Here is an 85,023-nt window from a genome sequence, read left to right on the forward strand (position 1 = left end):
CTTTACCCCGTTCCGTATCCGTGTGCCGGAAAATATCGTTGTTCAGAATACTTCTCTATATGCTCATTTGGCGGTGATGTTCAACCGCCTGAATTTTAACGAAATCAAATAATGAAGATTATTGCTGTCGGAATGAACTATGCACTGCACAATAAAGAGCTGGGGCATACGTTAGTTAATAAAGAGCCGGTTATCTTCATGAAGCCCGACTCGGCTATATTGAAAGACGGAAAGCCTTTCTTTATTCCCGATTTTTCGGATGAGGTTCATTACGAAACTGAGGTGGTGGTACGTATCTGCCGTTTGGGAAAAAACATTGCGCCGCGCTTTGCCAACCGTTATTATGACGCAGTGACTGTAGGCATCGACTTTACGGCACGCGATTTACAACGTAAGTTCCGTGAAGCGGGTAATCCTTGGGAACTTTGCAAAGGGTTCGACAATTCGGCAGCTATCGGAACTTTTGTTCCTTTGGAGCAAGCAGGAGGCGATTTACAGCAGCTTGATTTCCGTCTGGAAATAGACGGAAAGGAAGTGCAGCACGGCAATACCTCGGATATGCTTTTCAAAGTGGATGAGATTATTGCATACGTCAGCCGCTTTATGACGCTGAAAATAGGCGACCTGTTGTTTACGGGAACTCCCGCAGGCGTAGGTCCGGTACAGATAGGACAGCATTTACAAGGATACCTCGGAGAAGATAAGTTGCTCGACTTTTATATTCGTTGAGTCAATTTATTACGATATGTTTATCAAACGTTGCTGGTTGCTTTGTTGCTTTATTGCTCTACTTCTTCCGGTTTCAGCGCAGGAATTCATCACGCTGAACTGGCAGGAATTGTCTTCTGCACAGACGCTTCCCGTAGTGACGCGCGAACTTCCGTTAGGGAACGACTTCCGTTCCTTTACTTATCAGGTAGAAATTGAATTTCCGGAATACCAGAAACTAAGCCGGAGTGAGGTGACAGTATTAGAGATGCGACTCGACAGTTTGCGTCAGTTATCCAATGAAAATGTTGCTTTCCGGAAGGGCTTACCGGCATCTCCACAGATAAACTCCTTCACTAAAATCTCCGCACATCATGGCTTTCTCTCCATAAGTTTTGTCCCTGTCGTTTTTCGTGAAGGAAGCTACCAACGGCTGAACTCGTTCAAACTATCCGTGAAATCCTATCCGAAGAAAGATGGAATAGGGGAGGGAACAGCTACTCGAGGCTCGGGAACAACTTTAACCGGAGTTTCTTTAAAAGATTGCACAACTTCGCTTCTCGCTTCAGGGCGTTGGACAAAGATAGGTGTGAGAAATACCGGAATCTTTAAAATCACGAATGCCGAATTAAAGAAGATGGGATTCTCAAGACCCGAGAAAGTCCGCGTATTTGGTTATGGTGGTTATTTATTATCCCAGCGTTTCAATGAACATCCGGCAGCAGATTTGCCCGAAGTCCCCTTGCTGCGTTTGTCAGACGGTGTATTGTTTTATGGTCGTGGCACTGTATCCTGGAAACTGAGTTCCGATAACACTTACTTTGTTCGCGAACGTAACTTCTATTCCGATGAGGGCTATTATTTCTTGACTGACCGGGAGGATATTCCGGAAATGGAAGTAGAAGTCCTTTCTTCTTTGAAAGAATCTTCTGCCAACAGGTTGACAACCTCTAATTCCTATGCTCTGCATGAGAAAGAGGTCTATAGTTGGGCAAGTACCGGCAGACAACTTTATGAAGATTATGATTATGTAGCGGGTAACACCAAGAATTATATGTTGAACTTGCCGGGTATCGTTCCGGAAAGTGCTGTAGAGTTGACCACTGTTTTTGCCGCCCGTTCCATTGGAGCATCTACCTATTATTCGGTTGCAGTGAATGGTAAGGCGAGAGGAAATGCTACACTGGCATCCATATCTTCCGACAATCAATATTACACAAGAGCTACTTCCGCCTCCATAAGTACTTCCTGGCTGGGCACAGAGTCGGAGAATACTGTAGTGACCGTTACCCATACCCGCCCTTCCGGGACATCTGGGCGTCTGGATTATATTGCTTTGAACTATATCCGTTCGCTTACGCTGAATGCTCCTTACCTTACTTTCCGTTCTTTGGCCTCCATCAATAAAGAGACGACATTTGTACTTTCCGGTGCCACAGCTTCTACTGTCGTGTGGGATGTCACCGATCCCGCAAATATTTGCAGGATGGAAGGCAGCTTTGCAGGCGGCACATATACGTTTACCATTCCTGCAGGAAAATTGCGTGAGTTCGTAGCCATCACTCCGGAAGCTTCCGGCTTTGATACGGTAGAAACGGTAGGGAATATTGCAAATCAAAATCTGCACTCTCTGGGAGCTACGGATATGATTATCATTTCTCCCGATCGGAAAGACCTGATGACACAGGCCGAACGACTGGCACAAGCACATCGTGAAAAAGATGGCCTGTCTGTTCTTGTTCTTGCTGCTCCACAAATCTACAATGAATTCTCTTCCGGTACACCGGATGGAACAGCTTACCGTCGTTTGATGAAGATGTTGTATGATCGTTTTCCCAATAAGGCTGAAAGCCCTAAATATTTGTTATTCTTCGGAGATTGCAGTTATGATAATCGTATGCTGACTTCTTCCTGGAAGAATTACCGGCCTGAAAACTTTTTGCTATCTTATCAATCGGAAACCTCTCTCGAGGAAACCTCTTCCTATGTAACGGACGATTATTTCGGTTTTCTCGATGATGGAGAAGGCGAAAATCTGTCGGATGCCATGCTGGATATAGGTATCGGACGTTTCCCGGTTCGCACGGCTGCTGAGGCAAAAGCTACTGTTGATAAGACCATCGCTTATATGGAAAATGAGCATGCAGGACCGTGGAAACACACCGTCTGTTATGTGGGCGATGACGGAGATGGCAGACTGCACATGTCCCAATCTGAAATCTTGGCAAGTTATACAGAACGGAATTATCCTTCCTTCCTTGTTGAAAGAATCTATGCCGATGCTTTCCGCCGCGAATCTTCTGCTACCGGAGAAACTTATCCCGATGCAACAAAACGCCTATTGCAATTATTCGACAAAGGTATGTTAGTAGTCAACTATACAGGGCACGGAAGTACTTCCGCTTGGGCAGAGGAGAATCTGCTGAACATGGGAGATATTACCCAAATGACATCCCCACGTCTTCCTCTATGGATAACAGCTACTTGTGACTTTACCCGTTTTGACGATATCCAGACTTCCGCCGGAGAGCAAGCATTCCTGAATGCCAAAGGCGGGGCTATTGCTTTGCTCACTACTTCCCGGGTGGTATATGCTGCGCAGAATTCTACTTTAAACCAGGCTTTCCTTCGTCATATCTTTTCCCGTCCTGAAGGTAAACGCCTGCGATTGGGAGATGTCATGCGGCTTTCAAAGTGCGATGCATCATTGGCTGCTGACAAGAATAAGTTGAATTTCTCTCTGATCGGTGATCCTGCCTTGACCTTGGCATATCCTGATTATCAAATACAGGTAGATGAATTTGCCGGAGTGAATGTAGCAGAAGAAACAAATACCTATCCGCAGGTGAAAGCAGGTAGCAAGATTACCGTAAAAGGACGTATCTTGACTCCCGAAGGTACTTTAGCAGAAGACTTTACCGGTACAGTACATCCTACTGTACTGGATAGTAAGGAAGAAGTTACCACTCTTGATAATCGTGGCGAGGGTGCTTATACTTATACGGAGCGCAGTAAAACTCTCTTTTCGGGCAGTGATTCGGTTCGTCAGGGACGGTTTGAGTTTACTTTCCCTGTACCGTTGGATATCAATTACTCCGATGAAGAAGGTTTATTGAGCCTTTACGCTCTGGATGCTGTTCACTCTAATGAAGCGGGCGGAGCTTTCGACCGTTTCCTGGTAGGCGGTACGGATGATGGTGTTTCTTTGTCAGATACGTTAGGCCCTAAGATAACCATTTATCTGAATACGCCGGATTTCAGTTCCGGTGGACAGACCAATACTACTCCCTTGTTTGTAGCTGAGTTGGAAGATGCTGATGGTATCAATACGGTTGGCAATGGTATCGGGCATGACCTTTCGCTTAGTATAGACGGCAGTGCGGTGTCGACTTACAATCTGAATGATTATTATACTCCGGTAGCGGGAGATTATACCCGGGGTACAGTGCATTTTTCAGTGCCCGAACTTACGGAGGGCAGACATACACTGGCATTCCGTGCCTGGGATTTACTGAATAATTCTTCTACAAAGACTTTAGAGTTTGAGGTGGTTCGAGGGCTGCGTCCCGGTCTCTTTTCGGTAACTTGTACACAGAGTCCTGCCCGTGAAAGTACTACATTTATTCTTTCTCACAATCGTCCCGGTTCCACACTTTCAGTCCGTATGTCCGTGTATGATTTTGCCGGGCGGGAAATGTGGACACATATAGAGAAAGGAATATCTGAAGGACAAACTTATTATGTGGAATGGGATTTGTGTAGTAACGGTGGGCAACGTCTGGCACCAGGTGTTTATCTGTATCGTGCGTCTATTGTCTCTGATGGCAGTCGTGAAAGTACGAAATCACAGAAAATCATTATCTTGTCACAATAAACAGGGGGATTCTCTGTTTTATTAGTATTGTTATTAGAAATCATAAGCATCTCAATTGAAAGGAGTAACTAAATTCTCCTCCTCCCAAGAGGAGGGGAATTAAGTTAGATTTTGTTTTTTATATTTGAGATCGTATTATAAATAATATCGTATGAAGAAATACATCTTACTATTAATCATAGCTTTCTTGTCCGTACACCTTCTTGCCCAAGACAAGAATCAGTTTAACCCTGTTAATACCGGTGTTAACTCTCTGGGTATTGCCCCTGACTCCCGTGGTGGTGGTATGGGAGATGTGGGTGCGGCTACAGATCCGGACGTGAACTCCCAATTCTGGAACCCGGCAAAGTATCCGTTTACGATCAGCCGTGCCGGAGTAGCGGTTTCATATACTCCCTGGTTGCGTAAGCTGGTGAATGATATTGACTTGGCATATCTGGCAGGGTACTATCGCATCGGAGATTATCAGGCAGTCAGCGGTTCTTTGCGCTATTTCTCTTTGGGGGAAGTACCCGTGGGATATACCGGTGATGAGAATTCTCCGGGATATACGATTAAACCTTATGAGATGGCGGTGGATATAGCTTACTCACGTATGCTTTCCGAACGTTTCTCTGCAGCGGTTGCATTACGGTATATTTACTCCGACCTGGCATATAGAGAAGACGAAGAAGTTTCTGCCGGTTCCGCTTTTGCTGCCGACATTGCCTTCTATTATACAAATTACATCATACTTGCCCAGCGTGAGTGCATGCTTTCTTTTGGATTGAATGCTTCTAATATCGGTACGAAGATTTCTTATGATAGTGGTAATACCAGTCAGTTCCTGCCTACTAACTTGCGTTTGGGTGCTTCTTTATTGTTCCCGATAGATGATTACAATACAATTGGAGTTAGTTTCGACGCCAATAAATATATGGTTCCCACCCGTCCTATCCGTGGAGAAGACGAGTCACAGGAAGAATATGAAGAACGCCTGGACCGTGATTATAATGACATTTCACCCATTAAGGGTATTTTCAAATCTTTCAGTGATGCTCCCGGTGGTTTCAAGGAAGAATTGCAGGAGATACAATGGTCGTTGGGATTGGAATATACCTATCACGAACAGTTCTCCATTCGCGGTGGTTATCATTGGGAACATGAGAACAAAGGGAACCGTAAGTATTTCTCTTTCGGAGCAGGTTTCAAAATGAGCGTGTTCTCACTGGATGCTGCTTACCTGGTATCTACAGCACAGAGCAATCCGCTCGACCAGACACTTCGCTTCACGTTAGGTTTCGACCTTGACGGAATAAAGGACTTGTTCGGGCGTCGCAGAAGATGAAGTAGTTACGAGCTACGAGTTACGGGCTACAAGTACCTTTCGGCAGAAGAGGGGAGTCGTGTGTAGGGCATTCAGCGATGCTCGTTCCAGTATTCAGATATATATCTGCTATCCCCAATAGTATATCTGTTATATTCAATTGGTCTTCCGGTAGTTTTAAACGTAGCTTTTTGCTATCGTAGATCATTGCGTTTTTTCCTTGCATCTTCGGGGTGGTTTTCACGAACATATCCTTCAGATTAATTGTAATCGTGCTGAAGCTCCGGAACATGTCCATTCCTACTATTCCATCTCCGGCAAAATGAAGAGCATTTTGTTCAGGTGTTGCCACTACGTTGAGACTGTCTGTACAGCCCGTATACTCACCTATCTGGAAGCATGCTCCCGGCAGTTTGTAAATGCATACCCGTGCTGTGCCACCGAAACCGCCAAGTCCCATCGAGTCCCTTTCTGCTATTCGTTCGATACGATCTTTATGCTGCTCAAAGTAATCATAATTGAGATGGCTGAAGCAGGAGCCGCTGTCGAAGTTCATTTGCAATAGTTCATGGTCGTATACGATTTCCAGGTTCAGGAGGTTCTTTCCTGTAAAACAAATGTTCGGGGCAAAGCCGGGCGTGGGAGTCAGTTCTTTGGGAATAATCATTCGGTTGTTGCGTAAATCCAGTTGTATTTCCTGAAGTTGATTGAGGAAAGGCAGTCCGATGATGACTTCCAGATATTTCATGTAGCGGTCGGCCTTTTCTTCTCCGGTTTTCATATCCAACACGTAGAAAGGTACGTTTCGCATCACGAGCGGACCTGTTTTTATCTCTTCGGCAATGGCGAATTGTCCACTTCCCGTACCTATCCCATTTGCAGTGATTTCTACGTCCAGTATTTTCATGCCACAGGCTTTTGCTACTTCGGGGGTGACTACATTGACACTTGCACCTGTATCCAATATGAAGTTCCGTTCTTTTCCATTCACACTGCCTTCCATAGCTATGGCGGTGGCTCCCGAACCTTTTGGACCTACACTGTCTATGCGAATGGGCAGCGCTAAATCCGTATCTGGCTTCTCCCATTGGTATAGGGCATATTGGGACAAAGCGCGATATTCTTTTTCTTTTCTCCGGTATCCGGCAAGGAAAGTACTGTCCACCTGGCCTTCCACCTGGTCACAGAAATTTTTCAGTGTTTCGGCAGCTTGGTCGTTAGCACCCAGCTTGCTCAGGTTTTCGGATAATAGGTAAATCATGGAAGCAGTATTCTCAAAGCCCATATTACTTTGTTGCTCGTTCAGCAATTTGCCTATAGATTCGTAGGCAGCTTGGGGACGGTTGAAGAAATTATCCAGTAGTGCCTGACCGAATTCTTGCAGGAAAGGGTGTAAAGAATCTTTGTTGACGGCGAATTCGCGTTGCAGACTGAACCAGTTTTCCTGATTCATATAAGTTCCGGCTCGTTCATCAGCTGTTTGTGCAGATGTGCTGAGGCTCATACAGAGAAGTAAAAAGAGCAGTATTGTCTTCATGTCTACAGATTGTTTAGAGTTAGCCAATCTTCTTGATGATTCATTCTTCAAATATACGAAATATATTGTTCTTCTGTCTAAAAAACAATAAATTAGCTCGTGTTTTTTCGGTTATGAACTAAATGATAAATAATCTTTTAGACGCAGATGACACGGATGACGCGGATCTTTTTTTTTATCCACTTTTATAGCGCAGCCTTTTAAATCCGCGTTATCCGTGTCATCCGCGTCTAAAAAATAATATACCGAATGGGCTAATCACTTATCACCAAACACTAATCACTTTTATTCCTTTCTTTTCCGATATGAATTATCTTACTTCACCTTTATATGTACACAGTTGTTTCCTTGCATGGAAGTTCAGTTTACTCCAAATGGTAACTTTAGTAACCCCACACGGTAACTCCATTTACATGCTGAGGTAAAGACCGTTACATGCCGAGGTAAAGGTCGTTACAATAAGGAGTAAAGGCCGTTACATACGGCAGTAAATGCTTTTACATCTAACAGTAAACCGTCGGTAAATGCTATTGGTTGATTATCAATAAACTAACAAGAATCCCGTTAGCAATCTTTCATTCATAATTGATGGGCTTTGATATTTTGTGATGTAAAAAGCTGGATATGTATCCCGTTGATATTTAGTTTTGTTTGTCCGTCCTCTTTTGTCAAAGGCAAGTAGTAACATATTCATGTTACGTTTTCGGCTTCTCAGTCGTCCGGTATCCACATCTACCCGATTTGACTTGCCTTTGAGGTTAAAAGAGTTTTTTACTGCTCCCGTCCAATGTTGTCTGATAAGCATAAAAAAAGCGGTAAGCATTTGCCTATCCGCCAGAGAGGGAGTCGAAGCCCTTACGCACAAACAGGAAACGCCTACCGCATAAACGGTAAGGCGTATAGTCTGTTCTATGTGCGTATAGATAATTTCGACTTTTCTCTGGCACAAGAATCAGCTAAACGCTTTTTCTTTAATATGTAAAATCATAGTCGTGTTTACGACTGCACAAATATATAAAATAATCGAATTACAGAGCACTGAATCTGCTGTCTTTTTCAGTGAATACTATTTTTCTTTCATTATGCATGAATCCGGCAGCAAACGTTTCCGATGAATTACTACCGAAAGATATCTGAAACTTTTCTTTTCAGATATTTATTCTGTACTTTTGTCCGTGAAAATCTATTGTTAAACCGAAAAAATCCGTATGAGGCAACTAAAAGTACTTCTGGTAGTCTTTTTAGCATTCCTATCCCTGCATATCTGTGCCAATGAAACAGACTCTTTGCTTCGTGAACTTGATATGTCTATCAGAAACCGTCCTCAGTACACCTTGAAACGTCAGGAGCAAATAGATGCCTTGCAACGGAAACTCCGTCTGTCTCATTCCGACCAGGAGCGCTATGATCTTTACCGCGAATTATTCGGCAAATATCGCTCTTACCGTATGGACTCGGCTCTATGGGTGGCCAATCAGCGCGTAGAACTTGCCAAGCGCATGAAGAATCCCCTTTACGTTCGTTCGGCTGAACTGAATATTGCCGAAGTAATGATAGGAGTGGCCATGTATAAGGAAGGGCTGGAAATACTGGATGGAATCAAGTCCGCTGATCTGGACGCTTCCGGCGTTTCCTATTATTATTATCAGTATCACCAGGTTTATACGCTGATGGCGGATTATGCTTTCTCTGATCAGATGAAAGAACATTATCGGGGGTTGGCATACCAATATAAAGATTCTATTATCAGTATGCGCCGTCCGGGTTCACAGGGTTATCTGCTGATGATGAGTGAAAAATTGTTGTATGAAGAAAAGTATGATGAGGCCATAGAGATACTGAATAGTTGCTACAAGACGCACAAAGAGAAAGGATACAGTGTTGCCATTCCTTCTATCGGCCTCGCCAATGCTTATGCCTTTATGGGCAATACCGAATTGCAGAAGAAATATCTGGCTATTTCGGCAATTGCCGATATTCAGGCGGCAACGAAGGAATACATCTCCTTGTGGAAGTTAGCGAACCTTTTGTTTCAGGAAGGAGATATAAAACGTGCTTATACCTATATAGAATGTTCTATGCAAGATGCCACCTTCTGCAATGCACGCTATCGTATGCAGGAAATTTCGGAAATGCTTCCCGTTATCAGCAGGACGTACGAAAACAAGTTGAAGGAGGAGAAAACACAGATGGTTGCTCTGGTCATCCTGACATCTGTCCTGCTGATTATATTGTTGGTTGCTCTGATATTCATTTTCTATCAGATGAAGCGGCTGAATGTAGCCCGGAAAGCGGTGAACACTATGAATGAGGAACTTAAACATATCAATTCCGATCTGTATACACTGAATGATAAGTTGCAGGAATCCAATCAGGTGAAGGAAGAATATATCGGCTATGTGTTCAATATGTGTTCCCTCTATATCAACAAACAGGAAGAGCAACGGAAAATGCTTGCCCGTAAAATCAAGACCGGACAATTGGACGATTTGTATAAGACTGTCAATTCCTCTTCTTTTGTTGCCAATGAGTTGAAAGAATTTTTCTACACGTTCGATAGTGTGTTCCTGAAACTTTATCCTCAGTTCATAGAGCAGTTCAATACTTTGCTTCAGGAAGATGAGCGCATCTGTCCGAAGGAGGGTGAACTGCTGACACCCGAGTTGCGCGTCTTTGCTCTGATCAGATTGGGTATTACAGATAGTGGGAAGATTGCGAACTTCCTTCATTATTCTGCCCAGACGGTGTATAACTATCGTCTGAAAGTACGGAACAAATCTTTGCTTTCCAAGGATGAATTTATGGAAGCCGTGCAGCAAATAGGCTAATAAAACCTCTTTCTTTTTTCCTCAAATGTCTACTTAAATCTACTTTCCTGGCTCATTTGGGAAAGTGATTTTATGTTGTACTTCAATTACTTATCATTTAAAAGCTTCTACTTATATCTACTTTACGTATCTACTCAACTCTCTTACCCGGAAAGTTATGCTCTACCTTTGCCGTAGAAATTAAAGTTAACAATAGATTTTCTTTGGGTATTGGTTTTTATTGGGTAAACAGGTTACACGAGGATTAGAGAAAAAAAAGTCTGTGCCGTGTGCGGGCGAATAGAGATTCGCCCCTACAGGTACAGAGGTAAGAGAGAATTATTTTTTTATTAACTATAATAATAACCTTATGGAAAACATTTTTAGACTTGTCAAGGGACTTCTCCCTTTGTTGGGATTACTACTATCCCTGTCGCTTTCAGCACAAGATATCGTGGTGAAAGGGCATGTGAAGGACGCTACCGGTGAATCGGTTATCGGAGCTAACATTCTTATTAAAGGTACTTCTATAGGTACTATCTCCGATGTGGACGGTAATTTTACACTGAAGGCGGTCGCCGGAAATGTACTTACCGTCACCTGTATCGGCTATAAAGGACAGGAAATCACCGTGACAAACAAACCTCTCATTGTAGTTACCATGCAGGAAGACAGCGAATTGCTGGACGAAGTAGTAGTCATCGGCTACGGACAGGTGAAGAAAGGCGACGTGACCGGATCTTTGCTGACCGTGAAACCGGATGAACTGAACAAAGGCAAGCAATTGACTGCTGAAGATGCTCTGGTGGGCAAAGTTGCCGGTGTGAATATCGTGCCGGGTAATGGTGCGCCGGGTAGCGGTGGTACCATCCGTATCCGTATGGGAGCCTCTTTGTCGGCAGATAATGATCCGCTGATTGTTATCGACGGAGTACCTGTGAGCAATACTTCTATCAGTGCCATCAATCCGAACGACATTGCTTCCTTTACAGTATTGAAGGATGCTTCTGCCACAGCTATCTACGGTTCGCGTGCCTCCAATGGTGTCATTATCATCACTACCAAGAAGGGAAGTGCCGACGGTACCTCTCGTCCCTCCTTCAACTACAATGGAAACATGACAGTGAGCAATGTATATCAGTATATGGACGTACTTTCTACCGAAGAATTCCGTCAGGCTTTTGCCGAGCATGCCAATGCTCCCGAGACTTTCAAGCTGGGCAATGCAGATGTAGACTGGCAGAAAGAAATCTACCGCGTGGCACTGGGTACGGATCATAACTTGTCCATGACCGGAGCTTTGAAGAATATGCCTTACCGTGTATCCGTAGGATATACTAACCAGAATGGTACATTGAAGAATAATAACTACGAGCGTATCAACGCCAGTGTAGGGCTGTCTCCGAAGTTCTTCGACAAACATCTTTCTGTAGATATCAACGTCAAGGGAAGTATTGAGAATAATCAACCGGTTTCAACAGGCGTGATTGGCAGTGCCATCTCTTTTGATCCTACCCGTCCCGTTTACGAAGACTATGAAGGTAATGTAGGTCTGGGATATTATACATGGATGAATGGCGGTAAACCCATCACGCTGGCCGCTGCGAATCCGGTTGCCGATCTGGAACTGGCTGACAAACTCGAAAAGACAAAACGTTCTATCGGTAACATCGCCCTCGACTACAAGGTGCACGGATTAGAAGATTTGCGCTTCAATCTGAATATGGGCTATGACATCCAGAAGAATGACAATCGTGAAAATGTGCCCGATCTTGCTCCCTCCATGTACACTGGAAATCAGAATGACGGTACGGGCAAGCGCTATAAATACCATCAGACCAAGCGCAACACCTTGCTCGATTTCTATGCCAATTACGACAAGGAACTGAAAGATCATCACATCAATGTCATGGGTGGTTACGGCTGGCAACGTTTCTGGTATAAGAATAATAGTGTAACTACCGACACCGAAGGCAAAGAACTGGCTACCCCCCAGCATGCCGAAGCCGAACTTTACCTGCTTTCTTTCTATGGACGTGTAAACTACTCCTGGAAACAACGCTATATGCTGACGGCTACTCTGCGTGCAGATGCTTCTTCACGTTTCTCTCCCGATAACCGTTGGGGGTATTTCCCTTCAGTTGCGGCAGCCTGGCGTGTGAACGAAGAGGCTTTCCTCTCGAACTTCAAAGCCCTGTCCGATTTGAAACTCCGTTTGAGCTACGGCCAGACCGGTCAGCAATCCATCGGTTCTTACTACCAGCACTTGCCGACTTATACGGCATCTTATGACGAATCCCGCTATTATTTCGGTGATCAATGGTACACTACTTACCGTCCCAATGGCTACGATGCCAACATCAAGTGGGAGACTACCGAAACTTATAATATCGGTATCGACTATGGTTTCCTGAACAACCGCATCTCCGGTACGATTGACTACTACTGGCGTACTACCAAAGACCTGCTGAATAAGATATTCGTTCCTGCCGGAAGCAACTTTACCAATATGATTGAAACCAATATCGGTAATATGAAGAGTAAAGGTCTGGAAATCGGTATCAACGTGATTCCCGTGAAGAATAAGGATTGGGAATGGACTGTCAGCGGTAACTTTACCTGGAATACTTCCGAAATTACGAAGCTGAACACCATCGACCGTGAAGATAACTATGTGAAGACTGGTAATGCCGGTGGTACAGGTAAATATCTGCAAGTCCACATGGTAGGCGAAACTCCGAATACTTTCTACCTGTTGCAACAGGCTTATGACGATAATGGTAAGCCGCTGGATGGCAAATATATCGCAAAAGATGGTTCCGTCACCAGCAGCGAAGAAGATGCTAATAAGTACGTGACCGGTAAAAGCTCCAAAGCTCCTTACTACTGCGGTCTTTCTACCCGTCTGACATACAAGAACTGGGATTTGGGTATCAACGGACATGGAAGCTTCGGTGCTTATGTTTATAACTATGTGAAAGCCTCCGATTCTTTGGACGGACTTTATGGTGGAACCGGCGTTTCCAGCAACATTCTGCGTTCTACCCTTGAAACCGGATTTACGCAGGATCGCATCTATACCGATTACTTCCTGGAAAAAGGTGACTTCTTCCGTATCGACAACATCACGTTAGGACATACCTTCGATAAGTTGTGGAACGAAAAGACCTCTCTTCGTCTCTCTTTCACCGTGCAGAATGTATGTACACTGACAGGCTATAGCGGTCTTGACCCGGAAATTTATAGCGGTATTGATAAGAACATCTATCAGCGTCCGCGTATGTTCATGCTGGGAGTAAATCTTAATTTTTAATTCATGAAAAATCAGAAAACAATGAAAACGAAATATTTCAAGTTAGCAAGTATATGTCTGGTATCTCTCTTCCTTCTTTCTTCTTGTCTGGGAGATTTGGATACATTGCCTTTGGACGACAATGAATTGGTGGGCGAGAAGGTTTATTCTACGCCTGAGGGATACATCGGAGTATTGGCAAAGTGTTATGCCAGCCTTATCCAGACCGGACAAAAGGGTGGTGATGGCGGAAACGGTGACGTGCCGGGTATTGATGAAGGTTATAGTGGCTATACACGTGCTCTGTTCTATCTGCAAGAGGCTTGTACGGATGAGATCGTTTTCCATTCCGGTGGCAGTCATGGAAGTTTGTCACTGTTGTATATGAACTGGGACCCTTCGACAAAGATTATTTGCTATTCATATTATCGTCTGTATATGGCTATTAACTACTGTAATGAGTTTTTGCGCGAAAGTACGGAAGGGAAATTGAAAGACCGTGGCGTATACGATGCTTTGCAGGCTGAAATGCCTTATTACCGTGCCGAAGCACGCTTCATCCGTGCTTATTGCTACAGCATGATTTGCGACTTGTACGGTTCGGGTCCTTTCATTGATGAAACGATGGATGTAGGTACGATTCCCCATCAGAAGACCCGCCAGGAAATCTACGACTATGTGGTTTCCGAAACGGAAGAACTGACAACCTTGCTGAAAGAACCGAAGCGGAATGAGTATGGGCGTGTGGATCGTGTATCGGCTTGGTTTCTCCTGGCACGTGTCTATCTGAATGCCGAAACATGGGTAGGCAAGAATGAATATGCCAATGCTTATAAATATGCCAAGAAAGTGATTACGGAAGGTAATTATCCGTTGGCTTCTGATTACCGTCACATCTTCCTGGCAGATAACAATACTTGTTCCGAAATCATCTGGCCTTTGGTGCAGGATGCTGACTATGCACAGAGCAGTGCCGGAACCAACTTCCTGATTAAAGCATTGATGAATGGTCCGATGGATAGCTATGTAAAAACCGGAGTAGGTAGCCGTGGTTGGGGTAATGCCCGTGTGAAGGTGGCGCTTGTAGATAAGTTTGATGAGGCTGACCAAACCTTTTATGAAAATGATCCCTGGGGAGATAATAAGAAGGATAAGCGTGCACAGTTCTTTACCATCGGCCATACAAAGGAAACTTGGGTAGAAGGTAAGGCTTTCCAGAAGACTTTTGAGAATGGCTATGCATGCATCAAATGGAGAAATGTAACTAAGGACCGTAAGGAATTGGTAGATGGCGGTACTAAGTATTCGTCTGTAGACCTCCCGATGTTCCGTACGGCAGATGCTTACCTGATGGCTGCTGAGGCTATTCTTCGCGGGGCTGCGGAAGGCACGCGTGCTGAGGCGCTGGGTTATGTGAATGAAATCAGAGACCGTGCTTATATGTCCGGCAACTATGGTGACGGGGTATCCGGTCGTATTACCGACGGCCAGTTGAATCTGGACTTCATTCTGGATGAAAGAGCTCGTGAGATGAATATGGAGTTGGTGCGTCGCACAGATCTGATCCGCTTTGGCAAATTCACAAAAGGATATAACTGGGATTGGAAAGGTAGCAGCGACGGTGAAGTTGGTACGTATGTGGGTAAAGATGTGAACGATAAGTATAAATTGTATCCCATTCCGCAGGATGAGTTTACCACGAACCCGTATCTGACACAGAATCCGGATTATCAGAAATAAGGATGAAGGTTGATTCATTACTTTTCGGTTATGAGTTAAATGATAAATAATCTTTTAGACACGGATGACACGGATGACGCGGATCTTTTTTTTATCCACTTTTATAGCGCAGCCTTTTAAATCCGCGTTATCCGTGTCATCCGCGTCTAAAAAATAATATACCGAATGGCGCTAATCACTTATCACCAAACACTAATCACTTTTGTTCTTTTCCATTCCTTTTTACTCATACAATAATAAATACATTAAAAATAACAACTTGTTTATGAGAATGAAACGAACTCTTTTTTCAATCGTCCTGTTAGCCGTTTTTGCTGTGCAAGGCTTATATGCACAAGCTACGCGCGAAGAAATCTTCAATGATATTGCAACGACAGGTGGTGTATATTACGCTTACCCCGGTCCTTCGGGCGTCCAGACCAAGGCTCCGAAAGGTTATGAACCGTTCTATATCAGTCACTATGGCCGTCATGGTTCCCGCTGGCTGATTGCAGATGAAGACTACGTCCGCGTAATGGAAGTCTTTGAGAAAGCCCATGCAGCCGGAGCATTAACCGATTTGGGCGAAGATGTCCGTAAACGTCTGGACATTGTCTGGGCAGATGCTAAAGGACACGGCGGCGACCTCAGTCCGGTAGGAGTGAAGCAACAACGAGGCATTGCCGAACGTATGTATCAGGCATTCCCCGAAGTATTTAAAGGCGAACCGCAAATGTCTGCCCGTTCTACCGTAGTTATCCGTTGCGTGCTCAGCATGGATGCATTCTGCGAACGCCTGAAGGAATTCAACCCGAAGATGCGGATTGAGCGCGAATCCAGCAATAAATATATGGATTACCTGAATTTCCATACACAGGAAGCTATGAAGTTTACTTCACGCAAAGGGCCCTGGTATGAGGAATTCCGTAAGTTCGAGGAAGAACATGTCCGTCCGGAACGTCTGATGAATACACTGTTCAATAGCAAAGAGTATATTCGTAAGAATGTGAATCCTGAAGAACTGATGCGCGGTCTGTATTGGGTTGCTTCTGATATGCAGAACGTGGAACCGGAGGTTTGTTTTTATGATATCTTTGAGAAGCAGGAATTATTTGATATCTGGCAGATACATAACTATAAGAACTATGTATGCGACGGCCCTTCGCCCATGACGAACGGGCTGATGCTGGCAAACGCCAAATCTCTGGTTGAGAATATAATGGACTCGGCAGACGCGGCGATTGCCTCCGGTACAAACTCGGCCACTTTCCGCTTCGGACACGACGGTAACGTGATTCCTCTGGTGGGCTTGCTGAGACTGGAGAACTGCTATAATGAAGAGTCCGATCCGGCCAAATTCTATCAGGCATGGTGTAACTTCAAAATGGTGCCTATGGCTGCCAATGTGCAGATTGTTTTCTTCCGTAAGAAAGGCAGTGCAGACGATATCATCGTGAAGTTCATGCTGAACGAGAAAGAAGTGAGTATTCCGGTGAAGACCGACATCGCTCCTTTCTATCACTGGAAGGACGTCAGGGCATTCTACAAAGACCTGCTGTCCCAACTGCCGGATAGACCGTAAATCATTAAGGAATACGGAATAGAACGCAAATTACACAGGTTACGCAATTTCTTTTAGGCCCCCTATCGGTTGCCTTATATAAGACGAAAAATTGCGTAATTTGTGTAATTTGCGTTCTGTCTTTATTCCCCACTTGCTTTTTTTCCGTACTTTCGTGCATTCATCCAATAAAATTAAAGAAGAACGATATGAAAATACGTGTAGGCTTTGGCTTCGATGTACACCAGTTGGTGGCAGGGCGTGAACTTTGGTTAGGCGGTATCCGCTTGGAACATGAGAAAGGATTACTCGGACATTCGGATGCCGACGTGTTGATCCATACCATTTGTGATGCCTTGCTGGGAGCCGCCAATATGCGTGATATCGGTTATCATTTTCCCGATACCGCAGGAGAGTTCAAGGACATAGACAGTAAAATATTACTAAAGAAAACCGTAGAACTGATTGCAACCAAAGGCTATTCCGTGGGCAACATCGATGCAACCATCTGTGCGGAACGCCCCAAACTGAAATCCCATATTCCCGCCATGCAGCAGACGCTTGCCAAAGTAATGGGAATAGATGAAGACGACATCTCCATCAAAGCTACTACTACGGAAAAGCTTGGTTTTACCGGTCGCGAAGAAGGTATCTCTGCTTATGCAACAGTTCTGATTACCAAAGAATAATTGATTCTGACCTAATAACTACCTAAAACTAATCACTAACATGAAGAGAATCTCTTTAACCCTTTGTCTGGCTTTTCTGACAGTTCTGTTCTGCCAGGCACAGGTTGTCCCCTTAAAGTTTAACAAGAACGGAGAGTTTAAAATCGTCCAGTTTACTGACATCCACTTCAAGTATGGAAACCCTGCTTCGGATATTGCTTTGAAGCGCATCAATGAAGTGCTTGATGCCGAACGTCCCGACTTGGTTGTTTTTACAGGAGATGTGGTTTATGCCGCACCTGCGGATACGGCTATGCGAACCGTGCTTGCCTGTGCTTCTTCCCGCAAGTTGCCTTTTGTTGTTACTTTCGGTAACCATGATAATGAACAAGGTAAAACCCGTGCCGAGCTCTATGATGTCATCCGGTCCATGCCTTACAACATTCAGCCCGATCGCGGAACAGTCGAATCTCCCGATTACGTTCTTACAGTGAAGTCTTCGGATGGTAAGAAAGATGCTTCTGTGCTCTATTGCCTCGACTCTCATTCGTATTCCAAGTTGCCCGATGTGAAAGGGTACGACTGGCTCACGTTCGATCAGGTAAACTGGTATCGTCAGCAAAGTGCTGCCTTTACCGCTAAGAATGATGGGAAACCTTTGCCTGCTCTGGCATTCTTCCACATCCCCTTGCCCGAATATAATGAAGCAGCTTCCGATGAGAATGCTATTCTCTATGGTACGCGTATGGAAAAAGCTTGTGCTCCTGCTATTAATACCGGTATGTTTGCTGCTATGAAAGAGGCGGGCGACGTGATGGGTACTTTTGTCGGTCACGATCATGACAATGATTATTCGGTCATGTGGAAAGGCATCGTACTGGGCTATGGACGCTTCACTGGCGGTAATACGGAGTATAATCACCTTTCAAACGGTGCCCGTGTGATTGTATTGAAGGAGGGCGAACGCACCTTTACTTCCTGGATACACCTGAAAGGCGGCGAGTTGATAGATAAGACCGTTTATCCTGATAGCTACGTGAAAGACGACTGGCGTAAACGTCCGTTGGTTACGGAATAACCCTTCTGATAAGAACTTCCTTACATGTCATGCAAAAGATGCCACCTTTGTTGCAAAAAAAAGAAAATCATATGGATAAGATAAAAACAGGATTGGCTGCCTTTGGAATGTCGGGGCAGGTGTTTCATGCTCCTTTTATTTTCACCAATCCCCATTTTGAGTTAGCTGCGATTACTGAACGCAGCAAGGAATTGTCACGGGCGAAGTATCCGCAATCCCGTATCGTGCGTAGTTTTGAAGAATTGATAGGGATGGAGGAGTTGGAACTGGTTGTCGTAAATACTCCGGACAGTTTTCATTACGAATATGCCCGTCGTGCTCTCGAAGCCGGAAAGCATGTTGTCGTAGAAAAACCTTTCACCACTACCGTAGAGGAAGGCGAAGAACTCGTGACTCTTGCTGCGGAAAAAGAACTGACCCTGAGCGTTTACCAGAATCGCCGTTGGGATTGCGACTTCCTGACTGTGAAAGAAATATTGGACAAAGGTCTGTTAGGCCGTCTGGTAGAATTTGAATCCACCTTTCCCCGTTACCGGAATTTCATCAAACCCAATACCTGGAAAGAAACCGGGGAGAGTGGCGGAGGCCTGACTTATAATCTGGGTGCCCACGTCATAGATCAGGCTGTGCAGTTGTTCGGTATGCCCGAAGCTGTATTTGCCGATATTGCAACTTTGCGTACCGGTGGTAAAGTGGATGATTACTTCATTATCCATTTACTGAAACCTGCCCATGCACCGGAAGTGAAGATTACACTGAAAGCCAGTTATCTGATGTGTGAGAATGAACCTCGCTTTGTACTTCATGGCACGGAAGGTTCGTATGTGAAGTACGGTCTTGATCCTCAGGAAGCAGATCTAACTAAAGGCATACTGCCGGATACTCCGCGTTGGGGAGAGGAAGATAAATCCCAGTGGGGAATACTTCATACGGAAAAGAATGGGGATGTGGTGCGTGAATCTTATCCAACCCTTCCCGGTAACTATGCTGCTTTCTATGAGAACATTTATCAGCACGTCCGTAAGGGAGAGGTCTTGCAAAGTGATGCCCGCGGAGTTCTTGGTGTCATCCGGCTGATTGAAGCGGCTTGGGAGAGCAGTCGGACAGGAAGTGTTATCAGATTATAACCTGGCTTATGGATAAAAAAGCGATTGTTCTTTCCGTTGCCGGTTCCGACAGTTCCGGTGGTGCAGGCATACAGGCGGATATAAAGACTATCTCCGCATTGGGCGGATATGCTGCTACGGCAATCACTGCAATCACTGTGCAGAATACATTAGGTGTGCAAGCTGTCCATCCTGTGCCGGCAGAACTGGTAGGCAAGCAGATGCAGGCCGTGATGGAAGATTTACGACCGGATGCCATTAAGATAGGTATGACCGGAAATGTGGAGATTATTAGTGAAATAGCGCGGTTGTTACATCAATATTCACCCCGGCAGGTGGTTCTCGATCCGGTAATGGTTTCTACCAGTGGGCACAATCTGATGACGGATGAGGCAGTGGAAGCTATTTGCACGCTATTGCTTCCGGAAGTGTCTCTTGTTACTCCTAATTTACACGAAACAGAGGTTCTGCTACAGCAACCTGTTCATACGGTTGATGAAATGGAGGATGCTGCATGCCGCTTGTTTGAAAAGTATCACTGTGCCTTTCTTATTAAGGGAGGTCATTTGAAGGGTAATGAGATGTGTGATGTGCTTTATGATGGAAATCAACTGAATATCTTTGGCAGCAATCGCATCCGTTCCGGCAATCTGCATGGTACAGGGTGTACACTTTCATCCGCAATTGCTACATTCCTGGCACAAGGAGCATCTTTGTATGAAGCTGTGGAGCAAGCCAAGGAATACATTTCTTGTGCTATCGAAGCCGGAAAAGATTTGCATATAGGGCAGGGGAATGGTCCTTTATGGCATTTCCCGTCTTTGATAAGTCCTGTAAATAACAAATAAAGACATGAAACTCATTATCATTACATCTCCGGACTTTCTTCCGGATGAGGCGCGTATCCTCACTGAACTTTTTAAGGCAGGACTGGATTTATTGCATTTACGTAAGCCGGAGGCTGAAATCTATGAAGTGGAAAGTCTTCTGCAGGAAATCCCGATGGAATATAGAAGCCGGATTGTTATTCATGACTTCTTCCTTTTGAAAGAGAAGTATTCTTTAGGAGGGATTCACCTGAATTCCCGTCATCCGGAAGCACATGAAAATTATCATGGGCTATTAAGTCGTGCTTGTCATAGCTTGGAAGAGGTGGAAACCACAACACCTCGGTTTGATTATGTACTCATGAGCCCCGTTTACGACAGTATTTCCAAACAAGGATATCGTTCGGGCTATTCAACAGAGGCACTGAGACAAGCGCAAGAAAAAGGTATTATCAATGAAAAAGTGATTGCTCTGGGTGGAGTCAATGAAGCAAACCTTGCAGAAATCAAGTCTTTAGGTTTCGGTGGTGCTGCTTTATTGGGCGATATTTGGAATCGTTATCATGCATGGGAAGACATCGAACAACTGCTTACCCATTTCAGAAAACTGAAGTATTGTGCAGAATAATCTTAAAGCAGTAGCCGGTTTCTTATTTGAGGTATAATCTAAATATACGGGCGAAAGATTTCCGTCTCTATCAATTGTATGTGACATCGTAGAAACGGATAATCGCTCGCCCGGTATATATGGGAAAATAGTCTATGAAAGATTTATTTCTTCAACTTTGCAATAATCTCTTCAGCAACCTTTTTACCTGACATCAACATGCCGCCGAAGATAGGACCCATGCGTGGAGTTCCCGAAACGGCAGAAGCTGCCATACCGCAAACGTACAGTCCCGGATAAATTTCTTTTGTACCGTTTACTACTTCTTCTTCTCCTGCAATTACGTCCAGTGAACGTTCACCAATCACACCACCTGTTTCGGTGGCCAGGCGACTGCCATTTTTGCGTGCCACGGTAGCGGCGATTTCGCTGTCGTGTCCTGTTCCGTCCACTACTATTTTGGCAAGGATGTTCAGTGGGTCTACGTGCATACCTTCGCGTAATACGGGAGTCCAGTTTACAACTACTCCATTTACTGTGTTATTTTTGAAAATAACATCTTCTACAGAATAACAGTTGAATACGGTGGCTCCTGCATGTACGGCATGGTAAAGCAATGCGGAAGTACTTTCCACAGAGTCCATTACATAGAGCCCGTCTTCATACTTCTCGTGGTTGATATTGAATTCTTTTATAATATCAATGGCTTCTTCCTGAATTACAATCTGGTTGAACATCATAGCGCCACCCCACATGCCACCGCCGGGGGCAAGTTTACGGTCAAACTGTGCTACTTTCAATCCGGCCTTTGCCAGATAGTAAGCAGCTACGATACCCGATGGACCACCACCTACAATGGCGACATCCAGATCAAGGTTTCTTTCTAATTTCTCAAAATAGGTACTAATGATACCTTTGGATACTTTTGTTTCAATCATGTTCTTATAAGTTTAAAAAGTTATTTTGTTCTTTATGAATAATGCAAAGAGAGATATTCTAAAAGTCTATTTGTTATTTTCTATCTCTTCTGCTTCTGCATCATAATCGCAATCCCTCAGCCCTTGGCTGATCCGCATGGCGCAGAAGTTAGGTCCGCACATCGTGCAGTACTTTCCGTTCAGATGGTTTGCTTCCTTGTAATATTGCAAGGCACGTTCCGGGTCCAAACTCAGATTAAACTGGTCTTTCCAGCGGAACTCGTAGCGGGCTTTACTCAAGGCATCGTCCCGGATCTCCGCACCCGGATGCCCTTTGGCAAGATCCGCGGCATGTGCAGCTATTTTATAAGTGACCACTCCTATACGGACATCCTCTTTTTGAGGCAAGGCGAGGTGCTCTTTCGGGGTTACATAGCAAAGCATTGCTGTTCCGTACCAACCGATTTGTGCTGCGCCGATGGCACTTGTGATATGGTCGTATCCCGGTGCAATATCCGTTACCAGCGGACCGAGGGTATAAAATGGTGCTCCGTGGCATTTTTCTATCTGCCGGTCCATATTCTCTCTGATCTTATGCATCGGCACATGACCGGGACCTTCGATGAATGCCTGTACATTCTTTGCCCAGGCACGCTCTACGAGTTCACCCATTGTGTCCAACTCCGCAAACTGAGCCCGGTCATTGGCATCACGAATCGCTCCGGGACGTAAACCGTCTCCTAAAGAGAGTGCCACATCATATTGTGCACATATATCACATATATCATCAAAATGCTCATACAGGAAACTTTCCTTCTGATGTACCTTGCACCATTGTGAAATGATACTGCCACCACGACTCACCATTCCGCAAAGGCGTTCGTTAGCATAATGGATATTCTTCAGGCGTATGCCGCAATGAATTGTAAAATAATCCACTCCTTGTTCACACTGCTCGATCAGCGTATCCCGGAATAACTCCCAGGTAAGGTTTTCCGCTTTTCCGCGTACTTTTTCCATAGCCTGATACATAGGGACTGTACCTACCGGAACGGGGCAATTACGGATGATCCATTCGCGGGTTTCGTGGATGTTTTCTCCTGTAGATAAATCCATCAATGTGTCTCCACCCCATTTGCAACTCCAAACGGCTTTTTCCACTTCTTCTTCAATAGTAGAGGAAGTAGCCGAATTTCCAATATTGGTATTGATCTTTACAAGAAACTTTGAACCGATGATCATAGGTTCTGCCTCAGGATGGTTGATATTGGCAGGCAATGCGGCACGTCCTGCTGCAATCTCTTCCCTTACAAACTCTGGTGTGATGTAAGTATCTATACCCAGTTCTTTGCAGTTCATGTTTTCACGGATGGCTACATATTCCATTTCCGGGGTAACGATACCCTGTTTGGCATAATACATTTGGGTAATCTCTTTTCCTTCCTTTGCACGATAGGGCAAGGTGATATGGTCAAAACGTAAGGGATCGAGACTTTTGTCCGCCAGACGCATCTTTCCATATTCGGAACTGATTTCCGGTAGTCGTTCAACTTCCCGTTCCTGTATCCACGGTTCGCGGAGGCGTGGCAGGCCTTTCTTTAAATCTACTTTCAGGTTTGGATCACTGTATGCACCACTTGTGTCATAGATGTAGACAGGTGCATTCTCCGTCATGACTTTTTTCCCGTTTTCCACTACTACGGTAGGGGTGAGGTTTACTTTTCGCATCCCCACCTTCAGGTAAGGATGGAGTTGCCCTTGCATATAGACTTTCTCGGATTCGGGATAAGTAATTCTTGTTTTATCTTCCATGGTTCACTAATTGATTGCTATTGGGTCAGTCGTATAATTGTCTCCATTTCATGTACAGGATTCTCTGCTTTCAGAATACCGCCGCTTAGCGCTATCCCGCTCAGTCCTAATGCTTTCAGGGATGGAATGTCTTCGCGTGTGATTCCACCGATGGCAATAATCGGAATGGATATGCCTTCCTTCTGCATTTGTGCAAGTATGGAACGGTAGCCGTCCAGTCCCAGGATAGGTGATAACTTTTGCTTGGTAGTTGTGAAACGGAAAGGGCCGCAACCTATGTAGTCGGCACCATCGGTAACATGTTGCCTGATGTCCGCAAATGTGTTGGCGGTTCCACCGATAATAAACCCTTTGCCCAGCATTTTCCTTGCTTCTTCTATCGGCATATCCAGTTTTCCTAAGTGGACACCGTCCGCACCAATTTCTTTCACCAGATCTACATGATCATCAATGATGAAAGTAGCTCCGTATTGGCGGCAGAGTTCCTGTACGTGCATGGCTGTGGTCTTCAGTTCTTCTTCGGAAGCATTTTTCATCCGAAGTTGAACCCAGTGGCAGCCTCCTTCGAGGGCTATACGTGCGGAGTCCGGATAAGAAATGGATGCCGTAAAATGCGTAATGAATTGTACGTCAAACATTCAAATTCTGAATTTAGAAATTATACTTGCAGAAAGGGGCAGTAGTATAAACGAATAGTAAGAAGATAAGAAGAAAAATTCCCTTCGACGGTACTAACCGTATCAGGTTCATTGGGTATAATCTCAGCTATATTTATAGCACCCCCTTTTCTGCCGACAAAGTAAGGACGAATGTTTTTAACCGGAAAGAGACCGGCTTATCTTTTATGATTATTTAAACTTAACATAATTCAGTCGTGTATATTGCTTGTTTCCCGAAGTAAAGGTGCATGAGATACGTGCTGAAGCGATAAATACCGTTTCACCAGGTTGGAAAGCGTGCTCTGTACCGGGCACTTGGCACGATTCCCGGCTTGCAGTGCGGGAACTTACCCGGAAAGTAATCAGATTGCCGATAGGGTCTTCCAGTGTAAGTATCTGCCGGACATGGAAATAGGGAGTTGTTCCTTTGACCATTGTTTTGTAAGGATCGTCTTCCAACCGTACACGTAGTACTTTCAGCGTTAGGTTCTCTACTTTATCTCCCTCCTTACCCAGAAAGCGGCTGGTAGAATATTTCTGCCTTGCCTGTCGTTTTTGAATATCCAGATGAACGGAATGGTATATCTGTGCTATTTGTACGAAACGTTCCTGTTTAGGAATACGGGGAGTGAATTTATAGGCAATCCAACTAACATAACTCGGGTCGATGCGGAAGATTTCGTGCAGGAAATGTCCGTGATATTTCCCGAAAGCAATAATATCGTCTCCCTTACTTTGCATACGTTTAGCATTATACTCCACCAATAGCATGCAGCGGGGAGAGTAATAACATAGACTGCTTGCTGCCCGCAGGCTTTCATGAATATCTGTAGAAAGGTCTTGAATGTAAAAAATAGACTGGCGTTCGGGTAGTGGAGAATAAATCCATAATGAATAACGGGGGTAATCGGGACGGGGCAGTGCTACCAGATAAGCACCTACATCTTTGTAAGATGTTCTTCCCCGGTTGTATTCGTTTAATTTCTGATACAACAGTTCTTGTTCTGCTTCGGGTATTCCCGGAATAATCGGATTTGCCATAAGCATTGAGTTATTTACTCAAATATAAGATTTTTCAGGCAAATAATCAAACTTTGTATGGAAAGTTTTAGAAAGAGATAATCTATATTTTATAAAATAACTGAAATTATATTATTCGATAACTTTGAATGATACTACTTATAATCTCTTATTCTTACAATCCACTTTTCCTGTGTGGTGCATTCACTTTATATCTGCTCCATATCCGAACCGTATCAAGACCGTACTTGCTCCGTACATTCTCCACTCAGAGGTACCTTTATACGGAGAAAACACGGAGATGGTACGGAGCAAGTATGGCTAAGGTATGCTCTGGATGGGTTTTTGAAGACTGCCGAGTCAATATTTACAGCTTTGTACTGCTCTGCAACGTGTAGGGTATATATCTGAAGAAGAGTAATCAAAATAAACATTGCTTAGGCGAGTGTAAATTAGAGGAGTATATCTTCCCAATAAAGGTGTCAGAATCTGACCATTAGTTCCAGCACTATTTTGTCTTGTTCGGACTCTTTGGCAATACTGTTTTTAGCATAGAAATATTTCTCAAAGTTCAGTCGAAGGTCCGTGCGGAATGCTTTACTGAGGCTAAATGTGATACCACCAGTCACGCGATGACGTTTGTAGTCAGTGGTGACTAAAGCTCCGGTTTCTTCATCGATGGCTTTGCCATCACTTTGGCTGGTCATCATGTCATAACGTGCCAGGAAAGACATTTTATTGAATACTTTTCGCAAAGGTAGGTCGTAGTTGATGAAACTATTTACAGCATGTACATTGTCGTAGGCATTGTCTGCATAGGTTTTATACAAGTATTCCCCTTCAATGTGGAAGCGTCCGAATTCATAGAAAGCACCGATGTCATACGAATTTATCCGTACGTCCTGTGGCTGTATGCTCTGTATGCTTAAAGCGAGGTTTAGCTTCTTGGCAAAGAGGAACTGTGCTTTGGCAGAATAATTCACCTCTTTGTGCCACTCTTTTTGATTGGTCAGCCCCGAACCATTGTAGAGTCCACCTTCTAACGTGACAGGTACTTCGGTTCCTAATTTATAGCCCAATGTAACACCAACGTCACGTACATTACCAACTTGTTTCGCAATAAATGAACGGTTGGCAAAATATTGCTGGTGCGGAGAACGGTGGGCATCGATAGTGAACGGTACGCGCATTTGTCCGGCAGTGACGGTCAGGTCCTTTATTGGGAAAAGGCGTGCATAGGCATCCAGCATTTTTATTTGCCCTTCATCAGATAGGTCGATTTCAGCTTTATAAGCTACGATAGGCAGCACGTTGCCGGTGATGCTGATGCGTGCATTACGCACTTCAAAACGGCTGGCAGCCATTTCTGTTTGGTACTCAAACTTGGTACGGATGGTCCCGTGTATTTCCGGTAGATAATCCTTTGTTTCCAATTCTTCCTTGTCTACCTTCTTTCCGTCTTCGTTACGGTAAGGGTTTTGAGATATTGCGGCCAGTGGCAGCAGAGCGATGAGCAGCATGGATGCGCTTTTTTTCATAATAAGTTGTAGTCGATTAATTTATGGCGGCAAAGGTCGGACATACGTATGATGTTTTTGTGTCATAAATATTGCATTTTTGTTACACGTCTATCTATGAGAGGGAGACTCGTTTATGATTCAAAATCTATGTGGACAATATTAATTGTTTTTTCGGACGATTTAAATCAATCTGTTAGGATGAAAAACTGTAAATTTGGGACGTTGAAACTATTTGAGAACTTTGTTTATAACTATAAATAGCTTGTTATTATGAAAACATTCATCACATTATTTGTATATCTGGCTTTCCTCTGTGGCAATGTATTGGCCCAAGATACTCCTCTTATTCTCAAATTCGGGTTGTTTGCTGATGCGCAGTATGCAGATTGTCCTTCGGAAAATACGCGGTTCTATAGGGAGACACTACGAAAAATGGACACTTGTGTCAGTTACTTCAATCGGCAGAATGTGGAGTTTACAATTAATTTGGGGGATATTGTTGATAGAAAAAACAGCGACTTAAAAACAATCATGTCTTGTCTCTCTCGTCTGGATCGTGAGATTTATCATCTTACGGGTAATCATGATTATAAAGAGGTGGCAGATGTCTCTGTTCTATACCGGCAGTTGAATATGCCTGCTGGGTATTACTCGTTTCAGAAACAAAATTGGATTTTTATTATGTTGAATACCAATGAAGTTTCGGCATATGCTCATGTCGTAGGAACTGAAAAAGAGCAGGAACTGGCTGAGATGCTGGAGCATATAAAACAGACTGGCGGCAAACAAGGATATAGATGGAATGGGGGAGTCAGTAAGAAACAGATGAAATGGCTGGATAATTTGTTAGCTGAATGTGAGAGAAATAATAATAATGTGTTAATCTTTACACATCATCCGCTCTATCCGGAAAGTGAGTTTACAGCTTTGAATAATGTGGAAATTCTGAATACTATTTCAAAGTATCCATGTGTGAAAGCTGTCTTTTCGGGACATCATCATGCTGGAGCATTCGGCTATTATAAAGGAATACCAATGATAACACATGAGGGAATGATAGAGACAGAAAAACAAAATGCATATTCTATTGTGGAACTTACTCGTGACTCTATTTTGGTGAGAGGATGTGGAAGAGTGCCTTCCCGGTCGTTTAAGTATTTTCTGTGAAGGCATGCTAAAAAGGTATGCCTTTTCTATTTCTTCTGCCCGAAATCATGTATTTTTGTAAGCTAATAAAATGAATCTCCCAAAATGAATAGATCTGAAAAGCGAGTATTGGTAGGCATGAGCGGTGGTATAGATAGTACCGCTACCTGCTTAATGTTGAAGGAACAAGGTTATGAGATAGTGGGCCTTACCATGTGGGTATGGGGAGATGAACCTGTAGAGGCCCGTCAGCTTGCTGATAGTATGGAGATTGAACACTATGTAGCTGATGAACGTGAGGCTTTTCGTAAAGTGATTGTACAGAACTTTATAGATGAATATTGTCAGGGACGGACACCCAATCCGTGTGTGATGTGTAATCCTATGTTCAAGTTTCGCATACTGACGGAATGGGCGGATAAATTGGATTGCGCATGGATTGCTACCGGACATTATACTCGTTTGGAAGAAAAGAATGAAAAAGTATATATCGTTGCCGGAGATGATGAAAAGAAGGACCAATCTTATTTTCTCTGGAGATTAGGACAGGATGTGCTGAAACGTTGCATTTTTCCATTGGGAACTTATACGAAGCTACGGGTGCGTGAGTATTTGCGTGAGAAAGGTTATCAGTTAAAGGCTGAAGAAGGTGAAAGTATGGAGGTCTGTTTCATTAAAGGTGATTATCGTGACTTCTTGCGTGAACATAGCCCTGAAATTGACAGGGAAATAGGTCCCGGATGGTTTGTCAATTCTGAAGGTGTGAAGCTGGGGGAACATAAAGGTTTTCCTTATTATACGATTGGGCAGCGGAAAGGCTTGGAAATAGCTTTAGGTAAACCAGCCTATGTATTGAAGATCAATCCACTGAAAAATACAGTGATGTTAGGTGATGCCGAACAATTGCAGACTGAATATATGTTGGCGGAGCAGGACCATATTATTGATGAGCAGGAGTTCTTTTCGGCCCCGGATTTATCAGTACGTATCCGGTATCGTAGTAAACCGATTCCATGTACAGTGAAAAGATTGGAAGACGGACGTTTGTTTGTGCATTTTGCGTCGGAGGCTTCAGCTATTGCACCGGGACAGTCTGCTGTCTTTTATATTGGAAGGCGGGTTGTGGGTGGCTCGTTTATCGCTTCCCAGCGTGGCATTGGTCTGGTTATTGCAGAAAATAAATAAGTAATAGATAATAATAGAATGAGAAAATTATTTCTTCTTTTGGCTTTCACCCTGTTTATGACAGGTGTGTCCGCACAGCAAGATTCATTGAAGTATCGCATCAGCTTAAAAGACAAGGCTGCTACAGAGTATTCATTAAAACGTCCTGAGAAGTTCTTGTCGGAAAAGGCTATTGAGCGCCGCAAAAAGCAGAACCTTCCGATTGATTCTACCGATTTGCCGGTGTGCCGCAAATATATAGATGAAATCCGCAAACAGGGAGTGAATATCGTAGTGGTTGGAAAATGGGATAATTTTGTAACAGTATCTTGTAATGATACTACTTTAATAGACCGCATTGCAGCATTACCTTTTGTACGTTCTGCGGAAAAAGTATGGTTGTCTCCCGGTGCTGATAAACCGACAATGTCAACGGAACGGGATTCTGTAATCAATCAACCGACCATACATCCCGATAGTATCTATGGGCGTGCCATCACTCAGGTTCAATTGAGCAATGGAGATAAATTGCATGAAGCCGGTTTCAAAGGTCAGGGAATGACGATTGCAGTTATTGATGCCGGTTTCCACAATGTAGATAAGATTACTACTATGCAAAATATTCATATTTTGGGTACAAAAGATTTTGTGAATCCCCAAGCGGATATTTTTGCAGAGAGCAGTCACGGCTTGAGCGTTCTGTCTTGTATTGGAATGAATCAACCTGAGATTATGACGGGGACAGCACCCGAAGCTTCTTTCTGGTTGCTTCGCAGTGAAGACGAATATTCGGAGCATTTGGTAGAGCAGGATTATTGGTCGGCTGCTGTAGAATTTGCCGATAGTGTGGGAGTGGATGTGATTAATACCTCTTTGGGGTATTATACGTTTGATGACAAATCAAAGGATTATAAATATCGTGATTTGGATGGACGGCATGCTTTGATGTCTCGTCAGGCTTCCCGCATTGCTGATAAGGGAATGGTGCTGGTATGTAGTGCTGGTAATTCCGGTATGGGGTCTTGGAAGAAAATTACTCCTCCGGGAGATGCGGAAAATGTATTGACGGTAGGAGCTGTCGATAAGAAAGCCACATTGGCCCCTTTCTCATCTATTGGTAATACTGCAGACCATCGTGTGAAGCCTGATGTTGTTGCAGTAGGGTTAGGATCAGACGTCATCCGTCCGGATGGCAATCAGGGACGGGCCAATGGTACTTCTTTCTCTTCGCCTATTATGTGTGGTATGGTGACTTGTTTGTGGCAGGCTTGTCCGAAGTTGACAGCAAAGGAAGTGATTGAATTGGTGCGTCGGTCTGGTGATCGTGCGGATTTTCCCGATAATATCTATGGATATGGGGTACCTGATATGTGGAAGGCGTACAATGAGTATAAGTTGAAGAATAAATAATGAATTACATGTTGCTATTGCTGATGTGTAACCTGTAATACGTAAATGAACAGAATGGAAGCATTGTCTTTGTATGATTTAAACGCTTTGGTGCGTCGGAGCCTTGAACAATGCCTGCCCGATGAATATTGGGTACAGGCAGAGCTGAGCGATGTGCGTACGAACAGTACCGGACATTGTTACCTGGAGTTTATTCAGAAAGATCTCCGTAGCAATAGTTTGATAGCAAAGGCGCGTGGAACCATTTGGGCAAATGTATATCGTTTGTTGAAACCTTATTTTGAAGAGTCCACAGGACAGGCATTTGTTTCTGGTATCAAGGTTTTGGTTCAGGTAACTGTCAGTTTTCATGAACTTTATGGTTACAGTCTTACCGTGCAGGATATTGATCCTACTTATACCTTGGGTGATATGGCACGCCGGCGCCGGGAGATATTAAAACAGCTTGAGGAGGAAGGGGTGTTGACCTTGAATAAGGAACTGGAAATGCCGGTCTTGCCCCAGCGTATTGCAGTAGTTTCATCACTTACAGCCGCAGGTTACGGGGACTTTTGCCATCAGCTAAAGAATAATTCCCGTGGCTTTTTCTTTCATACGGAATTATTTCCGGCATTGATGCAAGGCGACCGGGTGGAAGAATCTGTATTATCCGCTCTGGATGCTATTCTGAATCGTCAGGAAGATTTTGATGCTGTGGTTATTATCCGTGGCGGTGGGGCTACTTCTGATTTGTCCGGTTTCGATACCTATCTGCTTGCTGCTGCCTGCGCTCAGTTTCCGTTACCCATTATCACTGGTATAGGACATGAGAGAGATGATACGGTACTTGATTCTGTGGCTCATACCCGTGTGAAGACTCCGACTGCTGCTGCGGAGTACCTTATAAATTGCATGAATCTTGCTGCTGATGAACTGGAAGTACTTATCAGTCAACTGCATGAAAGTGTGCGCTCCCGTCTGACAGAAGAACATCGTAAATTGATTTCATACAGAAACCGTATTCCTTCTGCTGTTGTCCGGCGTGTGTCCGATGCCAAACTTGCATTACTGACTACCCGGAAAGATGTTTCGCTGGCTGTTCAGACTTCACTTTCGCGTCAACGGCATCGTCTGGAGTTGTTACAACAACGTCTTGCTGATGCTTCTCCCGAGAAGACGCTGGCACGTGGCTACAGTATCACGTTGAAAGATGGGAAAGTAGTGAAAAATGCTGCTATGTTAAATGAAGAAGACGAAATAGTCACTCGTTTCTACCGGGGTGAAGTAACCTCGGTCATAAGTCGTAAATCATAAACTTAAATCATAAATTTCTTTATGCCTACTCCGAAGAAAAAAGAAACTTATTCCCAGGCAATAGAACGTCTGGAGAAGATTGTCCGTCAGATAGACAATAATGAGTTGGAAATCGATGCGCTTGCTGAAAAAATAAAGGAAGCGAATGAGATTATTGCGTTTTGCAGTGACAAATTGACCAAAGCCGACAAGGAAATAGAAAAATTACTGTCGGAGAAGCGAGAAAGTGAAGAATAAAGATTAAATTTGTTGCAAAATGTACGTAATGAGATTACTAATACTTTGAGATATGAAAGAAATAGATTGGTCTAATCTGTCATTCGGATACATGAAGACAGATTATAATGTGAGAATTAATTTCCGGGAAGGTGAGTGGGGAAAACTCGAAATCAGCAGTAGTGAATTGATCAATATGCATATGGCAGCTACCTGTCTGCATTATGGTCAGGAGGCATTCGAAGGATTGAAAGCATTCCGTGGTAAAGATGGTAAAGTTCGTATTTTCCGTTTGGAAGAGAATGCCGCTCGCTTGCAGTCTACCTGTCGTGGTATTATGATGGCAGAATTGCCCACAGAACGTTTCAAAGAAGCTGTACTCGCAGTAGTGAAGATGAATGAGCGTTTTATTCCGCCTTACGAAAGCGGTGCTTCTCTTTATATTCGTCCGTTACTGATCGGAACAGGTGCACAAGTGGGGGTTCGTCCGTCCAGTGAATATATGTTCCTGATCTTTGTTACTCCGGTAGGTCCATACTTTAAAGGTGGTTTTGCTGCTACTCCTTACGTGATTACTCGTAAGTACGATCGTGCGGCTCCTCTCGGAACAGGTATCTATAAGGTAGGTGGTAACTATGCAGCCAGTTTGCGTGCCAGTCAGGAGGCTCATGCAGCGGGTTATTCTGCCGAATTCTATCTGGATGCCAAAGAAAAGAAATACATCGATGAATGTGGTGCTGCCAACTTCTTCGGCATCAAGGATAATACTTATATAACCCCTTTATCTACTTCCATCCTGCCTTCTATCACAAATAAGAGTTTAATGCAGTTGGCTGAAGATATGGGCATGAAGGTTGAACGCCGTCCGATTGCAGAAGAAGAACTTTCTACTTTCGAGGAAGCTGGTGCTTGTGGTACTGCTGCGGTAATAAGCCCGATTGAACGTATTGACGATCCGGAGAATAATCATTCTTATATCATTGCCAAAGACGGCAAACCGGGACCTGTATGCATGAAGTTATACAATAAGTTGCGTGGTATCCAATATGGTGACGAACCTGACACGCATGGCTGGGTAACCATTGTAGAATAACGCATGAGTAAAGGTAAGTTAGCGAAGTTTGCCGATATGGCAAGTTATCCGCATGTGTTCGAATACCCCTATTCGGCAGTAGATAACGTGCCTTTTGAGAAGAGAGGAAAATGGAATGAGTCGTTCTTTAAGAATGACCATCCCATTGTTTTGGAATTGGGTTGCGGACGCGGTGAATATACAGTAGGACTGGGGCGGCTATTTCCAGATAAGAACTTTATCGGAGTAGACATTAAAGGTGCCCGTATGTGGTCCGGTGCTACGGAGTCGTTGCAGGCAGACATGAAGAATGTTGCTTTTTTGCGTACGAATATCGAAATCATCGATCGTTTCTTTTCTGAAAATGAAGTGAGTGAAATTTGGTTGACCTTCTCTGATCCACAGATGAAGAAGGCCACAAAGCGTTTAACTTCCACTTATTTCATGGAGCGCTATCGTAGATTCCTGAAACCGGATGGTATCATTCATCTCAAGACAGATAGTAACTTTATGTTCACTTATACCCGTTATATGATTGAGGAGAATAGCCTCCCAGTGGATGTGATGACAGAAGATCTGTATCACTCCGGTATGGCTGATGAAATCCTTAGCATTAAAACTTATTACGAACAACAATGGTTGGATCGTGGGTTGAACATCAAATATATCAAGTTCCATCTGCCGAAAGAAGGTGAACTGCATGAACCCGATGTAGAAATAGAGTTAGATGAATATCGCAGTTATAACCGCAGTAAGCGGAGCGGACTGCAAACTTCAAAATAATACATAGTGATGAAGTGTTAGGGTGATAAAGTGCTGAACTGATAGTCACTTTATCACCTTACCGCTTTATCACTCTATCACAACTTTAGATTATGACACTTTATCCTAAACTGATTTTAGATGCACTGGCAACAGTGCGGTATCCCGGCACCGGAAAGAACCTTGTAGAAGCGGAAATGGTTGCCGATAATCTGCGTATTGAAGGCATGAAAGTCAGTTTCTCATTGATATTTGAGAAGCCGACAGATCCTTTCATGAAGTCGGTAATAAAAGCTGCTGAAACAGCTATTCATACCTATGTATCCAATGAGGTAGAAGTCATTATTGCTACGGAGAGTAAGCAGGCGGCACGTCCCGAACCGGGTAAGTTATTGCCTCAGGTAAAGAATATTATCGGAATTTCTTCTGGTAAAGGTGGGGTAGGTAAATCAACGGTATCTGCCAATCTTGCAGTAGCTTTGGCAAAGTTGGGCTATAAAGTAGGTTTGCTGGATGCTGATATTTTCGGTCCGTCTATGCCGAAGATGTTTCAGGTAGAAGATGCACGTCCTTATGCAGAGAATGTAGAGGGGCGTGATTTGATTGTACCGGTTGAGAAATATGGCATTAAACTGCTTTCCATAGGTTTCTTTGTAGACCCTGATCAAGCAACCCTGTGGCGTGGTGGTATGGCGAGCAATGCTTTGAAGCAACTGATAGGTGATGCGAACTGGGGAGATCTTGATTACTTCCTGATAGACCTCCCTCCAGGAACGAGTGATATCCACTTGACTGTGGTTCAGACGCTTGCTCTGACTGGCGCTATTGTTGTCAGCACACCGCAAGCTGTTGCATTGGCGGATGCCCGTAAAGGCATTAACATGTTTGTCAATGATAAAGTAAATGTTCCTATTCTGGGCTTAGTGGAGAATATGGCTTGGTTTACACCAGCCGAATTGCCGGAAAATAAATACTATATTTTCGGTAAGGAAGGGGCAAAGAAACTGGCAGAAGAAATGAATGTACCTTTATTGGGACAGATTCCTATTGTGCAAAGTATTTGTGAAAGTGGTGACAAAGGCACACCGGTAGCACTTGATGAGAATACTGTGACAGGACGTGCCTTTCTGCAATTAGCAGCGAGTGTAGTTCGCCAGGTAGATAAGCGGAATGTAGAGATGGCACCGACGGAAGTGGTGCAAATGCATAAATAGAGAACATCCTATTAATAATAAGAAAGAGATACTGCACTCAATAAACCGAGAGCGGTATCTCTTTCTTATTTTTCTGTTTGTACTACAAAAGTTCTTTTATATAATTCTCTATTTCCTTATCAGTAGAGTCTTTGTTATATCCGGTGACTATCTTTCTTATCACTCGATTTTCATCCAGTATGAAAAAGATCGGAGCGGAAATGGCTTGATAGGCTTTTACTATTTCGTCTGTACCAGTGGTCAGTTTATAATTTATGTGGTGTCTGTTAATATAGTTTTGAAGTGCGTGCGATTTTCGTCTCCACGTTTCTATTGCCACAATGTCAAGGTCATCAGTCTTAAATTTACTTTTTAATTTGTTTAAGAAAGGTATGGATAACTGGCATGGACCGCAGCCTATTCCAGTGAATTGCACAAGTAGTACCTTACTCTTGAAATCACTAAGTGATATATCCTGCTCTTTTTCATTTTTCAGAGTCCACGCAGTAGCCTTTTGTCCAACGAGAGATGAGGTAGGAACTGCTCTATTTTCTCCGACTTTTCTAATTTCATAATCTTTTGGGAAATAATCTGATAGTTTGAAATCATTAATTGATGATTTATTGATTTCTACATCCGAACAGGAATTCATAGAAATGTTGTGGTACATTTCTCTACGTACTTGATATGGTAAATCGTTTGATTTACTGATCCATATTTCATAGCCGGAAGTTGGATCCAGGCAATATGGGTTGTCTATTTTATAATCCTTGCCAAAGAACTCGACTTGCTTATCTTCATTGATTACCAATTTAAAGTAATAGTAGTCTTTTTCTTCTTTTAATTCAGTAGTAATATTATCGTTCGTATTTAGAGCATAACGGATTATACTCTTTGTATAGTTGAAGAAAGGAGGCCCTACTAATCTGAAAGGCAGAGATCTGGTTGTGAAGTCATCAATCATTATCCCTTTTTTATCATGAAACATGTGTGATACTACATGACCATCGTAACCAAACTCTAATTTTTTAGTATCATCAGGATCAAGCGCTATGTAGCTTGCTCCAATGGTTGAATCTGCCGGATTATTATATTCATTAATTAATTGGCGGAATTCAGATAGAGGTATAGTATCTCCCGGTTCCCAGGTTTTTGATACGTTGTAATAGCTTGCAGATTCAATTTTCTCAATCTTATTGAGAACTTTCTGCAAATACTCTTTTTTGCCTTCCTGTGCATTAATTGTATTGATAATGAACAAGAAGCAGGGAAACAGAATTAGTTTATTCATCGTGTAGGGAGTTAGCGGTTATCTGCATCCTGCCCCTGGTGTTGAATTTGACTGCCAGGGGAGGATTTGCGGATAACCTATTATGTTAGAGAGAATTTTTGGGGAAATAATTACTTTATTGCAGTCTGAATATGATAGGGAATGTATATCTTACATTAACTGCCTGCCCTCTCTGTGTACCAGGTTGCCATTTAGGCATATTGGCAGTAACCCGGATGGCTTCTGCATCCAATAGCGGGTCTACACCTTGACTAACTTTAGGATTGGTAACATTGCCATTTGCATCAATAATTACCTCTACAACCACTCGGCCTTGTGTCCCTGCTTTTTGTGCCCCTACTGGATATTTGATATTTTTGGATATATATCTCATAAGTCCTTCCGGCCCACCAGGGAACGAAGGCATTTGCTCTACCACTTCAAATACCTGACCTTCTTCTACAGGTGACTCTTGCCGGGTACCATAACCTACAACTACTGTTTCTTCTATTTTTTGTACGGGTTTGTATTCCTCTTTCTTATCCTCATCCGGTAGGCGGAACATAACAGGGACAGTGTATTTCACCCGAACCGGCTTTCCTTTCTGTGTACCCGGTTTCCAGTTGGGCATTGTACTGATAACGCGTACTGCTTCACCATCCAATTCCGGATCTACTCCACGGATAATGCCTATATTGGAAATACTACCATCTGTGTTTACTATAAACTGTACAGTGACACGTCCTTGTGTTCCGTTCTTCTGTGCATTGACCGGATATTTTATATTTTTCGATAAAAATTGCATCAATGCTGTCATGCCCCCACCCGGGAATTCTGGCATTGATTCTACTACTTCGAATACGGGATTGTCCGGATCATCGACAGGAGGATTCAGCCATTCTCTATTCATGACAATCTTCATGTCTGAGATGTTTTGAGTTTCGGCAGGAACCTGCACAGCCATTTGTTTTCCATCCTTTTTCCAAACCACTATCATGGGAGTACTTTTAAATGCTTTGAAAGAAAAATTCCCATTTTTGTCTGTAACAAATGACTGGTCTTGGGGTAGCTTGTACATGCCATCAATGAAGAATTCAGCTCTTTCTACAGGCTTTCCATCTTTATCCACTACTTTCCCTTTGTAAGCCACAAGCTTATCTTTATCCTGCTGTGGCATTGGCGTTTCTGCCGGTACTGGTTCAGTAGCAACTTTCATATCCGGTGCCGTTTCGTTCGGTGCCAGATTTTCTTCCACAGCCTCTATGACATCTTTTGCCATCTCTTTCGTGGTACGGGCCACGGCTTCGATGTTACTGATAATCATTAGTAAGGCTGCCAGGGGGAGAAACATAAGATACTTAGTTCTCCCTATTTCTCGGGTTCTCTTTTTGTTCATCATTTTGATGCGTTTTTTTAAAGGTAATACATTAAAACTGTTATAGATAGTTGCTGCAGCCTTATAGTGAGATAGTCCTAACAGATGATACTGGTAGGATTTGGAATCATGCCCGGTTTCCAGTACACGATTGTCCGCCAAGTATTCCAAATTGGTGCGGATTTCCCGTTTCATGAGCCAGGCAAAGGGATTGAACCAACAAAGTACGCATGCGGTCTCGCTGATGAGTACATCAATGGAATGCCATTGATTGGCATGTGCCTGTTCGTGGGTTAATATTTCGCTTAATTCCTCTCCGGTATGCGAAGCCGGATGAATGAATATCCAGTGAAAGAAAGAAAAAGGTCCGTCTGCTTGCTTAAGCAAGTGTACGTTGGTGTTTCCAATCTTTGTTTTCCGGCTACGGAAAGCTAGCCGGATAATGCCTGCCAGTTGTACAAGGAAGCGGCCAGCCAGTAGAGCTACTCCTCCCCAATAAACAAAACCAGCCGTTTGGAGCAGGATTGCTTTCCAGTCGAAGGTTGTCTTTTCCGGCGTCAGAGTAAACTCCGGCAAAACGATGTCGGCGTATAAATCTGCCATGGCTACCATAGGTTCCTGCTCCGTAATCCAAGTTTGTATATTTAGTAATGGATAGACGGCAGATACGGCAAAGAAGCAGAGCAGGGCAGCCCTGCGCCACGTGAAGAACGTGTCTTTATAGAAGAATAGCCGGTAAAACGCATAAAATAGCGCGATGGCTACATTGATTTTTAGAAAATAGGCCAACATCTTTTTCTGAATTAAAAATTAAGAATCAGGTAGGTTATCTTTTTCACTCTTTTCCTTTCTCAATCATATTGATGATCTCTTTCAAGTCGTTGGTCGAAATCTTTTGCTCTTTGGCAAAGAAAGAAACCATTTCCTTATACGAATTTTCAAAGTAATTACGCACAAAGCCACTCATGAACGTACGTTTGTATTCGCTTTCACGGATGGCGGGTGTATATTGGTACGTATTTCCTACGCGTGCGGCTGTAACATACTGCTTGCGTTCCAGGTTCTTGACGATGGAAGCTACCGTAGTGTAGGGAGGTGCCGGTTGGGAATATTTGGCAACAATGTCTTTTACGAAGCAACTGCCCAGTTCCCAGATGTAGATCATTGCTTCTTCTTCTTGTATTGTTAATTTTTCCATGGAATAAAAGTTTTTGGATGAATTCAATACAAATCTACGAAAATTTCGTAATGAAGCAATGAATAGTGAGTTAATTAATCTAAATGCTTACTCTTATGGTTGGAAGAAAGTGCTTCTTAAAGGACTAAAATAAGTATGCATATCCCTCTCCCAGAGACTTTTTGATTATTTTAAGTGCCTTGGTGATCTGTGCTTCTACTGTTTTAACCGAGATATTCATATCATCGGCAATTTCCTGGTTTGCCATTTGTTCCTGCCTGCTTTTCAGGAATACTTCGCGGCAGCGGTTAGGCAAAGTACATATAGCTTCTTGTATCAGTTTGTTTAGTTCCTCTATTTCTAAGGTAGGATACTCTTTGTACTGCAGGGTTTCATGCAGGTTTTCATCCAGTGTTGTTGTTTGTTTCCGATCTCGTAAGGCGTTGAAGCACTTGTTGCGGGCAGCCTGAAAGAGATAAGCTTTGAAAGATAACCTGATATCTACCTGTTCCCTGTTTTCCCATAGATAAGTAAAAATATCCAGTGCAAGTTCTTCTGCCTCTGCAAAGTTATCCAGATAGATATTGATATAACGACATAATGGTGTAAAGTAATTGTCAAAGAGATGCTTAAAGGCATGTTCATCTCCTTCTTTAATTAACTTCAATAAAAGAATATCGTCGTTAGTAGTCATGGTTATCAAGTTATTTTGCAAAGTTAAAAAGTAATTATGATTTTCCAAATCTTCTTTTATTACTATCTGAAAAAAAAGATGTGTTTTCATAATAAGAAATATATTCTGCTCCTGTTCTGTTTCTCTTTTACGCCTTACCTTCTCCTTGTTTGCTCCACGTCTATAGAGTAGCAGAATGAGTGGAGTTGGTGTGGACTTGGTATGGAGCAGATACGGAGCAGGTCTGGAACAGAGAATATTGTTCTGTTTGTCGTTTTTTAGCGAATACTGTCTGCTATGTCTTAAACCACTTATGGTAAACTTTCAATAAAAAAATCAGGTTTTCGAAAAAAAAGAGCTTTTTAACGTAAGGGTTGTAGGTTGTTTTTGTGTCATTATAATACAAATGGACAAAAAGAACAATATGATAAGAAAAATACCATGGAATTTGATTATTTCGAAGTTGAAAAAGGAAAGTTCTTCGGAAGAAAATAATCAACTCGAAGCTTGGTTATCCGATAGTGGTAACCGTGAGCTGTTCGAGGAACTCCAAGGCCTTTGGGATAAAATACAAAGCAATGCTTCCAGCTATACGCCGGATTCGGCATATTATTGGAAAGAACTTAGTCGCCGGATGAAGACTGGTAGTTCGACACCAGTTGCGAAGCCTGACCGGAAGTCAACCTTCCATATATGGAGATATGTTGCGGCGGCATGTATTGTTATAATGGTATGCTTTTCGTTTTATCTGGGACAGTGGGCAGGTACTCCCGAAGAGACTTTGCTGGAATATAAAAGCATGGGAGGAAAGTCCATGGCATCTTTACCGGATCAATCTTCCGTATGGCTGCATAGTAATACGAAGTTAACATGTGATATACAACATAAGAAAGAAGAGCGTGTGGTAACTTTGCGTGGGGAAGCCTACTTTGATGTGGCTCATGATAAACGGAAACCGTTTATTGTACAAACAGATGGGGTACGTATTGTTGTCCATGGTACTAAGTTTAATGTAGAAGCCTTTCCGGACATGGAGAATATCTATGTCAGCCTGTTAGAGGGGTCGGTTTCACTGGATACGGAAAACGATCACCGTTATCTTGCACCCGGTGAGATTGCGACTTATAATAAGAGTAGTCGAAGATTGTCTGTCACCAAGGATGATGTACTTTTTGCCGCTTCATGGACTAAGGACCAGATTGTCTTTGAACAACGTTCTCTGCAGGATATCTGCCGTTTCCTGAGGAAGTGGTATCGTGTGAAGATAGATTTGGATCCGGCTATTGCCGACAGTTTCCACTATACCTTTACGTTGCGTAACGAACCTTTGGAGGAAATACTCAGGTTGATGGCACGCATCAATCCGATTGGGTATACGTTTAATGAAAATAATGAGCTCAGTATTTATAAAAAGTAAAATGTTAAATTCTAACCCTAAAAAGAATCGCCTATGCACAATACTGTGAAGTAAACTAATGTTACGGGATGATAACGTTCATCCTTATTTTCTATCACAATTATTCTAATTATTTTAAATCTAAAAGAAAAGCATGATTCTAAAAAAACGTGTAGCATTTTTATTGCTGCTAATCCTTTGTGTGCCTTTATCGGCACAAGTAAAAGAGAAGCTAATCACTATAGACTTCTCAGATCTTCCTCTTTCAGAGGCTATTAACCGCATAGAAAAAGTCAGTCGATACACTTTTTTCTATGATGCCAATCAGGTGGATGTAAAGCAGAAAGTAAGCTTGAAAGTGAAGAAAGCTACTGCTCAACAGGCAATGAATACCATGTTGAAAAACACGGACCTGAAATATGAGGTTACCAATACGCAGATAGCTTTGTTTACTAAAGATAAACCTGAGACTTCGGGGCATGAAATCACTATCAAGGGACAAGTGGTAGATGAAAATGGAGAACCGGTTATAGGGGGTAATGTCATTGCCGAAGGTACTACCAATGGTACTATCACCAATATTGATGGTTATTACACCTTGACTGTGGCTCCTGATGCCCGGATTCAGGTATCGTATATCGGTTATACTACGCAAACGCTGAAAGCCGGTTCCATTCCTTCCGTCATAAAACTACAGGAAGATTCCAAGCTCTTGCAGGAAGTTGTGGTGGTAGGTTACGGTACGATGAAAAAGCAGGACCTGACCGGTGCGGTAGCTTCTATCAAAGGCAGTGATATGGAGAAAGAACAACGCCAGACCATTCAGGATATGCTACGTACAGGTGTTGCCGGACTTTCGGTAGGTATGGAAACTGATGCGAAAGGCAATACAAGCATGATGATTCGTGGTAAAAGTACGATTGCTGCCAGCACTGACCCGCTGATTGTTTTGGATGGTGTTATCTATAGTGGACAGATGACGGATATTAATCCGAATGACATAGAGCGTGTAGATGTCCTGAAAGATGCCAGTTCTGCAGCCGTTTATGGTGCCAAGGCAGCTAATGGTGTAGTGTTGGTTACTACCAAAAAAGGAGGAGGCAAGAAGCCGACGATCAGTTTTAATGGCAGTTGGGGCATTTCGATGGTTAACTCTCTGCCGGAAGTCTATCAGGGACAAGACTTTGTGAATTTCCGTCAGGATGTAATGAAAAGTACCGAATATAAGACTGCTGCCACCGGATACTTTGACAATCCTGCGAATATGAGTGGCACAGAACTGTCTGAATGGCTGGGTACGGATACCGGAAATCCGACTGAGGTTTGGCTCGCCCGTTTGAGGATGACTAATACGGAAATAGCCAATTACATGGCGGGCAGAACGGTCGACTGGGAAGATCTGACTCTTCGCACTGCGCTTCGACAGGATTATACAGTCAGCGTATCGGGCAAGAAAGACGAAATGTCTTATTATTCTTCTATTAACTATGTGAAGAATGAAAGTAATAACAGAGGTGGTAAGTATAGTGCTATCCGTGCTCGTGTGAATCTGGAAAATAAAGTGCAGAAATTCCTGACTTATGGTGTTAATGCACAGTTTACGTCGCGTGACGAAAGCAATATGTATGAAAGCGGCAGATCGGTTTATTCAAGTTTTAGTACCTCTTTGTCGCCTTATGGAAATGTTTATAATGAGGATGGTTCTTTGAAACTTTATCCGAATGATAATAACAATGCCACCAATCCATTGTTGAACAGGGCTTATCTGAGTAAGAAGCATGACGTTAATAACTTAAATGCATCCATTTATCTTAAGTTGGATTTGCCGTTGGGATTCTCTTTACAAACTACTTATTCTCCCCGCTTCGAGTGGACCAATTACCTGTATCATAAATCAGCCGATCATCCGGATTCCGGTGACCAAGGAGGATTCGTTGAACGCTATGGCATGAAAGACTTCTTCTGGCAATGGGATAATATGCTGAAATGGAATAAGACATTTGGAAAACATGCATTCGACTTTACCGGATTGCTGAACTGGGAGAAATTCCAGCGTTGGAAAACAATTTCCAAGAATGAAGGTTTCCAGCCGAGTGACAATCTGGGATATGGAGGTATAGGCTATGGTACTTCTCCTATTGCAGACAGTGATGATATTTATCGTACTGGTGATGCCCTCATGGGACGTTTGCACTATACGTATGATAATCGCTACCTGATTACGGCTACTGTACGTCGTGACGGATATTCTGCTTTCGGACAAGGCAATCCGCGTGCTACTTTCCCTTCTGTGGCTCTTGGATGGATTTTTACGGAAGAATCTTTCTGGAAGAAGCTGAATGCCGAATGGCTTGAATATGCTAAGTTGCGTCTTACGTGGGGTAAGAACGGTAACCGTTCTATTGGTGAATATGCTGCATTGATGCAGTTGGATCCCCGTAAATATATGTATGTAGATCCTGCTACAGGTCAGTTGGTCACTATCAATACATTCTTCTGCTATAATATGGCAAATCCCAACCTGAAGTGGGAAACTACGACTTCTTATAATTTGGGATTGGATTTCACTTTCCTGAAGGGACGTCTGGGTGGTAGTATCGATGTGTACCATAAGAGTACTACCGACTTGCTGAACAACCGCCAGTTGCCAAGTTTAATTGGTTATTCCAGTGTGAAAGCTAATATTGGTGAGATTTGGAACCGTGGTTTGGAGTTGTCTTTACATTCTACCAATATTCAGAACAGTGTACTGACTTGGCGCACCACTTTCAACCTGATGTACAACAAGAATACAATCAAGCATCTTTATGGCATTATGGAAGATATAACAGATGCTGACGGAAAGGTGATAGGCAGGAAAGAAGCGGATGATATTGACAACGGATATTTCATTGGCCATGCTCTGGATGAAGTTTGGGGATATAAATATGAGGGTGTATGGCAGGAAAATGAAGCGGAAGAAGCGGCTAAATACAGCCAGATTCCCGGTGATCCGAAGATTCTGGATGTAGACCAGAATTATAAATACAACAATGATGATAAGGTTTTCCAGGGAAATACGACTCCGAAGGTTCGTTGGAATATGCGTAATGAATTTACATTGTTCAAGAACTTCGATATTTCATTCAGTATGTATTCTTACCTGGGCCATGTGAAGAAGATGGACCGCTTCACCAATAACAATGCTTTGCTGAATACGGTAAATCAGATTAAACGGGATTATTGGACTGCCGAAAATCCTATCAACAGCTATCCTCGTTTAGGTGCGAAGAGTCCGAGCGGTGTAACTTACTATATTTATAAGAAAGCTGACTTCCTGCGTCTTGATAACATCTCTGTGGGATATACCTTCCCGAAAGCTCTGATATCTCCGTTGAAATTGGAAGCGTTACGACTGAACCTGACTGTGAAGAATGTAGGCTACTTTACCGGATGGCCTGCTTATGATCCGGAAAACTCGGACAGCAATACACCGAGAACGATAACATTTGGTATTAATGTGACATTATAAAAAAGGGAACTGATAATGAAAAAGTTAATAAAATATACATTAGGCTATACCGGTATACTTGGAGTGATGTTCGCAGCAAGCGGATGTTCCGATTGGTTGGAACCTAAACCTTTGTCCTTCTTTACGCCGGAAAATACGTTTAATTCGTATGAGGGACTGAAAACAAGTACGGATATGTTGAACCGCGATGTTCGTTACTTCGACTACTATCCTACGGCAGGATCGGCCGAACCTTGTATCCTTTCAGAGTATTTCTTTTCAGAAATGAGTGTGAACGGACGTACGGATGCTTCGAATGCTCCTGTGGACTTGGTGCGGCAAATTAATCCGTCGGCTTCACTGACAGGTAATGCCAGTCAGGTTAATAACTATTGGACATATTTATATAAAGGTATTAAGGATGCCAATACGATTCTCAGCCGTTCTAAGGATACGGAAATGACCGAAGCCCAACGGGGGGAAATAGAAGCATTGAGCTGTTTTCACCGGGCATTCCGTTACTACCGTTTGGTGCACCAATATGGCGATGTTCCGTTTATTGTGAATGAAGTGACCGGACCCCGTTACGATTTCTATACGACAAAGCGTGAGGCAATCCTGCGATACCTCAAAGAAGATTTGGATCGCACTGCCCCATATCTGTCTAATGATGTGTATATCGGTATGGTAACGCAGGCTGCTGCCTATCATTTGCTGACTAAGATTAACCTGGCATTGGGCGAATTTAACGATGCGGTGGAATCTGCCAATAAGGTAATAAATGATGGCGTACATCAGTTGATGACTCAGCGTTTTGGAGTAGACAAAGGTGATGCGACTAAAAACGTAATCTGGGATTTGCATCAATCAGACAATAAATCTCTGCCTGAAAATAAGGAATGTCTTTATATTGTAATCGACCGCTATGATGCAGGTAGTGATATGCGTTCTACTGCCGGATTGGAAATAAAACGCCAGTTGGTACCTTGGTTTCCTGCGTCCGGACAGATTACGACTCCTGCCGGAGAAGTTGCTTTTGTAGATAATAACCAGACTAAGAATCCTTATTTGCTGGAGTATGGTCGTGGCATTTGCTCTTTGCGTTCTACATGGTACCATCAAAATATGATTTGGACATTGGATGATACCGATTTGCGTCATGCACCCGGTAACTGGGTACATGTATCGGACTTGAAATATAATAATCCAAGTCTGGAAGGTAAGTCCGAATGGTATGGAAAGAATGTACAATTGTATAATGATAAAGGTGCTCTTCTCGTTAAAGATACGATTCGTTGCTGGAGCGGATGGCCGCATTATAAATCCAATGTTGCTGACCAGAAAGCCAGTTGGTGGCGTGGTGGCTGGGCAGATTGGTATGTCTTCCGTCTGGCAGAAACCTACCTGCTCCGTGCAGAAGCGTATACTTGGTTGGACAAGCCGGATCTGGCCGTACAAGATTTAAACAAAGTACGCGAACGTGCCGGTGCACGTCTTTTGACCGCTGATGAAGTGAATATCAGTCAGATTCTGGATGAGCGTGCCCGTGAACTCTTCTATGAAGAACCGCGTAAGTGTGAATTGACCCGTATTGCTTACTTATTTGCTAAAACTGGTAAAGCAGATGAAAAAGGACGTACGTATTCCATGGATAAATTCACGGAAAATAACTATTTTTACAACCGAATCATGGACAGAACGGAATTTTATAACAAGGGCGTAAAGAACTCTGTAGGTAATACGTATACGATTGCTCCCCACAATGTACTTTGGCCCATTGCTTTGAAGGCCATTTCATCCAATGTGGAGGGACATATCAATCAGACTCCGGGATACGATGGTTCAGAGAATAATGTTGAACCGATGGACACTCCGAATGAGTAATTTATCTGAGATGAATAGAATAAAGAAACTTTTGTTGGTAGTACTCCTGTCTTCTATGGCAGGAGTTACTTCCTTTGCTCAAAGCATCAACAAGACTGATGTAAAAAGTATCATGAAGCGTGTTGCCGACTGGCAGATAGCTAATCCCAATAAAGATGCGGAACATGATGACCTGGACTGGACACATGCCGCTTTGTATATGGGAATGGTGGACTGGGCCGACCTCACAGAAAGGGAAGACAGCGACAGCACTTATTATAAGTGGTTGCTTCGCATTGGGCAACGCAATCATTTTCAAGTTGGAAAGCGGATGTATCATGCTGATTTTATTGCCGTAGGACAGCCTTTTATCGACCTTTATATAAAATATGGCAATAAGAAAATGATTGCTCCGGTGATGGCACGTGCCAATTGGGTAGTAGATAATCCGGCAGAAACAACCTTGGAATTAGACTATCGCAAGTCGGAGACGCTGGATCGCTGGTCTTGGTGTGATGCATTGTTTATGGCTCCCCCTGTTTATGCCAAACTCTATGCATTGACTCAGAACAAGAAGTATCTGGACTTTATGAATCAGGAATACAAAGTAACTTATGATTTCTTGTATGATAAAGACGAACAGTTATTCTACAGAGATTGGCGTTACTTTGGTAAGAAAGAAGCGAACGGCAAGAAGGTATTCTGGGGACGTGGCAACGGATGGGTTTTAGGTGGTTTAGCCGAAATCCTGCAGGTACTTCCTAAGGAGGAATCTTCCTATGAATTCTATAAGCTGCTATTTGTTACATTAGCAACGCGTGTAGCTGAATTACAGAGTCCGGATGGATACTGGCATGCCAGTTTACTGGATCCTGCATCTTATCCGTCACCCGAAACAAGTGCAACCGGATTTATTGTCTATGCACTTGCTTATGGAGTGAACGAAGGATTGCTAGATAAAACTTCTTTCATGCCTGTAATAGAAAAAGGTTGGAAAGCACTGGTAGATGCGGTGGAACCGGATGGAAAGCTGGGATATGTTCAGCCTATCGGTGCCGATCCGCGTAAGGTGACGCGTGAAATGACGGAAGTTTATGGAGTCGGTGCATTTTTGCTGGCGGGATGTCAAATCTATAAAATGATAAACTGAATATGAGGAAAGTATTATTTGGTATTTGCTTGATCGTATATTCTCTGTTTGGTAGTACAGATGTTTCTGCACGTGATGTAATCTCTTTCAATGGTGGATGGGAATTCAAGAAAGGGCCTTTTGGTACAGAAGCTATGCAGGTTGCACAGAAGTGGAGTGGGGATTGGGAGAAAGTTGAAATTCCTCATACCTGGAATGCTAAAGACATGCAGGTGAAAGAAGCTTCTTTTTATGAAGGGGACGCCTATTATCGTAAAAAGTATATGTTTCCTGAAAGTATGAAAGGCAAACGTATATTTCTGCGCTTCGAAGGTGTCGGTTCGTGTGCAGAAGTTTATATTAACGGCTATCTGGCTGGTACACATAAAGGAGCTTATTCGGCTTTTGCATGCGAAATCAGCGGTCAGGTAAAGTTCGGACAAGAGAATGAAATTATAGTAAAAGCGGATAATACGGCACGTCCTGATGTTATTCCTGTCAATCACAATCTGTTTGGAGTTTATGGAGGAATTTATCGTCCGGTATGGTTGGTGGTGACTGAATCGTGTAACATTGTTGTGACAGACTATGCATCTCCGGGGGTATATGTTACCCAAAAGAATGTTTCCAAGCGGTCGGCTGAGGTTACTGTGAAAGTAAAACTGGACAATGGATCATTGACACCTGTACAGTCGGAGTTGGAAAATACGATTTACGATGCCCAGGGTAAACAGGTGAAGACACATCGACAGAGTTTCCTGTTGACTCCACAGGGGACACAAGCCTATTCTTCAACCTTCAAGTTGAACAATCCCCACTTGTGGCAGGGGCGTGAAGACCCTTATCTGTACAAAGTCGTGTCTCGTCTTTGGCAGGATGGTAAAGTGATTGATGAGATGGTACAGCCGCTGGGACTTCGTAACTATGAAATAGTGGCAGGGAAAGGCTTCTTCCTGAATGGAAAGAAATACCCGATGTATGGCGTGACTCGGCATCAGGACTGGTGGGGGGTAGGCAGTGCTTTAAAGAATGAGCACCATGATTTTGACCTGGCAACCATTATGGATCTGGGCGCAACTACTGTTCGTTTTGCCCACTATCAGCAATCCGATTATTTATATTCCCGTTGTGATACGTTGGGTTTGATTATCTGGGCGGAGATTCCTTTTGTGAACCGTGTTTCCGGAAAGGAGTGGGAGAATGCACATCAACAGATGCGTGAACTGGTTCGACAGAGTTTTAATCATCCTTCCATTTATATATGGGGTACTCACAATGAGGTTTATCATCCGCATGGATATACAGCCTCTTTGACGCAATCTCTCCATGATCTTTGTAAGACCGAAGATCCGGACCGCTATACCGTATCCGTCAATGGGTATGGACATGCTGATCATCCTGTTAATCAAAATACGGATGTACAGGGCATGAACCGTTACTTTGGCTGGTATGAGAAGAAAATTCAGGACATAGAGCCTTGGGTGGAGAAATTGGAGAAGGAATATCCCTGGCAGAAACTCATGTTAACAGAATATGGAGCGGATGCCAATATAGAGCATCAGACTGAATATCTGGGTGATGCCCTGAACTGGGGGAAACCGTTTTATCCGGAGACTTTTCAGACTAAAACACATGAATATCAATGGAGTGTTATAGCTAATCATCCTTATATTATAGCCTCTTATTTGTGGAATACATTCGATTTTGCAGTCCCAATGTGGAAAAGAGGAGGTGTACCTGCACGTAATTTAAAAGGATTGGTTACCTTTGACCGTAAGATAAAGAAAGATTCTTATTTCTGGTATAAGGCAAATTGGAGCAAAGAGCCGGTACTTTATCTGACACAACGGCGAAACGTAAATCGTGAAAAGAAAGAAACTGCCGTAGCCGTATACTCCAATATAGGAACTCCTAAAGTTTACCTGAATGGAAAGGAATTGACTGGAATACGGAAGGGATATACAGATGTACATTATGTATTTGATAAGGTTATTTTGGAGCCTGGGAAGAATATACTGAAAGCAACTGTTTTTTCTGGTGGCAAAGAATACACGGATGAAATAGAATGGATGTACAATGGAGAAATGAAAAGAGAAGCTGATTTTTACGAGAATCAAAAGGAGCATGCCGGCTGGTAATACTTTATTGAACTGATGAACTAATTATTTACTTTAAATTTAATATAACATGAAGGTTTTGAAATCATTGTTGTTGGGTATGTGTGTTGTGTTATGTGCATGCACGTCTCAAACTTCTACTGTGCAAACCAATGACAAGGGAACTCAGTGGGAATGGAAGAATGGAACTATTATTGTGAAAACTCCAGAGCGTCCGGCTGGGCAGCGGAGTGTGATTGGGCTGACCGCCCCGAAGATGGAAGTCGTTAGAGTAGGATTCGTAGGACTGGGTATGCGTGGTCCCGGTGCTGTAGAGCGTTTTATCCATATTCCCGGTACGCAGATCGTGGCTCTTTGTGATTATGAACAATCACGTGCTGAGGGCTGCCAGAAGTATTTGCAGAAAGCATCTTTGCCTAAGGCAGCTGTTTATTCCGGAGAGAAAGGATACGAAGAACTTTGTAAACGCGATGACATAGACTTGGTTTATATTGCTACCGACTGGTTGCATCACTTCCCTGTAGCAATGTGTGCTATGGAAAATGGCAAACATGTAGCTATAGAAGTTCCTTCGGCTATGAATCTTCAGGAATGTTGGGACTTGATTAACATGAGTGAAAAGACTCGCAAACATTGTATGATACTGGAAAACTGTTGCTATGACTGGTTTGAAATGAATACGCTGAACATGGCACAGCAAGGAGTATTTGGTGAAGTGATTCGCGGACAAGGTGCTTACATTCATGAGTTGAGCCCGTTCTGGGACCATTATTGGAAAAATGGTGAGAATGATAAACTGGGATGGCGTTTGGATTACAACAAGAAACATCGTGGTGATGTGTATGCTACTCACGGTCTTGGTCCTGTGGCGCAAGCATTTGATATTCATCGTGGCGACCGTATGGTAACGTTGGTAGCTATGGATACCAAGTCGGTTGTGGGTAAGGATCTGGTAGAAAAAAGAACCGGAGAGAAATGTGATGATTTCCGTAACGGTGACCATACAACTACACTGATTCGTACGGCAAACGGAAAAGTTATCGAGATTCAACATAATGTGATGACACCGCAACCTTATAACCGCTTGTATCAGCTTACCGGAACCAAAGGCTTCGCCAATAAGTATCCGATTCAGGGTTATGCTCTTGATGCTAAGCAGTTGAGCGCTTCGGGAGTAGAACCGCAAGTTGATAATCTGAATACCCACAGCTTTTTGCCTAAAGAGGAAATGGAGGCGCTTGTAGAAAAGTTCCAGCATCCGATATTAAAGAAGTATGGTGAAATGGCTAAGGAAGTAGGAGGCCATGGAGGTATGGATTTCATTATGGATAGCCGTTTGGTATATTGCTTGCAGAACGGTTTACCTTTGGACCTGGATGTATACGACTTGGCAGAATGGTGCTGTCTGGCAGAACTGGGTGAGCTTTCTATGGATAACAATTGTGCTGCTGTGGAATTTCCTGATTTTACCCGTGGCGAATGGAATGTTATAAAAGGCTATAAGTTTGCTTATGCAAGTCCCGAAGAAGAAAAAGAGACTATGGATAAAGCTAAAGCCTTTACAAGCAAATTGAAAGAAAAAGGATCCGAAGACTGGAAGTAGGAATCGGGTGAGAAATAAAACGAATGGCACTGTATATCATTGAATGTAAATGATAGGCAGTGCCATTTCTTTTTAACAGGCTTTGTACCGTCCGGTACTTCTTTCTTATTGATCAGCTACTTTCAGGAGCTCTTCTTTCATCGTTTTAACACCGGGGAAACCTACTTGTCTGTATTTTATATTTCCTTCGCGGTCAATAATGAGATAGGTGGGAACACCTGAAACATTGAAACTTTTGCCTAAGAAATTCCATTGGGCGGCTGTCACACGGTAATGTTCACCATGAATATCAGGAATCATATTTTCCCATGTCTTCAACGGAGATGTCTCACCGGTGATATACAAATACACAATATCCTTATCTTTTAATTCTTCCTTCATTGGAATCATTTCTTTGTTAGCCATGCGGCATGGACCGCACCAGGTAGCCCAGAAATCAACCAGTAATACTTTTCCACTGAACTTACTGATGATGGAAGCAAAGAGGTCTTCATCGCTGACTTCACCGGCTTCATTTACTGTGAATCCCGTCTTTTTCTTATTGGCTTCAATCTTTGCCAGAAGTTCGTCATTGGCCACAGTCAGCATTTCACGATAAGCGGAAGGGAAAGTGTTGATTGTGCTAATTTGCTCTTCAGTCAGCGGAGTGAAATTCTTGATGCTTTGATAAAGAGGGATAACCCGGACGATGTCAAAGAAGATGCCGTTGTCTGTTCCCCAAGTTTTGGCAAGGTCATCACTTTTCTGATAATAACCGATTACGATGTTTGAGTAATTGCTGGACAGGGTGGCTTGCAGATCGTTCAGTATTGCAAAGTTAGCATTTGGAATATAGTCAGCCGGTATTTTCTGTGCCCGTTCCATAAAGTATTTTTGAGCTTCTTCGCGTGTTATCTGATTAGTCTGTATGGCAGCTGATGTTAGTGTATTTGCAGCTAAACGCAATAACCCAATTGTGGACAACTTGTTGTTGATGGTGAGCACTTGACGTGTTGCCAGACTGCATGGGAGTTTATCTATTTCCGTTTGCACTTCAGCAGACAACTCCAATACTTTTGATTTGTAAGTGTCTATATCCATACCGGCAAATGCCTTCATATCCTTATATACTTTATCTTGTACATTGGTGTCGGGCATATCTTGGTTCAATTCTTGTGCAACGGTTGCTAAGGGGCCGTTAATGTATATAATCTCCCCGTAAGGCTTCTCCTCGCTATGGAATTTAGACCGGCGGCGGGAGATCTCACGCAAATTGATATATGCTTCAGTCGTTTTTCCCGGTTCCATAAATAGTTGGAGGGGTGAGCTGCCGGACATATATAGAGAGACGGGAGTAGTACTTGCCAGGGGTATTTCTTTGCTGAAACTACCATCCGGTTGGATATCTACCAGCACTTCCGATATATCGCCTTTGGCACTTTCCCATGATACCAGAGTCATGGTCTTGAACATGCCGGGACGGAAATCCAGTAACTTACCTTTCAAGGTAGCTTTACCATATTCGATGACAGGGTCTGGCAGGGTAGTTTCTTTGTCTGCTTTATGGATAACAGCCTCTTTCGGCAGTACTAACTTCGGCAGATTATTACCTTTCAACTGGATTCCCCAAATGCTGAATCCATTTTCAACGTCGGCACCTTCTGTGAAGTCGATGGATGTAACGGAGGCAGGAAGGGGAGGAAACACCAGCTGAAACTCAGCTTCACCGGATTCCGGCATCCAGAACTCTGCATCCGGCGTGATGCCTATGCCCGAACGTAGTTGGTAAGTCTTTCCGTTATTATCTTGCAAGTAACTTCCCGAAGCAATCTTTATCCAGTTTTTAGGTCGGTATTTGGCAAAAATGTGCAGGACTGTAGCCGTGTCACTGATTTCGACTTGGCTGACTTCAATAGAGGTGGTGCTACTTACGACGAACGGAGGTTGTTCAATCACTTTGTTTTTAGCTTGAATGGTGCAGCATATGCATAGTAGCAGACTGCTGAGGAGAAAATTGAGTTTTTTCATACTATATAGTTTTTATCAAAGTTACGAATCTTTCGTAATTATAGAACATCTTGCTTGTTAATTGATGTAAAACGAATGAAAAATGTAGTTTTTCAGTGTAACTTTGGGTCATCTTAATATCTATTAAATCATGAGAACCAAAGCTTTAATTTTCGGATTGCTGCTGGCAGCTTCTACTCATGCCCAGCTTCTTTATCACGATGCTTCCGCTTTCCCCCTGTTAGGCAAAGCTACGGATGCCACTCTTACCCGTTACGAACGCCTTCCGGCTTCTTTGGAATCTGTTTCCCGCAAACCGCTTTGGGATTTAGGACGCAATAGTGCCGGGCTTGCTTTGCGCTTCCGTTCCAACTCTACATGCATTGGGGCAAAGTGGGAAGTAAGGGATAACAGAAGCATGAATCATATGACTCCTACCGGAATCAAAGGACTGGATCTGTATTGTCTGCGAGATGGTAAGTGGGTCTTTGCCGGTAGCGGACGGCCTCAAGGAAAGGTAAATGAGGCTACTATCGTGAAGAATATGGATCCTGAAGAACGGGAATATCTTTTATATCTTTCTTTGTATGACGGGGTTACTTCATTGGCAATCGGTGTGGATAGCCTTTCGACGCTTGATCAGCCTACTGTTGATTTGCCGGTACGTGAGAAGCCCGTTGTTTTTTATGGAACCAGTATTTTACAGGGTGGTTGTGCTTCCCGTCCCGGAATGGCCCATACAAATATTCTGGAACGTTGGCTCAATCGTGAATGTATCAATTTAGGATTTAGTGGTAATGCTTTGCTCGATCTGGAGATAGCGGAACTTATAGCTACGGTCGATGCTTCCATGTTTGTGCTTGATTTCCTTCCTAATGCCACAGTGGAACAGATGAAAGAACGGGCGGAGAAATTCTACTCTATCGTTCGCAGCAAGCATCCTGAGACTCCCATCCTTTTTGTAGAAGATCCTATTTTCACTCATTCCCGTTTTGATAAAAAGATTGCAAGGGAAGTGATAGCTAAAAATGAAACAATTGCAGCTATTTTCCAGTCAATGAAGAAAAAAGGTGAGAAGAATATCTATCTACTCTCTTCCAAGGATATCATCGGGCACGATGGTGAGGCTACTGTTGATGGTATTCATTTCACGGATTTAGGCTTTATGCGCTATGCGGAAGTATTATATCCGTTAATTAAAAAACATATCCGGTAACTTTTTCTATTTTATTATTCTATGAAACATGGCAGGTCTTGGCTATCGGCTTTATTGATTTCTTTTTCTATTTTGTCATTTGCTCAAAAAGAGCCAGTGGATTATGTCAATACGATTATTGGTGCTTCAACTTCGGCAGAGGCCGGAAAGTCGGGGCATGGGTTGGGAAAAACCTTTCCGGGAAGTTGTACTCCTTTCGGACTTGTACAGTTGAGTCCGGATACTAAAACCGGTGGTGATAACGGCCCCGGATATTCGTGGCATCATGCTACTATCGAAGGATTCAGCTTTACGCACTTAAGCGGTATTGGTTGGTATGGTGATTTCGGAAACTTTCTGGTAATGCCTGCCACCGGACCATTACGAACATTCAAGGGAACCGAAAATAAACCGGAGGAAGGTTACCGCTCCAGATATTCCCATGATACGGAGATTACACAGGCCGGATACTATTCGGTATACTTGCAAGATTATCAGGTGAAAGTGGAACTGACATCCGCTCCTCGTTCGGGGATTCTGCGTTTCACATATCCGGAGTCGGAAAAGTCACGTATCCAGATCGATCTGGCCCGTAGAATTGGTGGTACATCTGATGAACAGTATGTGGAAAAAGTGGACGAATATACGATTCGGGGATGGATGAAATGCACGCCTGCTTGTGGAGGTTGGGGAAACGGTTCGGGGAAATCTGATTATACCGTTTACTTCTATTGCTGTTTCGATCGCCCATTGACGGAATACGGCGTTTGGAGTGCTTCTATTCCTGAGGGTGTTAGCAGAAAGAATGATGCCAATGATAATCCGGCCTATTTCAACTATATTAAGGATGCTCGGCTCATACCAGCTCCCGGGAAGGCACAGGGAAAGCACTTGGGCTTTTATACAGAGTTTCCTACCCGGAAAGACGAACAGGTACAACTGAAGTGTGGCATATCGTTTGTCAGCATGGAAGGTGCCCAGCGCAATTTGGAACAGGATATTCCGGACTGGAATTTTGAGCGGGTAAAAGAAAATACACGTAATCTGTGGAATCAGGCACTCTCTTCGGTGAAGGTTGAGGGAAGCGAAAGGGATAAGACTATCTTTTATACCTCTTTGTATCATACAATGATTGATCCACGCTGCTTCTCTGATTGTGACGGCCGATATGTAGGTGCGGATAAGAAGATTCACCAGACGGAGAATTTTACCTATCGTACTGTATTTAGCGGTTGGGATGTATTTCGTAGTCAGTTCCCATTGCAAACATTGATTAATCCCCGATTGGTAAATGATGAGATAAACTCTTTGATCCAGATTGCCCAATTAAGTGGGAAGGAGTATTTCCCGCGTTGGGAAGTAGTGAATGCATATTCCGGCTGTATGTTGGGAAATCCCGCTATCTCGGTACTGGCGGATGCCTATGAAAAGGGGATCCGGGAGTATGATGTACAGAAAGCCGTTGAGTATGCTGCGAATACACAGAAGCAGTTTGGTAATGGAGACCTGGGATATACTCCCGGCAGTCTTTCCCATACGTTGGAGTATGCTTATACGGATTGGTGCTTAGGACAACTCATGAATTCCTTGGACAAGAAGAAAGAAGCGGCTGAATATGAAAAGCGTGCCAAAGCTTACCGGAATGTGTGGAGCGACAGCGTACAGTGGTTTCGTGCCCGCGTGAAGGGTGGGGGCTGGTTGCCTTGGCGAGGTCGTACGGCACAAGATCAGGGTACTACGGAAAGCAATCCTTTCCAGCAAGGTTGGTTTGTCCCTCATGATATTGATGGGATGAAAGCTCTGATGGGAGGACAAAAGAAGTTTGATGCGGAACTGGAAGAGTTCTTTGCCAATGTTCCGGAAGATTTTTTATGGAACGATTATTATAATCATCCTAATGAACCGAACCATCATGTACCATTCCTTTTCAATTACTCTTCTTGCCCGTGGCTGACACAGAAGTGGACGAGAAAGATTTGTGATAAAGCTTATGGTGACGATGTTCTGGGATTGTGCGGAAACGAGGATGTAGGGCAGATGTCGGCATGGTATGTACTGGCGGCTATGGGTATTCATCCGGTTTGTCCGGGAAATCCCCGTTATGAGATTACCAGCCCTGTCTTCGAAAGCGTAGAGATAAACTTGGATACGCATTTCTATTCTGGTAAGAATTTCAAAATCATAGCGCATAATAACTCGCCTCAGAACATTTATATTCAGTCGGTATCATTGAACGGTAAGAAATTGAACCGTTTGTGGATAACGCATGATGAGATCGTGAAGGGTGGGGTACTGGAATTTGAAATGGGAAATTGTTTTAAGATATATCAATGATGACAACTAAAATTAACCTGTTGGCAGTAAGTCTTTTTCTGCCAGTCTTTATCTCTGCACAAAATGTGATTCCTGAACCGGCACAATATCGCCCGGTAAAAGGAGAGTTCGTACTGTCTATTGCCGAGAATAAGGCACTTGAGACAAATAATGTACTTCCGTCACGAGTCATACAACGCATTACACCGGATTGCACTACGGGGGCTGATGAGGCTTATCGTTTGGAGATAACTCCCGATTCTGTTTTTATTCAATCAGCTACCGTAACCGGAGCATTCCGGGGAGAAGAAACTTTGAAGCAACTCTTGCGTTCTGGAAAAGGCACTACGAGCGCTTGTGTCATCAATGATGCTCCCCGTTATTCGTGGCGGGGTTTTATGCTCGATGAGAGCCGTCATTTCTTTGGCAAGGAGAAAGTCAAGCAGTTACTTGATATAATGGCTTCTCTTCGCCTGAATGTTTTTCATTGGCATCTGACGGATGAACCGGGATGGCGTATTGAAATAAAGAAGTATCCTCTGTTGACAAAGGTTGGGTCCAAAGGAAATTATCATGATCCGTCGGCACCTGCTGCTTTCTATACGCAGGAGGATATTAAAGATATTGTTGCCTATGCAGCTGCGCGACACATTATGGTTGTACCGGAATTCGATATGCCCGGACATGCCACTGCTGCTTGCCGTGCCTATCCGGAATTGTCCGGTGGTGGTGAGGGGCGATGGAAAGATTTTACTTTTCATCCTTGCAAAGAAGAAACTTTCCGTTTCATAAGTGATGTGCTGGATGAACTGATTACTCTGTTCCCCTCTCCTTATATTCATATTGGAGGTGATGAAGTGCATTTCGGTAATCAGGAATGGTTTACAGATCTACAGATACAGCAGTTTATTAAAGATAAACAATTAATGAACGAAACCGGATTGGAGCAATACTTTGTGCGCCGTGTGGCAGATATTATTGCTGCCAAAGGTAAAACAATGATCGGTTGGGATGAGATTGTGGATGCTGGTGTATCGCCGGATAAAGCAGTAGTGATGTGGTGGCGTCATGATCGTAGGTATCAGTTGTTGAAAGCTCTCGAAAGTGGATATCGTGTTATTATGACTCCGCGTCGTCCGATGTATGGCGACTTTGTGCAGTATTCCACACACAATGTTGGGCGTTACTGGGATGGATATAATCCGATAGAGGATGTTTTCTCATTCCCTCGTTCGATAGAACATCTGTTTAAGGGATACGAAAGCCAGATTATGGGTATGCAGTACTCACTTTGGACAGAACGCGTCGCTGATGTCAAACGATTGGATTTTATGGTCTTCCCACGTCTCGTTGCTGCTGCTGAAGCTGCCTGGACGCCTGCCGTGCATAAGGATTATAGTCGCTTTATGCGGCGCTTGCCCTTTTTCCTGCATTGGTTGGATACCAAAGATATTTATTATTTCGACCCGTTTGCCCCTGAAAGGAGGCCGGAGCCTACTGCTCCGGAGAAAGAGGATGTCCTGCAGAATGGATAATAATCTCCTGAAATTATTATTTATTCTTGTACTCTTTATATTTCTCAATCACATGCTTCCTGCTCTGGATAATCTGCCAACGATATACCCAGCAAGTAGTCAGGAAGTAGATGCCTGCCTGTATCCATAATGCACGGTATTCAAAGGCTACTTCGCCCAGTGTAGCTCCCATGCTATTAATGCGTACGTAGCCATTGATGCCGAAAGTGGACGGGAAGATATAAGAGAAGTATCTCCAGAAATCCGGCATGGCGGCTCCCGGCCAGGAAACACCTGAAAGGAACAATAAGGGTACGGATGTGAAGACGAATATTAACATGCAGGTTTCACGGTTGCGTATGGCAATAGAAGCTGTCATGGCAAAGAAAATACATGCTGCCAGATAAGGTAACATAAAGAGGGTCAGTACACCCGGTTGAGCTATCTGGATGAGACTGAACAGACGTGGCACTACACAGAGCACATATACGGATACAAGTGCATACACCATAAAGTAACTTAAACCTTTACCCAGTACGATACGTAATGTGCCGTTGTAGTGGCGGTTGATAGGAACCAAATCTTTGAAACGGTTCTGTTCGCGGGCTGTTCCGGCAGAAAGTCCGATACCCAGCAATAAGGTTTGCTGAATAATCAGTATTAATACCGCAGGTATCAGGAAAGCCGCAAAACCGTTTGCAGGGTTGAATAAGGTAACATCTTCATATTTTATCGGATAGGCGGTAATCTCATCCTGGCGGTTGGTGGTATTGCCGGCACGTTGCATTTTGATATCTGCATTCATATCCAGTGACACGCTGGTATTGGTGTTCAGCAGAGATTTATAATAAAGCAATCCGCTCATATCGCAATACAGACTGACCTGTGTTTGCTTTCCCCGTGCAATATCTTCACTGAATTCAGCAGGTATATAGATGATGCCATAAGCCAGACGATCTTTCAGCATCAGTTTGGCTTCTTCCATGTCGGCGCAATAAGATACAATCTTCACTTCCGGACTGGAGTCCACTTTGCGCAGGTATTCGCGGCTTAACGAACTGCGTGAGTTATCCACTACCACAGCAGGTACTTCCCGTATGGTTTCATTGGTATAAATGAAAGCATAAATCAGTGGATACACCAACGGGACAAGCACAAAGAAGATGAGCACACCCTGATCGCGAAAGGTCGTGCGGAATTCCCGTATCCAGATATAGAATAGGTCGTGGATACCTTGTACTACTTTCTGTTTGAACGTCAGATGTTTCATTAGGGCACGTATTTATAATAAATCAACGCTTCTTTGAGCCGGTGTACGACAAAGAAAGGAAGCATCATAAAAATAAGTAACGCCACATAGTTTATCCATGAATAAATCATCGGATAACCGTTCAGGGCCTGATCTACATAGATCAGGAAATAGTGACGCAGCGGGAACAGATTGGCTAATCCTTGCAGAACCGGATGCATTGCCATGGCAGGGAATGATAGTCCGCACATAGAGAATGAAAGCACTCCCCATAAGGATGCAAAACTCAGTCCCAGACGCAGGGTAGGCAATATACCTATCATTAGTACACCCATCCCTTGCGAAGCCAGTACAAGGCAGAGAGTGGCAAGAAGCATCGGCATGATGCCACTGTTGCAGGGGAAGTGCAGGAAGCCATATAAATATATATTATATAATATTCCCATCAGGAAGAAAATAGCCGTATGAGGCAACAGCTTTCCTGCAAGGGAGATATAGATGGAATTATTTCCCATGCGCAGCCATTCGCGTGCGGTACGGTCTTTTATTTCCACGCCGATGGAGTAAACCGTTATCATAAATATAAGCAGCATCAATACACCCGGTGCAAATGTGTTACACAAGTATACGGAGTAATTCAGCCACGGATTGTTCAGCGGATGTGTATCGATGACGATGGGTTGCAGGAATGCCATAGCCTGATCTTCCGTAGCACCTTTAGCATACAAACTGGTGCGTGCGGCGGCTCCCGATGCCAACTCGCTCATCATCTTCATATCTTTGTAGAGCAGAGAACCAGCGATAAGCAGCGTATTGTTGGTATAGAACGATACGGTAGGCTGTCGTTGAGATTGCGCCTTGGCGGTGGTGCCTTTCGGAATGTAGTAGAATCCGTAGATTTCTCCTTTCTGCATGGCGGCACGTGCTTCGTTGATAGTAGGATAATGGGCTACGATGGCAGTCTGCTCAAATGCATCCAGGTTTCGCATCAATTGGCGCGAAGTGGATGTCATATCCTGATCCACCACCCCTACAGGCATATTGACCGGTAACCCCGAATCCATCAGCGTCGTGAAGAACACGTAGCAGAACAACGGCGCTATCACCATGCAGAACAGGTACAGCGGACGGGAAACGAGCCGTCGGCCTTCCCGTTTCATGACGTTCCACAAAGCTATATATTTCTTATCTCGTGCCATTCCTTTACTTATCACTAATCACTAACCGTTAATCACTTCTTCAGTATCACCGACATTCCGGGACGCAAACCTTCCACTTTCTCCTGTGGTAAAGCTTTTACCTCAAAAGTCTTCAGGTCAAATTGCCCGGTTGTTTTCGTAGCCTTCCAGGCTGCATAAGTACCAAGATCCTTCATGTAGTTCACTTTCAGGCGGATATTTTTATCTAATGCCGGAACGAAAGCTTCGAATTCAGTTCCCATTGTCAGACCTTGTAGCAAATCTTCTCGGACATTGAATGTTACCCACATATCATCCAGTATGGCTATGTTCATGATCGGTGCACCGGTTCCCACCAATTCACCTACTTTGGGGAAGATTTCCGAAACTTCTCCGGCTGTCTGGGCTATAAGATACGTTTCTTTGATATAAGATTCTACTTCTGCAACGGCTCCTTTGGCACGGTCTACCAAGGCGGAGGCAGCAGCTTTATCTTCTCGTTCCGCGCCGTTCTTTGCCATGTCGTATTGAGCTTTGGCAGCTTTCTCTGTTGCAACGGCAGCATCACGTTGTGCAGTCACCTCATCCAGCTTTTGGGCTGACATCACCCCCTGATCAGCAAGGTTCTTCACACGTTTGTAAGATTTCTCGGCTATTTGAAGTCCCGCTTTGGCCTTTTGCCACATCTCAAAGGCAGCCTGTACCTGTTCGTGACGGGCGCCTTTCAGTGCTTTCTCATTCTGTGCCTGAGCAGCGGCTTCTGCAGCCCGAGCCTGTTCCAGCTTAGCTAACACATCCGGAGCTTCCAGTATGGCGAGGGTATCCCCGGCTTGTACACTTTGTCCTTCCTTTACGCGGAATTCCAGAATTCGTCCCGGCACTTTGCTTGATACCCGATACTCCGTGACTTCAGCTTGACCTTGTACGATTTCCGGTCCTTTGCGCAACATGAAGAAACCCACTACGGCTACAATGGCAATGACGCCTGTCAGCGTTAAGAACGCTAGTAGCATGTTACTGTTTTGTGATTTGGTATCCATCTTATGATTTATGATTTCAGATTTATGATTTATGAGCTCTCACCCTTTAATTTTTAATTATTAATTTTTAATTGTCCCAATGCTTTCTTCAGATAGATGTCAGTCAGTTTTACGTCAATCTGTGCATCTATCTTTTCGGACTGGGCAGAAAGCCAGGCTGTGTGTGCTTCGAGTACGTTGCTGGCAGCTATCACGCCTTCTTCAAATCCGAGTGTAGCATAACGGAGGTTTTCATCCGCTTTTTCCAGATTCTTTTCTGCCATAATCAGCTTCTTTGCAGCTTCATTCACTTTGAAAACCGACTGGTTGACTTGAAGCTCAATCTTTTCTTTGGCGTCATCCAACTGATATTGGGCGATGCGGGCCTCTGCTTTGGCCGCTTTTACCTTATACATACCTTCTCCCCAATGCCAGATGGGTACTTGTAATACTACACCGACATTCCACATACCTTTGAATTTCTTTTCAAATCCGTTGAAAACAGAAGGATTGGTCATCATGTAGCTACCCATCAAAGCCAATGATGGCAAGTATTCAGAACGGGTGACATTTACTTTCTGTTTGTAGATTTCCGTGGCAAGTTCCAGGCTGCGTACTTCCGGTCGTGTAGCATAAACCGTATTGAGATCAATGCCGTTGGCAGCTACCGGATCAGGTTTGAGGTCATCTTCCTTTTCATCTTTCAGGAGGATGGGAGAGGAGAGGTCCAGACCACATAGTTGACATAGTAACATTCTGGAAAGGCTCAGTCCATCTTCCACTTTGGTGAGTGTCATTTCCGCTTCGTTTACTTTTACTTTTACCGACAGACCATCTGCTTTGGTAGCGACACCTTCGGCAATCATCTTATCTACATCGCTTTCCAGTTTCTGCAATAATTTGAGATAACCTTCTGCCAACTTCTTTTTGCTGGCGAGCGATACGACTTGCCAGTAAGCCTGGTCGGTACTGAGGATTACATCTTGCAGACCACTATCATGCTGTTGGCGTGCCAGTTCTTCGGCGTATTTGGTAATCTTGTTGTAAGCGCGAATTTTCCCACCCATGTACAGAGGTTGTGTCAACGTCAGAGCACCGGCGTACATGTTGCGGGTATCTGTACGGAATGCATCAACGAGGGAGTTTCCGAGACCATTGAGAGGAGAAGCAATGTCCGCGTTGCCCAATGCTTGGATCAGTGCCATGAACTGCGGATTCTGTGTTAACTCAGGATGCTGCGTCAGTATACCTTGTATACCATTTTGCATAGCACCGCTTACTTGAGTTCCCATTGAACCTAATGCACCTTTCTGGGCATCACTCAATAGTGAAATCTCTTTTTGAGTGCGCATATATCCACCGGTGGCGGAAATGTCGGGAAGGTAATTGGTAAATGCTGCCTTTCGCTGATAATGCGCAGAGTTAATTTTCTCCTGGCTTATCAGTAGTTCTTTGTTATTGGCAATGGCCAATGAACGGCAACTATCGAGGCTTAAAACCTCTTGTGCGCAGACTGAGAAGGTCAGACATACCAACCAAGTGAAACAGAAGAACTTTCTCATCGTGTCTATACATTATTAAGGTGATTAAAACGTTGTTTTGTGACGCAACAATAATTGCATAAACAACGATGCAAATGTATAGGCTTTCAGTGAGACCTCAAAATAATTTAAACTTTTTTAGTCCAATGTAAAGGATTGCGAGCCGATAAGTGTTCCGTCAGCGAAGAGATCTACACGGTAAGTACCTGCATATAAGTATTCTTCCACGTTCCAATATACGGTTATGTTTTGTTCTTCGCCGTTGTATTCAATGTACTTCTTGATGGAATAACCCAGTTCGCGGTTCTCGTATGGGAAAGTATTCGCGGGATTTTTGGTCAATACATCATTGTCCGGTTTGGTGATACGTACGTAGATAGTACGTTCTCCTGTCTCGGCAGTTATATTCTTGACGATTGTGAATCCTATTTTGAATTTTACTACATCTTTCACTTTCTTGGCTGTTTTGTCCCGTTTGTTGACAGCCTGTATGTTGATATTGGTAGCGTCTAACTGGGCGGCAAGGGTGACTTTCTTATTCAGATTCTTTTTCTCTTCCGACAGATTGCTGATTTGGCGGGAAGCATCGTTATACTTCTGTGTCACTTGTGCAATTACCTCTTTCTGATGAGCAGTGAGGCGGTTCAATGAATCTATCTGATTGATATATCCTATCATAACCTTACGCAGAGTAGCAAGCTCATTTTTCAAGCGGCGTATTTCTGCCGCATTACTGCTTTTTACGGTACGCAATTCTTCCAGTAAACGTTGGGTTTTTAATTGTTCCTGTTCCAACAGCACAGACAGGGAGTCATTGGAAACTGTCAGTTTCAACTCATCGTACTGTTGTGCAAAACGCGTATATTCGTTTTCCAGGTCTTCCTTTTCCAGTTGGAATTCCTGTACCAGTTCTTTATTGGTTTGCTTCTCAGAGAGTAATAATACGGTAACTCCTACTAATAATACTACTAACAGGGTTCCTATGGCGATTAAATACTTATTTTTCATTCTATTTTCTAATTAATTTCTGTTCCACATTTTATTCCATTGTACCTGAGCAGAATGAACGGCGAGCATAAGAGGATACCAACGTGCTTCGGCCGGTGCCAAAGCTCCGAATTCACGGCATCGTTGAGTGGCGCGGGTGAAAGTGTACCATTTTCCACTCCAGTATCCTTTAGGGCGTTGCTTGCGATTTTGGTTATGTTGCCCAAAATTACCTCCTTGCCATATATCATTGAGTAACCATTCACCGGTTTCTATATCTTTTTGAGTATAGGGGATAGGCAACTCTTCCATGGGGAGTCCCAGATAGTTTACGGCAACAACTCCGAATACTTTAGCAGCTTTGCTTAATCCCCATTTTTGCAGTAAATCAGCAATTTCTTTAAGATCGATATTGTCTTTTTGCGTATGGAGTATGTTGGCCCAATCGCATACCTGGCGGAGTCCGATTCCCTCATTGAGGAAATGTAGTGCAGAGTGTGTCAGCACGTAGGCTACATCGAAAGATAGGGGAGGGAGAGTTACCTGGTAACCTTCTATTTCTAGATTCCGGCAAGCAGTTGTACCATGCCACCGGGCTATTTCCTGTTGGAAACTCTTGTCGGAGGAAGGAGAACTGAGCCGGGAGAGTACGCGGTGGTTTTCTATGTCTACACCATGCCAGTGTATACATGTATGTTTATGATTCTCTTCGTGTTCTCCGGTAGATTCTGTCCTTAACAGCTTGTTGGCCTTTTCATAATTCTTGGGACCTATATATAAATCAATGTCTCCGCATTGTCTGTGCAATGGATTCCGGTAATTCTGTGCCACTCCTTGTCCTTTCAGCAAAACGGGTTCTATCTGATTGGCACGATAGAGCGTGTATACCTTGGCGATTTCTTGATTCAGAATGTGATTGTTTTCTTCTATTTGCAGTAATACATTGCACCACTTTAAATAAAGTTCACGTTTCGGACGCAGTTCTTGCGGCAGAGTTTGCATACCATCGAATGTGATGCCTAGTAGGGCTTGCACTTTGGCTGATTGGTACAGCTGTGCCCAATCTGTTTGTATATTAAATAGAGTGGTATCTACAGGTGTACCCCATAGGCCTGATTGCACCAGTGCAAAAAACTGTTTTTGTATCGGAGTCATATTCTTCTGCTGAATTCACTGTTTTCTTTTCCGGGGCAAAGATAATGCAAACCAAGGGCATAAAAAATGAACTTGTTCATTTTTTATGCTGTACACTGCTTATTTTTATCTTTCCGGAGGTGAAAACTAAGACTGGTAACAGCCATCGTCGTAAAAAACGTAACCGATACCACCATTTTGCCTTCTTCAGCCACTGTGTATCCCGGCAATCCTGTGTTGTTCCGTCAGGGCGGTAGATGGTTCTTAATATTCCGATAATATCTTCCCGTTTCACTCGTTCAATGCGTGCTAGATTTCCATCTCCCAGCATCATATACTCATTTCCTTTCTTACCTATATATCTATGGATTAAATATTTTCCATTCCATTGGTAAAAAGGACAACACCAAGCAGGCAGTTCTTCTTCAGAAGAGAAGGGAACTACTTCCACCAGGTCTATTCCTCCTCTGATGAAAGGGTACATACTGTGTCCGCCAATAAGTAACTTTACTGTCTGTCCTTGTTTTAATGCCTTGGCGGCTTCGTTAAAGAAGTTGTTGGATACCACTATTTTTCGCATGTCCCAAAGATTGTTTCATAAGATAGACGGGCCGCATCCGCATCCGGCAAACAAGCTAAATGATATACAGGTACATTGGTGAGTATAGCATTCAGAACTTCACAGATGGAATCATATAAAGATTCATCATAAGAAAAGGCTGGTGGACACGAAGGATGTAACGAAGCATAGGCCTCTGCCACAGCCAGTCTTCTAATTTTATTGAACGGTGCTTGTGACAAACGGACACAGGCAGCAAGAGGATAACATTCTTTTTTATAACAAGGTGTTTTTCCGCTCCAAGGGCTACCCCATACCCATGGCTGTCCATCTGTAATGCGGACAATGGGGCTGTCATCATTCAGTAGTGTGGCTTCTTCTATATTTTCACGCCATAAGCGTGTATGTGTACTTTTTCCTGTACCGCTTTCGCCCAGAAAGAGTACCGCTTTGCCCTGACATACAATTGTGCTGGTGTGGATGGCGACCGTTTGATAAGGCACGGTCATCACGCCATAAGCCATCCAGCAGGCAAAACGTAGTAAACGCGGATCAAGGTTACCCTTTAGGTGGGCTGTACGTCCATTATTGTCTACCCATAGTTCCAGTGTTTCTCCCTCTGGAGGAGTAGAATCGAATATATACCCGTTGGCACAGGTTCCAAACCGATTTATGGTTCCGTTAATATCGATGCTGTAAAGTATCTCTTTCCAAGCTGGCATTTCACTGTCTACTAGAACGAAACGGAAAGTATCCTCATCTTTATTATTTACCTTGAATACTTCGAAGCCTGACATTCTATCCATGGTATGCATTAATGTTTCATTTTCTACCTTGATGCGATGTCCGGCAATTAAATAATCTTGTTCCATTTTCTTTATTTTTCTTTAGTATATATATTTCCGCTGTCCAGATCAAATATCCGGTCACAAAAGGCGAGTGAACTTTCACGGTGGGCTATGATGACTATGGTAAGTTCATGGTGTTGATGAGAGAGTTCTTGCAAGGCATGGTTGATTTCTTGTTCCGTTCGATGGTCTAGTGCTGAAGTTGCTTCATCGAAGAATAGTATTTCCGCTTGTTTATATAGTGCACGGGCTATTCCTATCCGTTGTTTTTGTCCGCCGGACAACCGACTGCCAAATTCGCCTAAAGGCGTATCTAATCCTTGCGGTAGATGTTCTGCCCATTCTTTGAGCTGTACCTGTTCCAAAACGTTCATCACTTTTTTGTAATCCACCTGCACCTGTCCCAGGGCTATATTGGTGGCAAGAGTACCCTCTGTTATAAAAATCTCTTGTGGTACATAACCTGCCACTTTATACCATTCTTCCCGATTGTTAACTGTTAACCGTTTTCCGTCTATACGAATTTCCCCACTAATAGGTTCCAGGAATCCAAGCATCAGATTAAATAAAGTGGATTTGCCTGATCCGCTCGTACCTTGTATGCCTACGCATTCACCACGTTTGATATTCAAATTCAGGTCTCTAAAAAGTATATGGCCATCCGGAAAAGCAAAACTTACACCACACAATTCAATACCTTGCCTGAAGGTGAAGGGAGATTCCGTTTCCATCTCTTTTTGCGGTATATCAGCAATTCCTTCGGCTACTATTTCTAGTGTGTGCGAGGCGTTCTGGAGTGTCCCCCAACTATTCAAGATGTTTCGTATGGCAGGTAGCAGCCGGAAGGCTGCAACAGCAAATACGCCGCTCATCAGTCCAAGGTCTCCACGTCCTGCACCTATCAATAATGCTAATCCGCAGACTATAGCTATTTCCGATAAAAATAACGGGAAAAGTTGGTATATTTCCATTCGCAAGCGATTTCGTGTTATAGATTCTATGCCTTGGTCGAAGAAGGAAATTGTGGTATGGAAAGCATGTGCTACTTCTAGTTCTGCAAAGCCACGAAAGGCTTCCACTACTGTTCGTAACTGCTTTCGGCGTGCTTCCAGTTCCTCTGTGCCGTAACGACGTAGACGTTTTCGTACTAATCCTACATATCCTCCGGCCAGTGGCAGGAATGCGGCACAGAGTAAAAGTCCTGCAATTGGTTCCCATATTACAAGTGCCGATACCATCAGTAGTACAAGCACCGAATCACTCACTATGCGAAAGACGGGGGCCAATACGCATAAACTGAATGTGTAACACACATAATTCACTTCGTGCCCCAGTTGCAGGCTACTCGTACCTTTCAGGAAAAGTAGTCCCCGGCGATAGTAATTCACAAACATTCTTCGGCTAAAATCTCGGTATATATCTAGTAGAAAACGGCTTTGCATACGTGCCAGTAATATAACCAGCCCATTTTTTAGCATTACAAATAATAAAATTATACAGCATAGTGTCAGCATTTTCTCACGGCTACCATCGGGTTCCAGTATAGCCAGTAATACAGGGATCAGTGCAGCTACGCCTGCAAAATCGAGCAAAGCACGTAGCAGTACCACAAACATGACTGCTACACTACGTTTTTGCTGGCGTTCCGATAATAGTTTATATATCTTTTTAATCATAGTTGTAACAGGGCATAGTTTTGAAATAAATCCAACCACATCCCATAGCTAGTGATAGCAAGAAGATTCCTGATAGAATTTTTATTTTCGAGGGAGAAACTGGACTAAGTGGAACAGTGGCAGGTTCAATGACAGCAAACACAGGGCGTTTCTTATATACCCTGATTTTGGCAAATTGCAATTGCTGTAATGTTTCGGTGTATTCTTTATAGGCAATATCTTTGGCTATTTGTAAATTGTATAACTCTTTTTGGTAAAGTTTGAGTGATAAGGATTGGTTGGCATCTGCGAAATGGGCATAAGTTTCTTGTGCCTCATAATATCTTTTGCGTGCTTGTTGATAGAGGTTTTCTGCATGCTCCAGATTTATACGTTCTTTTTTAGTACGGTAATCTGAGACAAATTTTTGTAATTTAGCCATTACGCTATCCGCTACTGTTGCAGAAACAAGAGGATCCTGCATACGTATATGTAAAGTAACTGTTCTTTTTTTCTTATCTACATCCACATTGATTCTACTATTGATTGCGGCAGCTATAGCAATTTCGCGTTTGGAGAGATGGAAAACGTCTATGGTTTCGCCATGTTGGTGACTAGTAGGTCGTAGGTTGCTGGTATCGTTTGTCTCTTTTTCGCTAAAAATGGTGATTGGGAAGCTAATGATTTGTAATATGCCAACACGGATAGTATTCCACCAAGGTGGACGTTGGTGTGTGGACATATATTCGGATAGCGTTAATGTACCTAGTTCTTTATTGTTGGATAGTGTTATGGGTATGTCAAATAGTGATAGAAGGAAAGGGGTAGAACTAACAACCTCTGGATATAGGCTTGGAATGATAGCATCTTGTATCTTTTTGCCTCCGATACTCACTTCTGATGAGTAGCCTTCGTCTGTATCTACTTTTCCTGATGTACTTTCGGGTACAGTGTAAATGCTCGTTTCATATTCCTTGGGGATACTGATAACGATAAGTATTCCGATGAGAAGTCCTGCCATACTTGTTTTAAATAAAAACATCCTGGCATCCCATAATTTAGATAGTAAGAGTATATAGTCCGTTTGGGTGGGATCGAGCATTTCTCTTTTCATAAATAATAATCAGAAAATTAGGCTGGGTGATTAAAAAAGGTGAGGCATAAGCCTCACCTTTCTGATAAGTAGCATTATTTAAGAGTAGTTCGATGAACTTATCTTGGTTAAGGATTATTCTTTAGTAATGCTTAAGAATGTGATATTTGCAGCATTCAACTTCAAAGTGTTGTCAGTAAAGGTTCTTACATCCTGATTTGGATTGATGAATAACTTCACATACTTAGTGTCGCTACCAAATGTATCTGAGGAACTTATGCCAGAAGCAATAGTAAATGCTTGCTTGAACTTAATTTCTTTTAGGTAAGCTTCACCCGCACCACCGGAACAGCCTTTTAAAATATCTTCATCAAATGAAGTGGCTTCCATGAAGTTTACATATCTCAAAGCTGTGCAACCTTCGAATGCTTCAAAAGGAATAGTTGCAGCACCTACGTGTAGAATCTTCTTGTTGTCCTCTGTTGCATCATCTATACCATAAAGTGCAGTACATCCCTTGAAAGCTTGTTGGCCGAGCGTAGTTGTAAGAGATAGGTCCATAATCTTCAATGATGTACAATTTAAGAATGCTTGGCTTCCTACAGAAGTTGGCTGAACTTGTTCTCCATCTTTAAGAATATCAGTCAGGTTAGTACATCCACTAAATGCATCAGCAGGAATAACAGTGTTCTTAATATTGATTTCTGTTAATGCTGTACAGCCTTTGAATGCGGCAGCACCATCTTCACGGAATTCGATAGCCCCATTGATAGTTGTCAATGCATTACAACCATTGAATGAGCTGGCACCTACCAGTAGACCATCTTTAACTGTTACTTCTTTTAAGTTGGTGTAGCCGCTAAGATTCAGACCTTTACCTGGGAAAGCTGCACTCATTTGGTCAACGCCAGACATATCCAAAGTTTCGAGGGCTGCATTCAGAATGATAGGATTGATCGTTTCGTCAGCAAATTTGTATGCCGGAAGAATTACATTCTTTAATGTAGTTCCTTCAAATGCATCTTTTGCAATTGTAGTTACTTTGGGGAGATTGATAGTTTCTAAACTAGCCAAGCTTTTGAAAGTTGCTGCCGGAATAGTGGTATTCTCTGTTAATGTGATTGACTTTGCATTTGTAAAACTTACCAATGTAGTCAATTCATCAGCTGTTAATTCTACTTTAGAGATGATCTTTTCGAATTCAGTAAGTTCGCATGGAGCGTTATTCCACATAACTTTGCCATTCTCATTAAAGATCTGAGAGAATGTTCCTTTGTTTACAATCAGCGTACGGTTATTACTGTTGTTATTTGTTACTAAGTAATCGAAGTCGTTGATGTCTAATGTAGTGGCATCTCCACCAATAAACTTATTGTTCATAGTAGAAGGCCAGTTAGTGCTGGTTTCAACTGTTTTAGAAAGAACAATATTCTTAAAAGTAAAGGTCATAGCCATTGTTTCTTTAACGTTGGCCTCCTGAAAGGCTTTACGATCTACTTTGTTGATAGCCATGTATGCGAGGTTGCCATCTACAAAGTCAAGACCTGTGGGATTATTCAGCTGCAGGGTTATGCTTGTGGCAGCACCTGTAACATCTGTACCCATATCAGTGATATCATCACCATCTGCCTTTACTAGTTTAGATTCTTCCGGTTTTTCGCTATTATAGAGATAGTGAGCTGTAGAACCATAATCTAAGTAAGAGGGGGTAATATCTTCTGCATCATCAGTATCACCATCTTCATTTTCGTCATATCCTTTTGCTTCCAATTTAATACTCTGAAGAGCACCAAAAATACTAGCATATTCTTCATCAACTCCCTGAGTTCTGAATACTACTGCAGTAAACGGACGTACGAATTTCAAATCAATTTTCTCACCTACTGCATCGTAAGAGTTTTCTTTAACGGCTTTAGTAAGAGAGAGCATCATTATTTTCTCTGTAACATCTTTCCCGTCAAGAGTCTGTTGATTTTGGTTAGTTAATTCAGGAAGAGCAGAGAACTCATACACACCAGTAGCCTTCTCTTTTTCAAAAGTGACAGTAGAAGGATAAGTGGCTATGAATTGTGATTTATACTGTTCGTTAGTAGGATCGGCCCAATCATATGTTCCTGGCTCATGTTGGAAATTCAAAATGTTATCATCTTGATAAGCAGTAAATACACCATTAGCTTTGGATTGTGTAGCTTTGTACATAGCCTTATTAGCAGGTACCCAACTTGTGGTATTATTACCTATATTCATACCTGTAGCTGTCGTATTTGTACTCCAAATACTAATCTTATCCGTTTCTGCATACCAGAAGAAATTATGTATTCCTGAAACGTCATCGTATGCCAAATCTCCTCTTGTAGTCGGTGTTTCTACTAATGCACCTTCAAAAGAGATTCCTTTGGTAGCTTCTTTTTGTCCGGAGATTGAATCCAGTTCGTTCTCTGCACAACTTGCAGCTAAGGCTAATATGCCTGCGCAAAATAAAATTTTTTTCATCTGCATTTTTTTTAATTTTTTTTATTTAGACTGTTTTGTTTATAATGCTTAGATGCACGAAACAACAAGGATAAGTATTGTTACTGTCTGAAACAGGGTATATCATTGTTTGAATCGTGCGTATAGAAGCCATTATAAAAATTGTTTCATTGAAGTAGTATTACCTAAAATGGATCTTCACCACCACCAGGTACATCGCCGCTTGGTCCAAAACCTGCTTCTACTTCCACTTCCAGGACTTCCACTTCTGGAGCCTCATACTTCATTTCCTTTTCTACTTTCATACTTACAAATAATTTAATTGTTAATAATATCAATATGTTATTCTCATCATTCTATAACCGGATTTATTCTTGCAGAACTTTACTATCCCTACTTTATAAATAAGCATAGTAAACCGCCTTTTCAGCCTGCAAAGTAAGAAACAAATTTCCTAAATATACCTTGATTGTATTCTGCTGAATATCTGCATATTACCATCAATATAGAAAGAGAAAAGTAAGAAGAAAAGAATTTTCAAATGAAAGAAAAAGATAAACGATAAGTCTGATATACAATCATTTATAGTGCTAATGATAAATTGAAAATTTTATCTATTTATGCATATTGACACTCCTTTATGACACTATACTGCATAAGAAATGACTAATTTAATTCACTGATTTACAATCAATAGCTGTTTTATTAAATAGAGAAAAGTCCACTGGCAAGCATAGGAATAGCACCATTATCAGACACCAGTAACAAAAAAGAAGCTTACAATCAACCGCTCAATAACCTCATGTTTTCTACCTGACACATGTCCTGAGAAACCCTAAATGTATTAAGCAAAAAAAGGAGCGGATTCTATGCCCGCTCCCTTATGGAATGATGACTCAATAACAATATCACATTTTTTCTGCAATAATCAGTTCCCAGCCCTTGAACACCAGCGTGATGAGTTCCAGTTTCGTCCCACCTTTGGTGCGAAGCACCTTTTCGTCCGCTGCATAACGCACCAGCTGTTCAGCGGCTTCCTTCTTCAAGGAAGCAATCTCTCCCTCCGAAGCATCACGTTTGGCATATTTCACTTCTACAATATAGCTATAGGCAATATCGGGTTGATGCAGTAAATCCGGCATCATGTAGAAATCGGCATAACCTTTGGAAGATTCGTGTTCGGGAAAAAGAACATATCCCTGCGTCAGTCCTAAATAAGCCAACAGAAAGCCTTTGATATGGGCCTCTCCGTCTATGAACTCGCGAATGGCACTTTGACGTTCCAATTCGCGGGCAAAGAAACGGAAGACGGCCTCCCATTCGCCACGAAGAGCCATTCCTTTCACCAGGCCGGAAAAAGAAGAAAGGTCCAGATCAAACATTTTTGCTTCGCGATAAGCTTCTACCAGATAAGTATAGAGCTGTTCGCGTACAGTCAGGTTCGGAATACCAAGAATGGCACTACCAAAATCGGTACCTTGTATGGATAGCATTCCAAAATAGAACAGCAGGCTTTTGAAGTTCTCCGTATCAGTCAACTTTTCAGCCGGAAAAGAAGTGGAGATCTGTGCTGTGATGCTACCTTCCGTTACAATCTGCTGGATGACGGAAGCGTTCACACCGAATGTCTTATCTATCCGTATCAGATGACGGAGCTTACTGTAATCCGTACGGATATTGTTGTCAACCATTGTCTCTGGGGGTAATTGCTGTTGCAGATAACTATTCAGGAAATAAAGTGTCATGTCCGAATTGAACATCCGTTCTTCCAATTTGCGGGAAGAGAAGCAGTAATTATCATACCACGGCTTCATCAGTTCCACCAACTCGTCCACCGTAACATCTGCCGGAAGTGCGTTTTCATCTTTGTAATAGGTAATCATCTCCCGTACTTCATCTTCGCTGAAACCGATGATGTCATTAAATTGCGGCATCATACTGATATTCGTGCCGATATTGAAACCGCTCGTCACGTCATCCATCGTAATGGGACTCACTCCCGTGATGAAAAGACGCTCCACGGCAGCACCGGCATTGGAAGTGGAATCTTTAATATTGTTGAAGAAACCACGGATAAAACCCTCACCATGTGTCTTTTCCCGATAACGCTCCTGCCCATAAGAAGAAAGGATGGTATTGGTAAAGTTATCATATTCGTCAATCAACAGGTAAATGCGCGGGCAGTTCGTACGGCTGACGTATTCCTTAAGAGCAGACAACATCTGTCTCGGATTGGTCTCATCAGGATTGACAACCTTCCAAATATCACTGCCCAACAGGTGCTCGTATTTCAGGATGAAATTCTTCATTACCATGCAGCAATACTCGCAGAACGAACGCTCCACATCCTCCAACTTCGAACTGATTGCAGAGAAGTTGAATCGCAAAACCATGTACTTGTTGTGCTCTTCCGTAGGATGCTTGCCTATATACAATTCTCCGAATATCTCTTCAAAACTATCCGCATAATCAATACTATAATACGTTTCCAACATGGCCAGAAACAGTGACTTACCGAACCGTCGCGGACGTATGAGGAACAGATAGGACGGCTGGCGCTCTATCATTTCGATATAACGGCTCTTGTCCACATAATAATAGTTTTTCCGCATAATGCGGGGAAAGTCCGATATTCCATAAGGTAATGCTTTCATAACTGCCTGCTTTTAATATTGCACAAAGCAAAGGTAATAAAAATGATTGCAAATTCCACGAAGACCTTGAAATAGTTACAATCGGACACCGTTATTTACCACATACTCCGAAGATCGTATCATGAGAAAGGTGCGCAGCATCAGCATCAGGCAGACAAGCCAGATGATAAACCGGTACCGCAGAAAGCAGGGAACTCAAAGTATCACTGATGTAATCATACAATTCATCGCTGTAAGCAAAGTCAGGCGGACACGAAGGATGCAACGCGCCGTATCCTTGAACCACACTGAGTTTCTTAATCTGGTTAAATGGAGCCTGAGATAAGCGTACGCAAGCCGCCAACGGATAACTTTCATTTTTGTAACAAGGTGTTTTTCCACTCCATGGACTACCATATATCCATGGTTCTCCGTCTATGATGCGAAGAATAGGACTGTCATCATTCAGCAGAACAGCGCCTTGTATGTTTTCGCGCCACAAACGGGTGTGAGTACTCTTACCCGTACCACTCTCTCCCAAAAAGAGAATCGCCTTACTCTGGCATACAATAGTACTGGTATGAATTGCTACCGTTTTAAAAGGTGCTGTTGCCACTCCATAGGCAATCCAGCATGCAAATCGAAGCAGCCGCAGGTTATAATTTCCCTTGAAATTCACCACCTGCTTATCTTCGCTCAGCCAAAGCTCAAGTGTTCCACCTTCAGGAGGCAGCATTACAAAGAGAAAGCCATTGCGATATTGGCCGAAGTGGCTGACAATGCCATCTATTTCATTCGTGTATAACATTTTTTTAAAGAAAGGTGTATCTGCGTTAGATTCTACAAAGTGACAAAGAGGCTCATCGTCTGCCTCCACCTTAAATGGGGTGAATCCTGTCAATGCACCTATTGCCGCAACCAATCCATTCCCTTCCACCCGGATACGATGTCCGGCTATCAAATAATCCTGTTCCATTTCTTTTATTCCTTATTGTTATATACTATATCGCATGTATCCAGATCGAATATCCGGTCGCAGAAAGCCAGTGAGCTTTCACGGTGGGCTATGACAACCAATGTCAGTTCACGGTGACGCAAGGAGAGTGTTTCCAGAGCATGATTAATTTCCTGTTCCGTCTTATTATCCAAAGCGGAAGTGGCTTCATCAAAGAACAAGACTTCAGCTTCCTTGTAAAGTGCCCGTGCAATACCAATTCTTTGTTTTTGACCACCGGACAGCCGACTACCATATTCACCTAACGGGGTGTCCAATCCTTGTGGTAATTCATCTACCCATTCCTTCAGTTGCACTTGCTCCAGAACCTGCATCACCTTTGTAAGGTCAACTTGCGATTGCCCAAGTGCAATGTTATCAGCGAGTGTACCTTCTATTATAAATATTTCCTGCGGTACGTACCCCACCAGTTTATGCCACTCACTTCGGTTAGTAGAAGTCAGTTTCCTGCCATCTATAAGTATCTCGCCGGAAGTAGGTGGGAAGAAGCCGAGCATCAGGTTAAAGAGGGTTGATTTGCCAGTTCCACTTGCTCCCCGTATTCCGATACGTTCACCGCAACTAATATTTAGATTTAAACCATTGAACAACATGTCTCCGTCGGGGAAAGCGAAACCGAGTCCGCGTAATTCAAGTGTATACTTAAATGTAAACGATGTACCTTCCGATGCACCCTCTTCCTGCCGCCGACCGCCTTGCACATCTTGCTGTGCTTCATTGTTGATGCCTTCTTCCACCACCGCTATGGTATGCGAAGCGTTCTGTAGTGTCACCCAACTGTTCAACAGGCTTCTTACGGCAGGAATCAGTCTGAAAGCAGCTACTGCAAATACACCACTCACCAATCCCAGGTCACCGCTTCCCGTACCAATCAGCAATGCCAGTCCCACTACCACCGCCACTTCCGAGAGGAAGGACGGAAAAAGTTGGTACACTTCTGTGCGCAGACGGTTACGGACAATAAATTCCAGACCTTGGTCAAAAGAAGTAAGCGAAGTATGAAAGGCTTGTGCAATTTCCAATTCCGCATATCCCCGGAAAGCCTCCACCACTGTGCGGCTCTGCTTGCGGCGTGCTTCCAATTCCTCCATGCCGTAACGGCGCAGACGCTTCCGTACCAAACCCACATACAGAGCGGCCAGAGGAATAAAGGAAGCACAAAGCAAAAGTCCGGCAAGCGGTTCCCAGACGACAAGAGCCGATACCATCAACAGTACCAGCACTGCTTCTCCCGCCATACGAAAGACCGGAGCCAGCACACACAAACTGAATGTATAACAAACATAGTTTACCTCGTGTCCCAGTTGTACGCTACTCTTCCTTTTCAGGAAAAGCAGTCCGCGATGATAGTAATTGGCAAACATCCGTCTGCTGAATTCACGGTAGATTTCCAGTTGATAATTGCTTTGTACACGTGCCAGGAGCGTAACCAAAGCATTCTTCAATAAAACAAATAGCAATACGGCACCACACAACGTCAGCATCCTTCCCCGTCCGCCATCCTGCTTTACCACTACCAGCAATATAGGTATCAGTGCCGCTACTCCGGCAAAATCAAGGATAGCACGCAGCAATACCGAAAAAGCCACCCAAATGCTTCGTTTGCGTTGCCTTTCAGGTAGCAATTGAATTATTTCTTTAATCATTGGCTTTCATCCGTATACAAACTATCCTTTTTCATGTTTCTCATGAAATCCTTTACGAATAGAATCCATGCGACACTTCCTCCACCAAATAAAAGAATACATCCTATAAAAATCAGCACTTTATTGGGTTTTGAGGAGTTAAGAGGAACCTGTGCTGGTTGAATGATGGCATTTATAGGAGTAACTTTTTCCACTTTAGCTTTGGCAACGAGGACTTGCTGTTCCATTTGATTGTAAGTGGAATGAGCCAGATTCATTTCATTCTGTAATCGGATCAATTCTGCGCGAGAAGTCTGTATCACTAACTTTTGGTTGACATCTGCATAGTTAGCATATTGAATTTGCGCTTCATGGTATTTTGTTTGCGCTTCATTACGAAGTTGTTCAGTATAGTTCAAAATCCTACGTGCCTTGCTTGTTCTGTATTCTGTGACATACTCTTGCAGGCATGCTTGCACTGTATCTACTACAGTGGCAGCAACCAGCGGATTCTGCATGGTGACAGATATGGTCACCACTCTTTTTTTTTGGTCTATCTCGACAGCTATTCTGGAAGCAATAGCACCGGCTATACCTATCTCTTCACGAGTCAATCGGAAGATATCTGTTTTTGTATTTTTCTTTTTTCCTTCCTCTTTCGGTGCGCTCCTGAATAAAGACAGGAGTCGGTTCATTAATCTGAACGGTGCTGAAGCAACAGCATTCCACCACGGTGTTTTCTGCCGTTCCTTTACATATTGGGCAAGAGTTATTGCAGCAGTATCTTTTTGTTCGTGTACTTTTACCTCAAAAAGCCGAATAAGAAATGGGGTAGAATTAACAATGATAGGATATAGGGATGGATATATGGCATCCCTATCAGCAGTAGAAGAGTTTACATTGACATCCGTCATGGCAACCAGTGCATTTATACCCAAAGACGAACTTTTACGGGCATTTTCTGGAGCTATAAGAATCTTAGCTGTATATTCCTTTGGGATACTAATACCTATAATTATCCCGATAACGGCTCCAATGCCACAAGTCATCAGAAACAATTTTCTGGATATCCACACTTTTCTGTACAATATCCGCCAATCCATTTCCGCTTTTCCGGAACGCAGTATTTTGTTTTCATCGTTTGAAATGTTACGATTCATTTGCATAGACAATGAATATTAAAAAAGAGATTCTTGTATTTATTCGTATCAACAATTCTTTTTTTGCAGACACTTAGAGACTGAAATATTGAGAAGAAAAACGGAGAAGCAATGCCCCTCCGTCTTTTCTATATTAAGATTGGATAAAAAGATAGACTTAAAATCCAGCTTCTGTAACTGTAGCTGTAACAGCGGTTATATTACCTTGGAATACTGAAACCCCAACAACCTTATTATCAACTTTTGTGGCGTATAGTTTGCCTTCATTTAGAATCTTACCATAGTTGTCTATTGAAGTCATTGTTACATTAACGTCACTTATTGCATTACCTGCTGTCAATATTGCATCTTCATTGTTAGTAATGGTAGCGGAAGTATTGTCAGAGGCTCCTACAGTAACATCTCCTAAAATAGTGCCGGAATTCACCAGCTTACCCAAGACGCTTATCGTAGCAACTGTTGTAGCATCTATTTTTCCGAACTTAACATTTTTAGCAACAGACAATGTAGCTTCTTCAGCAATAGTAAGATTGACAGTAGCTGTTGCCAGTTGTTGTGCTGTAACAGATGAGTTGTTGATGGCACTAGTACCATTTACAATAATATTTGTAATATTTGTAAAACCAGCAGCAACACCATTCAAGTCAATAGTAGCATCTTCCATAATCAGGTTTGTGATGGTGGTAGCTGCGTCTACTTTATCTATTGCAGCTTTATTCCAGCTTCCACTGATAGTAGCACTGTTTACTTCGTTGATATCTTTTAATGCATCCAAGCTAGAAGCTGCAGTGATGGCTACACTGGTAACACCCTGAGTGTTAGCAATCAAAGCCGTAGTAGTAGCATGACCTGCATTATCTACAAATACATCCTTTACAGCTGCTAAAGTGATTATGGCTGCTGCATTATTATTAGTGATGATTGATGCAGCGGTGCCTAAACACTGAACTTTACAGTTCTCCCCTAAAACGATATCTTTAACATTCTCAAGTGCTTTACTATCCGCAACAGTCAGCAGATTATTATTGGTTATCTTACCACTATTAGTTACATTATTCACGATAGCCAAAGTACCATTATTTATAATTTCGGATTTGGCAGCAAGATCTGGAGTAACTTCTCCTAATTCTAATTTACCATTAACCACTATTACACCATTGTTGACAAGTGTAGAGATACCGTAGTTTTTAGGTGTACCTTTCCAAGTAGCATAGTCGGAAACGCTTGCTTTGCTACTTACCATTCCCGAAACGGTTACCGTACCCTCATTAGTCAAACTCTCAATAAATGATTTTCCATCCAGGTTCAATGTCGTTCCTGCTGCAACTTCCAATGCTCCGACATATGAATCTTGAGCTAATTTAAATTCAGCATCTTCTTTCTCAAGGATTAACTTGTGGCTATTGGCATCCACATAAATAGAGAATGCAGGAATATCGGTTGTTTCGGTTAACGTGACGTCTGCTTGTAAAGCAAATGTAGCAGCATGGTTTGTGTAATATGCATTGCCTTGGATAAATTTCACTGCGTATTCCCAATCTTTCTTGCTGAAAATCTTGAATTCTGCAGGATATTCAAATGTACTCATTTCATAAGTATTGGTTTTGAACACATCTCTATTGAATTTAACAGCAGAATTTCCAGGATTTGCCTTTGTTTCAAATACCCCTTGGTTGGTATATACTTTCATTGTCAAATCATTTTGGTTGTATGAGCCTGCGGGGAACAACATACGAATTTCTTGAGATGCACCGGCAGCGATAACCATATCAGGCAATGTAATTGACACCATATTGTTAGCTGCCGTTATGGCAGTTTCATAGAGATCAATATCAGCACTTCTCATGGTTTCGACTTTCTCTCCAATTACATTTTTTAGGTCCGCATTATCAGATACAACAACACTACCAAATATACTTGTTACGGTATTAATATCCCCACCCAGTTTAAATCCAGCTGCAGAATAAACCTCAATCTTAGAAACCTTAACTTCTTCACTACTGGTGTTTTTTAATGTTGGAGCAAAACCTGAATACAAAGAAGTAAATTGTACAGGAATTGTATTATTGGCTTCGTAAGCAATACCTCCTTTAATCTTAATGAGTGGAGACACAAAGAAGTTATTAGCAGTTAAGTGTGCATAAGGTTTTTCTGCATTGAGTTCTTGTGAGACAGGAAAGTTGACAGTAATCTTTCTCCCCTTGGTCATATCTGTTTGATATCCATGATAGAAAACATAAGTGCCCTCATATACAGCAGTATTTGTCTTGAAGTTAGCAGACTCTACGGGAGTGGTAATTGTTTCCACTGGAGTGAAAGGGTAATTAGTAACAATATTATTGTATTCCGGAGTGCCTTCTACTTTCGCATCAACCATACATGCCCCTAATACATCAGAGGCTTCCCATTTGTATTTTCCACTTTCCCAAACAGTTCTAGTAGAAGCATCACCAATAGTGTATTCTCCCATATCAGCTCCCAACATCACGTTTACCTTCGCTCTATCCGCAAAGTTATTTTCCGGTGCACTAATAAACTCTTCATTGGTACAAGCAACGAATAAAGTAGCAGCGCACATCGTAAACAAGAATTTTGTTTTCATCTTTTTGAATCTTTTTAGTTTATTAATTTACTATTCTAATCTTAAGCTTGGCTACATAGGCTCATCCGTAGTACCACCAGCAGGAACACTTGCAGCGAATCCCAATTCTACAACCACCTCCAGAACTTCCACTTCCGGAGCTTCATACTTCATTTCCTTTTCTACTTTCATAATCATAAAATTTAAATTGTTAGTAATATTAAAATGTATCTTCATTATTAACTAGTAATGCACCTCTTTTACTATTAAAAGAATCAAGACCGTTCTTACAATCCTGCAAATATTTCTATAAAAAAGCTCAGTAAAAGCTCCTTTCAGCCTGCAAAGTAAGAAACAAATTTCCTAAATATATTTGAGTGATATTTTATTGATTATCTGACTGTTATGTACTTAGGAGAAACCTTTTAAAATAAAAGAAAAGAATTTTTTATAATCAAAAAGAATGAATCAATATATTAGCACACAGCTTATTACATATTTAGTAGAAAACATCTTATTTTAGTCCTCTGCATATATTGACACCTCTTTCTTGCACCTTATAGAATAAGAGCACACGATAGTAATTCTCTTATTTTCAATAAGAAACGGATTTTATAAATGACAAGAAACTCACTTTTTTAATAGTAATGACACCATTTTTAGGCACTAACAACAAGAAATGCATTTACAAAGAACCATCGAACACACTCAGTGAAGCCATGTAGCTATACCACCTCCCTTCCTCGTAATAACTTGGCGCTGAATTAGCGAATATTAATTCGTCCCCTTATGGAGAACATTGCGTCCCCTTATGGAGAACATTGCGTTCCCTTATAAGGAACATTGCGTCCCGCTATAAGGGGACGAATTAATACTCGCATAAAGAAAGATTGCCACCTTAATAGATGGAAGATAATCACTGATAAAAAACAATTAAATCTGTTATAGACTCTTTTTTTATATTATAGTATATAATTTTCAAGAGAATGTTTACCTTTGCATTTCTTGAAACACTAATTTAACGTTTGTCACTATGAAAATTAAAGAGAATTATAAAGTTCGGGAGATTGCAGGTGAGAACCTGATCGTCGAGCAAGGAAAGTCCCAGTCTGATATGACTAAAGTAATTTCACTTAATAATACAGCACTGCTTCTTTGGAAAGAATTGCAAGGAAGAGAATTTTCTTTGGAAGATGCTGCAGAGGTATTAATGAATCATTACGGCATATCCAAAGATCAAGCCTTAGTTGATACCCAAAAGTGGGTGGATGCTTTAAGTAACTGTGGAATCATAGGATAGTTCTTTCCTGTTACATTTGCCGGAGAAATATTAATAGTTTGCTATAACTCATTGCATATAATGAGATAGTATTATAATCAGATAAATTAGATTATTCTGTTTTGGTACACTCTTTTTTGTATTGAAAATAGCAGATGCATTCTTTGTATATATACCTGAGGTTAACATTGAAGAGAAATTCTCTTACCGAATAGGCGTGATATAGACCTCTTAAGCTCTATGTATCATGAGAAAACACCAAAAACAAATTTCCTAAATTCAAAAGAATTCGTTATTTTTTTATCTTTTCGGGTAAAAATATGGCAAATTCTCCTTTATCGTGAAAACACATCTCTATTCTACACGCTTTTGCGAGCCAAAGGTAGATATTTTATTGACATCTGCAAACAAAATAAAGCTTTTTTTTTATGCTTTTCAACGAAAATGCATAAATACAAACTTTTTTATAGCTTTCTTATATATTCTTATTGAAAATAAGATGGGCACTCTTTGTTTATATATCACTATAATCTTGATAATTATGGAACAATTACCACTAAACTGAAAGGAAGAAAAAGAAATGAAAATTAGATTCAATCTAAAGCAGGTCAGTGAAAAGAATAAACTGACGCAAATAATGCTTGTGACAACTATCAATAAACGGAGAATCAGGGTTTATACCAAACTCCGTGTAGAGCCACAGTATTGGAACCATGAAACATATCGATGCTATCAGAATGGAGGCTTGAACATACGGGAGAGGCTTCGGTTGAAATATATTAATGAACAAATTGATAATTTAGTAACGTCTTTATGCGAAATGGACGAACAACTCGCTATGAAAGGCGAGTACTTGTCGGCTGCTGTTGTCCGGCAAATCGTTGATAAAAACCTGCAGAAGGAACAACTTTTGCAAAATCCTATTGCTTGTCTGAGAAGATTGGTTGGCGAGTATGAAAAGAATGTAAATCGCAAAGGGAAACGTGGCATCGAAAGTACCAAGGCTACCTACCTCACTGCTTTAGGGCGTCTGGAAGATTACGACAAGCAACGGAAAGTGCCGATCGGTTCGTTCGACGACTTCAATAAAAAGTTCTTTGTGGATTTCACCAACTACCTTTACGGGTACAGTTATGGGAAAACCGGAAAGCATTATACTCAGAATACAATCATCAATACGCTGAAAGTAATCAAGAATCTGTTGCATCGTGCTTATGACAGCGAGATGACAACCAACAACTATTTCTTGAAAGTTCAGACTACACTGCCTGCTGATTCGAGTGAACAGATTTATCTGCAAGAGAAGGAGATCCAGAAGCTTTCTTTGGCAAAGACAGAGAGTGACCAGGAGCGTGAGGTAAGGGATGCTTTTATTATTGCCTGTTATACAGCATTAAGGATTAGTGATATACAGCAGTTGAATAAAGCAACCGTACGGAAGGGAGTAATATCGCTCTACCAGAAAAAGACGAAAGAGCTGGTTGAAATTCCGATATTGAAGGAAATAGCGCCACTGATTGAACACTATCAGCAGATTGGCTTTCCGGTTATAGATAAGGTGAAGGCCAACAAAATCATTAAGGTTCTTGCTGCGCGATGCGGTATTAATGAGGCTGTTAGCCGTAAGGAGTACCGTGGTGGAGAAACTACCATCGTGACAATTCCGAAATACGAATTGATAAGCTTCCATACGGCCAGAAGAAGTTGTGTGACCAATCTTTATAAACGTGGCTATCCGATTAACTACGTGATGTCGCTTTCCGGACATCGTTCTTTCCAAGCATTTCAGCGCTATATGAGAGCATCGAGTAAAGAACTGATGACTGATTTCGTCCGGTTACTGAAAAAAGAAAAAGCTATCCTAGCTTAGAGTCTTAAGAAAAAGAGTGCCCTTTTACACATACATGTGTATGTCTTGCTCCGTACCAAGTCCATGTCAAGTCCGTACCAGCTCCATGTAGAGGTACTTTTATACGGAGCAAGTACGGATTTGGTATGGACTTGACTCGGTCCAGGTACGGTTTGGTTCCCTTCATGCGTTAGTTGATTATTATCGAGAGTCTTCTCTCCAAGAGTCACCGAAGGAATTATTTACTTAGCTGTAAATAAGATTTTTATTGCCGGTGTCTGATAATGGTGCTAACTCCATTTGTAGCAATAGGGGTTTTCTCGTTTGGCCACCTCGTTATGTTTTGATAATAAGCATGTTACCATATTATATTGCTATATAATATGGTGCCAGAATAAAGTGCCAATATATATAAATAGTTTGGACTGCCATTAACTATCAATGGCACAACTACTTAATTACTAAACCTATACATCGTTTAATACTATTTCCCGGAAATTCTATTCCTTCCCTATTTTCTCCTCTTACTTATTATTAGTATCCAGATATTCAACGAAATACACTAAAAATATATTTAGGAAATTTGTTTCTTACTTTGCAGGCTGAAAAAGCGGTTTGCTCGTCTTTTTATAGAAAGATTTGCAAGGCTATTACCAAGGATGACTTGATTCTTTTGATAGCCAGAGATGCATATTACCAGTTAATAATGAAGAGATTTTTAATATTACTAACAATTTAAATTTTATGATTATGAAAGTAGAAAAGGAAATG

Annotated in this window: 59 protein-coding genes and 1 riboswitch (1 of these 60 cut by a window edge); of the genes, 32 read left to right on the forward strand and 27 right to left on the reverse strand. The window is 42.7% G+C overall.

What is annotated here, in order from left to right; translation table 11 throughout:
* The 4 genes from DW036_RS08865 to porV all read left to right on the forward strand — a co-directional run.
* Window positions 1-112, forward strand: partial view of a redox-sensing transcriptional repressor Rex gene (locus DW036_RS08865; RefSeq protein WP_022392328.1) — the 3' portion only. 551 nt of this gene lie to the left of the window's left edge; the window shows 112 of its 663 coding nt (coding positions 552-663); its start codon lies beyond the left edge, outside the window; its stop codon occupies window positions 110-112.
* Window positions 112-729: a fumarylacetoacetate hydrolase family protein gene (locus DW036_RS08870; protein WP_007659602.1), complete on the forward strand. Its 618-nt coding sequence runs from the start codon at window positions 112-114 to the stop codon at window positions 727-729. Before DW036_RS08865 ends, DW036_RS08870 begins: the two co-directional genes overlap by 1 nt.
* 16 nt (window positions 730-745) lie before the next feature.
* Complete coding sequence (porU, locus tag DW036_RS08875) at window positions 746-4,582, forward strand: type IX secretion system sortase PorU (RefSeq protein ID WP_118463342.1); 3,837 nt, start codon at window positions 746-748, stop codon at window positions 4,580-4,582.
* A gap of 151 nt (window positions 4,583-4,733) precedes the next feature.
* A complete protein-coding gene (gene porV, locus DW036_RS08880) occupies window positions 4,734-5,909 on the forward strand; it encodes a type IX secretion system outer membrane channel protein PorV (RefSeq protein WP_118463345.1) in 1,176 nt (391 codons plus the stop codon).
* 19 nt (window positions 5,910-5,928) lie between these two features.
* On the opposite strand, the gene DW036_RS08885 is transcribed toward porV, so the two are convergent.
* Window positions 5,929-7,425 (reverse strand): retropepsin-like aspartic protease, encoded by a 1,497-nt coding sequence (locus tag DW036_RS08885; protein WP_233560366.1) that lies wholly within the window; start codon window positions 7,423-7,425, stop codon window positions 5,929-5,931.
* Window positions 7,426-8,633: 1,208 nt separating this feature from the next.
* Between DW036_RS08885 and DW036_RS08895 the strand changes: the two genes are divergently transcribed.
* The 9 genes from DW036_RS08895 to DW036_RS08935 all read left to right on the forward strand — a co-directional run bounded on the left by DW036_RS08895 (window position 8,634) and on the right by DW036_RS08935 (window position 21,111).
* On the forward strand, window positions 8,634-10,253 hold the full coding sequence (locus tag DW036_RS08895; RefSeq protein WP_118463351.1) for a DUF6377 domain-containing protein: 1,620 nt from the start codon (window positions 8,634-8,636) through the stop codon (window positions 10,251-10,253).
* A gap of 349 nt (window positions 10,254-10,602) precedes the next feature.
* A complete protein-coding gene (locus DW036_RS08900) occupies window positions 10,603-13,545 on the forward strand; it encodes a TonB-dependent receptor (protein WP_118463354.1) in 2,943 nt (980 codons plus the stop codon).
* A 21-nt stretch (window positions 13,546-13,566) separates the two neighbouring features.
* On the forward strand, window positions 13,567-15,264 hold the full coding sequence (locus DW036_RS08905) for a RagB/SusD family nutrient uptake outer membrane protein (RefSeq protein WP_187374583.1): 1,698 nt from the start codon (window positions 13,567-13,569) through the stop codon (window positions 15,262-15,264).
* Window positions 15,265-15,529: 265 nt separating this feature from the next.
* Window positions 15,530-16,825, forward strand: a complete 1,296-nt coding sequence (locus DW036_RS08910) for a histidine-type phosphatase (protein ID WP_118463360.1) — start codon at window positions 15,530-15,532, stop codon at window positions 16,823-16,825.
* 188 nt (window positions 16,826-17,013) lie between these two features.
* Window positions 17,014-17,493: a 2-C-methyl-D-erythritol 2,4-cyclodiphosphate synthase gene (gene ispF, locus DW036_RS08915; protein ID WP_007210486.1), complete on the forward strand. Its 480-nt coding sequence runs from the start codon at window positions 17,014-17,016 to the stop codon at window positions 17,491-17,493.
* 40 nt (window positions 17,494-17,533) lie between these two features.
* On the forward strand, window positions 17,534-18,550 hold the full coding sequence (locus DW036_RS08920; protein ID WP_118463363.1) for a metallophosphoesterase family protein: 1,017 nt from the start codon (window positions 17,534-17,536) through the stop codon (window positions 18,548-18,550).
* A 71-nt stretch (window positions 18,551-18,621) separates the two neighbouring features.
* Complete coding sequence (locus DW036_RS08925) at window positions 18,622-19,677, forward strand: Gfo/Idh/MocA family oxidoreductase (RefSeq protein ID WP_118464244.1); 1,056 nt, start codon at window positions 18,622-18,624, stop codon at window positions 19,675-19,677.
* An 8-nt stretch (window positions 19,678-19,685) separates the two neighbouring features.
* Window positions 19,686-20,504, forward strand: a complete 819-nt coding sequence (thiD, locus tag DW036_RS08930) for a bifunctional hydroxymethylpyrimidine kinase/phosphomethylpyrimidine kinase (protein ID WP_118223520.1) — start codon at window positions 19,686-19,688, stop codon at window positions 20,502-20,504.
* A 4-nt stretch (window positions 20,505-20,508) separates the two neighbouring features.
* Window positions 20,509-21,111, forward strand: coding sequence for a thiamine phosphate synthase (locus DW036_RS08935; RefSeq protein WP_118463366.1), 603 nt, complete (start codon window positions 20,509-20,511; stop codon window positions 21,109-21,111).
* Between the two features lie 143 nt (window positions 21,112-21,254).
* On the opposite strand, the gene DW036_RS08940 is transcribed toward DW036_RS08935, so the two are convergent.
* The 5 genes from DW036_RS08940 to DW036_RS08960 form a co-directional block, all read right to left on the reverse strand.
* Complete coding sequence (locus tag DW036_RS08940; protein ID WP_007659628.1) at window positions 21,255-22,028, reverse strand: sulfide-dependent adenosine diphosphate thiazole synthase; 774 nt, start codon at window positions 22,026-22,028, stop codon at window positions 21,255-21,257.
* A 66-nt stretch (window positions 22,029-22,094) separates the two neighbouring features.
* Window positions 22,095-23,819: a phosphomethylpyrimidine synthase ThiC gene (gene thiC / locus DW036_RS08945; RefSeq protein WP_118463369.1), complete on the reverse strand. Its 1,725-nt coding sequence runs from the start codon at window positions 23,817-23,819 to the stop codon at window positions 22,095-22,097.
* Window positions 23,820-23,836: 17 nt separating this feature from the next.
* Entirely contained in the window at window positions 23,837-24,457 is a 621-nt protein-coding gene (locus DW036_RS08950; RefSeq protein WP_118463371.1) for a thiamine phosphate synthase, read from the reverse strand.
* 62 nt (window positions 24,458-24,519) lie between these two features.
* A riboswitch (TPP riboswitch) is annotated at window positions 24,520-24,613 on the reverse strand.
* A gap of 54 nt (window positions 24,614-24,667) precedes the next feature.
* Entirely contained in the window at window positions 24,668-25,519 is an 852-nt protein-coding gene (locus DW036_RS08955; RefSeq protein WP_118464246.1) for a hypothetical protein, read from the reverse strand.
* 461 nt (window positions 25,520-25,980) lie between these two features.
* Window positions 25,981-27,036 (reverse strand): porin, encoded by a 1,056-nt coding sequence (locus tag DW036_RS08960; protein WP_118463374.1) that lies wholly within the window; start codon window positions 27,034-27,036, stop codon window positions 25,981-25,983.
* Between the two features lie 252 nt (window positions 27,037-27,288).
* Between DW036_RS08960 and DW036_RS08965 the strand changes: the two genes are divergently transcribed.
* From DW036_RS08965 to DW036_RS09000, 8 genes are all read left to right on the forward strand, one after another.
* Entirely contained in the window at window positions 27,289-28,185 is an 897-nt protein-coding gene (locus tag DW036_RS08965; RefSeq protein WP_118463377.1) for a metallophosphoesterase, read from the forward strand.
* Window positions 28,186-28,269: 84 nt separating this feature from the next.
* Complete coding sequence (gene mnmA, locus DW036_RS08970; RefSeq protein WP_118223528.1) at window positions 28,270-29,349, forward strand: tRNA 2-thiouridine(34) synthase MnmA; 1,080 nt, start codon at window positions 28,270-28,272, stop codon at window positions 29,347-29,349.
* 18 nt (window positions 29,350-29,367) lie between these two features.
* A complete protein-coding gene (locus DW036_RS08975; protein WP_118463380.1) occupies window positions 29,368-30,738 on the forward strand; it encodes a S8 family serine peptidase in 1,371 nt (456 codons plus the stop codon).
* Window positions 30,739-30,792: 54 nt separating this feature from the next.
* Window positions 30,793-32,031, forward strand: a complete 1,239-nt coding sequence (xseA, locus tag DW036_RS08980) for an exodeoxyribonuclease VII large subunit (RefSeq protein WP_118463383.1) — start codon at window positions 30,793-30,795, stop codon at window positions 32,029-32,031.
* A gap of 21 nt (window positions 32,032-32,052) precedes the next feature.
* Window positions 32,053-32,268: an exodeoxyribonuclease VII small subunit gene (gene xseB, locus DW036_RS08985; RefSeq protein ID WP_022391831.1), complete on the forward strand. Its 216-nt coding sequence runs from the start codon at window positions 32,053-32,055 to the stop codon at window positions 32,266-32,268.
* 52 nt (window positions 32,269-32,320) lie between these two features.
* Window positions 32,321-33,340: a branched-chain amino acid aminotransferase gene (locus tag DW036_RS08990; RefSeq protein ID WP_022391830.1), complete on the forward strand. Its 1,020-nt coding sequence runs from the start codon at window positions 32,321-32,323 to the stop codon at window positions 33,338-33,340.
* Between the two features lie 3 nt (window positions 33,341-33,343).
* Window positions 33,344-34,102, forward strand: a complete 759-nt coding sequence (gene trmB, locus DW036_RS08995; protein ID WP_118463385.1) for a tRNA (guanosine(46)-N7)-methyltransferase TrmB — start codon at window positions 33,344-33,346, stop codon at window positions 34,100-34,102.
* A gap of 92 nt (window positions 34,103-34,194) precedes the next feature.
* Complete coding sequence (locus DW036_RS09000) at window positions 34,195-35,295, forward strand: Mrp/NBP35 family ATP-binding protein (protein WP_118463388.1); 1,101 nt, start codon at window positions 34,195-34,197, stop codon at window positions 35,293-35,295.
* An 82-nt stretch (window positions 35,296-35,377) separates the two neighbouring features.
* Here the strand turns inward: DW036_RS09000 and DW036_RS09005 are convergent, their stop codons facing one another.
* From DW036_RS09005 to DW036_RS09020, 4 genes are all read right to left on the reverse strand, one after another.
* Complete coding sequence (locus tag DW036_RS09005) at window positions 35,378-36,565, reverse strand: peroxiredoxin (protein WP_118463391.1); 1,188 nt, start codon at window positions 36,563-36,565, stop codon at window positions 35,378-35,380.
* Between the two features lie 115 nt (window positions 36,566-36,680).
* Window positions 36,681-38,711 (reverse strand): TonB family protein, encoded by a 2,031-nt coding sequence (locus DW036_RS09010; protein ID WP_118463394.1) that lies wholly within the window; start codon window positions 38,709-38,711, stop codon window positions 36,681-36,683.
* A 43-nt stretch (window positions 38,712-38,754) separates the two neighbouring features.
* Window positions 38,755-39,117: a BlaI/MecI/CopY family transcriptional regulator gene (locus tag DW036_RS09015; RefSeq protein WP_022391825.1), complete on the reverse strand. Its 363-nt coding sequence runs from the start codon at window positions 39,115-39,117 to the stop codon at window positions 38,755-38,757.
* Window positions 39,118-39,241: 124 nt separating this feature from the next.
* Window positions 39,242-39,790: an RNA polymerase sigma-70 factor gene (locus DW036_RS09020; protein ID WP_118464248.1), complete on the reverse strand. Its 549-nt coding sequence runs from the start codon at window positions 39,788-39,790 to the stop codon at window positions 39,242-39,244.
* Between the two features lie 403 nt (window positions 39,791-40,193).
* Between DW036_RS09020 and DW036_RS09025 the strand changes: the two genes are divergently transcribed.
* The 6 genes from DW036_RS09025 to DW036_RS09050 all read left to right on the forward strand — a co-directional run bounded on the left by DW036_RS09025 (window position 40,194) and on the right by DW036_RS09050 (window position 51,367).
* Window positions 40,194-41,186: a FecR family protein gene (locus tag DW036_RS09025; protein ID WP_118464250.1), complete on the forward strand. Its 993-nt coding sequence runs from the start codon at window positions 40,194-40,196 to the stop codon at window positions 41,184-41,186.
* A gap of 133 nt (window positions 41,187-41,319) precedes the next feature.
* Window positions 41,320-44,676: a TonB-dependent receptor gene (locus DW036_RS09030; RefSeq protein ID WP_187374584.1), complete on the forward strand. Its 3,357-nt coding sequence runs from the start codon at window positions 41,320-41,322 to the stop codon at window positions 44,674-44,676.
* Window positions 44,677-44,691: 15 nt separating this feature from the next.
* Window positions 44,692-46,539 carry a RagB/SusD family nutrient uptake outer membrane protein gene (locus DW036_RS09035; protein ID WP_118463397.1) on the forward strand — a complete coding sequence of 616 codons (1,848 nt, stop codon included), beginning with the start codon at window positions 44,692-44,694 and terminating at the stop codon, window positions 46,537-46,539.
* 55 nt (window positions 46,540-46,594) lie between these two features.
* Window positions 46,595-47,668 (forward strand): glycoside hydrolase family 105 protein, encoded by a 1,074-nt coding sequence (locus DW036_RS09040; RefSeq protein WP_233560381.1) that lies wholly within the window; start codon window positions 46,595-46,597, stop codon window positions 47,666-47,668.
* Between the two features lie 2 nt (window positions 47,669-47,670).
* Window positions 47,671-49,785 carry a glycoside hydrolase family 2 protein gene (locus DW036_RS09045; RefSeq protein WP_118463400.1) on the forward strand — a complete coding sequence of 705 codons (2,115 nt, stop codon included), beginning with the start codon at window positions 47,671-47,673 and terminating at the stop codon, window positions 49,783-49,785.
* 49 nt (window positions 49,786-49,834) lie between these two features.
* Window positions 49,835-51,367: a Gfo/Idh/MocA family protein gene (locus tag DW036_RS09050; protein ID WP_118463402.1), complete on the forward strand. Its 1,533-nt coding sequence runs from the start codon at window positions 49,835-49,837 to the stop codon at window positions 51,365-51,367.
* A 105-nt stretch (window positions 51,368-51,472) separates the two neighbouring features.
* Here DW036_RS09050 and DW036_RS09055 read toward each other — a convergent pair whose 3' ends face one another.
* Window positions 51,473-53,374, reverse strand: coding sequence for a TlpA disulfide reductase family protein (locus DW036_RS09055; RefSeq protein ID WP_118463405.1), 1,902 nt, complete (start codon window positions 53,372-53,374; stop codon window positions 51,473-51,475).
* Window positions 53,375-53,504: 130 nt separating this feature from the next.
* Here DW036_RS09055 and DW036_RS09060 point away from each other — a divergent pair, with 130 nt between their 5' ends.
* Genes DW036_RS09060 through DW036_RS09070 form a run of 3 tightly spaced genes read left to right on the forward strand, consistent with a single transcriptional unit; the run spans window position 53,505 to window position 58,396 of the window.
* The gene (locus tag DW036_RS09060; RefSeq protein WP_118463408.1) at window positions 53,505-54,569 is read left to right on the forward strand and encodes an SGNH/GDSL hydrolase family protein; all 1,065 of its coding nucleotides are present in this window, start codon (window positions 53,505-53,507) and stop codon (window positions 54,567-54,569) included.
* Between the two features lie 21 nt (window positions 54,570-54,590).
* Window positions 54,591-56,882, forward strand: coding sequence for a GH92 family glycosyl hydrolase (locus DW036_RS09065; protein ID WP_118463411.1), 2,292 nt, complete (start codon window positions 54,591-54,593; stop codon window positions 56,880-56,882).
* Window positions 56,882-58,396, forward strand: a complete 1,515-nt coding sequence (locus DW036_RS09070; RefSeq protein ID WP_118464256.1) for a beta-N-acetylhexosaminidase — start codon at window positions 56,882-56,884, stop codon at window positions 58,394-58,396. The genes DW036_RS09065 and DW036_RS09070 overlap by 1 nt, the downstream gene beginning before the upstream one ends.
* A 16-nt stretch (window positions 58,397-58,412) precedes the next feature.
* Here the strand turns inward: DW036_RS09070 and DW036_RS09075 are convergent, their stop codons facing one another.
* The 16 genes from DW036_RS09075 to DW036_RS09150 form a co-directional block, all read right to left on the reverse strand.
* Window positions 58,413-59,645 carry an ABC transporter permease gene (locus tag DW036_RS09075; protein ID WP_007210520.1) on the reverse strand — a complete coding sequence of 411 codons (1,233 nt, stop codon included), beginning with the start codon at window positions 59,643-59,645 and terminating at the stop codon, window positions 58,413-58,415.
* A complete protein-coding gene (locus DW036_RS09080; RefSeq protein WP_118464258.1) occupies window positions 59,645-60,823 on the reverse strand; it encodes an ABC transporter permease in 1,179 nt (392 codons plus the stop codon). The genes DW036_RS09075 and DW036_RS09080 overlap by 1 nt, the downstream gene beginning before the upstream one ends.
* Window positions 60,824-60,855: 32 nt before the next feature.
* Window positions 60,856-61,842 carry an HlyD family secretion protein gene (locus tag DW036_RS09085; RefSeq protein WP_118223545.1) on the reverse strand — a complete coding sequence of 329 codons (987 nt, stop codon included), beginning with the start codon at window positions 61,840-61,842 and terminating at the stop codon, window positions 60,856-60,858.
* Between the two features lie 53 nt (window positions 61,843-61,895).
* A complete protein-coding gene (locus tag DW036_RS09090; protein WP_118463414.1) occupies window positions 61,896-63,383 on the reverse strand; it encodes a TolC family protein in 1,488 nt (495 codons plus the stop codon).
* 117 nt (window positions 63,384-63,500) lie between these two features.
* Window positions 63,501-64,370, reverse strand: coding sequence for a hypothetical protein (locus DW036_RS09095; protein WP_118463417.1), 870 nt, complete (start codon window positions 64,368-64,370; stop codon window positions 63,501-63,503).
* 12 nt (window positions 64,371-64,382) lie between these two features.
* Window positions 64,383-65,504: a nucleotidyltransferase family protein gene (locus DW036_RS09100; protein WP_118463420.1), complete on the reverse strand. Its 1,122-nt coding sequence runs from the start codon at window positions 65,502-65,504 to the stop codon at window positions 64,383-64,385.
* A 76-nt stretch (window positions 65,505-65,580) separates the two neighbouring features.
* Window positions 65,581-66,063 (reverse strand): hypothetical protein, encoded by a 483-nt coding sequence (locus tag DW036_RS09105; RefSeq protein ID WP_118463423.1) that lies wholly within the window; start codon window positions 66,061-66,063, stop codon window positions 65,581-65,583.
* On the reverse strand, window positions 66,051-66,914 hold the full coding sequence (locus DW036_RS09110; protein ID WP_118463426.1) for a hypothetical protein: 864 nt from the start codon (window positions 66,912-66,914) through the stop codon (window positions 66,051-66,053). Before DW036_RS09110 ends, DW036_RS09105 begins: the two co-directional genes overlap by 13 nt.
* A 5-nt stretch (window positions 66,915-66,919) precedes the next feature.
* Window positions 66,920-68,566, reverse strand: coding sequence for an ABC transporter ATP-binding protein (locus DW036_RS09115; RefSeq protein ID WP_118463429.1), 1,647 nt, complete (start codon window positions 68,564-68,566; stop codon window positions 66,920-66,922).
* Complete coding sequence (locus DW036_RS09120) at window positions 68,559-69,659, reverse strand: hypothetical protein (RefSeq protein ID WP_118463432.1); 1,101 nt, start codon at window positions 69,657-69,659, stop codon at window positions 68,559-68,561. The genes DW036_RS09115 and DW036_RS09120 overlap by 8 nt, the downstream gene beginning before the upstream one ends.
* Window positions 69,660-69,773: 114 nt before the next feature.
* On the reverse strand, window positions 69,774-72,131 hold the full coding sequence (locus tag DW036_RS09125) for a leucine-rich repeat domain-containing protein (RefSeq protein WP_118464260.1): 2,358 nt from the start codon (window positions 72,129-72,131) through the stop codon (window positions 69,774-69,776).
* A gap of 887 nt (window positions 72,132-73,018) precedes the next feature.
* Complete coding sequence (locus tag DW036_RS09130) at window positions 73,019-74,764, reverse strand: ATP-binding protein (RefSeq protein WP_118463435.1); 1,746 nt, start codon at window positions 74,762-74,764, stop codon at window positions 73,019-73,021.
* Window positions 74,765-74,855: 91 nt separating this feature from the next.
* Window positions 74,856-75,719, reverse strand: coding sequence for a hypothetical protein (locus tag DW036_RS09135; protein WP_118463438.1), 864 nt, complete (start codon window positions 75,717-75,719; stop codon window positions 74,856-74,858).
* 5 nt (window positions 75,720-75,724) lie between these two features.
* Window positions 75,725-77,404 (reverse strand): ABC transporter ATP-binding protein, encoded by a 1,680-nt coding sequence (locus tag DW036_RS09140; RefSeq protein ID WP_118463441.1) that lies wholly within the window; start codon window positions 77,402-77,404, stop codon window positions 75,725-75,727.
* Complete coding sequence (locus tag DW036_RS09145) at window positions 77,401-78,543, reverse strand: chain-length determining protein (RefSeq protein ID WP_118422450.1); 1,143 nt, start codon at window positions 78,541-78,543, stop codon at window positions 77,401-77,403. Before DW036_RS09145 ends, DW036_RS09140 begins: the two co-directional genes overlap by 4 nt.
* Window positions 78,544-78,700: 157 nt before the next feature.
* Entirely contained in the window at window positions 78,701-81,145 is a 2,445-nt protein-coding gene (locus DW036_RS09150; RefSeq protein ID WP_147401456.1) for a hypothetical protein, read from the reverse strand.
* 1,012 nt (window positions 81,146-82,157) lie between these two features.
* On the opposite strand from DW036_RS09150, the gene DW036_RS09155 reads away from it, so the two are divergent.
* Both DW036_RS09155 and DW036_RS09160 read left to right on the forward strand, forming a co-directional pair.
* Window positions 82,158-82,424 (forward strand): PqqD family protein, encoded by a 267-nt coding sequence (locus tag DW036_RS09155; RefSeq protein ID WP_022393383.1) that lies wholly within the window; start codon window positions 82,158-82,160, stop codon window positions 82,422-82,424.
* 559 nt (window positions 82,425-82,983) lie between these two features.
* A complete protein-coding gene (locus tag DW036_RS09160) occupies window positions 82,984-84,273 on the forward strand; it encodes a site-specific integrase (protein WP_118223954.1) in 1,290 nt (429 codons plus the stop codon).
* Window positions 84,274-85,023 lie beyond the last annotated feature (750 nt).

The sequence above is a fragment of the Bacteroides sp. AF39-11AC genome, from assembly GCF_003474285.1.
Lineage (GTDB): Bacteria > Bacteroidota > Bacteroidia > Bacteroidales > Bacteroidaceae > Bacteroides.

What these genes read in the sequence shown, in the direction of transcription:
- DW036_RS08870 (WP_007659602.1), top strand. Translation starts at nt 112, where the DNA reads ATGAAGATTATTGCTGTCGGAATGAACTATGCACTGCACAATAAAGAG.
- porU (WP_118463342.1), top strand. Translation starts at nt 746, where the DNA reads ATGTTTATCAAACGTTGCTGGTTGCTTTGTTGCTTTATTGCTCTACTT.
- porV (WP_118463345.1), top strand. Translation starts at nt 4,734, where the DNA reads ATGAAGAAATACATCTTACTATTAATCATAGCTTTCTTGTCCGTACAC.
- DW036_RS08885 (WP_233560366.1), bottom strand. Translation starts at nt 7,425, where the DNA reads ATGAAGACAATACTGCTCTTTTTACTTCTCTGTATGAGCCTCAGCACA.
- DW036_RS08895 (WP_118463351.1), top strand. Translation starts at nt 8,634, where the DNA reads ATGAGGCAACTAAAAGTACTTCTGGTAGTCTTTTTAGCATTCCTATCC.
- DW036_RS08900 (WP_118463354.1), top strand. Translation starts at nt 10,603, where the DNA reads ATGGAAAACATTTTTAGACTTGTCAAGGGACTTCTCCCTTTGTTGGGA.
- DW036_RS08905 (WP_187374583.1), top strand. Translation starts at nt 13,567, where the DNA reads ATGAAAACGAAATATTTCAAGTTAGCAAGTATATGTCTGGTATCTCTC.
- DW036_RS08910 (WP_118463360.1), top strand. Translation starts at nt 15,530, where the DNA reads ATGAGAATGAAACGAACTCTTTTTTCAATCGTCCTGTTAGCCGTTTTT.
- ispF (WP_007210486.1), top strand. Translation starts at nt 17,014, where the DNA reads ATGAAAATACGTGTAGGCTTTGGCTTCGATGTACACCAGTTGGTGGCA.
- DW036_RS08920 (WP_118463363.1), top strand. Translation starts at nt 17,534, where the DNA reads ATGAAGAGAATCTCTTTAACCCTTTGTCTGGCTTTTCTGACAGTTCTG.
- DW036_RS08925 (WP_118464244.1), top strand. Translation starts at nt 18,622, where the DNA reads ATGGATAAGATAAAAACAGGATTGGCTGCCTTTGGAATGTCGGGGCAG.
- thiD (WP_118223520.1), top strand. Translation starts at nt 19,686, where the DNA reads ATGGATAAAAAAGCGATTGTTCTTTCCGTTGCCGGTTCCGACAGTTCC.
- DW036_RS08935 (WP_118463366.1), top strand. Translation starts at nt 20,509, where the DNA reads ATGAAACTCATTATCATTACATCTCCGGACTTTCTTCCGGATGAGGCG.
- DW036_RS08940 (WP_007659628.1), bottom strand. Translation starts at nt 22,028, where the DNA reads ATGATTGAAACAAAAGTATCCAAAGGTATCATTAGTACCTATTTTGAG.
- thiC (WP_118463369.1), bottom strand. Translation starts at nt 23,819, where the DNA reads ATGGAAGATAAAACAAGAATTACTTATCCCGAATCCGAGAAAGTCTAT.
- DW036_RS08950 (WP_118463371.1), bottom strand. Translation starts at nt 24,457, where the DNA reads ATGTTTGACGTACAATTCATTACGCATTTTACGGCATCCATTTCTTAT.
- DW036_RS08955 (WP_118464246.1), bottom strand. Translation starts at nt 25,519, where the DNA reads ATGGCAAATCCGATTATTCCGGGAATACCCGAAGCAGAACAAGAACTG.
- DW036_RS08960 (WP_118463374.1), bottom strand. Translation starts at nt 27,036, where the DNA reads ATGAAAAAAAGCGCATCCATGCTGCTCATCGCTCTGCTGCCACTGGCC.
- DW036_RS08965 (WP_118463377.1), top strand. Translation starts at nt 27,289, where the DNA reads ATGAAAACATTCATCACATTATTTGTATATCTGGCTTTCCTCTGTGGC.
- mnmA (WP_118223528.1), top strand. Translation starts at nt 28,270, where the DNA reads ATGAATAGATCTGAAAAGCGAGTATTGGTAGGCATGAGCGGTGGTATA.
- DW036_RS08975 (WP_118463380.1), top strand. Translation starts at nt 29,368, where the DNA reads ATGAGAAAATTATTTCTTCTTTTGGCTTTCACCCTGTTTATGACAGGT.
- xseA (WP_118463383.1), top strand. Translation starts at nt 30,793, where the DNA reads ATGGAAGCATTGTCTTTGTATGATTTAAACGCTTTGGTGCGTCGGAGC.
- xseB (WP_022391831.1), top strand. Translation starts at nt 32,053, where the DNA reads ATGCCTACTCCGAAGAAAAAAGAAACTTATTCCCAGGCAATAGAACGT.
- DW036_RS08990 (WP_022391830.1), top strand. Translation starts at nt 32,321, where the DNA reads ATGAAAGAAATAGATTGGTCTAATCTGTCATTCGGATACATGAAGACA.
- trmB (WP_118463385.1), top strand. Translation starts at nt 33,344, where the DNA reads ATGAGTAAAGGTAAGTTAGCGAAGTTTGCCGATATGGCAAGTTATCCG.
- DW036_RS09000 (WP_118463388.1), top strand. Translation starts at nt 34,195, where the DNA reads ATGACACTTTATCCTAAACTGATTTTAGATGCACTGGCAACAGTGCGG.
- DW036_RS09005 (WP_118463391.1), bottom strand. Translation starts at nt 36,565, where the DNA reads ATGAATAAACTAATTCTGTTTCCCTGCTTCTTGTTCATTATCAATACA.
- DW036_RS09010 (WP_118463394.1), bottom strand. Translation starts at nt 38,711, where the DNA reads ATGTTGGCCTATTTTCTAAAAATCAATGTAGCCATCGCGCTATTTTAT.
- DW036_RS09015 (WP_022391825.1), bottom strand. Translation starts at nt 39,117, where the DNA reads ATGGAAAAATTAACAATACAAGAAGAAGAAGCAATGATCTACATCTGG.
- DW036_RS09020 (WP_118464248.1), bottom strand. Translation starts at nt 39,790, where the DNA reads ATGACTACTAACGACGATATTCTTTTATTGAAGTTAATTAAAGAAGGA.
- DW036_RS09025 (WP_118464250.1), top strand. Translation starts at nt 40,194, where the DNA reads ATGATAAGAAAAATACCATGGAATTTGATTATTTCGAAGTTGAAAAAG.
- DW036_RS09030 (WP_187374584.1), top strand. Translation starts at nt 41,320, where the DNA reads ATGATTCTAAAAAAACGTGTAGCATTTTTATTGCTGCTAATCCTTTGT.
- DW036_RS09035 (WP_118463397.1), top strand. Translation starts at nt 44,692, where the DNA reads ATGAAAAAGTTAATAAAATATACATTAGGCTATACCGGTATACTTGGA.
- DW036_RS09040 (WP_233560381.1), top strand. Translation starts at nt 46,595, where the DNA reads ATGGCAGGAGTTACTTCCTTTGCTCAAAGCATCAACAAGACTGATGTA.
- DW036_RS09045 (WP_118463400.1), top strand. Translation starts at nt 47,671, where the DNA reads ATGAGGAAAGTATTATTTGGTATTTGCTTGATCGTATATTCTCTGTTT.
- DW036_RS09050 (WP_118463402.1), top strand. Translation starts at nt 49,835, where the DNA reads ATGAAGGTTTTGAAATCATTGTTGTTGGGTATGTGTGTTGTGTTATGT.
- DW036_RS09055 (WP_118463405.1), bottom strand. Translation starts at nt 53,374, where the DNA reads ATGAAAAAACTCAATTTTCTCCTCAGCAGTCTGCTACTATGCATATGC.
- DW036_RS09060 (WP_118463408.1), top strand. Translation starts at nt 53,505, where the DNA reads ATGAGAACCAAAGCTTTAATTTTCGGATTGCTGCTGGCAGCTTCTACT.
- DW036_RS09065 (WP_118463411.1), top strand. Translation starts at nt 54,591, where the DNA reads ATGAAACATGGCAGGTCTTGGCTATCGGCTTTATTGATTTCTTTTTCT.
- DW036_RS09070 (WP_118464256.1), top strand. Translation starts at nt 56,882, where the DNA reads ATGACAACTAAAATTAACCTGTTGGCAGTAAGTCTTTTTCTGCCAGTC.
- DW036_RS09075 (WP_007210520.1), bottom strand. Translation starts at nt 59,645, where the DNA reads ATGAAACATCTGACGTTCAAACAGAAAGTAGTACAAGGTATCCACGAC.
- DW036_RS09080 (WP_118464258.1), bottom strand. Translation starts at nt 60,823, where the DNA reads ATGGCACGAGATAAGAAATATATAGCTTTGTGGAACGTCATGAAACGG.
- DW036_RS09085 (WP_118223545.1), bottom strand. Translation starts at nt 61,842, where the DNA reads ATGGATACCAAATCACAAAACAGTAACATGCTACTAGCGTTCTTAACG.
- DW036_RS09090 (WP_118463414.1), bottom strand. Translation starts at nt 63,383, where the DNA reads ATGAGAAAGTTCTTCTGTTTCACTTGGTTGGTATGTCTGACCTTCTCA.
- DW036_RS09095 (WP_118463417.1), bottom strand. Translation starts at nt 64,370, where the DNA reads ATGAAAAATAAGTATTTAATCGCCATAGGAACCCTGTTAGTAGTATTA.
- DW036_RS09100 (WP_118463420.1), bottom strand. Translation starts at nt 65,504, where the DNA reads ATGACTCCGATACAAAAACAGTTTTTTGCACTGGTGCAATCAGGCCTA.
- DW036_RS09105 (WP_118463423.1), bottom strand. Translation starts at nt 66,063, where the DNA reads ATGCGAAAAATAGTGGTATCCAACAACTTCTTTAACGAAGCCGCCAAG.
- DW036_RS09110 (WP_118463426.1), bottom strand. Translation starts at nt 66,914, where the DNA reads ATGGAACAAGATTATTTAATTGCCGGACATCGCATCAAGGTAGAAAAT.
- DW036_RS09115 (WP_118463429.1), bottom strand. Translation starts at nt 68,566, where the DNA reads ATGATTAAAAAGATATATAAACTATTATCGGAACGCCAGCAAAAACGT.
- DW036_RS09120 (WP_118463432.1), bottom strand. Translation starts at nt 69,659, where the DNA reads ATGAAAAGAGAAATGCTCGATCCCACCCAAACGGACTATATACTCTTA.
- DW036_RS09125 (WP_118464260.1), bottom strand. Translation starts at nt 72,131, where the DNA reads ATGAAAAAAATTTTATTTTGCGCAGGCATATTAGCCTTAGCTGCAAGT.
- DW036_RS09130 (WP_118463435.1), bottom strand. Translation starts at nt 74,764, where the DNA reads ATGAAAGCATTACCTTATGGAATATCGGACTTTCCCCGCATTATGCGG.
- DW036_RS09135 (WP_118463438.1), bottom strand. Translation starts at nt 75,719, where the DNA reads ATGGAACAGGATTATTTGATAGCCGGACATCGTATCCGGGTGGAAGGG.
- DW036_RS09140 (WP_118463441.1), bottom strand. Translation starts at nt 77,404, where the DNA reads ATGATTAAAGAAATAATTCAATTGCTACCTGAAAGGCAACGCAAACGA.
- DW036_RS09145 (WP_118422450.1), bottom strand. Translation starts at nt 78,543, where the DNA reads ATGAATCGTAACATTTCAAACGATGAAAACAAAATACTGCGTTCCGGA.
- DW036_RS09150 (WP_147401456.1), bottom strand. Translation starts at nt 81,145, where the DNA reads ATGAAAACAAAATTCTTGTTTACGATGTGCGCTGCTACTTTATTCGTT.
- DW036_RS09155 (WP_022393383.1), top strand. Translation starts at nt 82,158, where the DNA reads ATGAAAATTAAAGAGAATTATAAAGTTCGGGAGATTGCAGGTGAGAAC.
- DW036_RS09160 (WP_118223954.1), top strand. Translation starts at nt 82,984, where the DNA reads ATGAAAATTAGATTCAATCTAAAGCAGGTCAGTGAAAAGAATAAACTG.